The organism is Polaribacter sp. PL03 (genome assembly GCF_033875165.1).
Classification (GTDB): domain Bacteria; phylum Bacteroidota; class Bacteroidia; order Flavobacteriales; family Flavobacteriaceae; genus Polaribacter.
The window spans coordinates 230,687-346,029 of record NZ_JAWZSV010000002.1 but is presented as its reverse complement, the minus strand read 5'-3'; the positions used below and the strand labels follow the sequence as shown (position 1 = coordinate 346,029).

The 115,343-nt window shown below is 27.8% G+C and carries 105 protein-coding genes (2 of these 105 running past the window's edge); 72 read left to right on the top strand and 33 right to left on the bottom strand.

Annotated elements, in window-relative coordinates; all coding sequences use genetic code 11:
• Window positions 1–104: the start of a DUF6607 family protein gene (locus SHK09_RS04805; RefSeq protein WP_319809644.1), read on the bottom strand. It extends 799 nt beyond the left edge of the window; the window shows 104 of its 903 coding nt (coding positions 1–104); it begins with the start codon at window positions 102–104; the stop codon falls past the left edge of the window.
• A gap of 99 nt (window positions 105–203) precedes the next feature.
• Here SHK09_RS04805 and SHK09_RS04800 point away from each other — a divergent pair, with 99 nt between their 5' ends.
• Together SHK09_RS04800 and SHK09_RS04795 are read left to right on the top strand one after the other, a co-directional pair.
• On the top strand, window positions 204–2,333 hold the full coding sequence (locus tag SHK09_RS04800) for a TonB-dependent receptor plug domain-containing protein (RefSeq protein WP_319809643.1): 2,130 nt from the start codon (window positions 204–206) through the stop codon (window positions 2,331–2,333).
• Window positions 2,334–2,358: 25 nt separating this feature from the next.
• On the top strand, window positions 2,359–3,441 hold the full coding sequence (locus SHK09_RS04795; protein ID WP_319809642.1) for an HmuY family protein: 1,083 nt from the start codon (window positions 2,359–2,361) through the stop codon (window positions 3,439–3,441).
• Window positions 3,442–3,495: 54 nt separating this feature from the next.
• Here SHK09_RS04795 and SHK09_RS04790 read toward each other — a convergent pair whose 3' ends face one another.
• Together SHK09_RS04790 and uvrA are read right to left on the bottom strand one after the other, a co-directional pair.
• On the bottom strand, window positions 3,496–4,608 hold the full coding sequence (locus SHK09_RS04790; protein WP_319809641.1) for a MauE/DoxX family redox-associated membrane protein: 1,113 nt from the start codon (window positions 4,606–4,608) through the stop codon (window positions 3,496–3,498).
• A gap of 151 nt (window positions 4,609–4,759) precedes the next feature.
• Window positions 4,760–7,546 carry an excinuclease ABC subunit UvrA gene (gene uvrA, locus SHK09_RS04785; protein WP_319809640.1) on the bottom strand — a complete coding sequence of 929 codons (2,787 nt, stop codon included), beginning with the start codon at window positions 7,544–7,546 and terminating at the stop codon, window positions 4,760–4,762.
• Window positions 7,547–7,761: 215 nt separating this feature from the next.
• Between uvrA and SHK09_RS04780 the strand changes: the two genes are divergently transcribed.
• The 4 genes from SHK09_RS04780 (at window position 7,762) to SHK09_RS04765 (ending at window position 13,582) form a co-directional block, all read left to right on the top strand.
• Entirely contained in the window at window positions 7,762–8,349 is a 588-nt protein-coding gene (locus SHK09_RS04780) for an RNA polymerase sigma factor (protein WP_319809639.1), read from the top strand.
• Window positions 8,350–8,551: 202 nt separating this feature from the next.
• The gene (locus SHK09_RS04775; RefSeq protein ID WP_319809638.1) at window positions 8,552–12,382 is read left to right on the top strand and encodes a T9SS type A sorting domain-containing protein; all 3,831 of its coding nucleotides are present in this window, start codon (window positions 8,552–8,554) and stop codon (window positions 12,380–12,382) included.
• An 18-nt stretch (window positions 12,383–12,400) separates the two neighbouring features.
• Window positions 12,401–12,571, top strand: a complete 171-nt coding sequence (locus SHK09_RS04770) for a hypothetical protein (protein ID WP_319809637.1) — start codon at window positions 12,401–12,403, stop codon at window positions 12,569–12,571.
• A gap of 387 nt (window positions 12,572–12,958) precedes the next feature.
• A complete protein-coding gene (locus tag SHK09_RS04765; protein WP_319809636.1) occupies window positions 12,959–13,582 on the top strand; it encodes an SDR family oxidoreductase in 624 nt (207 codons plus the stop codon).
• 35 nt (window positions 13,583–13,617) lie between these two features.
• Here the strand turns inward: SHK09_RS04765 and SHK09_RS04760 are convergent, their stop codons facing one another.
• Window positions 13,618–14,280: an endonuclease III gene (locus SHK09_RS04760; RefSeq protein ID WP_319809635.1), complete on the bottom strand. Its 663-nt coding sequence runs from the start codon at window positions 14,278–14,280 to the stop codon at window positions 13,618–13,620.
• A gap of 119 nt (window positions 14,281–14,399) precedes the next feature.
• On the opposite strand from SHK09_RS04760, the gene bcp reads away from it, so the two are divergent.
• A complete protein-coding gene (gene bcp / locus SHK09_RS04755) occupies window positions 14,400–14,852 on the top strand; it encodes a thioredoxin-dependent thiol peroxidase (protein ID WP_319809634.1) in 453 nt (150 codons plus the stop codon).
• Here the strand turns inward: bcp and SHK09_RS04750 are convergent.
• Both SHK09_RS04750 and SHK09_RS04745 read right to left on the bottom strand, forming a co-directional pair.
• A complete protein-coding gene (locus tag SHK09_RS04750; protein ID WP_319809633.1) occupies window positions 14,849–15,475 on the bottom strand; it encodes a response regulator transcription factor in 627 nt (208 codons plus the stop codon). The two genes, bcp and SHK09_RS04750, sit on opposite strands and share 4 nt — an antisense overlap.
• Entirely contained in the window at window positions 15,465–17,288 is a 1,824-nt protein-coding gene (locus tag SHK09_RS04745) for an ATP-binding protein (protein ID WP_319809632.1), read from the bottom strand. Before SHK09_RS04745 ends, SHK09_RS04750 begins: the two co-directional genes overlap by 11 nt.
• Before the next feature lie 90 nt (window positions 17,289–17,378).
• Between SHK09_RS04745 and SHK09_RS04740 the strand changes: the two genes are divergently transcribed.
• The gene (locus tag SHK09_RS04740; RefSeq protein ID WP_319809631.1) at window positions 17,379–17,792 is read left to right on the top strand and encodes a LuxR C-terminal-related transcriptional regulator; all 414 of its coding nucleotides are present in this window, start codon (window positions 17,379–17,381) and stop codon (window positions 17,790–17,792) included.
• A 6-nt stretch (window positions 17,793–17,798) separates the two neighbouring features.
• Here SHK09_RS04740 and SHK09_RS04735 read toward each other — a convergent pair whose 3' ends face one another.
• Window positions 17,799–20,246: a TonB-dependent receptor gene (locus tag SHK09_RS04735; protein WP_319809630.1), complete on the bottom strand. Its 2,448-nt coding sequence runs from the start codon at window positions 20,244–20,246 to the stop codon at window positions 17,799–17,801.
• Window positions 20,247–20,253: 7 nt separating this feature from the next.
• The gene (locus SHK09_RS04730) at window positions 20,254–21,954 is read right to left on the bottom strand and encodes a M23 family metallopeptidase (protein WP_319809629.1); all 1,701 of its coding nucleotides are present in this window, start codon (window positions 21,952–21,954) and stop codon (window positions 20,254–20,256) included.
• 145 nt (window positions 21,955–22,099) lie between these two features.
• Between SHK09_RS04730 and SHK09_RS04725 the strand changes: the two genes are divergently transcribed.
• From SHK09_RS04725 to rny, 3 genes are all read left to right on the top strand, one after another.
• Window positions 22,100–22,390, top strand: a complete 291-nt coding sequence (locus tag SHK09_RS04725; protein WP_319809628.1) for a hypothetical protein — start codon at window positions 22,100–22,102, stop codon at window positions 22,388–22,390.
• A gap of 13 nt (window positions 22,391–22,403) precedes the next feature.
• Window positions 22,404–22,694: a cell division protein ZapA gene (locus SHK09_RS04720; RefSeq protein ID WP_319809627.1), complete on the top strand. Its 291-nt coding sequence runs from the start codon at window positions 22,404–22,406 to the stop codon at window positions 22,692–22,694.
• 227 nt (window positions 22,695–22,921) lie between these two features.
• Complete coding sequence (gene rny / locus SHK09_RS04715; RefSeq protein WP_319809626.1) at window positions 22,922–24,487, top strand: ribonuclease Y; 1,566 nt, start codon at window positions 22,922–22,924, stop codon at window positions 24,485–24,487.
• Between the two features lie 49 nt (window positions 24,488–24,536).
• Here the strand turns inward: rny and xerD are convergent, their stop codons facing one another.
• Together xerD and SHK09_RS04705 are read right to left on the bottom strand one after the other, a co-directional pair.
• Window positions 24,537–25,433 carry a site-specific tyrosine recombinase XerD gene (gene xerD, locus SHK09_RS04710; RefSeq protein WP_319809625.1) on the bottom strand — a complete coding sequence of 299 codons (897 nt, stop codon included), beginning with the start codon at window positions 25,431–25,433 and terminating at the stop codon, window positions 24,537–24,539.
• 68 nt (window positions 25,434–25,501) lie between these two features.
• The gene (locus SHK09_RS04705; protein ID WP_319809624.1) at window positions 25,502–25,873 is read right to left on the bottom strand and encodes a TM2 domain-containing protein; all 372 of its coding nucleotides are present in this window, start codon (window positions 25,871–25,873) and stop codon (window positions 25,502–25,504) included.
• A 48-nt stretch (window positions 25,874–25,921) separates the two neighbouring features.
• On the opposite strand from SHK09_RS04705, the gene SHK09_RS04700 reads away from it, so the two are divergent.
• The 3 genes from SHK09_RS04700 (at window position 25,922) to aroQ (ending at window position 27,936) form a co-directional block, all read left to right on the top strand.
• Complete coding sequence (locus SHK09_RS04700; protein WP_319809623.1) at window positions 25,922–26,839, top strand: hypothetical protein; 918 nt, start codon at window positions 25,922–25,924, stop codon at window positions 26,837–26,839.
• A 103-nt stretch (window positions 26,840–26,942) separates the two neighbouring features.
• Window positions 26,943–27,443 (top strand): hypothetical protein, encoded by a 501-nt coding sequence (locus SHK09_RS04695; protein ID WP_319809622.1) that lies wholly within the window; start codon window positions 26,943–26,945, stop codon window positions 27,441–27,443.
• A gap of 79 nt (window positions 27,444–27,522) precedes the next feature.
• Window positions 27,523–27,936 carry a type II 3-dehydroquinate dehydratase gene (gene aroQ, locus SHK09_RS04690; RefSeq protein ID WP_319809621.1) on the top strand — a complete coding sequence of 138 codons (414 nt, stop codon included), beginning with the start codon at window positions 27,523–27,525 and terminating at the stop codon, window positions 27,934–27,936.
• 1 nt (window position 27,937) lies between these two features.
• Here aroQ and SHK09_RS04685 read toward each other — a convergent pair whose 3' ends face one another.
• Window positions 27,938–28,405 (bottom strand): GNAT family N-acetyltransferase, encoded by a 468-nt coding sequence (locus SHK09_RS04685; RefSeq protein WP_319809620.1) that lies wholly within the window; start codon window positions 28,403–28,405, stop codon window positions 27,938–27,940.
• Between the two features lie 146 nt (window positions 28,406–28,551).
• On the opposite strand from SHK09_RS04685, the gene SHK09_RS04680 reads away from it, so the two are divergent.
• From SHK09_RS04680 to SHK09_RS04545, 28 genes are all read left to right on the top strand, one after another.
• On the top strand, window positions 28,552–29,424 hold the full coding sequence (locus SHK09_RS04680) for an ABC transporter permease (RefSeq protein ID WP_319809619.1): 873 nt from the start codon (window positions 28,552–28,554) through the stop codon (window positions 29,422–29,424).
• 2 nt (window positions 29,425–29,426) lie between these two features.
• Window positions 29,427–30,710, top strand: a complete 1,284-nt coding sequence (locus SHK09_RS04675) for an ABC transporter ATP-binding protein (RefSeq protein WP_319809618.1) — start codon at window positions 29,427–29,429, stop codon at window positions 30,708–30,710.
• Between the two features lies 1 nt (window position 30,711).
• Window positions 30,712–31,461 (top strand): glycosyltransferase, encoded by a 750-nt coding sequence (locus tag SHK09_RS04670; RefSeq protein WP_319809617.1) that lies wholly within the window; start codon window positions 30,712–30,714, stop codon window positions 31,459–31,461.
• The gene (locus tag SHK09_RS04665) at window positions 31,458–32,690 is read left to right on the top strand and encodes a glycosyltransferase (RefSeq protein WP_319809616.1); all 1,233 of its coding nucleotides are present in this window, start codon (window positions 31,458–31,460) and stop codon (window positions 32,688–32,690) included. The genes SHK09_RS04670 and SHK09_RS04665 overlap by 4 nt, the downstream gene beginning before the upstream one ends.
• 77 nt (window positions 32,691–32,767) lie before the next feature.
• Entirely contained in the window at window positions 32,768–33,664 is an 897-nt protein-coding gene (locus tag SHK09_RS04660) for a hypothetical protein (RefSeq protein ID WP_319809615.1), read from the top strand.
• Entirely contained in the window at window positions 33,648–34,523 is an 876-nt protein-coding gene (locus SHK09_RS04655) for a glycosyltransferase family 2 protein (protein WP_319809614.1), read from the top strand. Before SHK09_RS04660 ends, SHK09_RS04655 begins: the two co-directional genes overlap by 17 nt.
• A 60-nt stretch (window positions 34,524–34,583) precedes the next feature.
• Window positions 34,584–35,573, top strand: coding sequence for a glycosyltransferase family 2 protein (locus SHK09_RS04650; protein ID WP_319809613.1), 990 nt, complete (start codon window positions 34,584–34,586; stop codon window positions 35,571–35,573).
• A gap of 1 nt (window position 35,574) precedes the next feature.
• Complete coding sequence (locus SHK09_RS04645) at window positions 35,575–36,744, top strand: glycosyltransferase (protein WP_319809612.1); 1,170 nt, start codon at window positions 35,575–35,577, stop codon at window positions 36,742–36,744.
• Window positions 36,745–36,751: 7 nt separating this feature from the next.
• Window positions 36,752–37,453 carry an NAD-dependent epimerase/dehydratase family protein gene (locus tag SHK09_RS04640; protein WP_319809611.1) on the top strand — a complete coding sequence of 234 codons (702 nt, stop codon included), beginning with the start codon at window positions 36,752–36,754 and terminating at the stop codon, window positions 37,451–37,453.
• A gap of 3 nt (window positions 37,454–37,456) precedes the next feature.
• Window positions 37,457–38,383: a polysaccharide biosynthesis protein gene (locus SHK09_RS04635; protein WP_319809610.1), complete on the top strand. Its 927-nt coding sequence runs from the start codon at window positions 37,457–37,459 to the stop codon at window positions 38,381–38,383.
• A gap of 1 nt (window position 38,384) precedes the next feature.
• On the top strand, window positions 38,385–39,410 hold the full coding sequence (locus SHK09_RS04630) for a glycosyltransferase family 2 protein (protein ID WP_319809609.1): 1,026 nt from the start codon (window positions 38,385–38,387) through the stop codon (window positions 39,408–39,410).
• Between the two features lie 3 nt (window positions 39,411–39,413).
• Window positions 39,414–40,136 (top strand): hypothetical protein, encoded by a 723-nt coding sequence (locus SHK09_RS04625; RefSeq protein ID WP_319809608.1) that lies wholly within the window; start codon window positions 39,414–39,416, stop codon window positions 40,134–40,136.
• Between the two features lie 7 nt (window positions 40,137–40,143).
• Window positions 40,144–41,070 carry a glycosyltransferase family 2 protein gene (locus SHK09_RS04620; RefSeq protein ID WP_319809607.1) on the top strand — a complete coding sequence of 309 codons (927 nt, stop codon included), beginning with the start codon at window positions 40,144–40,146 and terminating at the stop codon, window positions 41,068–41,070.
• A 54-nt stretch (window positions 41,071–41,124) separates the two neighbouring features.
• On the top strand, window positions 41,125–42,165 hold the full coding sequence (gene neuB, locus SHK09_RS04615) for an N-acetylneuraminate synthase (RefSeq protein ID WP_319809606.1): 1,041 nt from the start codon (window positions 41,125–41,127) through the stop codon (window positions 42,163–42,165).
• Complete coding sequence (gene neuC, locus SHK09_RS04610; RefSeq protein WP_319809605.1) at window positions 42,158–43,291, top strand: UDP-N-acetylglucosamine 2-epimerase; 1,134 nt, start codon at window positions 42,158–42,160, stop codon at window positions 43,289–43,291. Before neuB ends, neuC begins: the two co-directional genes overlap by 8 nt.
• Before the next feature lie 23 nt (window positions 43,292–43,314).
• A complete protein-coding gene (locus SHK09_RS04605; protein WP_319809604.1) occupies window positions 43,315–44,307 on the top strand; it encodes a Gfo/Idh/MocA family oxidoreductase in 993 nt (330 codons plus the stop codon).
• Window positions 44,304–45,002 (top strand): acylneuraminate cytidylyltransferase family protein, encoded by a 699-nt coding sequence (locus SHK09_RS04600; RefSeq protein ID WP_319809603.1) that lies wholly within the window; start codon window positions 44,304–44,306, stop codon window positions 45,000–45,002. Before SHK09_RS04605 ends, SHK09_RS04600 begins: the two co-directional genes overlap by 4 nt.
• Window positions 44,992–45,783 (top strand): SDR family oxidoreductase, encoded by a 792-nt coding sequence (locus SHK09_RS04595; protein ID WP_319809602.1) that lies wholly within the window; start codon window positions 44,992–44,994, stop codon window positions 45,781–45,783. Before SHK09_RS04600 ends, SHK09_RS04595 begins: the two co-directional genes overlap by 11 nt.
• Window positions 45,784–45,816: 33 nt before the next feature.
• Window positions 45,817–47,217: a hypothetical protein gene (locus tag SHK09_RS04590; RefSeq protein WP_319809601.1), complete on the top strand. Its 1,401-nt coding sequence runs from the start codon at window positions 45,817–45,819 to the stop codon at window positions 47,215–47,217.
• Window positions 47,218–47,221: 4 nt separating this feature from the next.
• Complete coding sequence (locus SHK09_RS04585; RefSeq protein WP_319809600.1) at window positions 47,222–48,358, top strand: glycosyltransferase family 4 protein; 1,137 nt, start codon at window positions 47,222–47,224, stop codon at window positions 48,356–48,358.
• A 168-nt stretch (window positions 48,359–48,526) separates the two neighbouring features.
• Entirely contained in the window at window positions 48,527–48,913 is a 387-nt protein-coding gene (locus tag SHK09_RS04580) for a serine acetyltransferase (RefSeq protein ID WP_319809599.1), read from the top strand.
• Entirely contained in the window at window positions 48,913–50,034 is a 1,122-nt protein-coding gene (locus SHK09_RS04575; RefSeq protein WP_319809598.1) for a glycosyltransferase, read from the top strand. Before SHK09_RS04580 ends, SHK09_RS04575 begins: the two co-directional genes overlap by 1 nt.
• Entirely contained in the window at window positions 50,027–51,103 is a 1,077-nt protein-coding gene (locus SHK09_RS04570) for a glycosyltransferase (protein ID WP_319809597.1), read from the top strand. Before SHK09_RS04575 ends, SHK09_RS04570 begins: the two co-directional genes overlap by 8 nt.
• A 1-nt stretch (window position 51,104) precedes the next feature.
• A complete protein-coding gene (locus SHK09_RS04565) occupies window positions 51,105–52,430 on the top strand; it encodes an O-antigen ligase family protein (RefSeq protein WP_319809596.1) in 1,326 nt (441 codons plus the stop codon).
• Window positions 52,417–53,430, top strand: coding sequence for a glycosyltransferase family 4 protein (locus SHK09_RS04560; protein WP_319809595.1), 1,014 nt, complete (start codon window positions 52,417–52,419; stop codon window positions 53,428–53,430). The genes SHK09_RS04565 and SHK09_RS04560 overlap by 14 nt, the downstream gene beginning before the upstream one ends.
• Window positions 53,430–54,719, top strand: a complete 1,290-nt coding sequence (locus SHK09_RS04555) for a phenylacetate--CoA ligase family protein (protein WP_319809594.1) — start codon at window positions 53,430–53,432, stop codon at window positions 54,717–54,719. The genes SHK09_RS04560 and SHK09_RS04555 overlap by 1 nt, the downstream gene beginning before the upstream one ends.
• Window positions 54,712–55,452, top strand: a complete 741-nt coding sequence (locus SHK09_RS04550; protein WP_319809593.1) for a glycosyltransferase family 2 protein — start codon at window positions 54,712–54,714, stop codon at window positions 55,450–55,452. Before SHK09_RS04555 ends, SHK09_RS04550 begins: the two co-directional genes overlap by 8 nt.
• Window positions 55,452–56,831, top strand: coding sequence for a sugar transferase (locus SHK09_RS04545; RefSeq protein WP_319809592.1), 1,380 nt, complete (start codon window positions 55,452–55,454; stop codon window positions 56,829–56,831). The genes SHK09_RS04550 and SHK09_RS04545 overlap by 1 nt, the downstream gene beginning before the upstream one ends.
• On the opposite strand, the gene SHK09_RS04540 is transcribed toward SHK09_RS04545, so the two are convergent.
• The 3 genes from SHK09_RS04540 to SHK09_RS04530 all read right to left on the bottom strand — a co-directional run bounded on the left by SHK09_RS04540 (window position 56,811) and on the right by SHK09_RS04530 (window position 60,126).
• Complete coding sequence (locus SHK09_RS04540) at window positions 56,811–57,995, bottom strand: DUF4105 domain-containing protein (RefSeq protein WP_319809591.1); 1,185 nt, start codon at window positions 57,993–57,995, stop codon at window positions 56,811–56,813. The genes SHK09_RS04545 and SHK09_RS04540 overlap by 21 nt on opposite strands.
• Before the next feature lie 5 nt (window positions 57,996–58,000).
• Window positions 58,001–59,071, bottom strand: a complete 1,071-nt coding sequence (locus SHK09_RS04535) for a PorV/PorQ family protein (RefSeq protein WP_319809590.1) — start codon at window positions 59,069–59,071, stop codon at window positions 58,001–58,003.
• 71 nt (window positions 59,072–59,142) lie between these two features.
• Window positions 59,143–60,126 (bottom strand): YheT family hydrolase, encoded by a 984-nt coding sequence (locus SHK09_RS04530; protein WP_319809589.1) that lies wholly within the window; start codon window positions 60,124–60,126, stop codon window positions 59,143–59,145.
• A gap of 106 nt (window positions 60,127–60,232) precedes the next feature.
• Here SHK09_RS04530 and SHK09_RS04525 point away from each other — a divergent pair, with 106 nt between their 5' ends.
• Window positions 60,233–60,955 carry a CDP-alcohol phosphatidyltransferase family protein gene (locus SHK09_RS04525; RefSeq protein WP_319809588.1) on the top strand — a complete coding sequence of 241 codons (723 nt, stop codon included), beginning with the start codon at window positions 60,233–60,235 and terminating at the stop codon, window positions 60,953–60,955.
• A 77-nt stretch (window positions 60,956–61,032) separates the two neighbouring features.
• Here SHK09_RS04525 and lptB read toward each other — a convergent pair whose 3' ends face one another.
• The 4 genes from lptB to SHK09_RS04505 all read right to left on the bottom strand — a co-directional run bounded on the left by lptB (window position 61,033) and on the right by SHK09_RS04505 (window position 64,002).
• Window positions 61,033–61,770: an LPS export ABC transporter ATP-binding protein gene (gene lptB / locus SHK09_RS04520; protein ID WP_319809587.1), complete on the bottom strand. Its 738-nt coding sequence runs from the start codon at window positions 61,768–61,770 to the stop codon at window positions 61,033–61,035.
• Window positions 61,771–61,881: 111 nt separating this feature from the next.
• A complete protein-coding gene (locus SHK09_RS04515) occupies window positions 61,882–62,232 on the bottom strand; it encodes a carboxymuconolactone decarboxylase family protein (RefSeq protein WP_319809586.1) in 351 nt (116 codons plus the stop codon).
• A complete protein-coding gene (gene tatC / locus SHK09_RS04510; protein WP_319809585.1) occupies window positions 62,207–63,034 on the bottom strand; it encodes a twin-arginine translocase subunit TatC in 828 nt (275 codons plus the stop codon). The genes SHK09_RS04515 and tatC overlap by 26 nt, the downstream gene beginning before the upstream one ends.
• Window positions 63,034–64,002, bottom strand: coding sequence for a KpsF/GutQ family sugar-phosphate isomerase (locus tag SHK09_RS04505; protein ID WP_319809584.1), 969 nt, complete (start codon window positions 64,000–64,002; stop codon window positions 63,034–63,036). The genes tatC and SHK09_RS04505 overlap by 1 nt, the downstream gene beginning before the upstream one ends.
• A 137-nt stretch (window positions 64,003–64,139) precedes the next feature.
• On the opposite strand from SHK09_RS04505, the gene SHK09_RS04500 reads away from it, so the two are divergent.
• Complete coding sequence (locus SHK09_RS04500) at window positions 64,140–66,323, top strand: RecQ family ATP-dependent DNA helicase (protein ID WP_319809583.1); 2,184 nt, start codon at window positions 64,140–64,142, stop codon at window positions 66,321–66,323.
• Here SHK09_RS04500 and SHK09_RS04495 read toward each other — a convergent pair.
• The 5 genes from SHK09_RS04495 to SHK09_RS04475 all read right to left on the bottom strand — a co-directional run bounded on the left by SHK09_RS04495 (window position 66,320) and on the right by SHK09_RS04475 (window position 70,692).
• The gene (locus SHK09_RS04495; protein WP_319809582.1) at window positions 66,320–66,961 is read right to left on the bottom strand and encodes a response regulator transcription factor; all 642 of its coding nucleotides are present in this window, start codon (window positions 66,959–66,961) and stop codon (window positions 66,320–66,322) included. The genes SHK09_RS04500 and SHK09_RS04495 overlap by 4 nt on opposite strands.
• 62 nt (window positions 66,962–67,023) lie before the next feature.
• The gene (locus SHK09_RS04490; protein WP_319809581.1) at window positions 67,024–68,715 is read right to left on the bottom strand and encodes a sensor histidine kinase; all 1,692 of its coding nucleotides are present in this window, start codon (window positions 68,713–68,715) and stop codon (window positions 67,024–67,026) included.
• Window position 68,716: 1 nt separating this feature from the next.
• The gene (locus SHK09_RS04485) at window positions 68,717–69,193 is read right to left on the bottom strand and encodes a hypothetical protein (protein ID WP_319809580.1); all 477 of its coding nucleotides are present in this window, start codon (window positions 69,191–69,193) and stop codon (window positions 68,717–68,719) included.
• A 99-nt stretch (window positions 69,194–69,292) separates the two neighbouring features.
• Window positions 69,293–69,970, bottom strand: coding sequence for a ZIP family metal transporter (locus SHK09_RS04480; RefSeq protein ID WP_319809579.1), 678 nt, complete (start codon window positions 69,968–69,970; stop codon window positions 69,293–69,295).
• The gene (locus SHK09_RS04475; protein WP_319809578.1) at window positions 69,967–70,692 is read right to left on the bottom strand and encodes a class I SAM-dependent methyltransferase; all 726 of its coding nucleotides are present in this window, start codon (window positions 70,690–70,692) and stop codon (window positions 69,967–69,969) included. The genes SHK09_RS04480 and SHK09_RS04475 overlap by 4 nt, the downstream gene beginning before the upstream one ends.
• A gap of 178 nt (window positions 70,693–70,870) precedes the next feature.
• On the opposite strand from SHK09_RS04475, the gene SHK09_RS04470 reads away from it, so the two are divergent.
• The 3 genes from SHK09_RS04470 (at window position 70,871) to mqo (ending at window position 76,317) form a co-directional block, all read left to right on the top strand.
• Window positions 70,871–72,076: a class I SAM-dependent RNA methyltransferase gene (locus tag SHK09_RS04470; protein WP_319809577.1), complete on the top strand. Its 1,206-nt coding sequence runs from the start codon at window positions 70,871–70,873 to the stop codon at window positions 72,074–72,076.
• Window positions 72,077–72,339: 263 nt separating this feature from the next.
• A complete protein-coding gene (priA, locus tag SHK09_RS04465) occupies window positions 72,340–74,781 on the top strand; it encodes a primosomal protein N' (RefSeq protein ID WP_319809576.1) in 2,442 nt (813 codons plus the stop codon).
• Between the two features lie 63 nt (window positions 74,782–74,844).
• Entirely contained in the window at window positions 74,845–76,317 is a 1,473-nt protein-coding gene (gene mqo, locus SHK09_RS04460; protein ID WP_319809575.1) for a malate dehydrogenase (quinone), read from the top strand.
• Here mqo and SHK09_RS04455 read toward each other — a convergent pair.
• Complete coding sequence (locus tag SHK09_RS04455; RefSeq protein WP_319809574.1) at window positions 76,314–77,315, bottom strand: hypothetical protein; 1,002 nt, start codon at window positions 77,313–77,315, stop codon at window positions 76,314–76,316. The two genes, mqo and SHK09_RS04455, sit on opposite strands and share 4 nt — an antisense overlap.
• A 151-nt stretch (window positions 77,316–77,466) precedes the next feature.
• Between SHK09_RS04455 and SHK09_RS04450 the strand changes: the two genes are divergently transcribed.
• The 17 genes from SHK09_RS04450 to SHK09_RS04370 all read left to right on the top strand — a co-directional run bounded on the left by SHK09_RS04450 (window position 77,467) and on the right by SHK09_RS04370 (window position 94,385).
• Complete coding sequence (locus SHK09_RS04450; RefSeq protein WP_319809573.1) at window positions 77,467–78,027, top strand: sigma-70 family RNA polymerase sigma factor; 561 nt, start codon at window positions 77,467–77,469, stop codon at window positions 78,025–78,027.
• Window positions 78,014–78,808, top strand: coding sequence for a hypothetical protein (locus tag SHK09_RS04445; protein ID WP_319809572.1), 795 nt, complete (start codon window positions 78,014–78,016; stop codon window positions 78,806–78,808). The genes SHK09_RS04450 and SHK09_RS04445 overlap by 14 nt, the downstream gene beginning before the upstream one ends.
• Window positions 78,809–78,852: 44 nt before the next feature.
• Window positions 78,853–79,971: a hypothetical protein gene (locus SHK09_RS04440; protein WP_319809571.1), complete on the top strand. Its 1,119-nt coding sequence runs from the start codon at window positions 78,853–78,855 to the stop codon at window positions 79,969–79,971.
• Window positions 79,972–80,185: 214 nt separating this feature from the next.
• Window positions 80,186–81,271, top strand: a complete 1,086-nt coding sequence (gene ald, locus SHK09_RS04435; protein WP_319809570.1) for an alanine dehydrogenase — start codon at window positions 80,186–80,188, stop codon at window positions 81,269–81,271.
• A gap of 107 nt (window positions 81,272–81,378) precedes the next feature.
• Window positions 81,379–81,720 carry a 30S ribosomal protein S6 gene (gene rpsF, locus SHK09_RS04430; protein WP_319809569.1) on the top strand — a complete coding sequence of 114 codons (342 nt, stop codon included), beginning with the start codon at window positions 81,379–81,381 and terminating at the stop codon, window positions 81,718–81,720.
• 3 nt (window positions 81,721–81,723) lie between these two features.
• Window positions 81,724–82,020, top strand: a complete 297-nt coding sequence (rpsR, locus tag SHK09_RS04425) for a 30S ribosomal protein S18 (protein ID WP_100945395.1) — start codon at window positions 81,724–81,726, stop codon at window positions 82,018–82,020.
• A 14-nt stretch (window positions 82,021–82,034) separates the two neighbouring features.
• Window positions 82,035–82,484 carry a 50S ribosomal protein L9 gene (gene rplI / locus SHK09_RS04420; protein WP_319809568.1) on the top strand — a complete coding sequence of 150 codons (450 nt, stop codon included), beginning with the start codon at window positions 82,035–82,037 and terminating at the stop codon, window positions 82,482–82,484.
• Window positions 82,485–82,577: 93 nt separating this feature from the next.
• Window positions 82,578–85,751 (top strand): carboxypeptidase regulatory-like domain-containing protein, encoded by a 3,174-nt coding sequence (locus SHK09_RS04415; protein WP_319809567.1) that lies wholly within the window; start codon window positions 82,578–82,580, stop codon window positions 85,749–85,751.
• Between the two features lie 64 nt (window positions 85,752–85,815).
• The gene (locus SHK09_RS04410) at window positions 85,816–86,286 is read left to right on the top strand and encodes a DUF6495 family protein (protein ID WP_319809566.1); all 471 of its coding nucleotides are present in this window, start codon (window positions 85,816–85,818) and stop codon (window positions 86,284–86,286) included.
• 141 nt (window positions 86,287–86,427) lie between these two features.
• Window positions 86,428–86,841 (top strand): response regulator, encoded by a 414-nt coding sequence (locus SHK09_RS04405; protein WP_319809565.1) that lies wholly within the window; start codon window positions 86,428–86,430, stop codon window positions 86,839–86,841.
• Window position 86,842: 1 nt separating this feature from the next.
• The gene (locus SHK09_RS04400; RefSeq protein ID WP_319809564.1) at window positions 86,843–87,382 is read left to right on the top strand and encodes a heme NO-binding domain-containing protein; all 540 of its coding nucleotides are present in this window, start codon (window positions 86,843–86,845) and stop codon (window positions 87,380–87,382) included.
• Window positions 87,382–89,364, top strand: a complete 1,983-nt coding sequence (locus tag SHK09_RS04395) for a PAS domain S-box protein (protein WP_319809563.1) — start codon at window positions 87,382–87,384, stop codon at window positions 89,362–89,364. Before SHK09_RS04400 ends, SHK09_RS04395 begins: the two co-directional genes overlap by 1 nt.
• Window positions 89,365–90,510, top strand: coding sequence for an FIST signal transduction protein (locus SHK09_RS04390; protein ID WP_319809562.1), 1,146 nt, complete (start codon window positions 89,365–89,367; stop codon window positions 90,508–90,510). It begins immediately after the preceding gene.
• The gene (locus tag SHK09_RS04385; RefSeq protein WP_319809561.1) at window positions 90,510–91,553 is read left to right on the top strand and encodes a sensor histidine kinase; all 1,044 of its coding nucleotides are present in this window, start codon (window positions 90,510–90,512) and stop codon (window positions 91,551–91,553) included. The genes SHK09_RS04390 and SHK09_RS04385 overlap by 1 nt, the downstream gene beginning before the upstream one ends.
• Window positions 91,554–91,555: 2 nt before the next feature.
• A complete protein-coding gene (locus SHK09_RS04380) occupies window positions 91,556–91,873 on the top strand; it encodes an Hpt domain-containing protein (RefSeq protein ID WP_319809560.1) in 318 nt (105 codons plus the stop codon).
• Between the two features lie 5 nt (window positions 91,874–91,878).
• Window positions 91,879–92,592, top strand: a complete 714-nt coding sequence (locus tag SHK09_RS04375) for a LytTR family DNA-binding domain-containing protein (protein ID WP_319809559.1) — start codon at window positions 91,879–91,881, stop codon at window positions 92,590–92,592.
• A 107-nt stretch (window positions 92,593–92,699) separates the two neighbouring features.
• Window positions 92,700–94,385, top strand: coding sequence for a T9SS type A sorting domain-containing protein (locus tag SHK09_RS04370; RefSeq protein ID WP_319809558.1), 1,686 nt, complete (start codon window positions 92,700–92,702; stop codon window positions 94,383–94,385).
• Window positions 94,386–94,437: 52 nt separating this feature from the next.
• On the opposite strand, the gene SHK09_RS04365 is transcribed toward SHK09_RS04370, so the two are convergent.
• On the bottom strand, window positions 94,438–96,513 hold the full coding sequence (locus SHK09_RS04365) for a tetratricopeptide repeat protein (RefSeq protein ID WP_319809557.1): 2,076 nt from the start codon (window positions 96,511–96,513) through the stop codon (window positions 94,438–94,440).
• A gap of 279 nt (window positions 96,514–96,792) precedes the next feature.
• On the opposite strand from SHK09_RS04365, the gene SHK09_RS04360 reads away from it, so the two are divergent.
• Both SHK09_RS04360 and SHK09_RS04355 read left to right on the top strand, forming a co-directional pair.
• Window positions 96,793–98,064: an oligosaccharide flippase family protein gene (locus tag SHK09_RS04360; protein ID WP_319809556.1), complete on the top strand. Its 1,272-nt coding sequence runs from the start codon at window positions 96,793–96,795 to the stop codon at window positions 98,062–98,064.
• 108 nt (window positions 98,065–98,172) lie between these two features.
• Window positions 98,173–99,354, top strand: a complete 1,182-nt coding sequence (locus SHK09_RS04355; protein WP_319809555.1) for a glycosyltransferase — start codon at window positions 98,173–98,175, stop codon at window positions 99,352–99,354.
• 13 nt (window positions 99,355–99,367) lie between these two features.
• Here SHK09_RS04355 and SHK09_RS04350 read toward each other — a convergent pair whose 3' ends face one another.
• Genes SHK09_RS04350 through SHK09_RS04340 form a run of 3 tightly spaced genes read right to left on the bottom strand, consistent with a single transcriptional unit; the run spans window position 99,368 to window position 105,182 of the window.
• Window positions 99,368–100,885 carry a glycoside hydrolase family 2 TIM barrel-domain containing protein gene (locus tag SHK09_RS04350; protein WP_319809554.1) on the bottom strand — a complete coding sequence of 506 codons (1,518 nt, stop codon included), beginning with the start codon at window positions 100,883–100,885 and terminating at the stop codon, window positions 99,368–99,370.
• Window positions 100,879–102,093, bottom strand: coding sequence for a hypothetical protein (locus SHK09_RS04345; protein ID WP_319809553.1), 1,215 nt, complete (start codon window positions 102,091–102,093; stop codon window positions 100,879–100,881). Before SHK09_RS04345 ends, SHK09_RS04350 begins: the two co-directional genes overlap by 7 nt.
• Window positions 102,093–105,182 (bottom strand): hypothetical protein, encoded by a 3,090-nt coding sequence (locus SHK09_RS04340; protein WP_319809552.1) that lies wholly within the window; start codon window positions 105,180–105,182, stop codon window positions 102,093–102,095. Before SHK09_RS04340 ends, SHK09_RS04345 begins: the two co-directional genes overlap by 1 nt.
• Before the next feature lie 186 nt (window positions 105,183–105,368).
• Here SHK09_RS04340 and SHK09_RS04335 point away from each other — a divergent pair, with 186 nt between their 5' ends.
• Both SHK09_RS04335 and SHK09_RS04330 read left to right on the top strand, forming a co-directional pair.
• Entirely contained in the window at window positions 105,369–106,517 is a 1,149-nt protein-coding gene (locus tag SHK09_RS04335) for a response regulator (RefSeq protein ID WP_319809551.1), read from the top strand.
• 66 nt (window positions 106,518–106,583) lie between these two features.
• The gene (locus tag SHK09_RS04330; protein ID WP_319809550.1) at window positions 106,584–107,015 is read left to right on the top strand and encodes a glycosyltransferase; all 432 of its coding nucleotides are present in this window, start codon (window positions 106,584–106,586) and stop codon (window positions 107,013–107,015) included.
• Here the strand turns inward: SHK09_RS04330 and SHK09_RS04325 are convergent.
• Entirely contained in the window at window positions 107,004–107,687 is a 684-nt protein-coding gene (locus SHK09_RS04325; protein WP_319809549.1) for an NAD-dependent deacylase, read from the bottom strand. The genes SHK09_RS04330 and SHK09_RS04325 overlap by 12 nt on opposite strands.
• A gap of 73 nt (window positions 107,688–107,760) precedes the next feature.
• Between SHK09_RS04325 and SHK09_RS04320 the strand changes: the two genes are divergently transcribed.
• Entirely contained in the window at window positions 107,761–108,438 is a 678-nt protein-coding gene (locus SHK09_RS04320) for an RNA methyltransferase (protein ID WP_319809901.1), read from the top strand.
• A 46-nt stretch (window positions 108,439–108,484) separates the two neighbouring features.
• Here the strand turns inward: SHK09_RS04320 and SHK09_RS04315 are convergent, their stop codons facing one another.
• From SHK09_RS04315 to tsaE, 3 genes are all read right to left on the bottom strand, one after another.
• A complete protein-coding gene (locus SHK09_RS04315; protein ID WP_319809548.1) occupies window positions 108,485–108,853 on the bottom strand; it encodes a DUF4258 domain-containing protein in 369 nt (122 codons plus the stop codon).
• A gap of 153 nt (window positions 108,854–109,006) precedes the next feature.
• Window positions 109,007–110,203 carry an alanine dehydrogenase gene (locus tag SHK09_RS04310; protein WP_319809547.1) on the bottom strand — a complete coding sequence of 399 codons (1,197 nt, stop codon included), beginning with the start codon at window positions 110,201–110,203 and terminating at the stop codon, window positions 109,007–109,009.
• A gap of 6 nt (window positions 110,204–110,209) precedes the next feature.
• Complete coding sequence (tsaE, locus tag SHK09_RS04305; protein WP_319809546.1) at window positions 110,210–110,617, bottom strand: tRNA (adenosine(37)-N6)-threonylcarbamoyltransferase complex ATPase subunit type 1 TsaE; 408 nt, start codon at window positions 110,615–110,617, stop codon at window positions 110,210–110,212.
• Window positions 110,618–110,823: 206 nt separating this feature from the next.
• Between tsaE and SHK09_RS04300 the strand changes: the two genes are divergently transcribed.
• A complete protein-coding gene (locus tag SHK09_RS04300; protein WP_319809545.1) occupies window positions 110,824–111,519 on the top strand; it encodes a hypothetical protein in 696 nt (231 codons plus the stop codon).
• A 68-nt stretch (window positions 111,520–111,587) separates the two neighbouring features.
• The gene (locus SHK09_RS04295) at window positions 111,588–113,183 is read left to right on the top strand and encodes a hypothetical protein (RefSeq protein WP_319809544.1); all 1,596 of its coding nucleotides are present in this window, start codon (window positions 111,588–111,590) and stop codon (window positions 113,181–113,183) included.
• A gap of 45 nt (window positions 113,184–113,228) precedes the next feature.
• Here the strand turns inward: SHK09_RS04295 and SHK09_RS04290 are convergent, their stop codons facing one another.
• On the bottom strand, window positions 113,229–114,773 hold the full coding sequence (locus SHK09_RS04290) for a bifunctional response regulator/alkaline phosphatase family protein (RefSeq protein ID WP_319809543.1): 1,545 nt from the start codon (window positions 114,771–114,773) through the stop codon (window positions 113,229–113,231).
• 196 nt (window positions 114,774–114,969) lie between these two features.
• Between SHK09_RS04290 and SHK09_RS04285 the strand changes: the two genes are divergently transcribed.
• Window positions 114,970–115,343, top strand: partial view of an HD domain-containing protein gene (locus tag SHK09_RS04285; RefSeq protein ID WP_319809542.1) — the start only. It continues 850 nt past the right edge of the window; 374 of the gene's 1,224 nt are visible here — the first part of the coding sequence; it begins with the start codon at window positions 114,970–114,972; the stop codon falls past the right edge of the window.

Sequence of the window (115,343 nt, the reverse complement as noted above, 5' to 3'; positions counted from 1 at the left end):
CCGCACATTTCTTTAATTGCATTTTTGTCTTTCGTTTTTTTGTTTTGTGCATTTATAGATATTGCTAAGAGAAATACTACACAGTTAAAAAGTATTTTATTCATTTTTTGTTATTTATATTTTTGAATTATTTTTGACAAAAATATAAAATTTATTTAGATTGAATTAAAATAAGGATATATATTTGTCGAAAATTATTAAGAATGTTTCTAAATAAAGAAATTACCATTATTTTAATGCTAGCTGCTTTTTCATCTTTTTGTCAAGAGAAAGAAAAAGATTCAACAAAAATTACCACTTTAGATGAAATTGTTATTACTGGGCAATACAATCCACAATCGATAAAAAAATCTGTACACAATGTTACCGTTATTAAAAGAGAGCAAATAGAAAGACAAGCTGCAAACAACTTAGCAGATTTATTAAATTTCAATTTAAATTTAACAATTGTACCAAGTTCGCAAACAGGAAAATCTACTATTTCTTTCTTCGGATTAGATTCGCAGTATTTTAATATTTTAGTTGATAATATTCCTTTAGTAAGTGATAATGGTCTAGGAAATAATATTGATTTAACTCAAATTAATTTAGATGATATAGAGCGTATTGAAATTGTAGAAGGTGCAATGGGTGTAGAGTATGGCGCAAATGCAGTATCTGGAGTAATAAATATTATCACAAAAAAATCGATTAATAATAAATGGAATATTAAAGCCTCTTTGCAAGAGGAAACTGTAAGTGATGAATACGCTTGGTTTAATGAAGGTAGACATATACAGGCATTAAGTATTGCTAATAACATTAATAAAAATTGGTTTGTTAGAGCAGGTATAAATCACAATCAATTTGCGGGTTTTTACAACGGAAAACAAGGAGAGAACTATTATAAAAATGATGGTTTAAGAGGATATGATTGGTTACCAAAAGAACAATTAAATTCTAATGCTTTTGTGCATTATAAGAAAGATAAGTTTCAACTATTTTATAAGTTCGAATATTTTAACGAACTAATTAACTACAGCGATACGGCTGTAAGAGCAAACATAGATACAGATGCACAAACAAGTAACCCTTCTGCAACAGATAAAAATTTCACAACAAATAGGTTTGTAAACAATATAAATTTAATAGGTAATTTAAATTCTGGTGCTAATTATAATGTAGCACTTTCATATCAACAACAAAAACGATATTTAAATGAATACAATTACTATATTTTAAGTAAAGAAAGAAGTAATGAAACAGATGAAGTATATCAATCTAGTAAAGTTTTCTTTTCTAAAGGGAGCATAAATAACCTTGTAAAAAGTGATTTTTTAAACTTTCAATTAGGGTATGAAACAAGGTTTATTAGTGGTTTTGATACACAAGCTTCTGGTAATGTTACGCAAATAGATAAAACCCAATCACAACAAAACTACGCCATTTATGGTTCTTCAGAATTTAAGTTTTCCGATACTTTTTTAATAAGACCAGGTATACGATATGAATACAATTCGTTATTCAATTCTAAAATATTAGCCTCTATTAGCGCACGATATTTAATGAAAAATGGTTTTGAATTGCGAGGTAACATTGGTACTTCTTATAGAACTCCAAATTTCGAAGAACTGTATTATTACTTTGTAGACTCTAATCATGATGTAAGAGGTAATGAAAACTTGAATCCAGAAAACGGATTTACAGCATTTATTAACTTAAAAAAATACAGTTACATAAAAGAGTTTTCTTTATTAAATACTTTAAAAATTAGTTATTTAGATGTTGCAGATAAAATAGATTTAGCAATTGTAAATCCTACTCCGCTACAATACCAATATATTAATATTGATGCTTATAAATTATGGGGAATATCTTCTGAAAACAGTATTAAAACAAACAATTTCACTTTTAATTTAGGCGCTACTTTACAAGGTATTTCTAGAATAGCAAATAATGAAGTAAATGCAGAAAACGAATTCTTGTATTCATTTCAATTAAATACAAGTGCAAACTATAATATTAAAAAATGGAATACTGCATTAACTGTTTTGTTTAAACATAACGGTAATCAGCAAAATTATATCTCATCTGGTACAGATCAAAATGGCAATTCTATATTTTCTAAATCTACTACAAGCGCTTATAATTGGGTAGACGCTTCTATAAAAAAATCATTTTTTAAAGATCAAATTCAAGCAACTTTAGGAGGTAGAAACCTTTTTGATGTTACGAATGTAAATGTAAGCAATACAGGTGCAGATGGAGCAACACATGCCTCAAACAATAGTTCTCTATTATTAGGCTACGGGCGTTCTTATTACTTAAAATTACTATATAACCTTAAATTTTAAACACTAACTATTAAATATTAAAATCATGACAAACAAATTTTTAACTTTTATTTTATGTGCAACTATATTTTCTTTTACAAGTTGTAGTTCAGAAAATTCACCTATAGCGCCAATAGTTGTTGTAATTGACGGAGCAGCAATTTCACCAGAAGTTGGTGGGCCAAACGAGCCAAACCAAGTTTATATAGATTTAAGTACAAATACAACTAGTGCAGTAAAAAGAGATTCTTGGGATTTAGGTTTTTATGCCGGTTCAGGTTTTAGAGTTACCTTAAATAGTTCTCTTTATATGGCTGCAGGTAAGTTGTCTTCTTTAGATATAGATGCAATTAACTCGAATACAACAGAAGTACAAGAATTACAATCTAAGGTTGCTGTAGGTACTTTTGATGCAGCAAATACAGCTTATGTAGATGCCCCAAACGGAGCTTTAACAGAAACAGCAATTGCAGAAGTTTCTACTACAGATGCAAATAATAATGTTTATTTAATAAATTTAGGATATGAGGTAGGAACAGATACTCCAGCAACAGGAAGTGTCGCTATTTCTGGTAACTCAAGAGGATGGAAGAAAATTAGAATCTTAAAAAGCGGAAATTCTTACGTTTTACAATATGCAGATTTAGATGCTACAACTCATAAAGAAGTAACAATATCTAAAAGTACAACGCATAATTTTACGTTTTTTAGTTTTAATACAGAAAATGAAGTTCTAGTTGCGCCAGAAAAAGAAAATTGGGATTTAAATTTCACAGTTTTTACAAATGAAATTCCTGGTTATGGTTCTTACGGATATTCAGATTATGTTATAAATAATACAAAGGCAAGCGCTAATGCTTATGTTATTGATACAGATGTAGCTACTTATACATATGATAGTTTTTCTTTAACAGACGTAGATTCTACAAAGTTTACAGAAGACCAACGCAGTATTGGTAGTAGCTGGAGAAATGGAGGAGGACCAGGAAGTTTACCTTCATTAAAAGAAAACGTGTTTTATGTAGTAAATGATACCAGCGGTAATTTATATAAACTAAAATTTTTAGCGTTAACAAACGAAGCGGGAGAGCGTGGTTATCCTAAATTTATATATAGTTTATTACAGTAGTTTTTTCTAATTTTAGTTGGAAAGACCGTTTAAATAAAAATTTAAACGGTTTTTTTATTTCTTGTAATCTTGATTATAAACAACCAATTCTGTTAAATTTTCTTTAGTTGGGTTTTCTGCAAAAGAGCGTAAATAAGTATCTGTATATTTTATAATTCTATCTTCTGGGTAAAACAATACTTTATTATCATATTGTGCCCATTCATTCATGTTTAAGTATGCTTTACCGTTTTGGTATCTATAAAAATCTTGAATATGTTCTGGTAATGCATCTTCTAACTCTTCACTTAAAAAAATATTATAGTAGTTTAAATCTGCTGTAAAAAAGTGAAAAGAAAGTAAATTGTCATAAAAACCAGTTAGGTTATTTGCGAATGGTAGAAATACGGTAAATATTAAAATTACTATCTTTTGTTTGTTGATGAATTTTAGAAAGAAATCAAATGCATTAGTTGTTTTTAAAGTCCAGAAAATTACAACTACAGAAACCATATTCTGAATATTCCAGGGTACAACATTGTAACCATAACCTAAGTAAAATAGTAATAGCGTAATAATACCATGCATGGCTAGAATAAACACTACTCCAAACTTTCTTGTTTTATTAAACAACAATAAAACACCCATAGATGCTTCTAACCAAGGAACTAAATAAGTAAAAAATTCTAAAAAGATATGAGGTAAAAAGCTAAAATGTTTTTCTAAAGCACTTAACCATTGTGAATAAAATGCTTCGTTAAGTTTCTGAATTCCGCTCCAGAAATAAGTAGCAAAAAAGATAAGAATTACAGCGTACAATACTTTTCTATAATCTGTTTTTTTTGGAAATATTTCAATAGCTAAAATGGTTAAAAAACTCTGATAAAAGTAGGGTTGAAGTCTATTTTGATCTATTAAAGCTAAATAAAGGTAAAGTAAAAGAATTAACCAACCTTGCCATCTTTTATTCTGAAAAATATAAACAATTTGTATAATAAAGAAAAAACCACCTAAGATGTAATCTAATGGATTTGTAGGTATTGGCAACCAATTAAACAAAGGAATTACAGGAAAAACTTTTGTAGTAAGCCATAATTTTGGTGCATAGACCATTAGTACCAAAACGGCAAGAATTGCAATAATACGTACCCAATTTACTTTTTCTTTGTCTGTTAGGTTTGTGAACATTTTACTTTATTAAAATTTATTTACCTAATTCTGTTTCCAATTTGTTTGCAAACAAGTTTAGCCCTGATTGAACGGTTTGTTTGAGCTCTTTTTTAGTCCTTTTTTAAGGATAAAAAAAGCGAGTAGTGAAAGCAGGAAATAGCTTCTAAAGCTACAATTTCTCTGCTAAATACTTAGCTGTATAAGAATTCTTATTTTTCGCTAATTCTTCTGGTGTTCCTTGAAAAATAAGGTTACCACCATTTTTACCACCTTCTAAACCTAGATCTATAATATAATCTGCACATTTAATTAATTCTATATTATGTTCGATAACAACAATAGAATGACCACGATCTATTAACGCATTAAAACTTGCTAATAACTTTTTAATATCGTGAAAATGTAAACCTGTTGTTGGTTCATCAAAAATAAATAAAGCTTTGTCTTTTGTGTTTCCTTTTACTAAAAATGATGCTAATTTTATACGTTGTGCTTCACCACCAGAAAGGGTAGAAGAAGATTGCCCTAATTGCACATAACCTAAACCAACATCTTGTAAAGGTTTTAGTTTATTGGCAATTTTTGTAACCAAGTTTTCAGAGAAAAAAGCAACTGCATCGTCTATTGTTAGGTTTAAAATATCATCAATAGATTTTCCGTCAAACTTTATTTCTAAAACTTCTTTTTTAAATCGTTTTCCGTTACAAACATCACATTCTAAATGTACGTCTGCCATAAATTGCATTTCTATAGTAACTTCACCTTCTCCTTTACACACTTCACATCTACCACCTTCTACATTAAAAGAAAAATGTTTTGGTTTGTAGTTTCTTATACTAGATAATTTCTGATTTGCATATAAAGCTCTAATATCATCATAGGCTTTTATATATGTTACTGGGTTAGAACGAGAAGAACGCCCAATTGGGTTTTGATCTATAAATTCTACATGTTTTATGGTTTCGAAATTTCCTTTAACTTCTGTATGTTGTCCAATTTTTTCGCCATAACCAACAAGTTTTTTTTGCATTGTTGGGTATAGTATTTTCTTTACCAAAGTACTTTTTCCAGAACCAGAAACGCCGGTAATTACAGACAAGCAGTTTAAAGGAAACGTAACATCTATATTTTGTAAATTATTTTCTCTAGCGCCTACAATTTCTATTTTATTTACTGATGTTCTTCGTTTTCTAGGAACTTCAATCTTTAAATCTTCATTTAAATATTTAGCCGTTAAAGAGTCTGATTTTAAAATTTCTTTAAAATCTCCTTCAGCAACTACATGACCACCAAAAGTACCTGCTTCTGGGCCAATATCTATAATATAATCTGCTTCCCTCATAATGTCTTCATCATGCTCTACAACAATTACAGTGTTGCCTAAATCTCTTAAATCTTTTAAAACGCCTATTAACCTTTCTGTGTCTTTTGGGTGTAAACCAATGCTTGGTTCATCTAAAATATACATAGAACCTACTAAAGAACTACCTAATGAGGTTGCTAAGTTTATACGCTGACTTTCACCACCAGAAAGTGTATTTGAAGTTCTATTAATGGTTAAATAATTTAAACCAACGTCTGTTAAAAACTGTAATCTATTATTTATTTCTGTTAATAAACGTTTTCCTATTTTAGCTTCGTATTTGTCTAATTTTAAATTATTAAAAAATACTGCTAATTCATCTAATGGAAGTGCAACTAAATCTGATATGTTCTTATTATTAATTTTTACATAATTAGTTTCGTCACGAAGGCGTTTACCATTACATGTAGTACATTTTGTTTTTCCGCGATAGCGAGAAAGCATTACTCTATTCTGTATTTTATAACTTTTTTCTTCTAAAACTGTAAAAAAATGATGAATTCCGTGAAAAGATTTATTTCCTTCCCAAACCAATTCTTTTTGTTCATCGGATAATTCGAACCAAGGTTTGTGAATAGGAATATTAAATTGATAAGCAACTTCTATTAAGTCTTCTTTATAATGAATGTAAGAAGGTGTTTTAAAAGGAAAAATGGCGTCTTCCATAATAGATAAACCAGTATTAGGAATCACTAAATCTTCATCTATACCAATTACATTACCATAACCTTCGCAAGTTGGGCAAGCTCCGTATGGGTTATTAAAACTAAACAAATGTGTATTTGGTTCTAAAAATGTAAGACCGTCTAAAGCAAACTTATTACTAAACTCTGTTACCTTATTGTCTGCTAAATTTTCTATAAAACAAATACCTTTTCCTTCAAAAAAAGCAGTTTGAATTGCGTCTGCTAAACGATTATAGAAGTCTTCATTATCTTTTGTTACTATTCGATCTACTACTAAGAGTAAAGGTTCTTCTTTAAAATCTTTCTGCGGAAAGTCTGAAATTTTATAAACTTTATCATTCCATTTTAAACGTGCATACCCTTGTTGTTCTAAAACTTGCAAAACCGTTTTTAAATCTCTGTCTTCATCGATAACTATAGGTGCAAGTAGTAACAGTTTTGTATTATCGTCGAATTTTTTTATAAATTTAACAACATCAGAAACTGTATCTTTTTTAACTTCATCTCCAGAAATAGGAGAGTAGGTTTTACCAACTCTTGCGAATAGTAATTTTATATAATCGTAAATTTCTGTTGATGTACCCACAGTAGAACGCGGATTTGTAGAATTTACTTTTTGTTCAATAGCAATTGCAGGTGCAATTCCTTTTATGTAATCTACTTTTGGTTTATGCAGCTTTCCTAAGAACTGTCTTGCATACGAACTTAAACTTTCTACATAACGCCTTTGTCCTTCTGCATACAGTGTATCAAAGGCTAAAGAAGATTTTCCAGAACCAGAAAGTCCTGTAATTACTACCAATTTATTTCTAGGTATTACAACATCTATATTTTTTAAATTATGGAGTTTTGCTCCTTTAATAATGATGTTTTCTTTAGGATTTACTTTTGAAATATCTATCTTCATGTATCAATAATATAAGCTATAAATTTACCAAAAAATAAGCTCATTTTACAGTGAGTAAAATCTTTTTTTACAAAAAGTTTGTTGTATTAAGAAAAAACATTCATATTTGTAATATATAAACCACACTAAATTAGACGTATATAGTAAAAAAATTACTTTAAAATTATTAACAATTAATAATATAGAAAGGCCCTTTCGCCTCTCTAAAAGTAATTATGGTACGTACAAATTCAATCTCAGACAGTGTTTTAGTTAGTGATTATATAAATGGAAAGGAAGCTTCTTTATCCGTTTTAATTAATAGACACCAACAGCGCTTATTTAGTTTTATATATAGTAAAATACAAGATAAAGACCTTACAGAAGATATTTTTCAGGATACTTTTATAAAAGTAATTAGAACTTTAAAAAAAGGTAATTATAATGAAGAAGGTAAGTTTTTGCCTTGGGTTATGCGAATTGCGCATAATTTGGTAATCGATTATTTTAGAAAAAATAATAGAATGCCATCTTTTAAGAATACAGACGAATTTGATATTTTTTCTGTTCTACACGATGGAAGCTTAAATGCTGAAAAACAATTAATACAAGAACAGATTTACGATGATGTAAGGGAACTTATAAATGAACTACCAGAAGAACAAAAAGAAGTTTTGGTAATGCGCATGTATAAAGATATGAGTTTTAAAGAAATTAGCGAAAATACTGGTGTAAGCATAAATACCGCTTTAGGTAGAATGCGCTATGCCTTAATAAATATGCGTAAATTAATAGATAAACATAAAATTATTCTAGTTAATTAATTTATACACACAATTATTTGTTTTGATTTTAAAAGACCTTTGTAATTAAATTGCAAAGGTCTTTTTAGGTCTTAATAGTATTGTAATTATTGCTTCATATTCAAATAAAAGTTCATTCACGACAAAAAAGTGGCAGTTCACGACATATTTTTTTTATTCTCCATTTAGCACTATAAGTTTGTGTAAACTAAAAACAAATAAAATGGTTAAAAAATTATTTTTTGTCTGCTTATGTATTTTCTTCTTTCAGATACAAAGTAGTAATGCTCAATGGGAAATTGTAGGTGAAGATTTCGAAGGAGGTCATGAAAATCAACAATTAGAAATAGATGGAAATGGGAACACTTACCTTGCTTACACAACAGATAATATTAATAATAATGGCGGTAAAATAACTGTAAAGAAAAGAGATGCAATAACTGGTAATTGGGCAGTTGTTGGAAATGATGATTTTTCTTCAGGTTTTGCATCAGATTTAAATTTAGTTATTCATAATAATGTACCTTATTTAGCTTACAAAGATGGTACGGAAGGTAAGGCAACTGTATTAAAATTAGATGGGGCTAATTGGGTTACTCTTGGTTCTGTAGATTTTACAACTGGTAGTGCAAGGTCATTAGATATGGCCATAGATAACTTAGGAATACCATATATAGCTTTTTCAGATGGCGCTAATTCTGGTAAAACGACTGTAATGAAGTTTGATGATTTAACTTCTACATGGATTGTTGTTGGAAATATAGGTTTTACTGTTGGTCAAACTGCTTATAATAGTTTAGCTATTGATAGTAACAATGTAGTTTATGTTGCATATCAAATGACAGGTACAGATTATTCGAGAAGAGCTTTTGTATCTCGCTTTAACGGTACTTCTTGGGAGTTTGTAAAAACAGCACATTTAGACTATGCATCACTTGAAACTTATACAGTAAATTTAAGCCTTGCCATAGATAGTAATAATAAACTTTTTTTAGCATTAAGCGAAGGTGGAGGCGTTGGTGGAGAGAATGTTGTACTGTCGCATGATGGTACATCTTGGTCTTATTACGGAAGTAATTTTGGCGAAAATACACATCAAATAAGTTTAATCATAGGAAATGATGATGTACTTTATGAAATATATAGAGACAGAGATAATAGTAGCACAAGGGTACTTTATAATGATCCTTTAAACCCGGGTTGGAACTTTATTAACCCAACATTACCCAATGCTGTTAATGCTTTTTCGTTTGCACAACAAATAGCTGTAGATAGTAATGGTAATCTTTTTGTAGCGTATCAAGATAGCGAATTTAACAAAAATAAAACATCAGTTTATAAGTTTAGCAAATTGCCTTTTGCAAATTGGACTAATATTAGTGCAGATACTTCTACAGAATTTGCCTTTGAAAGCGTAGATGGTGAATTAGTAACAGCTTTAGATAGTAATAACTCACCTTATGTTGCGTATTTAAATGATGGAAATAAACTTACTGTTGCTAAGTTTAACGGAACAAAATGGAATTCGATTGGGGTACCAAATTTCGAGATTTCTGAAATAAATGCATCATCAGAATTATCTTTTATAATAGGTAAAGACAATGTGCCTTATATTGCATTTACCCATTTTGTACAAGGTGGAGGTCCGCCTCCTTTAAATAAAACAAAGATTAAAAGGGTTCTTAATAAAGTTGGTGCAGAACCACTACCTCCTTCTCCTGCAATTAAGTTGCTTAAATTTAATGGACAAGACTGGGTAAATGTTTTAGCATCTATTGATGTAGGAGTAGGATTTAGCCCTATACTTTCTTTAGATAATAATAAAGATGTTTTAATAACTTATTTAGATTACAATTTATTTTTACCTATTGTAAATAAAATTAATGGAGATAGCTTGCAACCTTTTGAGACAGCAGGATTAAGTCCGGGATTTATTGGTGGAATTAGTGTTTTAATTGATACTAATAATGTAACATATATGGGTTTTTTAAATTTTGATACAGAAGAGTATATTGTAATGAAATATAATACAGCTTTATCATCATGGGAACTCTTAGCTGCTGGAATACCAACAGCAACTAATTTTAGCCCTAGTAGCAAAATCGAAATATTAAAAATAGATAGTAATAATATGCTATACTATTCTCATGTTATAGAAGATCAACCTATAGGAAAGCAAGCGGTTATTAAAACCTATAATAATGTAACCAATAGTTGGGACGACTTTAATGTTACTGGTATTCCTGTTAACATAGAAAGTATTGGTTTAGAATTTGATAATACAGCGACACCTTATGCCGTTTATAAAGCTTCAGATGAAAAAGTTTCTGTAAGAAAATATAACAATGTAAATTCTCAATGGGAACTTTTAGGTGCTTCAAGTTTTTCTTTTGGTGAAGCAAATAAATTATACCTTAAAATAGATGATAACAATGTACCATATGTTATTTATACAGATGTTGTTAAAGATAATCAACCAAGAGTTTTTTCTTATTTAACAAATACAAGTATTACAAGTACAGCAACTTCTCTTGCATGGAACGACCCTACAATTTGGGGAGATGGAACAGTGCCAACAATTAAAAGTAGAGTTACTATTCCTGCAGGTAAAACTGTAATTATAGATGATGTTACAAGTGCTGTCGCAGGAAGTATTACAATAGAAGGTGTTTTAGAATTTAACTCTAGTAGCACAAGTAGTAGTAGTTTAATTACACAAACAGATCCTATTGGTACAATCGCTTTTAAACGTAATATTTTAGGTGATAAAAAATGGCATATTGTAGCGGCTCCATTAGCTCAAAATAAAGATGTTTTTGCTACAAATAATGCATTGGCAACTGGCCAAGGTAGTAATAGAGGTATTGGTTTTTATAATGATGGAAATGCAGGTTGGACTTATTACCAAGATGGTGCTACTAGCTCTGACGATTTTAATTTTGGGGATGCATATAGTGTATTATTAAGTGATACCAGTGAATTACAATTAGAAGGTTCTGCAACTGCTAGTTCTGTAAATAAGGTACTTACTAAAAACGTTTCTGGTTGGAATTTAGTAGGAAATCCATATTTAGCATTTTTACCTATAAATATTACAGGTAATTCAACAAATAATATATTAGACAATAATGCTACTGTTTTCGAAACAGGTTTTAAATCTTTGTATTTATGGAACAATGCTACGAATGATTATACTGTAGTTAACCAAGCAACTACTGCTACAACGTTTGTTTCACCAGGACAGGGTTTCTTTGTAAACGCAAAAAATAATGGAGCTATATTTAAAATAGACCCAACAATGCGTAGTCATGAAACTGCAACATTTTTTAAATCGTCAAATAATCCTTTTGAAATTAAGCTAGAAGCTAAAGCAGGCGCTACAATTAAAAGGAGTGAAGTAAAGTATTTTAAAAATACAACCACTGGTTTAGATGAAGGTTTTGATGCAGGTCAGTTTACAGGAGGCTTATCAACAACAAGTTCGATAAGATTGTTTACAAAATTAGTAACAGATACCTCTAACTTAAATATTGATTTAGCCTTACAGGTATTACCAAATTCAGATTATGAGAAAATGGTAGTTCCAATTGGTTTAGTTGTTAAAAGCACAACAGAAGTTACTTTAAATGCTGTAATTTCAGAATTGCCAACTGGTTATAAAGTATTTTTAGAAGATAGAAAAAATAGTAAATTCTATCGATTAGATACTGCAACAGAAGGGTATACTACAGAAGTTGCTAGCAGTGATAAAAAAGAGCGCTTTTACTTGCATACAACAACCAAAGATTTAACAAAAACTTTAGGAGTAGTAGATAATAATGCTTTAAATACCTCTGTATTTATTACTGATGGGAATATTTTAAAAGTAAACGGCCTAACTTCTAAAAACACAAAATTAAAAATCTTTAATCTTTTAGGAAAACAAGTACTTTCAGAAAAATTACAAGACACAAAAGCATCTATAGATGTAAATCAATTTGCAAAAGGATTTTATATTATAAAATTAAATTCTACAGAGCAAAATGAAATAATAAAAAAAATAATTATTAAATAATACATATTTTAAACAGAAATGAAGAAAAATATAGAAAATAAACCAGAAGATATTACAAGAAAAGATGCTCTTAAGAAAATAGGAAATTATGGTAAATATGCAGCTTTAACAGCCTTAGGTACCTATCTTATTTTAAACCCACAGAAAGCACAAGCTCTAAGTCCTGCAGCTCCGGGAGATGGTTTTTAATAATTAATTTTTAATAAATTAAAAAACGAGTTGCTCTTGCAACTCGTTTTTTTTATTTTTTTTTCTAGTTTATTGACAAACAGTATAATAAATGAAAAAAAGTAACGTTCTACTTATATAATAAACAGAAAATAATATATATGATGCAACTTTACTCTAAAAAGTCTTCTGGTATACAGATGCAACCTAAACAAGAAACAGTTCAATTTTTGATTAATTTTTCCAAATCGTTGCGAGTTGTAAAAACCAAATCAAATGATTTCATTGAATTGAATTTGAATTAAGAGAGGAAAAAGCTTCAACTAACGTTGAGGCTTTTTTTTATATGCATCATTTTTTATTCTATATGAGGCAAAAAAGAATCCTTTTTATTTAGACCTTGCAGTCATGGAAAATATATTAGTAGCAGGTGCAAATGGTACCACAGGAAAAAAAATAGTAAACTTATTACAAACATCACAATATTTTAATCCAGTTGCTATGGTCCGTAAAGAAGATCAAAAAAAGCAATTTGAAGATAAAAATATAAAAACTGTTTTAGCAGACTTAGAAAAGGATGTTTCATTTACCACAGAAAATATAGATAAAATTATATTTGCCGCTGGTTCTGGTGGAAAAAAAGTTAAAGAAGTAGACCAAGAAGGGGCTAAAAGGTTAATAGATGCTGGTAAAAAAGCAAATGTTAGAAAATTTGTAATGTTAAGTTCTATGGGGGCAGACAACCCAGAAAGTTCAGATGAACTTCAAGATTATTTAAAAGCAAAACAAAATGCAGATATTTATTTAAGAGAAAGTAATTTACCATATTCTATTGTAAGACCAGGATCTTTAAATGATGATAAAGGAAAAGGTAAAATTGAATTAAGTAGTAAATTAAATAAATCTGGTAAAATTAGTAGAGATGATGTAGCACAGACATTAGTACATGCTTTACATGATTCTGCAGCAATTAATAATACTTTCGAAATTATAGAAGGAGATACTTTAATAGGAGAAGCAATACCTAGTTAATAAGTTAAGTTAGATACTTAAAAAAAACACCTTAATTAAGGTGTTTTTTTTGTTTTATAATATTCGTTTATTACTGTTTTTCTACCAACAGTCTTCGTAATAATATCGTTTTCTAAATTCCAACCTCTTGCAGGTGAATATTCTCTACCATACCAAATAATTTGTAAATGTAAATCGTTCCATAATTCTTTAGGAAACAATCTTTTTGCATCTTTTTCTGTTTGAGCCACACTTTTTCCGTTGCTTAAATTCCAACGAAACATCAATCTTAAAATATGTGTATCTACAGGAAAAGCAGGTACACCAAAAGCCTGACTCATAACTACACCTGCCGTTTTATGACCTACAGCTGGTAATTCTTCTAAACCTTCAAAACTTTGCGGAACTTCGCCGTTATATTTATCAATTAAAATTTGAGACAAACCATGTATTCCTTTACTTTTCATTGGAGATAAACCACAAGGACGAATAATTGCCTTAATTTCTTCGACAGACATTTTAACCATATCAAAAGGATTGTCTGCTTTAGCAAACAGAAGAGGCGTTATCTTATTTACACGAACGTCTGTACATTGTGCAGATAGTAAAACAGCCACTAATAAAGTAAAAGGATCTTTGTGATCTAAAGGAATTGGAATTTCTGGGTACTTTTCTTCAAGTGTATCAATTACAAACTGAACTTTCTCTTGCTTTGTCATTCTTTAATTTTAATACCAACAAATATACAACGTTGTAAAGTAATTTTTAAAGTAAGTTTTAGGGATTTGTTTTAAGACTTTGTAACTTGCCTACTTTGTAACTTAGAAACTAAATAAAAATGACATCATTAAAAATAGGAGATAAGGCTCCACAATTTGAAGCAAAAGACAATGCAGGTAACACCGTTAAATTAGCAGATTATGCTGGTAAAAAATTAGTGTTATTCTTTTATCCAAAAGCAAGTACACCTGGTTGTACAAATGAAGCATGTGATTTGAGAGACAATTATCAGTCTTTTTTAGCAAAAGGATATGACGTTTTAGGTGTAAGTGCAGATTCTGCAAAAAGACAACAAAATTGGATTAATAAACACGAACTTCCTTTTCCGCTTTTAGCAGATGAAGATAAAGCTGTAATAGAAGCTTTTAATGTTTGGGGACCAAAGAAGTTTATGGGAAAAGAATATGATGGTATTCATAGAACAACATTTGTTATTGATGAAAATGGAGTTATTGCAGATATTATCTTAAAAGTAAAAACGAAAGCTCACGCTGCTCAAATTTTAGATTAAGCTACAATTAAGCCTTTTTGAATTCCGAATTTTATTAATTCTGGAGTGCTTTTAGTATGTGTAATTTCAAATAATTCTCTTTTGTGAGATTTTAGAGAACTTTCTGTTATATTTAATATGGTAGAAAGTTCTTTCTCATTTTTATTAGAATGTATATATAGTGCTTGTAGAACTTCTAATTTTCGTTTTGTAAATGTATAATTCTCTATATTTATTTTAGATGAGGTATTTTTATTTGGAATTGTTGCATCAAAAAAACAATTTAAAATTATTTCTTTAAAATTTTGTAAATCACCATCTTTTCCAACAAAAATATCTACACCATTATTTATAGCTTTCTCTTTTATAAAATTATTATTCATTGTAGTTAATGCGATAATTTTAAAGTCTTTATTTTTTCTTTTTATTTCATCAATAAAATTTAAAGAGCTCTCACCATTAAAATTTACATCTAAAATTAAAACATCTAAATTATAATTATTTGTATATTCTATAAGTGCTTTTAATGTTGTAAATGTGTGTAATATATGTAATTCTTTGTGAGTATTTAAGCTGTCTTTTAAAGCGTCACAAAAGAAACGATTGTCGTCTGCAATTACTATTTCGATCGTTTTATTCATCATTTATAGAAACTTCTATTTTAAATAAACTACCCTTTTTATTTGTAATAATATCTAAAGAACCATTTATTTGTTCAACTCTATCTTTTACACTATTCAGCCCAAAACTTGTCTTAGAATTAATTTTATTATTAAAACCAATACCATTATCAGATACTTTTAATAGTATTTGTTTTTTTGATAGTTGATTTAGTTCAATATTTATTTCTGTTGCTTCAGAATACTTAATTGCATTTGTTGTTAATTCAGAAATTATTCGATATAGATGCACACATTTTTCTTGTTGTAAATCTACATTATCAATATTAAACGTATAATTTATTTTTTGATTTGTAAGTTGATCTAACTTTTCACAAAATTCTATTAAACTTGTAATAAAGTTTTCTGAATTAATTTTAGGAGCATATAAACTGTTTAATAAATAACGATAATCTTTGTAAAAAGCATCTAAGATTTCTTGTATTTTCTCTGGTGTATTATCTGCCTTTTGTAATAAACGTAGTTTTAAAGCCTCTAAATATCCTCCAAAAGTATCGTGTACGTTATTTACTAATTTGTTGCGTTCTTGTTGTTGAATTTCTAAGGCTTTATTTTGAAAGTTATATTTTAACTCATCACTTACTTTTTTCAGTTTAAAATATTTTCTTTGAGTATCTATAACAGCACCAAAAATATATCGTGTAAATAATAAAATTTCTAAAGACAAAGTAATGTAGTAAATATTTGGGCCACTTAATTTTATTGCTAAATTATTATGAACATCGGGGTTCATTATTTGTCCATTAATTACTGCAAGAATTGGCAAAATAAAAGCAATTACTAAATAAACAGGAAGCTGCTTTTTTATAGTTAAATATAAATGGTTTAAAACCCAAATAAATATAATTACTTTTAAAACAGTCCAAACAACTAAATATAAGTCAACTAATCCTCCGAAAAAGTATTTGTAAAAGTATAATAGAATAATAGGTATAGTTATAATAGTTCCCCATTTAAAAAGCCCTTTAGAAATAGTTTGAGAAGCTTTTAATTTGTAAAATTTCATGTAAAAAGAACCAATACAAAATACACCAACTGTCTGACTAAAACTTCTAATATTATTTGTAAAAAAAGCACTGTCTGACCAAAAATATTGTGCACCTAAACCTTTACCAGCAAGAAACTCGAACAAAACAGTAATAATATACAAAGCATAAAATAATACAGCGTATTCTTTTTTAAGTACTGCAAAAAAGACCAATATTAAGGTCATAGAAATTAAAAAAGAGATAAATAAACCATAATAAAAATATTCTGTTTCTACACGTTCTAAAAATTCGTTTTCTGTTTCTAGATATATTGCCATTCTAGTTCTGCCACTACTATTTCTAACTTTTAGAAAAACGCTTGTAGCTAAAATTGAATCTACAGGAATTTTCCAAACTGGGTTTCTATAAAAAATATTTTTATGTGGAAAAAAAACAGTATTAGAAACCCTGTAAAGAGAATCTATTTTAGTTCCTTTTTTTAAATAAACTTTACCATAGGGCAAATAGGTATTAGAAATTGTAAAATATTTACTATTTCTGTTTTTTTTAGATGATTTTATTAAGAAATGTTGCCACAAGGTTTTATTACCTAAAATTTTATAAATTTTTTGATTCTCTTCTTTATAAAAATTACCTTTTGTGTATTCGTTTATTATGTCTTTAATATTTTTTGACTGATTATTATCAGCATAAAAAGTTTTTAATTCTTTATAAACAGATGAAGAATTTTCTTGAGAGAAAATAAGTATTGGTAAGAATAAGATGGGTATTAATAGTTTAATCTTCAAAGTAATTGGGTGTAAAAGACTGTACTAAAGTATGGTTTTTTTTTTTGAAGACAAATTAAATTTGATATACCTAAAAAAAACCAAACTATTATGGGAGTTATTAGACTGTTTGATGAGTATCAAAGTCATAAAAATCAGTTTTTAGAAATAACATCTAAAAATGATTTACCTATAAATATTGTTAAAGATTATTTACACTTTTTTAATATTTCTATAGATGATATTTCTAGCCTTATTCAATTTTCTGAAGAACAAGAAAAGCAAAAGGAGTTTGTTCTTCTAAATAAAAAGAACTTCGCTTTGTTAACCGAAAAAGAAATTGAAATTTTTAAAATGGTTGTTAACGGAAAAAAGACTGTAGAAATAGCAGCAACGCTTTTTATAGAACCGTGTACTGTTTCTACACATAGAAAACACATAAAGAGTAAACTTAATTTAAAGTCTATTTTCGATTGGTATCAATATGCGAATGCTTTTAAGTTATTAAATTTTAGTTACGTGTAGTTTTTTTTATAATCTCATACTTACTTTAAAGTTTAAAACTCTACCAGTCATAAAATTAGGTATACCAAACTGACTTTTAGAATTTACGTCTCTTACCCAAGTATTGGTAATTGAGTTCTGAATATCGAACATGTTAAAAAGCTCTAAACCAGCGGTTAATTCTTTAAATTTAGACAACCAACCCGTTTTGTACTGTTTGTTACCATCTGTAAATACATATGAAACACCTAAATCTGCACGTTTATAATCTCTTAATCGTTCTTGAAACTGGTATACATCTGCATATGCTGGTGCGCCTCCTGGAACGCCAGTATTATAAACCAAATTTAAATAGGCTTTTAAGTTTGGTAAATTAGGTACATAGTCTTGAAATAAGATTCCAAGTTTTATACGTTGGTCTGAAGGCCTAGAAATATTACCTCTATTATCTATGTTTTCTTCTGTTTTTAAGTAACCTAAACTTACCCAGCTTTCACTACCAGGAACAAACTCGCCATTTAAACGCACATCTAAACCATGAGCATAAGCTGTAGTAATGTTATCTGCTCTGTATCTAATTCTAACATTGTCTACAGAATAGGCGTTTACATCGCTTATATCTTTATAATATAATTCTGTAGTTAGTTTAAAAGGTCTTTCCCACAAATCGAAACTATAATCCATACCTGCAACTAAATGAAGAGATTTTTGTGCCTTTACGTTAATGTTTATTTGACCGTCATAATTTTTCAACTCTCTGTAAGAAGGTGGTTGAGAGTACCAACCTGCAGAAAAACGGAATAGCATGTCTTTTTCCCAGTTTGGTTTTATAGAAAATTGAGCTCTAGGAGAAATAATTGTCTGACTTTTAGATGAGTTTTCTCCAGATTTAACAGTCCAGTTTTGTGCTCTAATTCCAAAATTATACCAAACCTCATTATTTCCCATGAACAAACGCTCATTAAATTGAAGAAAACCAGAAAAACGATTGATGCTAACTTTATTATCTTCTCTAATATTTTGAAAAGGCGTTAAGTTTTCATCATAAGGTTCGTAAGGTTGATTATTTCCTATGCTATTTGGTGGACGAACAGAAAAGCCTAGAGAATCGATTATTTCCCATTCTCTTATACGTTCTCTAATATCTTCATTTTGGTATTTAACACCAAAATCCCATTGTTGTCTTTCTTTTTTATAAGTACCTCTAATTTGTACATTATTTATTAAAGCATCCAAATCGTTTCTAGCATGGTTTAACTGAGATCCAATTCCTTGTGCAAAATTTACTTCACCAAAGTTTTCAGAGCCAATATTAGCATCTACTTCACCTAAATTATAAGAAGCTGCAATGTCGTAATATTCTTCTTCTTGAGTATTGTAACTAGATATTGTTCCAGTAAAAGACAAATTATCATCTACTTTATAATCACCAGAAATAGCATTAAAAAGTGTTAGATAATTGTTTTCTTCTTTACCGTCATAAAAAACGGTTAACTCTAGCGGGTTTGCAACAGTACCAAAACGAGTTCTTCTAGAAATAGGCTCGTAATTGTAACTATTAATAGAAAAATTACTTAAATAGTTTAAAGAGAATTTTTCTGAAATCTTATAAGTTATATAAGATTGTAAGTCTGTAAATTTTGGTCTAAAATTGGTTTCTATTTGCTTACTATTTACAAATAAACTATTGTCTCTGTATCTTAAACTTGTAATTATAGTTAGTTTGTTATCTAAAAACGGACTTTCGAATGTAACACTTCCGCCTAATAAACTTGCGTCTATAGAAGTAGCTGTTTCTCTTGGCTTTCTATAAGTAATATCTAAAACAGAAGATAGTTTATCGCCGTATTTAGCTTGAAAACCTCCCGCAGAAAAATTGATATTCTGCACCATATTAGGGTTTATAAAACTTAAACCTTCTTGTTGCCCAGAACGAACAAGAAAAGGTCTATAAACTTCAATACCGTTTACATAAACAAGGTTTTCATCAAAATTACCACCTCTAACATTGTATTGTGTACTTAGTTCGTTGTTATTATTAACACCTGGCAACGTCATTAAAATATTTTCTACACCAGCATTTGCACCAATTATGGTTTTGGCTTTAGCGGCATCTATACTTATAATTCCTTGAGCTTCTTTTCTTCTGTCTTTTACAATTACTTCTGCTAGTTTTTCTGATTTTAAAGATAGAATAGGAGAGAAGCGTATTGCATTTCTACTAGTAGCAGTTATAGTGTGGTTAAAAATCTTGTAAGAAATATGACTAAATTTTACAATTATTTCTTTCTCATAAGGTATTCGAAGAGAATAGTTACCATTCTTATCTGTTACAGTGCCTGTTTTACCAAACTCTATAGATACATTTTCGATAGGATTTTTGTTTTTATTTTTAACAGTTCCTTTTAAAATGGTTGTTTTCTGAGCGTATGCACAAAAGGGTAATAATAAAATAAGTAGAAATATTTTCTTCACGGATGTGTTAATTTACTTGTTTCTTAAAGAACGAAATAGAACGTTCTGTAGTATTCCCAACATTGTCTGAGACTACAATTTTAAAGATATGTTTGCTACCAACCAATTTTTTATCACTAAAATTATAAGTTAGTATCTTTTTTTTATGATTGTATTGCATTAGAATCCATTTACCATCTATAGTAGCACGCCAGCTATTTACACCAGAACCAATATCAGAAATTTTAACATTAATAGTTTTAGATTTGCTAATCCATTGGTTGTTTTTTATATACAGTATTTTAGCCTTAGGTTTTTGATTATCAGTTTTTAAAGTGTATTTACCTAAAGTTTTTGTTGTAGTGTAAAAAGTACTGTCTTTTTTCTTAGTAGAAACGTATCTTGGGTATTTAGAATACTCAACATTTGCAATATATAGTTGTTCTTTTTTTGCTTCAGAATATTTAGAAACATCAAATGTTAATGTGTAACTTTTATCTAAAGGAATAGTTGGTGTATGTATTTTAGCAATGCCTTTATTTACTTTTATATCTAAAAAAACATCATCGTAAAACGTGTTTTTAGGGAAAGCTACGGTAATATTTTCTTTTGTAAATCTTTGAAAATTAGCAGCAATAATTTTATACGCAGTGGTATCTTTTTGTTTTTTAAAGATGGCATTACTTTCTTTACCTACAATAGGTATTTTAAGAGAGCTAGAGTTTCCTGCAAAATCTTTTGCAATAATTTCAATAGAATAGTTAAGTCCGTTTTTAACTATAATTTTACCATTGTCTATTAAATCACCGTAAATAGAAAGTTTGTTTTTATCTACTTTAAAGGTTTTTTGTATTCTACTTCTATATTTTTTAAAATATTCATAATCTATTAAAAGATTAAGATATTTACTTTCTGCAAAAGAAAACGTTTCTACATCATGATAATAATGTCGCTTTCCATTCACCAACATTTCAAGACTAAATATTCCGTTTTTATTGATTGCTTTATTTAAACGATCAAAAACATTTATACCTAAACCAATAGTTCCGCTAGCAGAAATTCTTTTAGTGGTATATTTTCCTTTACCAAGGCTTTTTACAGCAACCTTAAAACTGTTGTATTGTTGATTAATTCTTGCATCTAAACTTAATGGGTAAACTTGTAAAGATTGAATTGTAGGTGATTTAGAGTCTGGTATATCAATACCAAAAAACATAGGATTTATTACATGTTCTGTTTTGGTATTTCTTATTTCGAAATGTAAGTGTGGTCCTCCAGAACCACCTGTATCACCAGAATAAGCAATAATTTCACCCTGTTTTAATATGAATTTATCTTTTTTAGGAAATAGATTTCCCGTTTCATAGTTCTCTTTCTTATATTGTATCTCCTTTACATAAGCTTCAATTTCATCATTAAACTTACTTAAATGGCCGTAAACCGACGTAAAACCATTTGGGTGTGTTACATATATTGCTTTTCCGTAACCATATTGTTGCACTTTAATTCTAGACACGTAACCTTCTGCAGCAGCTAAAACTTTTAAACCTTGCCTACCTTGTGTTTTAATATCTAAACCAGAGTGAAAATGATTGCTACGTAATTCACCAAAAGTACCAGACAATATTAAAGGAATGTCTAAAGGGTTTTGAAAATAATCTTTTGGGTATTTCTTTTGAGAAAAGTTTAAAAGAGGTAAAAATAGTAAGAGGATAAGTATCTGTTTCAAAAAGTATAATTTTATGTAAAAGTAGTAAAAATCATCTTTTTCGTAATAGGTTTAGTGTCAGTATATTATTAAAATATCAATTAAATGTTGTAATATTTAAAACAGAACGCTAACTTTGTCTGTATAGTTTTATTCTAATAATTTTATGAGTAATACCTTAGAAGCAATTCATTTACTGGAAGATAGGTTACAAAGCCTACTCTCTAATTATGAATTTTTGAAAAAAGAAAATGAAATTTTGCTTCAAAGTACTACTAATTTTCAACAAAAAATTTTAGAACAAGAGCAAACAATAGTAAATCAGAAGAAAGAATTTGATTTATTAAAAGTTGCAAAAGCTATTGATGGCAGTGGAACAAATACAAGAGATACAAAACTCAAAATAAATACATTAATTCGAGAAATTGATAAATGTATTATTCAGTTACAAGAATAAAGTTCTTTAAATTGTGGAAAAATTAAAAATTAATATAGTTATTGCTGGTAGAACTTATCCTGTAAGTGTGAATAACACTAAAGAGGAAGAAGGTATGCGTAAAGCTGCAAATGCTATTAATAATTTAATTTCTAAGTATGAGCAAAATTATGCAGTAAGCGATAAACAAGATGTTTTAGCTATGTGTGCATTACAATTTGCTTCTAAATTAGAAATATCTACATTAGAAAAAGGTTCTGAAAATATTGAAACTATAAATAAATTAAAGGAGTTAACAAATTTGTTAGATACTCATTTAAAGTAAGTTCTTTAAAATACATTAACAACACACTGCCTACGTTAGTAAATTGTTTATTAAACTCAACACGATTCAATTATGAAGGATGAGTCTTAACTACTAAAGCAAGCCATAGCTACTAAATTATTAGTAACAAGTGGATCCTTGAACAGTTAGTTAGTCCTATAAATAACCATAATGGAGTTTAAAAAACCAAACTATCGTAGGCTTTTTTTATATATTAAATTTAAATTATGGACGGAATGTTACTTCCCATTATAGTGGGAATTATAGGAATTGCAATTGGTTTTATCATTGCAAAAGCGATTGAAAAATCTAAAGGGAAAAAATTATTAAACTCTACAAGAAAAGAAGCCTCTTCTATTATTAAAGAAGCTAAAATTGATGCAGATGCAATAAAAAAAGATAAAATTTTACAAGCGAAAGAAAAGTTCATTGAACTTAAATCTGAGCACGAAAAAGTAATTCTTAGCAGAGAAAAGAAAATTTCTGACGTTGAAAAACGTATTAGAGACAGAGAATCTCAAGTAGCTTCTGAAGTTGATAAGAATAAAAAACTAAATCGTTCTGTAGAACAAAAAGACAAAGACTTTAACCATAAACTAGATTTTCTTGAGAAAAAAGAAGAAGAGCTAGAGAAAATGCACAAGCGTCATGTAGATATGTTAGAGCAAATCTCTGGTCTTTCTGCAGATGAAGCTAAAAAAGAATTGGTTTCTTCGTTAAAAGATGAAGCAAAGACAGAAGCAATGGCTTTTATTCAAACTTCTGTAGAAGAAGCTAAATTAACAGCAGAACAAGAGGCTAGAAAAGTAGTTTTAGGTACTATACAAAGAGTAGGTGTAGAACAAGCAGTAGAAAACTGTGTTTCTGTATTTAACTTAGAGTCAGACGATGTTAAAGGTAGAATTATTGGTAGAGAAGGGCGTAACATTAGAGCTATTGAAGCTGCTACTGGTGTAGAAATTATTGTAGATGATACTCCAGACGCAATTATTCTTTCTTGTTTCGATCCTATTAGAAGAGAGATTGCACGCTTATCACTTCATAAATTAGTTACAGATGGTAGAATACATCCTGCAAGAATTGAAGAAGTAGTAAGTAAAACAGAAAAACAAATTACTCAAGAAATTATAGAAGTTGGTAAAAGAACTGTTATCGATTTAGGAATTCATGGTTTACACCCAGAATTAATAAAAGCAGTTGGTAGAATGAAGTATAGATCTTCTTATGGACAGAATCTACTGCAACACTCTAGAGAAGTTTCTAACTTGTGTGGAATTATGGCTGCAGAAATGGGTTTAAATTCTAAAGTAGCAAAACGTGCAGGTTTATTGCATGATATTGGTAAGGTACCAAATGAAGAAAGCGAATTACCGCATGCTTTATTAGGAATGCAGTGGGCAGAAAAATATGGTGAGAAACCAGATGTTTGTAATGCCATTGGAGCGCATCATGATGAGATAGAAATGAAATCTTTAATATCGCCAATTGTACAAGTTTGTGATGCTATTTCAGGAGCAAGACCAGGTGCAAGAAGACAAGTTTTAGATTCTTACATACAACGTTTAAAAGATTTAGAAGATATTGCTTTTGGTTTTACAGGAGTTCAGAAAGCCTACGCTATTCAAGCTGGTAGAGAATTACGTGTTATGGTAGAAAGTACAAAGGTAAATGATGCAAAAGCGTCTGAATTATCTTTTAGTATTTCTCAGAAAATACAAAATGATATGACATATCCTGGTCAAGTAAAAGTTACAGTAATTAGAGAAACAAGAGCTGTAAATGTTGCCAAATAATTAAAATATTATTTTTACAAATATAGAATCCCGCTTTTAGCGGGATTTTTTATTTTCTAGGATGAAAAGTTTCTACAACTTCTTTTAAATAGGTTTTATCTACATGAACATAAACTTCTGTTGTAGTGATGCTTTCATGACCTAACATTTGCTGTATCGCTCTTAAATCTGCACCGTTTTGTAATAAGTGTGTTGCAAAAGAATGCCTTAAAGTATGCGGACTTATTTTTTTCTTTAAATCGATTTTAAAAGCTAAGTCTTTTAGAATCATAAATATCATTTGACGCGTTAAGCATTTTCCTCTTCTGTTTAAGAAAAGAGTATCTTCAAATCCTTTTTTTGGTTGAATATGACTTCTTATTTCTTTCTGATAAATTAAAATGTATTTCTGTGCTTCTGAATGAATAGGAACATAACGTTCTTTATTTCCTTTTCCTAGAACTCGTATAAATCCTTCTTCAAAAAATAAATCAGATATTTTTAAAGTTATTGCTTCACTAACACGTAAACCGCAACTGTAAATAACCTCTAGTATGGTTCTATTTCTTTCGCCTTGAGAATGACTTAAATCGATGGCAGAAATTAAGGCATCAATTTCATCTTGACTTAAAGTATCTGGTAATTTTCTACCAATTTTAGGGGTTTCTAATAAATCTGTAGGGTTTGTGTTTCTATAATCTTCAAAAACCAAATAATCAAAAAAACTACGCAAACCAGAAATTATTCTTGCTTGACTTCTTGGGTTTACCTTTTTGGCAACATCATAAATAAATTGCTTTACAATAACACCATCGATAGCAATAGGAGAGACGCTAATTTCACTATCATTTAAAAAAAGACAGAGTTTCTCTAAATCTTTGGAATAACTATCAATCGTATTTTTAGAAAGACCTCTTTCTATCTTTAAATACATTTGGTAATCTATAATTGCATTTTGCCATTTCATTGGGTAAATTTACTAAATAAAAAAACCATCCTAACAGGATGGTTTTTAAAATTCAAAAAAAATATTTTTTATAAAGTTTTAGAGTAGCTTCCGTTTTTTGGTTGCAAATCTCCTGTAACTATTAAAATAATATCAATAATATACCAGATACCAAATCCTCCTAATGTTATTAATTTAAGAACACCAAGTAAATTATAACCTAGATAAAAACGATCGATACCTAAACCACCTAAAAATACAGATAAAACTAAAGCTACAACTTGGCTTTTTCCAGAACTTGCAACTGCAGCAAAACTAGTTACTTCTTTCTTTTCAATTTTATTATCTTTTATAACTTCTACAATTTCTTTATTCTTTTTTACAGGAAAAGAAGCTTGTGTATTAAAAGAGAAAGCAAAGAAAGCAAATAATAAAGTGTAAATAGTTAATGATTTTTTCATAATGTTTGGTTTTTTTTAAGTTATTTGCTTCAAATATATATGATTTCTATGAATAAAAGTATTTTAATATTTGTTAGTTTATTAAGTTTTACGAGCCTGTTTTGTCAGGAATCTAAAAAGTTTGATTATGAGTTACTTGGTGCCTTAGTTTTAGACTCTAATCAATTAATTTCATACAAAATTGTGTTTAACTCTAATGATAGTGGTTTTATTGAAGGATATTCTTATACAGATCTTTCTGGTGAAAATGAAACAAAATCGTATATAAGAGGTTATTATAATCCGAAGAACAAAGAAATTCAATTTAAAGAAAGCGATATTTTATACACCAAATCTACGTTTTTGCCAGACGAATTCTGTTTTGTGAGTTTTAAAGGGCGGTTTAAAGGAAACACCAAAAAAAAGCTGTTAGAAGGTAATTTTATAGGTATTTATAATGATAGAGATACTTGTGCTACTGGTAAGGTAAAATTGGTAAGCACAAAATTTGTAGAAAAGAAGATTAAAAAACTATATAAGAAAGTAGAGCAAATTGAAAAAATAACAAAGGTTGATAGTATTGTGAAAGCAGAAATTAACCCAGATACATATTTAAAAAAGTTTAGCGAAACTAAAATAAAATCAGGAGAGAAGGTTTCTGTTTTTGTGTATACAGATAAAATGAAAATGGAAATTTGGGATTATGGTATAGAAGATGGAGATATTATAACCATTTTAAATAATGATGTTCCAATTTTAGAAAACTTTACTGTAACGAAGAAAAAGAAGACTATAATAGTTCATTTAAATAATGAAAAAAACCTGCTAACGGTAAAAACAATTAATTCTGGTAAACTAAAAACAAATACTACAAAATTAAAATTATACGACTTTAGAAGACAATATGAGGTTATTGCAGATTTAGAGGAAGGTAAGGAGGCCACTATCAATGTGGTACGATTAAAAGTTAAAAAAGAGCAAAAATAATCACTTTTCATTTGAGTTAATTTTTAAATTAATAGAGCGCAATTTACAGCCATAACAAGGCTAAATTTGTTGAAGAATTTAAATATAATCAAAAACTATAATTATGAAAAAAGTATTTTTTATTGCGTTTTTAGCAATTGCAAGTTTAGGAACAGTAAATGCACAACAAGGTGTTTTAAATGGAGGATTAAATGTAGGGATACCAACTGGTGATGCAAATGACTTTTACGGATTAACATTAGGAGCAGAGTTAAATTATATGTTTCCTGTAGCTGCTGGTTTTACCTTAGGACCATCTGTACAATATTCTCATTTTTTTGGTAAAGATGTAGATTTTGGAGCTACATCTATAGAGACTCCAGATGCTTCTTTTTTACCAATTTCTGGTGCTGCAAGATTTAATGTTTCAGATAAATTTGTGGTTGGAGCAAATGTTGGTTATGCATTAGGTTTAAGCGACGGTTTAGATGGTGGTTTCTATTACAGACCTGTAGTTGGTTACAAAATAGGTAGCACAACACAATTAAACATCTCTTATTCTGGTATTACAAATGACGGTATAGATGTTAATAATGTAAGTTTAGGAGTTATGTTTGGTATTTAATATTATCAAATAATTTACATATTAAAAACGGAAGCTTTAAGCTTCCGTTTTTTTGTATAAAAAAATGTATTTTTGAAACATGAAAATTATAATAATTAACGGACCCAACTTAAATCTTTTAGGAAAGAGAGAACCAGAAATTTATGGTTCTAAAACTTTTGAAGATTATTATAGAGAATTGCAATTGAAATTTAAAAATGTAGAGATTTCTTATTTTCAATCTAATATAGAAGGAGAAATTATAGATAAACTACATGAAGTTGGTTTTAGTTTTGATGGTATTGTTTTAAACGCAGCTGCTTATACACATACTTCTGTAGCAATAGGAGATGCTATTAAAGGAATCGAAAAACCCGTTATTGAAGTTCATATTTCTAATATTCATGCTCGTGAAGAGTTTAGACAGCACAGTTATGTGTCGCCAAATGCTAGCGGAGTTATATTTGGTTTTGGGTTAAAAGGTTATGATTTAGCGATACAGAGTTTTTTATAAACTAAAAGGTTAAAATCATTTTTATATTAGCACGTTCATAATGTGAATTTTCTTCAACAGGAATTTCTATAAAACCAACTTTCTTATATAAGTTTATTGCAGGAGCTAATTTCCTATGACTGTAAAGTGTAATACTTTTCCATTGTTGTTCTTTTGCAAAATTTAGACAATAATCTATTAATTGTTGTCCTATTTTTAAACCATGATAATCTGGCGAAATAGCCATTTTACTCAATTCGAAAAAGGTACCTTGATTAATAATTGCTGCTGTTCCTATAATTTTATCATTACTCTTTACAAAAAATATAAAACCTCCATTATCAATAATGTATTCTTTAGGATTACTTAATACTTTTTCATCATACGGTTCTACGTAAAAATATTTTTCTAGCCATTCTACATTTAGTCTGTAAAAATCTTTAGAATACTTTTTGTTAAAAGGTATAATATGGATAGTTGTTTTTTTCAAAGGATAAATAAGATTATATTAAAAAAATAATTAGTTTAATTAGATAGAGAGTTACTTGTAATCGTAAAAATAATACGTTTCAACGAAACTTAACAAGAAATCTATTTAAATAAATTATATTTGTTGTTGCTCTATTAAAAAGATATATGCAGAAAGATAAGTGGCTTTTTGAAATAACGCCAAAAAATAATTTATTCGATTTAAACTTAAAAGAAGTTTGGGAATACAGAGATTTACTGATGCTTTTTGTAAAGCGAGATGTTGTAACTCTTTATAAGCAAACTGTTTTAGGACCTTTATGGTATTTAATACAACCATTATTTACTTCTATAATTTTTACTTTAGTTTTTAATAATATAGCAGGAATATCTACTGGTTCTGTACCTCCTTTTTTATTCAATTTAGCAGGTGTAACTATTTGGAATTATTTTAAAGAATGCCTAACAGCAACATCAGACACTTTTAAAAAGAACGAAGCTATTTTTGGAAAAGTATATTTTCCGAGAGTTATAATGCCGATGTCGATAGTTGTTTCTAATTTATTAAAATTCGGAATTCAAATATTTATTTTTATATGCTTTTATTTATATTATTACTTTAACGATTACAATATTTTACCTAATAAATTTATACTATTTTTTCCTTTGTTAATTTTAGCAATGGGAATGATGGGGTTAGGTTTAGGAATGATCATTTCTTCTATGGTTACCAAATATAGAGATTTAACCTTTTTAGTTGGTTTTGGTGTACAATTACTAATGTATTTATCTGCGGTAATGTTTCCTTTAAGCTTAATGAGAGAAAAACTTAAAGGAGTTTTAGGGGAAAGAGATTTTTCTTGGATTGTAGACTTTAATCCAATAGCACATTTAATAGAATTTGGAAGGTTTATGTTACTTAATGATGGAACCTATTCCGTTTTTGGAATTGTATACACGGCTATATTTACAATAATAATTTTCTTTTTAGGGTTATTAGTTTTTAATAAAACAGAAAAAACTTTTATAGATACGATATAGATATGAGTGATGATGTTATTTTAAAAGTAGAGAATATATCTAAACAATACCGTTTAGGAACTGTTGGTACAGGTACTATTAACCATGATTTTAATCGGTTTTTGGCAAAAATAAGAGGTAAAGAAGACCCGTATTTAAAAATTGGTGAAACAAATAACAGAGCTTCAAAAGGAGCATCTGAATATGTTTGGGCTTTAAAAGATATAAATTTTGAAGTAAAAAGAGGTGAAGTTCTTGGTATTATTGGAAAGAACGGAGCAGGAAAGTCTACACTTTTAAAAATACTATCTAAAGTTACTGGTCCAACAACTGGTTCTATTAAATCTAAAGGTAGAATAGCATCTTTATTAGAAGTTGGTACTGGGTTTCACCCAGAAATGACAGGTAAAGAAAATGTTTTTTTAAATGGTGCTATTCTGGGAATGACTAAAAAAGAGATTGCATCTAAATTAGATGAAATTGTTACTTTCTCTGGCTGTGAACGTTATATAGATACACCTGTAAAGCGTTATTCTAGCGGAATGAAAGTACGTCTGGCTTTTGCTGTTGCAGCACATTTAGAACCAGATATTTTGGTTATAGATGAAGTTTTAGCGGTAGGAGATGCAGAGTTTCAGAAAAAAGCCATTGGTAAAATGCAAGATATTTCTGGAAAAGATGGTAGAACTGTTCTGTTTGTGAGTCATAATATGGCTGCTGTAGAGAATTTGTGCACAAGATCGATATTATTAGTTAATGGAAATGTTGTTTTGGAAGGTAAAACAGAGGAAGTAATAGAGTTTTATTTAAAAAATGAAAAAAAACAAATACTTCAGAATATTTTAGGCTCTTTTAATCTAGATATAAAAAAAGAAAAGAAATTTGGAATACAAAATATTGAATTGTATTGTAATGGAGATAAAACAAGTATTATAAAATCAGGATCGGTTTTTAAGATAAAAGCTTCTGTAATATCCCATATAAGGTTATTTGGGCCAGAATTTGGAATTGGCATCTATAATGATAGAGAAGATTCATTAATGAGGTTTAATAATATTCATATAGGCCAAACTTTAAATATAAATGAAGGTGAATCTGAAATTACCTTAACAATAGAAAATTTTCCTATATATAAAAACGGAGTGTATTTTTTTAACCTATATTTTGGTGATGCCTCTGGAGATTATGAAATTTTAGAAAATGTATTTTCTATTGAAGTATTATCAACAGATGTTTTTAATTCAGGAAGACCATTAGAAGTAAAATATAATCAAATAGTACACAAAAATATTAAGTTTAAGCAATAATATGATTCCTAAAATTATTCATTATTGCTGGTTTGGTCGCAACCCTAAATCAGAACTTATAGAAGGTTGTATTAAGTCTTGGGAGAAATTCTGTCCAGATTTTGAAATTATTGAATGGAATGAGAAGAATAGTAAACCTTATCAAAATAAATTTTTTAAAGATGCTCTTCGAAAAAAAAAATATGCTTTTGCTTCGGATTGTATTAGAGTTCAAATATTATATGAATTAGGAGGTATCTATTTGGATACAGATATGTTACTATTAATGTCTATTGAGAAATTATTATGTAATAATTTTTTTACTGGTTTTGAAGTTAATAATCGACCTAATTTTGCTTTATTTGGAGCTGTACCAAAACATCATTTAATAAAAAAAATGGTATCTTTTTACGATGAAACAGAGTTTAATGAATTTTCACTACCTGTAATTACTCATGTATTTAAGGAGATAATTACTATTGAAAATTTAATAGAAAAAGATAAAATATTTGATGCTGACTATTTTTATCCTCTACCATATGAAAAAAAGGATTACGATTACGAAGACTATATAACAAAAAATACTATTGGAGTGCATTTATGGAACCATAGTTGGAAGGAAGACTCTTTAGAGGGTATTTCGTATTTTATATCAAGTTTAAGAAAAGTAATTATTGACTATTTTTTTTATGGATATTCAAGAACTTATTTTATTCGTTACGGAAGAGGGTTTGCCCGTCAAATTTATCTTTGGTTAAAAAAGAAGTCATGAAAGTTTTACAAATAACGACATCAATTAATGGAGGAGCAGGTATAGCTGCTTTAAGGCTTCATAAATCTTTACAAGATAGTAATGTTAAATCTGGTTTTTTATCAATTGATTTAACTGTTAATTTTGATAACGAAGTTATTGATAATAGTTATTTTACTTACAAAAGAAAAACTATTTTTAAAAGAATACTTAGTAAAATTAGATCTGTAATAATTCCTTCATATAAATTTAAACAAACTAAAAAAATTAAAATACTTAAAAGTGAATTAAGTTGTGAAATTGCTACATTACCTTTTAGTAACTATCAACTTCACAATCATCCTTTAGTTAAAGAAGCAGATATTATCAATCTTCATTGGGTTAGTGGAATATTAGATTACCCTTCTTTTTTTAAAAATTGTAAAAAACCAATTATATGGACTTTACATGATATGAATCCTTTTCAGGGTGTATTTCATTATAGAGACGATGAAAATAGGAATAAACATATAATAGGAAGTTTTGATAAAGAAATTAAACGCTTTAAAGGAGAAAAATTAAACTTAATTAATAATGGTGTTTATATAGCACCTTCAAATTGGATGCAAGAATACGCTTCAAGAAATTTAAATAGTTTTTCTATAAAATGTATTTCAAATTCAGTTGATTTAAATATTTTTAAAATAAAAGATAAAGTTGAGTTGCGTAAAAAGACTTCTATTTCCTCTAATGAATTTGTGCTGCTTTTTGTTTCCGATAATTTACAAAATCCAAGAAAAGGCTTTGATTTATTAATAGAATCTTTATTTTTTTTAAAGAAAATTATCTCTATTACAGTGTTGGTAATTGGAAATGGAACGCTACCTGAGATGGAAAATATAAAAGTATTAAAACTAGGAAATATAAATAATGAACATGATATGGCAAATTGGTACTCTATTGCAGATTTATTTGTTTTGCCTAGTAGAGAAGATAATTTACCAAATGTTATGTTAGAAGCATTTTCTTGTGGTTTGCCTATTATTAGTTTTACAAATGGAGGAATGAAAGAGCATCTAAAATTAAATAAAAACGGTATTTTAATTAAAAATTTTAATGGTAAATCTTTAGGGGAAGGAATTCTAGATTTTTATAAAAATAAGACTGATTATAATGCTTCGGATATTAGAAAATATGCAGAAGATAATTTTAGTTTTAAAAAACAAGCAGATGCTTACTTAAAAATTTATAATAAGCTATATATTAAATGATAACAAGCGTTTTTTTTAAAAAAGGAATTAACTTATTAAGGAGGTTGTATAAAAAACTATTTGGATTTAAAAAAAAAATGTTTTTTAATGACAGACCTCCACAATATACAGGTCAAGTAGCGTCAGATCTAATAAAAGATATATTAATGTCAGAAAAACCTTGTATGATAAGTCGGTTTGGAAGTACAGAGCTTAATTGTATTCACACCTATAAAAACAAAAACAAAAATTTAATAGTAAGACAGGTTAAATATATTAAAGGTAATATTGACAGTTTTGAGTGGTCTGGAGATATTAAACATAGCATGAGTAATAATGCAGGCTTTTTTCCTACTTTAGATAAAAAGTTAGAAGATTTTTCTAAATTGATGATTAAAGAAATGAAAAACGTTGATATTTTAGGTTCTTGGTTATTTCAAGAAAATTATTTTAATAAAGAACTTAAGAATGTAAAAAAAGTACATTTAGAAGATTTAGTGCCATTTAATCATAAGAACCCATGGAGTTATGCATTAAAAGGTAAAGTAATTTTAGTTGTACATCCTTTTGATGAAAGTATTAATTCTCAGTATCAAAGGAAGGACTTATTATTTAAAAACAAACAAGTATTACCAGATTTTAAATTAATTACTTATAGGCCAGTTCAGTCCTTTTTAGGTAATCATGAAAATTTGGAGTATAAAGATTGGTTTGAAGCTTTAGAAAAGATGAAGGAAGATATTTCTAGGTTAGAATTTGATATTGCTATTATAGGTTGTGGAGCATACGGGTTTCCTTTGGCAAGCTTTATAAAAAGAATCGGTAAAAAGAGCATTCATATGGGGGGTGCTACACAATTATTATTTGGTGTTTTAGGAAAACGATGGGAGCAAGAATATGATTTGTCTAATTTTATTAATGAATACTGGATAAGACCTAATTTAAATGAAAAACCAAAGAATTTTCAAAATGTAGAGAATGGATGTTATTGGTAATTATTATCAAATGGATTTTAAACTAACAATTATTACAGTTAACTACAACAATAAAGTAGGTCTTGAGAGAACAATGGAAAGTGTTTTTGAGCAAACATCCAATGATTATGAATATATTATTATTGATGGCAATTCAACGGATGGGAGTAAAGAACTTATTGAAGCTAATGAAAGTAAAATGAATTTTTGGATTAGTGAACCTGATAAGGGTATTTACAACGCTATGAATAAAGGGATTAGTCAGTCTAATGGTGAGTATTTATTGTTTTTGAATAGTGGAGACACCTTGTTTGATAAAAATATTCTTCAAAATCTTTCTAAAAAAATAACTAATGAAGTTGATATTTATTACGGAAATGTTAATCTTGTTGATAATAATGAACATGAAGAGTTGCGTTTTTTTCCTGAAAAATTGACTTTTAATTTTTTTCTTGAAAAAACGATAACTCATCAAGCTGCGATTATTAGAAAATCTTTATTTGAAGATATTTTCTATTATAATGAAAATTTTAAATTAGTGTCAGATTGGGAATTCTTTATTTGTGCAATATGTAAATTTAATAAATCGTACAAACAATTAAATTTAACGATTGCTAATTATGGTTTAGATGGAATTTCGAGTGATCCTATTCATAAGAATTTATTATTAAAAGAAAGAAAAACCAGTCTAGAAAAACATTTTCCTTTATTTTTAAAAGATTACAATAGATTACATAAACAAACTAAATTACTAAAATTAAATAGGTTTAAGATTTTAATTGAATTAGAAAACTCAAAAATTGCTCAAGTTTTCAATTCTATTGTTTTAAAATTTCAATTAAAATTGTTTAGAAATAAAAGAATAAAGGATTTAAATTAACTGAAGAATTTTTTTATTTTTAATTAGGTTTTCATATTTTTTGATCACTAATAAACAACAATGAAGAACAAAATTAAAGCTCAATTAGTCTCAATAATAGTACCCGTTTTTAATAGGTCTTCCATTGTTGAAATTACATTGCAATCTATTTTAGACCAAACATACCAAAATTGGGAATGTATTGTTATTGATGATGGAAGTACTGAAGATCAATATACGGAATTTTATAATTTCACAAAAAAAGATAATAGATTTAGACTCTTAAAAAGACCAAATAATAAATTAAAAGGAGCAAATGCTTGTAGGAATTATGGCGTTGAGAATTCAAAAGGAGAGTTCATCATTTTTTTTGACAGTGATGATTTAATGGCTAAGAGTTGTATTGAAAATCGTGTTAGTACTTTTGAAAGGTATTTAGAATATGATTTTTTGGTATTTTCTATGGGGCATTTTAAAAATGAATTGGATTGTTTTATAGATAATAATAGAAAATGTATCAACCTAACAAATAAAGAAACAATTGAGGAATTTGTTTTTAGTAAATTACCTTGGAACGTGTGTCGCCCAATTTTTAAAAGTAATTTAATTAAAAATAAAATTTGGTTTAATGAGAATATTCAAAATTTTCAAGATGATGAGTTTAATATTCGTGTTTTAGCTCTAAATTTTAGGTATTTAGCTATTGATGTTACCGATTCTTATTATAGAACAGAAGAGGGTAAGTACCAAAGTAGTAAAGGAAAACAAAATGTTTTGAATAGTTATTTTGAATATAGTAAAACTTTTTTTTCTATACTAAATACTTCTCAAGTTATAAATAATAAAAAGAAGTTACTATTACGTTTTTTTACTATTTTAAGGCATAATATTTCTAATGAATCAAACTTAGAATCTGTTTATAAAACATTAGATTTAATAAATGTTAATAGTAAACTGTCGTTAAAAGAACTATCAATATTTCATTTTTTAATATATTTAAACAAGTTTTTTTTTAATAAAAAAGGTTCTTATAAATTTACTCAATTCTTAAAAAGAATTTTAATTAAATAATATGAAAATACTTTTTGTTTCTATACCTAGTATTCATGCTATTCGATGGATTGAAAACTTAAAAGACGAACCGCATGAATTATTTTGGTTTGATATATTAGATAGTGGAAATATTGAGATTAGTGATGATATAAAAATTAAAAAAATTACTTCTTGGAAAAAGAGAAAAATAAAATATATAAGAGGAGAATATTTTTTACGCAAAAAAGTTCCAATAATATATACTAAAATTCAATCATATCTAGAAACAACAATAGATGAACAACTAGCTAAAACTATTAAAGATATAAAACCAGATATAGTGCATAGTTTTGAGATGCAAAGCTGTAGCTATCCTATTTTAGAAACAATGTTAAAATACCCGAAAATAACTTGGGCGTATTCATGTTGGGGAAGCGATTTATTTTATTATCAAAATTTTAAGATTCATAAGAAAAAAATCGAGAAGGTTTTAAAACGTATTCAAATTCTACATACTGATTGTAATAGAGATTATCTACTTGCTAAAAAAATGGGTTTTAAAGGAGCTTTTAGTGGGGTAATTCCAGGAGGAACAGGGTATGATTTAAAATTATTAGAAGTATATAAGCAACCTATAAAAGAAAGGAAAATAATTTTAGTTAAGGGTTATGAACACACATTTGGCAGAGCATTAAATGTGTTAAAAGCACTACATTTATTAAATGATTTTTTAAATGATTATAAAGTAGTTGTTTTTGCTGCTCATAAAAAGGTGATCGATTTTGTAAATATAAATAAGTTTCCTTTTAAAGTAATCGAAAAGGATAGTTTGACTCATATAGAAACATTAAAACTTATGGGTAAATCTAAAATTTATATTGGAAATAGTATATCAGATGGTATGCCAAATACACTTTTAGAAGCTTTAGTAATGAATGCTTTTCCTATTCAATCTAACCCCGGAAATGTAACGTCTGAAGTTATAGAGCATGGTATAAACGGTTTATTAATTAATGAGCCAAATGATGTAGAACATATAAAAAATATTATATTTAAAGTCCTGAATAAGGATTCTAAAATTGATTTTAATAATGCAAAAAAAATGAATATTAAAATAGCGAATGAGAGATTAGATGCTATTTTAAATAAGAAAAAAGTTATTGATTTTTATGAAAATATAGAAGGTGATTTATTGAAAAATAAAAAATAAAACTTAAATGAAAATAGCTATTACAGGAGAAAAAGGATTTATAGGTGTGCATTTAACTTTATATTTTAAAAATATTCTAAAATATGAAGTTATAGAATTAGGTAGAGATTATTTAGCTAATTTAGATAAAATCAATAAATTAGATTGGTTAATTCATACTGCATTTGTACATAGAAACCCTAAACCAGAAAAAGTACTTGAGTTAAACAAATCTTTAACTAAAGCAACAATAGACGGATTAAAAAGTAATAATATAAAATGTAATGTTGCTTTTCTTTCATCAATTCATGAAGAATTAGATACTTTCTATGGTCAATCTAAAAGGGAGGCTAAAATCAGTTTTTTAAACTATTGTAAAACAGTTAATAAAGAGTTTATTTCATTTAAACTACCTAATGTTTTTGGTACGTATGCTAAGCCAAATAGAACTTCATTTATAGCTAGTTTTTGTTACAATTTGCAAAATGATATTTTAGTTAATTATAATCAGAACAAAATAAATCTTTGTTGTGTAGAAGATGTAATATCAATTATTGGTAAATTGCAGAAAAAAGAGATTCCATTCGTTGAAAGTTCTGTTGATAAGGTCTATTTCTTATTAAAAGAATTTAAAGAAATAACAACAACCGGTGGAATACCAAAATTAAAATCAAAGTTTGAATTAGATTTATATAATACCTATATAAGCTACACAAATTATAAATTATAGCGTTTGAAATTATTTATTACAGGAGGAGCAGGTTTCTTAGGAAAAGAAATTGTTAAAGAGTATTACAATAAAGCTGATATTACTGTTTATAGTAGAGATGAAGCAAAACATTATTTTTTGAAGAAACAATTTCCAAAAATTAAATGTATTATTGGAGATGTTGCAGATTTTGATCATATGAATAGAGCTGCAAAAGGACATGATCATGGTGTTTTTGCTGCTTCATTAAAACAAATAGAAGCTGTAGATCAAAATGTTGACATCGCTATAAAAACCATAATTAATGGAGCCACAAACTCTAGAAGAGTAGCAGAAGAGAATAACTTTAAAGCAGCTTGTTTTATTTCGTCAGATAAAAGTAGAGCAGCAACTACTTTATATGGTGCTATGAAATTTATTGGAGGCGAAGCTTTTATAGTAAATGCAGAGGAATCAAATGTTAATTTAACAACTGCAATTTATGGAAATGTTTTAAACTCTACAGGTAGTATTATTCCATTAATTTTAGATTCAATAAAAAATAATTATGAGTTAAAGTTATATTCTAAAGATATGACACGTTTTATGATAGATGTAGCTGAAGCTATTGAATTAATTAAAAACTCATTTAATCATACGGGATATAATATAATTCCTAACATCTCTAGTTTTAAAGTTTCAGACCTTTTTGAAATTTATAAGGAAGAGTTTGGGTTAAAGTATTCTATTGGTAAGCCCAGAATTTCAGAAAAAATTCACGAAATAATGATTGCCAAAGAAGAAGTTCCAAGAACTTACTTAGATAGAGAAACAAATATGTATATGATGCATTATCAAGATGTTCATAACGATAGCAATATTAAATTTGAAGAATTTTCTAGTGAAAGTGTAGTGATTTCTAAAACAGATTTATATAAAAAATTAAAATTAAATAATTTTTTTAAAAAATAAAATGAGAGTAGGAGTTCACCCAGCAAGAGGTACACAAGTTGAAACAGATGATGCTTATCATAGAATTGTAATACCTGTATATATTCCGAATTTAGAAGGCTATTTTAAAGATTCTTTTGAAGTTTTAAAATTATCCTTAAAATCGTTGTATACTACAATTCATCAAAAAGCTAAAATAAGTGTTGTGAGTAACGGTTCTTGTATAGAAGTTAATAAGTATTTAAATGAAGAATTAAATACTGAAAATATTGATGAATTACTAATTGTAAGTTCTGGTATTGGTAAGATTAATTCGATTTTTAAATTAATAAACAATGTTAAAGAACCTCTTGTTACGCTTGCAGATGCCGATGTATTATTCACAACAGGTTGGCAAGATGCTGTAGAGAATGTGTTTATGGATTACCCTAAAGTTGGTATGGTTTGTCCTTTTTCCTATTCTAAAGGTTATAGAGAATTAACGGCTAATATTTTTTTTGATAATTTTTTTAATAAAAACATTAAAATTAGTAAAATAGAAAATACAGATGCTTTAAAACATTTTGCAGAAAGTATAGGTAACTTAAATTTCTATAAAGATATACACTTAAAAAAAGGTGTTACCTTTCAAGAAAAAGGTAAGTCAAAAGTATTTATTGGTGCGGGGCATTTTGTAGCCACTTTTAAAACTGATGTTTTCGATCCATATACCTTCCAAGCACATCTAAAAAAAATGGCGCACGGAGAACGTATGTTTATTGACACTCCTTCAGTTAATTGTGGATTATGGAGAGTTTCTACTTTTGATAATTATGTGTATCATATGGGTAATACAATAGTACCTATGTATAATACAATCTTAAGTGAAAATATAAAAAGTATTCCAAAAGAGAAGGAATTTTATTTTAAGGTTAAAAGAGTTAGTAAGTTTTCATTTTATGTAAAAAATATTTTTTTTGGAAGGATTATATTTAGCGATAAAGTATTTAAAATTTTACTATCCCGTTTTGGTTTATCCAATAAAGAAGCTAACCTATTTATAAAATAAGATATGATAAAAAAAATTATTAGAACTGCAAAAGAATTAATTAAACTTCAAAGAAGTATACATCAACAAAGTTTAGAAAACGAATGGGCAAATGTATATCATGATAGTATACGAGGAGTGGATTTTATTCAAAAATTACCTTTAAATATTGGTAGATGGGCAGGGAACTATACTTTTTTTTATATTTTAAATAGAATTCTAAAAGATGTAAGACCCAATTCTATTTTAGAATTTGGTTTGGGAGAATCTAGTAAGTTTATATCTTGTTACTTAGATAATTTATTAATTAATTCTGATCATAAAATTATTGAACACGATGTAGTTTGGAAAGAAAATTTCACAGAACAATTTGAAATATCAAATAACACTGAAATTCAAATTTGTGAGCTAGTACAGATAGATATTAAAGGGAACTTTGTAAATTCTTATTCGAATATAGAAAGTGTTATTGATAAAAAATATGATTTATACCTAGTAGATGGTCCCTTTGGGAGTAAATATTTTTCTAGATACGATATCGTAAATATTGCTAATAATTTTGATGAAAATGATGAGTTTATAATTATAATAGATGACTATAATAGGTTTGGAGAAAAACAAACATCAGAAGACTTGATAGACCTCTTTATTAGAAAAAATATTAAAATTTATAAAAGAGTATATTCAGGAAATAAAAGTTTAATGATTTTTGTAACCGAAAAATATAAGTTTTTAACTTCATTGTAATTATAGTATGCTAGTTTCGATAATAATACCTGTCTATAATAGAGAAACCTTAATTATAGAAACTTTAGAATCTATTGATAGTCAGTCCTATGGTAATTGGGAATGCCTTTTAATAGATGACCATTCTACGGATAATACTTTTAAGATAGTACAAAATTATATTAAAGATAAACCTAGATTTAAATTATATAAAAGACCTGATAACAGAATAAAAGGGGCTAACTCTTGTAGAAATTATGGTTTTGAAATAAGTAAAGGAGAATATATAAATTGGTTTGATAGTGATGATATAATGCATCAAGATTTTATTTTTTTAAAGTCTGCTAGTTTTACTGAAAATATTGATACCGTTATTTCTAAAACATCAGTTTTTGTTGACACTATAGATAATATTGTGTACAAAGAACATAGAACTAATAAAAGTGAAAATATTCTTGAAGATTTTTTAACTTTAGAAGTTAGTTGGTATCTTCCAGATAGTATGTGGAAAAAACAATTTTTAGTAAATAAAAGTTTATTTGATGAAGATTTATTTAAAGGTCAAGATAGAGATTTTCATACTAGAATGTTATTGGAACAACCAACTATAGATATAATAAACCATTACTTAACTTATTATAGAAGACACAATGAATCAATTACCGTTTCAACAAGTAGAGAGGTTATTTCATCATTTTTTAATTCGTTAAACAAAAGAATAGCACTGTTAGAAAATAATGGAATTTCAAATAAAGTGAAATTAACTTTTTTAAAACTTCAAATAAGTAATTATGCACAACTATATCAAGAAAAAGAAATTTTAAAAAAATATTTTTTTGTTGTGAAAAAACTATTTGTATTCAATATTAAAAATTTAACAATAGTTTTTAAATTTTTAATTGCAATAATATCCTTCAAAATTTTAGGTAAGGGAAGTATACTTTTAAAAAATTAGATTTTTTTTAGGTTATAGAGATTAAGTTTTAAATAATAAAAAAAGCACTATTGAATGAATTCATATATTGAAATACAAGGAAGAAAAATAGGACAAGATTATACACCATTTGTAATTGCTGAAATTGGGATTAACCACGAAGGTTCTTTACAAGTAGCAAAAGAAATGGTTGATGCTGCATATAAAGCAGGAGCAGAGTGTGTAAAACATCAAACACATATTGTAGATGATGAAATGAGTGGTGCTGCAAAAAAAGTAATTCCTGGTAATGCAGATGTTTCTATTTATGAAATAATGAAACGTTGTGCTTTAAATGAAGAAGATGAAATTGCTTTAAAAAATTATGTAGAAAGTAAAGGAATGATTTTTATTTCTACCCCCTTTTCTAGAGCTGCAGCAGAAAGGTTAGAAAGAATGAATGTTGCTGCATATAAAATTGGCTCAGGAGAATGTAATAATTATCCGTTGTTAGAACATATAGCATCATTTAATAAACCTGTAATTTTGAGTACAGGTATGAATACAATTAAAAGTGTTGCAAAAGCAGTAGCTATTTTTGAAAAAGCAAATGTACCCTTAGCTCTATTACATACAACAAATTTATATCCAACTCCAGTGCATCTAGTACGTTTTGGCGCAATGCAAGAGTTATCAGAAGCATTTCCTAAAAACGTATTTGGTTTATCAGATCATACATTAACAAATCACGCTTGCTTAGGTGCAGTTGCTCTTGGAGCATCAATTTTAGAACGTCATTTTACAGATCATAAACAAAGAACTGGGCCAGATATTGTTTGTTCTATGGATGAAAATGATTGTAAAGAACTAATTGAAGGAAGTAATTTAATTTGGCAAATGCGTGGTGGTACAAAAGGGCCAGCAAAAGAGGAGCAAGTTACTATAGATTTTGCTTTTGCGACTGTTGTAACAATTAAACCAATTAAAAAAGGAGAAACTTTTACAAAAGAAAATTTGTGGGTAAAAAGACCCGGTACAGGAGAGATTTTAGCAGAAGAATTCAATTCTATTTTAGGAAAAAAAGCAGCTATAGATATTAATGATGATGCACATTTAAATTGGTCTGAAATTGAGTAATCAAAAGAAAATAGTTTTTTTAACAGGTACTCGTGCAGATTTTGGTAAGCTTAAATCTTTAATTAGAATAACGCAGGAGTCATCTGATTTTGATGTTCAAATTTTTGCAACAGGAATGCATTTAGATGATAAATACGGTTTAACTGTTAATGAAATATATAAAAGTGGATTTAATAATGTCTCTACTTTTAAAAATCATGTTGGTGCTGAACATATGGACAGAACTTTAGCAAAAACAATACAAGGGTTTTCTGAATATATTGCTACCCAGAAACCAGATTTAATTATTGTACACGGTGATAGAGTAGAAGCATTGGCAGGAGCAATTGTTGGAAGTTTAAATAATATTTTGGTTGCCCATATCGAAGGTGGTGAAATTTCAGGAACTATAGATGAACTTATAAGGCATTCTGTAAGTAAATTATCACATTTACATTTAGTGTCAAACGAAGAAGCTAAAAAAAGGTTAATTCAAATGGGAGAGTTAGAAAGTTCTATTTATATAATTGGATCTCCAGATTTAGATTTAATGAATCCTAATAATTTACCTAAAATAAAAAATGTAAAAGAATATTATAGCATTAATTTTAATAAATATTCCGTAGCTATGTATCATCCAGTAACTACCGAATATAACGATATAAAAAAACAAATTTCAATTTTTGTAGATAGTTTATTAGAATCAGGTAAAAACTATGTTGTTATTTTTCCTAATAATGATTTAGGCACTGAAGAAATATTACAAGAATATAAACGATTAGAAAATAATTCTAGATTCAGGATATTTCCATCTTTACGTTTCGAATATTTTTTAAGGTTACTTCAAAAATCTGATTTTATAATAGGTAATTCTAGTGCAGGTATTAGAGAAGCTCCATTTTATAAAGTTCCAACTATAGACATTGGTACTAGGCAAAACAATAGGTCTAAAGGAAATTCAATTTTAAATGTTGCACATAACAAATTAGAAATTTTAAAAGCAATAGAAAATAGTATAGCATTAAAATCTAAAAATATTGATATTTCTGAATTTGGAGAAGGGAATAGCAATACTGTTTTCTTACATTTGTTGAGTTCTATAGAAATATGGAATGTAAATTGCCAAAAGCAATTTCAAGATTTATAAAAGTAATTGAAAGGTTTAGAGTTTTGTCAAAAAAAATACTAATTATTGGTTTAGGCTCTATTGGGCAAAGGCACTTGAGAAATTTAATTTCTCTAGGTTATAAAGATATTTGTTTAGTAAGAAGAAATGCTAATGTTTTAAAGGGGTTTTCTAAATTAAAAGTTTTTAAATCAATTTTTGAAGCTTGTAAAAATGAAGATTTTAATACAGCAATTATTACAACTCCAACTGCTAATCATTTTAAAGATTTTTTAGATATTTCTAATTATAATATTCAGAATATATATATAGAAAAACCTGTAACACATTCAGTAGAAGAATCATTAAAAATTAATGAAATAGCTACCCAATTTAGCTTGAACGTTGTTGTGGGGTATGATTTACATTTCGATTTAGGCTTATTAAAAGTAAAAGAATTATTACATGAAAATACAATTGGTAAAATTTGTTCTTTTCAGGTTGAAGTTGGACAGTATTTGCCAGATTGGAGACCAAATGAAGATTACAGAGAAGGAATGAGTGCAAAAAAAACACTAGGTGGTGGTGTAATGTTAGATTTAATTCACGAGTTTGATTATACTAATTGGCTTTTTGGACCTATAAAAAGTGTTTTTGGTAAGAATAAACAGATTAGTAATTTAGAAATAGAAACAGAAGATATTTCCATAAATATTATAGAAACCCAACAAGGTGTTTTAGGAACAATATCCTTAGATTATTTGCAAAAAGAACTTTCCAGAACATGCAAAATTATTGGTGATCAAGGAACTATAATATGGAATTATAAAGAAAGTAAAGTTCTTTGGATGACACATAATAATATAGTTTGGCAAGAATTCATATTCACTCATATTGAAAGAAATGATAGGTTTGTTAGTATTATAAAAGCTTTTATGGATTCTAGTTTTAATAATTTAGATGAAAGATTATCGACAGTAAATAACTCTATAGAGTCTTTAAAAATGGTTGTTTGTGCAAAAAAATCGAATAAAGAAAATAAATTTTTAGAATTATGATAGTTGGTAGTATTTGTATGAGAGGCGGCTCTAAAGGTGTAAAAGGAAAGAATTATCGAGATTTATTAGGTAAACCTCTTTTGAGTTATACTATAAATTGTGCAAAATCATCAAAACTTTTAGAAGATGTTATCATTTCTTCGGATAGCGACTTAATTTTAGATTTGTCAAGTAATTATCTAGAGAAAGAAAAACTATTTAAAAGAAATTCAGAATTAGCTACTGATAATGCTTCAAAATGGGAAGTTTTCCAAAGCCTTGTTTTGGAATACGAAGAAAAAAATAAGGTAAAAATCACCCATTTAGTAGATTTAGATGTTACAGTACCAAGAAGATTACCAGAACATATAGATAGCTGTATCAAACTGTCCAAAGAAACAGATGCAGATGTTATTATAACGGGTTATGAACCTGAAAGAAATCCATATTTTAATATGATGGAAGAGAATAAGGATGGAACAGCTGTTATTGTGAAGAAATCTGAAATACCAATTAAAAACAGACAAGAATCCCCTATTGTTTACAGTTTAACTCCTGCTGTTTATGTTATAAAAAGAGAAGCTTTATTTAATTACGAGCATTGGTCTAATGCAACTTGTAGAATTTTTCCAATTCCAAGAAATTTAGCCATAGATATAGATACAGAATTAGATTTTAAATTAGTAGAATTTTTAATGAATGAAGATGGAAAATAATTTATTCGATTTAACAGGAAAGATAGCTTTGGTTACTGGTGGAGCTGGTTTATTAGGGTCTGAACATGCAATCGCATTAGCTTCTCACGGAGCAAAAGTTTATTTAGCAGATATAAATGAAGAAAAATGTAAAGAGAAAGCAGTAAAAATAGAATATGATAATATATTTACTTTAAAACTAGATGTTACCAATAAAGAAAATTGGAAAGAAGTTGTTTCTAATATTGTTGAAAAGGAAGGTCGTTTAGATATTTTAATTAATAATGCTGGTTATACAAATAGTACTAAAACGTCTGCTTTTGATAAAACTTTTGAAAACTTTTCTTTAGACGATTGGAATTCAATTATGAATGTGAATTTAACAGGAACTTTTTTGGGTTGTCAAACTGTTGGAAATCAAATGTTAAAACAAGGTAAAGGGTCAATTATAAACATTGCTTCTTTATATGGAGTTGTTAGCCCAAATCATAAAATGTATCCAGGTACTGGTATCGTTCAACCTGTTGCATATACTGTTAGTAAGCATGGAGTTGTTGCTTTAACAAAATATGCAGCTACTTGGTTAGCGGAAAAAGGAGTTCGTGTAAACTCTTTAACTCCAGGGGGGATTTTTGATGGACATGATGAATTATTTTTAGAGCGTTTTAATAATCTGAATCCTATTGGAAGAATGAGTAATAAAAATGAATTAAGAGGTGGTATTGTATACCTTGCTTCTGATGCTAGTTCTCATATGATTGGTCATAATTTAGTAATAGATGGTGGTTGGACTGCTTGGTAAATTTTTATTCTTATTTTAAACTCATTCAAAAATATGAAAGTTATATTATTAGTTCCAGATGGCGTAGGTGTTCGTAATTACCTCTTTTCAAATTTTACAAGCAATCTTTTAAAAGAAGGGAATGAAGTTTTAGTATATCATAATTTGTCTGATTCTGCTATAGAAGAGATAAAAATAAATAAACCGGAAATTAATAATTTTAAAAAAATCCCGGATTTTATAGAGAGTCCAAAAGCTAGACTTTTAAGAGAAACATTAGCATATGCTAGACTTTTAAGAAATGAAAAAACATTAAAAAATAAAACAATATTAAAGTTTTGGAGCCCTAGTAAAAAAGGTTTTAAGAAGAAAATTTTGTACTTTATAGCTGAAGTTTTAGGGTATTTATTATCTAATTCGTATTTACTTATTAAAAAAGCGGATAGATTTTATGAAAAAGAGGTTTCTAAAAGTAAAAGTTCAAAGTCCACAGAAAATTTATTAGTAGATTTTAAGCCAGATATCGTTTTAAATTTGCACCAAAGAGCACCAATAACCTCTCCAATAATAACAGCAGCAAAGAAAAATAGTATAACTACTGCAACGGTTATCTTTTCATGGGACAATGTGCCGAAAGCAAGATTAATATCAAGATATGATTACTATTTTGTATGGTCTAATTTAATGAAAAATCAATTATTAGAATTGTATTCAGAAATTATTCCTACACAAGTAAAAATTTCTGGTACACCACAATTTGAGTTTTATAGTTATGCTAACCTATATGAAGACAGAAAAGTATTTTTAAATAAATTTGGGTTAGATGAAAATAAAAAAACAATCTGTTTTTCTGGAAATGATATTTCATCACCCTATGACGCCGTTTATTTAAAAGATATCTGTGAAGAAATATCTAAAATAGATAAAAACAGAAGACCTCAAATTCTTTTTAGAAGATGCCCTGTTGATATGTCTGATAGATTTGATATTGTGTTAAAAAAATATAAAGAATTTGTTTTTTCTATAGATCCAGATTGGAAAACTGGTAAAGTAAATGGTGATTCTTTTGCCACTATTTATCCAACTATAAATGATAATAGATTATTGGTTAATACAGTAAAACATTCTGATTTAGTTATTAATCTTGGAAGTACTATGGCTCATGACTTTGCAATTTTAGATAAGCCATGTTTGTATTTAAATTATGATCCTGTTGAGGATTCTAAATTTAAAGTTGAAGATGTTTTTAATTTTGAACATTTTAAAAGTATGGAGGATATAGAAGCAGTTGGTTGGATTAATAAAAAAAATGAAATTTATAATAAAATTTTTGAAGGGCTTGATACTCCAGAAAAAGTAGGAAAAGAAAGAAAAGAATGGTTAAGAAGAATTGTATTACATCCTACAAATAATAATTCTGATCAATTATCAAATTTAATTTTAAATAATAATTAATAGAATGCATATTTGTTTTATTTCTAATGAGTTTCCTATGCCTAATATTTCTTTTGGTGGAGCGGGTACATTTTTACTAACTTATTCACAGTTATTAATAAAAAATGGTCATCAGGTTTCTATAGTAGGTGTAAAAAATGGAGATGAAATATATACAAATATTAATGGTGTCTCAATTTACTATGCAAAAAAATCAAATGTAAAAGGCTTTTCTTGGTATTTTAACTTAAAATTAATAAGCAATTTAATTAATAAAATAAATGTAACAAATAAAATAGATATTCTAGAGGCACAAGAGGCTGGTTTTGCTTTTATAGATATTCCAAAAAATATAAAAAAAATTGTTAGGTTACATGGTGGGCATTATTTTTTTCATACGTTCGAAAATAAAAAACTGAATTGGAAAAAAGCTTTATTGGAAAGAATAACTTTTAGAAAAGCAGATGCTATTATTGCTACATCAAAATTTGTACAAACACAGACATTAAAGTTTATAGACTTTAAGGCTAAATCAAATACTATAATTAATAATCCAATTTTAGTAGAACAATTTTATAAATCAGATCAAAATAAGATTATTAAAGGAAGCATCGTTTTTGCAGGTACAATTTGTGAAAAAAAAGGAATTAGACAATTATGTTTATCAATTCCAGCAATTATTAAATTATTTCCAGAGGTACATTTATATATTTATGGAAGAGACTGGTTTTTTCCAGATGGTAGATCATATAAAAATTGGTTACTAGGTCAATTATCTGAAGAAATTAAAAGTAAAATTACTTTCAGAAATCCAGTACCTTACAGTGAATTGCCAAAAGTTTATGAATTTGCAGAAGTTTGTGTTTTTCCTTCTCATATGGAAGTACAAGGCTTAGTTGCTCCAGAAGCAATGTCAATGGAAAAAGTTGTTGTTTTTACTAAATATGGTCCAGGACCAGAAACAATAGATGATGGAGTTAATGGATTCCTTTGCGAACCGTTAAAAGTTAAAAGTATTTCAGATGTTGTTGTTAAGGTTCTTCTTAATAGGTCTGAAAACAGGAAAATAGAAATAAGTGCTAGGGAAAAAGTTTTGAAGAAGTTTTCTCCAGAAATTATATATAATAAAAATTTAAATTTTTATACTAAATTAATTAATTAAGTCTTAATGTGTTTGTTTAAATCGGATATAAAAAAGTATAAAAACTATAGCGGTAAATCCTCTTTAGTTTTAATATTAACTACTCAAGGTATTTGGGCTATTCTAGTTTATAGAGTTTCAAACTATATATTTAAAAGTAAGTTATCAAGTATCATTAAAAAACCATTATTGTTACTATCAATAATTTTTCAAAAATGGATTGAAATTATAACAGGTATTTCTATACCATATTCTTGTTCGATAGGTCATTCATTTTATATAGGTCATTTTGGTGGAATCATTATAAATGCAAATGCTATAATTGGTAATAACTGTAATATTTCTCAAGGAGTAACTATAGGGGTTAGTGGAAGAGGGGATAAAAGAGGTGTTCCTGAAATTGGTAATAATATTTATATTGGAGCAAATGCCGTTATAGCAGGTGAAATTATAATTGGTAATAATTGTGCAATCGCTGCAAATTCTTTGGTGATTGAATCTGCTCGTGATAACTCTACTCTAATAGGTGTACCTGCAAAAATGATTAATAATTTAGGATCTAAAGGATATATTTAATGAGATTTTTAATTATTTCTGATGCGCCAACTTTAAAAAAAGGAGATAAGTTATTTTCTTATGCCCCCTATGTAAACGAAATGAAATTATGGATAAAATATTTTGATGATGTTGTAATAGTTTCCCCAACTAAATATAAAAAAGACCTTTTAGTTGATTCATTTAATAGAGATGTGAAAGTCTCATCTATACCTTCAGTTTCTTTAATTTCTTTTTTTGAGATTCTAAAAAGTATAATAGTATTACCATTTATTCTTTTAAAGCTTTTTAAGAATATGAAGAAGGCAGATCATATTCACTTAAGAAACCCTGGAAGTATAGGATTATTAGCCTGTTTTATACAAGTATTTTTTCCTTTTACTCCAAAAACTTCAAAATATGCCGGCAATTGGGATCCAAAAAGCGAACAACCTTTAAGTTATAAACTTCAAAAATGGATTTTATCAAATTCATTTTTAACTAGAAATTGTAAAGTTTTAGTTTATGGAGAATGGGCGAATCAATCAAAAAATATAGTTCCTTTTTTTACAGCTTCTTATAATAAGAGTGAAATTGAACCAATAGAAAATAAAAGTTTAACAGGAATTATTAAATTTATATTTGTTGGTGCCTTTACTAAAGGAAAACAACCATTTTTATGTGTTAGAATTATAGAAAACCTTATTTCTAAAGGTTATAATGTACAGTTAGATATGTTTGGAAATGGCGAAGAATTTTTAAAAATTCAAGAATATATTCATCTAAACTCACTTTCTGAAAATATTATACTTCATGGCAATCAATCTAAAAATGTAGTTAAAAAAGCATTTATAAAGTCACATTTTTTATTGTTCATTTCAAAATCGGAAGGCTGGCCAAAAGTAGTTGCGGAAGCTATGTTTTGGAAATGTTTGCCAATAGCCTCTAATGTTTCTTGCGTAAATTATATGTTAGATAGCGGGAACAGAGGTATTGTTGTTGATGCAAATATTAATGAGAAAATTTTACTAGAAAATATTATAAGTATTCTAAATGATAATACAGCGTATCAAAAGAAAGTTATGCAAGCACAGGAGTGGTCGCAAAATTATACTTTAGATAAATTTGAAGTTGAGATAAAAAAACTTATAAATAATGAATAAGTTAGGGGTTATACAAATAATAGATACTTTAGAAACAGGAGGAGCAGAAGTTTTGGCTGTAAATATAGCAAATGGACTAACAGAAGAAGGCTTAAACTCTCATATATGTGTTACAAGAAAAGAAGGACCTTTACTACAAAATATTAAAAGAAAATCAAATTATATTTTTTTAAATAGAACAAAAACAATTGATTTTAGAGCTCTTATCAATTTTAAAAGATATTTAAAGGATAATAAAGTTTCTATTATTCATGCGCATGCTACATCTTCTTTTTTTGCTTTTTGCATAAAGTTAATGTATCCTAAAATAAGAATTGTTTGGCACAATCATTATGGTAATAATATAAATTTAAGTGGGTTTAAATTATTCATTTTAAAAATGACAACTATTTTTTTTCATTCTATTATAAATGTGAATGAGGCTCTTAGCTTATGGGCAATTAAAAAACTTTATACTAAGAATGTCTATTATCTAGAAAACTTCGCTTTTTTTAGTAATAAAGAAAAAATAACAAAATTAAAAGGTGAGGAAGGAAAACGGATAGTTCATTTAGCGAGCTTTAGACCTGAAAAAGATCATGAAAATTTAATTATAGCTTTCTCTAATTTTATTAAAAAAAATAAAGATTGGACATTACATTTAGTAGGACGAATAGATGAAAGTGAATATTCAAAAAAAAATATGAACTTGATAAAGACTTTAGGTTTAGAAAAACATATTTTTGTTTATGGTTCTTGTTTTGATATTCATAATATTTTGTCTCAAGCAAATATTGGTGTTTTATCTTCAAAATCTGAGGGTTTGCCAATAGCTATGTTAGAATATGGGTTAGCTAATTTACCAATTATTGTAACGGATGTTGGTGAGTGCTCTAGTGTGGTAAAAAATAATGTATCAGGTTTAATAGTTAAACCAAAGAACCATAAAGAGTTCTCTGAAGCATTAGATATATTAGTAAATTCAGAGGATAAGAGAAGAATGTTTTCTAAAGCATTTAATACAAATGTTTTAAATAACTATTCTAAAGAAAGCTTTTTTAAACAGCTTATAAATATTTATAAATTATAATTTGATAGAAAAAATACTACAGAATAAATTAACTTTTATTTTACTACACATCTTTTTTGGTTTTTTAGGAACCCTTCCTTTTTTTCCTAAGGTTTATGGTTTATTAGTTTTAGTTATACCTATTTATATCATTTTCTTAAATAAAAATGAAAATGAAGAAGCATTTATGTTTGCTGTTTATATTGTAGGAGCAGAAGTTTTTATTAGAATGACGGGAGGTTTCATTTTATATGAAACGGGAAAGTATGCTGTAATTTTATTCTTAATATTAGGTGTTTTCGTAGGTAGGTTTAAACAAAAATTTTCTGTACAATATCTATTTTATATACTACTTTTATTATTTGGAATTATTTTTACTCAAGTACCAGAAGGAGAATCGCTGAGGAAAAACATAGTATTTAATTTAAGTGGACCTATTGTTTTAGGTATTTCAGCCTTATATTTATATCAAAGACCAATTAGTAAAAAAAAGTTAATGGATGGACTTTTTTTTATGTTACTGCCTCTTTTTTCTATGATTTGCTATTTATATTTTAGAACACCAGATCTAAAGGAAATTGCTTTTGGAGGTGAAGCTAATTTTGTTACCTCAGGAGGTTTTGGTCCCAATCAAGTTGCAACGGCAATTGGTTTAGGAATGTTTGTACTAACTGTTTATTTGCTTTCTAAAGAGAAGCTATCTGGTTATATTTTTTTAGACTCAATCTTTTTAATTTATTTTAGTTACAGAGGTTTACTTACTTTTTCTAGAGGAGGAATTATTACTGCAGTAATTTCTCTTTTATTATTTTCTTTCTTTTTTTTATTACACAAAAGGGTTTCTTTTAAAACTTTATTTAAATATTTCCTTGTTTCTGTTTTTTTTACATTGGCAATTTGGATATATACATCTGGAATAACTGGTGGTATGCTAAATAATAGATATACAGGTAAAAATGCTATTGGAGTACAAAAAGATATTACAACTGGTAGAATAGATATACTCGAAATTCAATTAGAGAATTTCTTAGAAAACCCTTTAGGTATTGGAGTAGGTAATGGTAAATATGAAAGAATTAAAAAAGGTGAAGGTACAACAGGAGCTTCCCATAACGAGATTGGTAGATTATTAGAAGAACATGGTTATATTGGTTTTTTTTTATTAATTATGCTATTAATTGTTCCTTTATTCAATTTTTTTAGAGGTGATTTTTATCAAAAAGCATTTATTATTTCATTTTACGCTATTTGGTTTTTAACAATTAATCATTCTGCAATGAGAATTGCGCTTCCTGGTTTTATATATGCACTCAGTTTAATTAAAATAACTGAGAATGAAGAAGATTAGCATTTTATATATAGGTAATAACCTTACTAAAAAAACAAAATATAATTCTACTTTAACTATATTGTCTAAGCTTTTAATAAAAGAAGGTTTTACTGTTTCAATTGCATCTGATAAGCAGAATAAACTGTTAAGGCTTATTTCTATGTGCTATTCTGTTATAAAATTAAGAAATAAGGTAGATTATATTTTAATTGATACATTTAGTACTAGTAATTTTTATTACGCATTATTAACGTCTCAAATAGCAAGGTTTTTTAAGATAAAATACATACCAATATTACACGGCGGAAACTTACCTTATAGAATATCTAAGAATTCTTTCTTATCACAATTAATATTTAAAAATTCATTTAGAAATATTGCTCCTTCTTTTTATTTAAAAAATGAATTTGAAAAACAAGGATATAAAACTCAATTTATACCTAATATCTTAGAAATTGAAGATTATAACTTTAAGATTAGAAAAAAAATAGCACCAAAATTATTATGGGTTAGAGCATTTAAAGAGATTTATAATCCAACTCTTGCTGTTAAGGTTTTAAATTTAATAAAAAGAGACTTTCCAAAAGCAAAACTTTGTATGGTTGGGCCTTTTGTAGATGATTCATATAAAAAGAGTTTAGATTTGGTTGAAAAATTAGGTTTAGAAGATTCAGTTGAGTTTACAGATGTACTTCTAAAGGAAGAATGGCATAAGAGATCTGTAGAATTTGATGTTTTTATAAATACAACTAATTTTGATAATACTCCGGTTAGTGTTATGGAAGCAATGGCTTTAGGCTTGCCTATTGTTAGTACTAATGTTGGTGGTCTTCCTTACTTAATCGATAATAAGATAGATGGGGTATTAGTAGATAAAGAAAACGAGATTTTAATGACTTCTGCTATTAAATCTATTTTAGAGGGTAATTATCCTAATTTAGCTTTTAACGCTAGAAAAAAAGTAAATACATTTAGTTGGGTTAATAATAGAGAAAAGTGGCTAGAAATACTTAAATAATGTTTTACAAATTAATATATCTTCTTGGTCAAAAATATAGAAATCCTTCTCTTGGTAAAACCTATAATTTTTTAAAAACTTCTGAAAACTGGTCTTTAGAAGAATTAGAAAATTATCAACTTAAAAAACTAAAAGAAATATTAAATATAGCGTACAGTAATTCTTCATATTACAAGGATAAGTTTGATAAATTTAATGTAAATATTAATAATATAAAAAAGTTAAGTGACATAAAATTAATTCCTATTTTAACAAAAGAAGAGTTAATTAATTATTCAAATGAAATTCATACTAATTTAAATTTCAAGAAAAAGTTCTTAGCAAGCACTTCAGGAACATCAGGACAGTCATTAAAATTTTATAGAGAAGAAACCGCAGATTCTTTTAATAGAGCAGCAATTCAAAGAGGATATTCTTGGTACAATGTAAAGCCTTGGGATAAAAATGGTTATTTTTGGGGCTTTAATTTTTCTTTTACTGCTAAGGTGAAAAACAAAATATTAGATAGATTACAAAATAGATTCAGAATTTTTAGTTTTGAAGAAAAATCACTAAAAAAGTTTATAAAAAAAACAAAGACAGCAAAATATATTCATGGCTATTCATCAATGATATATCAAACAGCTGTTTTGTTAAATAAATTAAATTTACCGAAACCAACTAAATTAAAACTAATTAAAGGAACTTCCGAAAAAATATTTGAAGGGTACCAAGAAGAAATTAAAAGGGCTTTTGGTACAAAAATGATAAGTGAATATGGTGCTACAGAATCTGGAATTATAGCTTTTGAATGTACAGAAGGTAATTTACACATTAATATGGAAGGTGTTTTTGTTGAAGAAATTGATAACGAAATTCTAGTAACAAATCTTCAGATGAAATCGTTTCCTATAATTCGTTATAAGTTGGGAGATTATGTTTCTTTAGCTTCTAAAGATAAAAAGTGTGCATGTGGTAAAAAGCATTTAATTATAGAAGAAGTTACAGGTAGAATAGGAGAGAGTATTCAAGGGATAGAAAATACTTACCCTAGTTTGTATCTTTATTATATCTTTAAAAACATATCTAAAGCAGAAAATGTTAATTTAAATTATCAAGTAATTCAAGATAAAAAAGGGATTTTAATTTTTTTAATTCAAGAAAAAATAGAAGATAATATTGAAGAAAAAATAAAAAAAGAAATTTATAAATATTTTAATTCTGATATTAATTTTACAATTAAAACGAATGTGAAATTAGAAGTATCAAAAGGAAAATTAAAAAACTTTATTTCTACTATAAATGAATAATTTAGTATCTATAATTACACCAAGTTATAATTCTTCAGAATTTATATCTCAAACAATTACAAGTGTTTTAAACCAAACTTATAATAATTGGGAGCTAATTATTGTAGATGATGTTTCTACCGATAATAGCATAAAAATTATTGAATCTTTTGTAAAAAAAGATCATAGGATAAAATTATATAGACTCGCAAAAAATTCTGGAGCTGGTGTAGCAAGAAATAAAGCAATAGAACTTTCTAAAGGAGATTTTATAGCTTTTTTAGATAGTGATGATTTATGGTTACAAGATAAGTTAGAATTTCAAGTTAATTTTATGATTAAAAATAATTATAATTTAACTTACACTTCTTATAAAGTAATAAAAGAAAATGGCGAAGATCTAGGGAAAACTGTTATATCTGAACCTCAATTAGATTATAGAAAAATGTTGTATTCAAATAAAATAGGATGTTTAACAGCAATGTATAACGTTACTACTTTAGGTAAAGTTTACATGCCAGAAATTAGAAAAAGGCAAGATTATGCTTTGTGGCTTAAGATCTTAAAGAAAGAAAATTTTGCTTTTGGTTTACAAGAAGTTCTTTCTTGTTACAGAGATAGAAGTAATTCTATATCTAATAATAAAATAGAAATGTTAAAATGGAATTGGAATTTATATAGAAATGTAGAAAAATTATCATACATTCAATCTCTATTTTATGTTACCTCTAATGTAATAAATAAGTTGTTTTAATGAAACAAAAAAAATACGTTAATATTTCTGAAAGAAAAATTCTATTAAGAATTATAGATGCGCTAGTAATTATTGTTAGTTTATTTTTATCTTTTGAGTTTTTAGAATTTAATTACTTTAATTTTAATAATGAAAATGTATCTAGCTGGGTATTATTGTTGGTTATTTATTATTTAATTTTTGGTGAAATTTTTCAATTATTTAATTTAAACATTTCTAATAATCGATATTTAGTAGTTAGAAGTATTGTAATTACAGCTTTTGCAGCTACTGTCTTTTATATTTTTACACCATTCTTAACTCCTGTATTACCTAGTAATAGGTTACAAATTGCTTATCTGTTTCTAATTTTAGTTTTACCAATTATTCTTTGGAGATTTATATATATTCAAGTAATATTTTCTCCTAAGTACTTTAAAACAGTAATTTTTATTGGAAAATCTAATAAAATAGAAAAAATGATAAGTCAGATTGAAGGTGATAATTTTCATAATTTAAGAGCTTATTTCTCAGATAAAAAAATTGATAATATCGATAATTATAAAAATATAAATACAGAAAGTCTAAGTGAATTTTATTCAGATAACAGCATAAATGAAATTATTGTATCTAAACAAGGTCTGTCTAAAGATGTGATAAATTCTTTAAATAAAGAACTAATTTTTTTGTTTCAAAAAGGTTTTAATATAACAAGTTATGAAAACTTTTATGAAGAGATAAATTCTAGAGTACCTAATGAATACTTAGAACACAATTTTTATAAGTACATGAATTTTAGTAAGAACAATACCAATAGGTTTTATCTTTTTGGTTTAAGAATTGCAGACATAATTGTTTCTTTTCTAGGACTTATTTTATTTTTATGTATATCTCCTTTTCTTTTAATAGGTAACCTATTAGCTAATAGAGGTCCGCTTTTTTATTCTCAAGTAAGAGTAGGGCAAAACGGAAATAATTTTAAGATATTTAAACTCCGTTCTATGGTTACCAATGCAGAAAAGAATGGAGCTGTTTGGGCACAAAAAAATGATGTTAGAATAACGGCTTTTGGTAAATTTTTAAGAAGTACTCGTTTAGATGAACTTCCTCAGTTTTTTAATATATTAAAAGGGGATATGAGTATTATTGGTCCAAGACCAGAAAGACCAGAATTTGTAAAAGAATTGGAAGAGCAAATTCCCTTTTATTCTATAAGACATGTAGTAAGACCAGGATTAACTGGTTGGGCGCAAGTAAACTACCCATATGCTAATACAATTGAAGAACAAGAAACCAAGTTAAGATACGACTTGTATTACATTAAAGAAAGAAGTGCTTTTTTAGATTTTAAAATTCTTATAAAAACAATAACTACGGTATTATTTTATAGAGGGCAGTAATTGTTTAAAAATAAACAAATACCTAATAAAAAGCAATACTAAGATAGGAATTACTGTGATAGGAAATACTTGAATTCCAGCTATCCATAAAACGGGAATCATCGTTAAAAGTATTAAAAGCATTAAAACATATTTTTGAAGCCAAGTTTTAGTTTGCTTCTTTGTTAGTAAAAAAGCAATTATTAAATTAGGTAGAAAGGCCCATAAAATATTAAAGTTATTAGGAGCCGTTTTATGAGATGAGAACAACCATAAGTAGGTTAATATTACACCTATTAAGCCCGTAGCGAAGAAAATCACGAAATCTAAAGATTTGTTACGAGTCTTATTTTTCAGGTCTTTAAAAGTGATAAAAACTACAATTAGTAATAAAAGGATAAAAACTAATAAAGGACTAAATAGGGGAGACGAGTTGCCTATTTCATCAAAATTTAATAGAACATCTTCTCTTTTTACTAAAGAGCTTAATTTATTATTACTCTTAACTTTTGCATTTTTAATTGTTTTGTATAGATAATCTGGTAAATAGTTATATTCTAATTGATTTCTATTAGTGTCTAGAATAGTACCTGCAATTAGATTAATGCCAAAATTACCCCAAGTATTCCAAGTAATTTCTTTGTTCATTAAAGCTCTTAATGTTTTATTATCTTCAATTTTATCAGAATTTAATATTACATTTTCTTTTAGTATTTCTTTAATTATATCTTTAGGTTTAGAAGCACAATTATTAAAAAAAGGATCATATAAATAAGTAGCATTTTCTGGAAGTGCATTATTTTCTAAATAATAGAAAATTTGCTGTTTTTGTTCTTTATTTAGATTTAAAACCTGTTGTTTCAACCAACGTTTATCTTTTCTATAACTGGCTAAAAAATATTTAAAATCATATCTAGCAAGTAAATAATACATTTTTCCTTGAGCAAAATTTAAAAGAAAATTAGGTTTGTTAAAATCAAAAATTCCGTAATTATAAATAAGATCTAAATTTAAAACAGGGTCTTTAATTCTTATAGCAGAATGACCAAATTTTTCATATAATTCTTCACCAGGACCTGCAGTTACAATAGAAATTTCTGAATATACAGAAAGTTTTACTTGAGCATTGTTTTTTTGAATTGAAAAAAGGCAAAGTAGTAAAAGAAAGAGTATTTTTTTCTTCATAAAAATTAAGGTCTAAGAAAAGTATAATCGAAAGTTATTGAAAAAATATTAGAAAATAAAGCATTACCAACACTACCAATATTTGTTAATGCATAATCTATTTGAATTCCTCTGTAATTAAAACCAACACCAAAATTAGGTTGTAAAGACAACGATTTAGAATTATCGAATTCGGTTTCGTTTTGAAAATTACCAACACCAGCTCTTAAATAAACTAAGTTATCATAATCTAATTGAAAGCCAATTGCAGGATCTATACTTGCTGTTTCAGAAGAAAAAATATCATTTGTTTTTGCAAAACGAACATTTAAATCTACTTCTGTAAGTAAATTAAAATAACGGCCAATTCTAAATTCTCTAGCAGCACCTATTTGTAATTTGGGTTTTGTTATTTCTGTAGTTTGTGGTAATTCTTGGTTTTGTCCTGGAATAGCATCTTTAATTTTTTCAAATTCTACCTTATTTATTGCCCAACTATTAAAAGTTGTGGTAATATCTCTAGCCATTATTCCAAATTTCCAATTATTTCTTTCAAACTGAATACCAACATCAAAACCAAAACCCCAAGAAGATGCAAAATTACCAATGGTTCTTCTTACTATTTTTGCATTTACACCAAACTTTACGTCTTTAAAAATAAGATTTCTAGCATACGCAATATTAAAAGCATAATCTGCAGCAGAAAAAAGACTAATTCTATTAAAATCTATGTTTCCTTCGCTATCTATTAACTCTGTAGTGTTTAGAATATCATCTACACCAAACCGAATAATAGAAACTCCTAAAGCACTTTCTTTGTCTATTGGCATTGCAAACGCAGCATGATTGTAATTTGCAATTCCTGCAAAATAAGAAGCATGCATTAAAGAGCCTTGGTAATCTTCTATACCTACTAAACCAGCAGGATTCCAGTAAGTAGAATTCACATTATTTGTTGTAGCAACTACAGCTTTGCTCATTCCTAAAGCAGCAGCATCAACACCAATATTTAAAAATTCGTTGGAGTAGTTTCTAAACGCTTGTGCATTTAAAAAAGAAGAAAAAAATAAGGATAAAAGTAAAATTCTGAATTTCAAAAGCGTAAATTTTTTCTATAACAAATATCTTAAATACTATTAAAATAACAGTTGTTTTGCAAAGTTATTGTTTAAGAAATTTCTATTTGAATATTTTCTTCCATAAATCTTGTAATTCTTTCTTCTAACCAATTGTTATCTTGTGGTTTAAAAGAACTCATAAATCCACAATGCCCTCCATAATCAGGTATTTCTAAATAAAAATAATTAGATTGTATGGCTTCTTTTCTTGGGTAGCATTCTGCGGACAAAAAAGTATCATCTTTTGCATTAATTAATAAAGTAGGTCTATCAATTTTTGCTAAATAGGGTTTAGAACTTGCTTTTCTCCAATAATCTTCCGGACTTTTAAAACCAAAAACAGGTACTGTATATAGATGTTCTAAGTGTTTAAACTTTGTTGCTTTAAATACTTGTTCTTTATCTAATTTATATTCAGGAAATTTATATGCCTTTTCTAAAATTTTATTTTTCATGGTTTTAAAAAACATTTCTATATATAATTTGTTTTTTAATTTCTCCATTTCTATTTCTGCAGAAGCGATATCTATTGGCACAGAAACGGCAACTCCTCCTTTAATTTTTTCTGATAGTGTTTGTTGATATTCTCCTAGATATTTTAGTGTTAGATTACCACCTAAACTAAAACCAACAATTAAAACGGAATCGTAATTATAATTGTCTAAAAGATAGTTTACTACAAAATCTACATCTTCTGTTTTACCACTATGGTATGTAGAAAGCAATAGATTGTCTTCGCCACTACAGCTTCTTAAGTTAAAGCAAACAGTGTCTAATCCTTTTTTATTTAAGTAATTAGAGTTTGAAGCTATGTATTTAGATTCTGAGCTTCCTTCTAAACCATGAATTAAAAGTACTAAGGTTTTAGAGCCAACAAAAGAAAAATCTAAGTCTATAAAATCTTTATCCCAAGTTGTAATTCTTTTACGTTTATAATTACAAACATCTTTCATAAAAAGTGGTCTGTACATTGTATTAAAATGACTGTTTTTAAAAGGTAAAGTAGGAGAGAAGTTAGACGTTATTATGGGCATTTGTGCAATTATTATTGATATTTTTTAAAAATACATAAAAAATAAAGATTTTTAGAAAATTACCAAAATAGGATTTGTTATTTTAGCCTTTTAATCAAAATAGAATATGAAAAAACACATTCCTAATTTATTAACGCTTGGTAATCTTTTATGCGGAACAATTGCAACAATTTTAGCTGTTCAAGGAGATTTTGTCTTCGCAGGATTGTTTGTTACAATAGGAATCTTTTTCGACTTTTTTGATGGTTTTGCAGCTCGTTTATTAAATGTTTCTGGTGAATTAGGAAAACAGTTAGACTCTCTAGCAGATATGGTAACAAGTGGTGTTGTACCAGGAATTATAATGTTTAATTTAATTGATTTAAATAATGACTTTAGTTTTGAAACCACTATTTGGGACAACGGATTTTTATCTTTTGTAGGTTTGTTGTTAACCTTAGGAGCGTGTTACAGACTTGCTAAGTTTAATATAGACACTAGGCAATCAGATTCTTTTATAGGTTTACCAACGCCTGCAATGAGTTTATTTGTTATTTCATTGCCTTTAATTCAAGAATATTCTAATGTAGAATTTGTTCAAAATTTAATAGCCAATAATTACTTTTTAATAGCAATAACTATAGTTTTAACATATTTAATGAATGCAGAAATTCCTTTGTTTTCTTTAAAATTTAAAGAGTATTCAATAAAGAATAATGTAGTAAAGTATGTCTTTCTTTTAATTTCTTTGGTAATGATGATTACACTTCAATATTTATCGATTCCTTTAATAATAGCTTTTTACGTAGTATTGTCTATCTTTTCTAATCTTAATAAAAAGAAAGCATAAGTATAAAATTTATAAAATAAAAAAGCATCAATAATTAATATTGATGCTTTTTTTATGAATAAGAAGTTGTTCTTTTCTTAGAATATCTTCTTTCTTTTTAGTTCAAAATCTTTACCTAAATATACTTTACGCACCATTTCATCTGCAGCTAACTCTTCTGGCGTTCCGCTTTTTAGAATACTTCCTTGGTACATTAAATAGGTCTTATCTGTAATTGCTAAAGTAGCTTGTACATCATGATCTGTAATTAAAATACCAATATTTCTATCCTTTAAATGCGCTACAATACTTTGTATGTCTTCAACAGCAATTGGGTCTACTCCTGCAAAAGGTTCATCTAGTAATATAAAATTAGGGTCAGAAGCTAAACAACGTGCAATTTCTGTTCTACGTCTTTCTCCACCAGATAATAAATCTCCTCTATTTTTACGAACATGGCCAATATTAAACTCTTCAATTAAAGATTCTAATTTTATTTTTTGTTCTTTTTTAGAACGTCCTGTAAATTGTAAAACAGACATAATATTATCTTCAACCGTCAGTTTTCTAAAAATAGATGCTTCTTGTGCCAAATAACCAATTCCTTTTTGCGCACGTTTGTACATGGCATCTTGGGTTATTTCTTCATCATTTAAAAAGATTCTACCAGCATTTGGTTTTATCATACCAACAATCATATAGAAAGAAGTAGTTTTTCCAGCTCCATTTGGTCCTAAAAGACCAATAATTTCACCTTGCTGAACTTCTAAAGAAATTCCTTGTACAACTTTTCTACTTCCGTAGATTTTCTGAATATTTTCTGCTTTTAAAATCATATTTCTAAAAATGTCTAATTGGGTACTTGTTGATGTTTGTAAATGTAATAAATTACATTGTTAAGAGTCTTAAAGACATCTTAAACAATTAAAAATTATACAAATAAACAGTTATGCTTCAGTTTCATGTAGCATTTCCCAATATTCTACAGCTTTTCTTAAATGAGGTATTACAATTGTACCACCAACTAAAGTAGCAATAGACATTGTTTCCATCATTTCTTCTGTAGTAACTCCGTTTTCTTTTGCTGCTTCTAAATGGTATTGTACACAATCATCACATCTTAATACTGCAGATGCTACCAAACCTAACAATTCTTTAGTTTTTACAGGTAAATGACCTTCTTTAAATGTGTTTGTGTCTAAATTAAAAATTCTTTTAATTACTTTATTATCCGAATCTAATATTTTTTCGTTCATTTTAGAACGGTAGTCATTAAACTCTTGTACTTTTTTGTGCATCTTTCTTTTGTTTTTTAATCACCATTTTAGAGACTTTAATACTTATTTCATATAAAATAAGTATTGGTATTGCTACAATTACTTGACTCGCAATATCTGGAGGCGTAATAATTGCTGCTAATATTAACACAACAACTAACGCATGTTTTCTGTATTTTTTTAAAAATTCTGGAGTTACCAAACCTATTTTTGTTAAAAAATAAATTAAAACAGGCAATTCAAAAAGAACAGAAACACCTAGAAGCATATTGGTAACTAAACCTATATGAGAATCTAATGTAAAGTTATTCTGAATTAAATCTGTAATTTGGTAATTGTATAAGAAATGTATTGATATTGGTGCTATTACATAAAAGCTAAAAGCGATTCCGCAGAAAAATAAAAAAGAAGCTATAAAAATAAACCCTTTCGAACTCCTAATTTCTTTTTTAGTTAATCCTGGTGAAATAAAGCGCCAAACTTCCCATAATAAATAAGGAAAAGATAAAATTATACCCAATATTAAGGAAGACCAAATAGCATTCATTAACTGTTGTGTAGGTTTTAAACTGATTAAATTATCGCTAAACGCTACATTACAGAAAGTACTATCCATTCCTAAAAAATTAAAGAAATCACAGAATATTTGGTATGTTATAAAATCTGGTTTTCTATGAGCTAATAAAAAATGCTCATATACTTCTTTCTGAAAAATGAATAATAAAATTCCAATGATAAATATTGCAGATGCACTTCTTACTAAATGCCATCTTAATTCTTCTAAATGTCCTAAAAAAGACATTTCTTTTTGTTTTTCTGCCATTAGAAAATTCCTTCTTTAATTAAATCGTGTAAATGAACTACTCCAACGTACTTGTCTTTCTCATCAACCACTAAAATTTGAGTAATACTGTTACTCTCTAGTTTTTCTAAAGCTTCGATAGCCATAGCATCTTGATGCACTGTTTTGGGATTTGCACCCATTATATCTTTTGCTGTAAAGTGATTAATTTCTGTTGTTTTACTTAACATTCGTCTTATATCACCATCTGTAATTATACCAATTAGATTTTCATTTTCTAATACAGCGGTAGCTCCTAATCTCTTTTCAGAAATTTCTACAATTACTTTTACTATAGAGTCATTAGCATTAACTAACGGAGTTTGGTTGTTTTTAATTAAGTCTGAAACTCTTAAGTATAAACGTTTTCCTAAAGCGCCTCCAGGATGGTATTTTGCAAAATCTTTACTAGAAAAGCCTCTTAAGTCTTGTAAACAAACCGCCAATGCATCTCCCATTACTAATTGTGCAGTTGTGCTAGATGTTGGTGCTAAGTTATTAGGACACGCTTCTTTTTCTACGAAGGTATTTAATGGGAAATCAGAATTTTTTCCTAAAAAAGAATCTACATTTCCTGTAATTGCTATAATTTTGTTTCCATAGTTCTTAATTAACGGAACCAAAACCTTAATTTCTGGTGTATTACCACTTTTAGACAAACAAATAACAACATCATTTTCTTGTACATTTCCTAAATCGCCATGAATTGCATCTGCTGCATGCATAAAAATTGCAGGTGTTCCTGTAGAGTTAAATGTGGCAACTATTTTTGTAGCAATGTTCGCACTTTTACCAATTCCGGTAATAATTACCCTTCCATTTGAATTTAATATAAAATTTACTGCTTTTTCAAAGTTTTCATCTAATAAATTTGCTAAATTCGCAATAGCAGTACTTTCCAATAATATGGTTTCTTTTGCCGTTTGTAATATAGAGTTTGAGTTTTTCAATAGTTTGGTATTTTATCAGAATAAAAAAAAGTTATATCTTTAGATTAAGAAACAAGCAAATTTACTATAAAAAATAGTTTCATCAAACTATATAAAGGTTTGTATTTTGTTTTTAATGTTAAACGAATATTTTATAAATGGATTTACATGGACCTCTAAAAAAGTTCTTTGGATTTAATAAATTTAAAGGCTTACAAGAGCAAGTTATTAAAAGTATAGTAGATAGAGATAATACGTTTGTTATTATGCCTACAGGAGGTGGTAAATCTCTATGCTATCAGTTGCCTGCATTAATGCAAGAAGGTACAGCAATTGTTGTTTCGCCATTAATTGCTTTAATGAAAAACCAGGTAGATGCCATTAGAGGTATTTCTGAACATCATGGTGTGGCACATGTTTTAAATTCTTCTTTAAATAAATCTGAAATTGCTCAGGTTAAAGAAGATATAGCAAGCGGTATTACAAAACTTTTATACGTTGCACCAGAATCTTTAATAAAAGAAGAATATGTTACTTTTTTAAAAACACAAAAGATTTCTTTTGTTGCCATTGATGAAGCACATTGTATTTCTGAATGGGGACATGATTTTAGACCTGAATACAGAAATTTAAAACATATTATTAAAGCAATTGATGATGTACCAGTTATTTGTTTAACGGCTACAGCAACAGAAAAAGTACAAGAAGATATTCTTAAAACTTTAGGAATTCCGGATGCAAATAGATTTAAGGCTTCTTTTAATAGAGCTAATTTATTTTATGAAGTAAGACCAAAGACTAAAGAAGTAGAAAAAGATATTATTCGTTTTGTAAAGCAACGTATTGGTAAATCTGGTATTATTTACTGTCTTAGTAGAAAGAAAGTAGAAGAAGTTGCGCAGATATTACAAGTAAACGGATTAAATGCTGTTCCTTATCATGCTGGTTTAGACGCTAAAACGCGTGTAAAACACCAAGATATGTTTTTAATGGAAGATTGTGATATTGTTGTTGCAACGATTGCTTTTGGTATGGGAATTGACAAACCAGATGTTCGTTTTGTAATTCATCATGATATTCCTAAAAGTTTAGAAAGCTATTACCAAGAAACGGGTAGAGCAGGACGAGATGATGGTGAAGGTTATTGTTTGGCTTTTTATGCTTATAAAGATATTGAGAAGTTAGAAAAATTTATGTCTAGCAAACCTGTTGCAGAACAAGAAATTGGTCATGCACTTTTACAGGAAGTTGTTGGTTATGCAGAAACGTCTATGAATAGACGAAAGTATTTGTTACATTATTTTGGTGAAGAATTTGATGCCATAAATGGAGATGGTGCAGATATGGATGACAATTCTAGGAATCCGAAGAAAAAACATGAAGCAAAAGAAGATGTTGTTAAATTACTTTCTGTGGTTAAACAAACACTTCAAAAATATAAATCTAAAGAAGTTGTTAATACATTAATAGGTAAAGAAAATGCTTTATTAACGTCTCATAAAACACACTTACAACCCTTTTTTGGTATTGGTAAAGATAAGTCTGCAGCATATTGGATGGCGTTAATTCGCCAGGTATTAGTGGTTTATTTTATTAAAAAAGAAATTGAACAGTATGGTGTTGTAAAATTAACAGATGAAGGTAGAAAGTTTATAGAAGAACCAGTTTCTTTTATGATGACAGAAGATCATTCCTATTCAGAAGAAAATGACAATGCTATTATTACCAATGCAAAATCTTCTGGTGGAGTTTCAGATGCTGTTCTTGTAAAACTATTAAAAGATTTACGTAAGAAAGTAGCAACAAAACAAGGAGTTCCTCCATTTGCTGTTTTTCAAGACCCATCTTTAGATGATATGGCTTTAAAGTATCCTATAAATTTAGATGAAATGTCTAAAGTTCACGGAGTAGGAGAAGGTAAAGCTAGAAAATTTGGAAAAGAATTTATCTCATTAATTACAACTTATGTTGATGAAAACGATATTTTAAGACCAGACGATTTAATTGTAAAAAGTACAGGTGTTAATTCTGGCTTAAAATTATATATTATTCAGAATACAGATAGAAAATTACCTTTAGAAGATATTGCAAAATCTAAAGGAAAAGAAATGACTGCTTTAATTAAAGAAATGGAAGCAATTATTTTTTCTGGAACAAAGTTAAATATCGATTATGCGATAGATGATTTGTTAGATGAAGATCAGCAAGAAGAAATTCATGAGTATTTTATGGAAGCTGAAACAGATAGTATACAAGAAGCTCTAGATGAATTTGATGGTGATTATGATGAAGATGAATTGCGCTTGATGAGAATTAAATTTACAAACGAAGTAGCCAATTAAAATTGATATTTTTTATCGATTGCATATTTAATTAAATCGCTACCAGAAGATAAATCTAATTTTCGAATTATGTTTTTTCTATGAGTATCGATAGTAGTTTTTGCAAGAAAAAGACTTTCTGCTATTTGTTTAGACGTTTTTCCGTTTGCAATTAAAGCTAAAATTTCTTTTTCTCTATTAGATAAAACAATCTTATCAGATGTGCCAATTGTAACATTTTTATCGATATAATTATTCATAAAATTGAAGGCAACATTGGGATCAAAAAAAGTTTCGTTATGTGAAACAGCAATAATTGCTTTTGATAACATTTTAATACCAGAATTTTTTAAAATATAGCCAGTTGCACCAGCATCTAACATTTGTTTAATTGCTTCTGGCTGATCAAACATTGTCATTGCTAAGACATTAATATGAGGAAACTGTTTTTTTATAATTTTTGTAGCTTCAATTCCATCCATTTTTGGCATTCTAATATCTGTAATTACCATTTTTGGTTGTTTAAGTGCAACTAATTTTACCAATGCTTCACCATCATTTACACTTCCAATAATATTTATATCGTCGTCATATTCAAAGAAAGAAATTACTCCGTCTATTAACATTTGATGATCTTCTGCCATTATTATTGTTATCATACTATTATTTTTATTCAAAAATAAACCTCTTTTCATTCTACTTACTCACTATAAATAGGTAATTATTTTATAGGAATATTAATAATTATAGATGTTCCTTTTTTTAAGGTTGAATCAATTTGAAAAGAGCCTTTTAAATGATTAATTCTTGTTTTTATAGAGCCAATTCCCATTCCTTTTTTAATATCAATTTTAGAGACATTAAAACCTTTGCCATCATCTTCTACAATAATGTTTAAATTCTCATCAAACAAAGAAATATTAATAGTTATATTTTTTGCTTCAGCATGTTTTATAACATTAGTTATTAATTCTTGAATTGTTCTAAATACAGTAATTTCTAAACTATTTTCTAATCTTTTATTTAAGCCAAAATCTATTACTTCTATTTTTATTTTATCTGCAGAAGAAATTTTTTCAGCCATCATTTGTACAGCAATTAATAAACCTTGGTTGGCAATTACACCAGCATTTTTAGCATGTGCAATACTTCTTACTTTTAAATATGCTTCATCAATTAAGCTTTCTGTTTTGTTAAATAAGTCATTTTGATTTATTTTATTTTTGTCTTTATTTATCTGAAGGTTTTCGAAATGCATCTTTAGAGTTGCCAAAACAGAACCTAAATTATCATGTAAATCTTCTGCTATTTGTTTGCGTTCTTTCTCTTGCCCGTCTACCATAGCGTTTATAGTAATTAACTCTTGTTCTTTTAAAAGAGTAAGATTTTTCTGAGTTTCTAATTCTTTCTCTTGTTCAGCTAGTTTTCTTTTTCTTTTAGAATTTTTAAGCAATAAAACTCCTATAGTTCCTCCTAAAAGAATAAATAGGAGTGAGCCTATTAAAAAATTTCTGTTCTTTATTCGTTTAGCATCTGTTTCTAAAATTAACTTATCTTTTTCTGCCGTTTTATATTTTTTATCTAAATTTGAAATAGCAATATTTTGAGCAGTATTATTTAAGCTATCTACATATATGTTGTATTTCTCATAATATTCATATGCTTTTTTATAATCTCCAATTTCTTGGTAACAATTTGCAAACTTGCCATATAAAATTTTATAGTATTTTAATTTATAAGTTTTGGGTTCTATCTCTGCTGCTTTATTTAATTGAATAATAGCTTCGTGGTATTTATGTTGCTTTTGAAAAAAATTAGCATAATTTATATAAGTGCCAAAAAGCTGATTTTTATCGTCTGTAGTATATAAGCTTAAAGTTTTTTTGAAATAATAGCTTGCAGAGTCTGGTTTTGTTTTCGTAAAAAGATAGGCTAAATTAGAATATATGTTAGGTTTGTGTTTTTTAAGTTGTTTGTTTTCTGTAAGAAGTAAAGACTTTTGGTAATAGGCTTTAGATGTGCTAATGTTATTTTCATCCCAAAAATAATTCGCATATTTATTGTTAGAAATTAATAACATTAAAGAATCTTTTTTATCTAAAGCATAGGAGTAGTAGGCATCTAAGTAATGTTTGGCCTCATCTTCTAAGTTGTTCTGTGAATCGATTAAATTAAATAATACCAAGTTACATTTAGCTAAACTATCTTTATTATCGACCTTAATATATAGGTTTCTAGATTTTATGTAATTTTCATAAGCCTTAAAATGATTATTTTTAAAGTCGAATTTTTTACCTGTATTATAATAAAAATAAGCCGAATCTAATTTTGAATTCTGACCATAAGTACAACTACACATTAAAAAAAATAAAATGAGTAGTTTTAAATAAGTATCCTTTATAAAAGGTACCATTTTATGGTCCTTCAATAATAACACCACCACCGCCATTTTCTTTAGGTAATAAAGAAAGCTCTTCATTTATTTTTTCTAAATTAGAAAATAATCCAATTGGATATTTAGTATTATCATTATAAATAAAAATATGAATTCTCTCAGATTTTTTTATATTAAAATCACCAGTAATAGTTGTTAATTCATCTTTGGTAAAGTTAAAAGAACACATTTCTTTAATTTTCTTGTCTCTAATGCTAGTACCCTTTTTATTAGAAAGATGAATTACTATCATTTTACCTATAAATAAATTGTAATAATGTAACCCATTAATAACAACCTTATCGTCTACCGGAAACTTTATATGAAACTCACCTTTGTTAGTAAAGTAACTATCATGTAACTCGATATCTAAGTTTTTAAAATACTTTTTACTTTCACTATTAATTAGTTCAGTAAAATTAAGGGTAATTTTTAGTGGTGCATTAAAGTTTTCCATATAGTAGATTTTTGTTGTTTTCAAATATCATAAATATTTTGACAACAAAAAATACCTATAAGTAGGTATATTCTATTCACTAAAAATAGGTGGAAAAAGCTATAATGTAAAAATGGTTAAAAGTATTCCTAAGAGAATAGCAATAAATTTTTGCAAGTTAAACTTATGATTTTCTGAACTTTCAAAAAGAATAATTGTAGAGATATGTAAGAAAACACCAATAATAAGTGCTGTAATTTCTGTGTAATAGTCTGTGAAAAAATGAATTTTATTACCTAATAAAACTCCCAAAGGGCTCATTAATCCGAAGAAAAACAGAAAGCCAAAAACAATTTTTTTAGAATATTTTGTTTGTATTAAAAAAGTTGTTAATACAATTGCAATAGGTATTTTATGAACTACAATTGCCCATAATAAATTATCGCCTGCATGATGAATTGGCAAACCTTCAGAAAAAGCATGTAAACATAAACTTACAAAAAGTAAGGTAGGAAACTTCTTTCCATCTGAATGAATATGAATATGACCATGTTCTGCACCTTTAGAAAAAGACTCTAAAACCGATTGTAAAATAATACCAATTAATATAAATATTCCTGTCTTTTTATAATCTGTAGTTGTTGTATATACTTCTGGTAATAAATGTAAAATAGTTACAGATAAAAGGTAAGCACCACTAAAAGCAAGTAATAAACGCACAATCTTGTTGCTAGGTTTTATAATAAAAACCAACAAAGCCCCAAGAAGAACAGAAGCAATTAGTAAGACGTAATTCATTTTGCAACTAAAATTAAACGATTAGAATTTTTAGAATCGAAAGCGTTTAAATTATAATCGCCAAAAGTATTTTTAATTTTAAAACCAATACCTTCTAGGTAAGAAGTCATTTTTTCTAAATCTAAATACTTTACACGTTCTGTATAAGAGTAATTTTTTTCATCAGCAAAAAAAGAAATATGTTTTAAAATAAAACCATTGGTAATTTCTCTTTTAATATGAAAGGTAATATCATCTACAGTTTTAATCTCTTCTGTAACTAAATTAGCTTTTACTAATGCTGCATTTAAAAAATCGAAAACAAAAAAACCATCTTTTGTCAATCCGTTTTTAATGTTTTGTAGAATTAAAATATCTTCTTTATCGTCTTCAAAATACCCAAAACTTGTAAATAGGTTAAAAACAGCGTTGTATTTATTATTAAAAGGAGCACGCATGTCATGTACTTTAAAATTTAAAGTATCATTTTCATACTCTTTAGCGGCATTTATACTGTTTTCAGATAAATCTCCACCAGTAACTTTGTAGCCTAAAGAGTTTAAAAACACAGAATGACGACCTTTACCACAAGGTAAATCTAAAATATGAGAAGACTTTTCTAACCCTAAAAACTCAGTAATATTTTTCATAAATACCTGTGCTTCAGAATCATTTCTGTCTTTGTAAAGAATGTGATAATACTTTGTATTAAACCAATCTGTAAACCAATCTTTTGTTTTCATAAGTGCTTTCAGTCTGTAAAAGTAACCAAATCTTACGTTCTGTAAAATGAAAATATAACAAACTGTTATATTTTTTAAAAGCAAATTAAATTACCTGTTTTATTTACAGTAAAACTTCCTTGTTCAATCTTCATCATTCAAACAATAAAACGTATTTTTGCAACCAATTTTTACACGTATGGAAAAGGATTTTAAAATGACAGCGACTACACTTTTTGGTTTAGAAGGTGTTTTAGCAGAAGAATTAAAAAATTTAGGAGCACAAGATGTAAAGGAAGCTGTAAGAAGTGTTTCTTTTAGAGGCGACAAAGGTTTTATGTATAAAGCAAATATTGCTTTAAGAACTGCTGTTCGAATTTTAAAACCTATTAAAGTTTGTAAAATTTACGATGAAGAAGATCTTTATGATTCTATTCAAAAAATAAAATGGGAAAACTATTTAGAAGTAGAAGGTACGTTTGCAATTGGTGCTGTTGTAAATTCTAAGAATTTTACAACCAATTCACATTACATATCTTTAAAATCTAAAGATGCTATTGCAGATTATTTTCGACATAAATATAGCAAAAGACCAAACGTAGATTTAAAATACCCAGACGTAAAAATCCATATTCATATTCAGAAAGACTGGTTAACAGTTTCTATAGATTCTTCTGGAGATTCTTTGCACAAAAGAGGCTACAGAACAGCAACAAACATTGCGCCAATTAACGAAGTTTTGGCAGCAGGTATGGTTTTATTATCTGGTTATACAGGTGAAGAAAACTTTATAGACCCAATGTGTGGTTCTGGTACAATTTTAATAGAAGCAGCAATGATTGCCAACAATATTCCGGCAAACATTAACAGAAAACTTTTTGCATTCGAACAATGGAAAGATTATGATGAAGATTTGTATTTCACAATTCAAGAATCATTATTAAAGAAAATTAGATCTTCTCATTTTAAAATTATGGGATTTGATAAAGCACCTTCTGCAGTTCAAAAAGCAATTGCGAATGTAGAAAACGCAAATTTAGACGAGTTTATAGGTGTGCATCACGTTAACTTTTTTAACTCTAAAAAAGAAGTTTTTGGTAACACAACAATTCTATTCAATCCGCCTTATGGAGAGCGTTTAAATATCGATACAGAAGAATTTTACAAGAAAATTGGTGATACCTTAAAACATAATTACCCAGGTTCTAAAGCTTGGTTAATTACTTCAGACACAGATGCTTTAAAGTGTGTTGGTTTAAGAACTTCTAAAAGAATAGCACTTAAAAACGGAGATTTAAACTGTAAGTTTGTAAAGTACGATTTGTATGAAGGAACACGTAAGTTTAAAGAACCTAAAGCAGCAGGTGAAACAGAAAACGAAACGGAATCAAATTTAGAAGATTAGATTTTTTAGAAGCTATTTCCTGCTTTTCGCACTCGCTTTTTTTATTCTGAAAAAGGAATAAAAAAGAGCTCAAACAGTTGCTTCAATCAGGGCTAGACTTTTTTGTTGGCTTTTATGAGAATTTAAAAGGAATTGCTTTCTTATTTTAATTCTAATTTTATTAGTTTTGATTTCACTTTAAAGATAAAGAATATCTGTTCGAGTAATTTCTGTTTATGTAATAGAAATTACTCGAACTAGTTAAAAAGCGAATTCTAAATAAAATGCACTTTATAGACGTCATATTACCAATTCCAATTCAGAGAACGTTTACGTATTCTGTAACAGAAGACGAAGCAAACTTCTTACAAAAAGGAATGCGAGTAGCTATTTCTTTTGGTAAATCTAAGATGTACACAGGTTTGGTTTTTAATATTCATACAAACGCGCCAACGTTATATGAAGCAAAAGAAATTCATCAAATATTAGACGAAACACCACTAGTAAATGAAAAGCAATTGCAACATTGGCAATGGATTGCTAATTATTATATGTGTTCTTTAGGAGATGTTTATAGAGCCTCTTTACCATCTGCTTTTTTATTAGAAAGCGAAACAGTTATTTTTAAAAATGATGCTTTTTTAGACGATTCTATCTTAGCAGATGACGAATTCTTAATTTTCGAAGCACTACAACACCAATCTCAATTAACAATACACCAAGTTATAGCAATTTTAGGCAAGAAAAAAGTAATGCCAATTGTAAATGAGTTAATTAAAAAATCTGCCATATATATTAAAGAAGAAATTTACGAACAATACAAACCCAAATTGGTTAAATATGTTCGTTTAAATGCAAAATATAATTCAGACGATTCTTTAGGTAAACTTTTAGAAGAATTATCTAGAGCAAAAAAACAAAGAGATGCTGTTTTAACATTCTTTCAGTTATCATCTACCAAGAAACCAATAATAGCTAAAGATTTAGAAGAAAAAGCAAATGTTTCTTCAACCATCTTAAAATCTTTAGTAGATAAGGAGATCTTAGAATTTTATCACATTCAAATAGATAGAGTTCAATTTAAAGGAGATACAAACGATTTAAAAGTTTTAAATGAATTTCAAGAAAAAGCACTTGAAGAAATTAAAGAAACTTTTAAAGAAAAAGATGTAACACTTTTACACGGAATTACAAGTTCTGGTAAAACAGAAGTATACACAAAGTTAATACAAGAAGTTTTAGACCAAGGTAAACAAGTTTTATTCTTGTTACCAGAAATTGCTTTAACAACCCAAATAATTACTCGTTTACAGTTTTATTTCGGAGAACAGATCTCCGTTTTTCATTCTAAATACTCTATAAATGAAAGAGTAGAAGTTTGGAACAATGTTTTAGAAAATAAACCCAAAGCACGTATTATTTTAGGAGCAAGATCTTCTGTTTTCTTACCTTTTTCTAATTTAGGTTTAATTGTAGTAGATGAAGAACATGAGACTTCTTATAAACAATTCGAGCCTTCACCAAGGTATAATGCAAGAGATTGTGCTATTGTTTTAGCAAAAATTCATAAAGCAAAAATATTATTAGGTTCTGCAACACCTTCTTTAGAAACGTATTTTAATGCGCAGCAAAAAAAATATGGTTTTGTAGAATTAAATAGACGTCATGGAAACGTACAATTACCAAAAATTGAATTGATTGACGTTAAAGAAAAGCAGAAGAAAAAGGAAATGAAAGGCCATTTTTCTGATAGACTTTTAAAATTAATTCAAGAAGCATTAGATTTAAAAGAGCAAGTTATTTTATTTCAAAACAGGCGAGGTTATTCTCCTGTGGTAGAATGTAAAACATGCGGCGTATCACCAGAATGCCCAAATTGCGACGTTACATTAACGTATCATAAATTTAAACACGAGTTACGTTGTCATTATTGTAATTACCAACGTGCAATGCCTAATAGTTGTGGCGCTTGTGGTAGTAATACTTTAGATACAAAAGGTTTTGGTACAGAACAAATAGAGTTAGAATTAACAGCTTTATTTCCCGATTTTAAAATCGGTAGAATGGATTTAGATACAACTAGAGGAAAACACGGATATCAAAAAATAATAGGTGCTTTCGAAGCCAAAGAAATAGATGTTTTGGTAGGAACCCAAATGTTATCTAAGGGTTTAGATTTCGAAAATGTTTCTTTAGTAGGAATTTTAAATGCAGATACAATGCTTAATTTTCCTGACTTTAGAGCGCATGAACGTGGTTATGATATGATGGTACAAGTTTCTGGTAGAGCAGGAAGAAGTAAAAAACAAGGTAATGTAGCCATACAAACCTACAATCCATTTCATCAAATACTACAACAAGTTTCTACTACAAATTATGCAGAAATGTATAAGGAACAAATGCAAGAACGTTGGCAATATAAATATCCACCATATTTTAGAGTAATAAAAATAACTTTAAAACATAAAGACTATAATAAGGTAGATAGTGGTGTAAATTGGTTGTTTAAAGCATTGCATACTTCTTTCGGAGAACATGTTTTAGGGCCAACAGCTCCATCAGTTTCTAGAGTTAGAAATCAATATATTAAGAATATTGTAATTAAAATTCCGCCGAAGCAAAGTTTAGTAAACACAAAAAATCAGATTACTAAAATTAGAAATACGTTTGAAGCTGTAAAAGATTTTAGACCCATAAGGTTTATTATTGATGTAGATGCTTATTAATTATTAAGCTAAAGAAAGATTATACTACAAAAATAAAATTAGCTAGAGTTAAAAAATAAAAATATGAGTTTCAAGAAAGAATACGATTTAATTTGTGTTGGTGGAGGAATAATGAGTGCAACTTTAGCGCTTATTACAAAGTTATTGAAACCAGAAATGAATATTTTAATTTTAGAACGTTTAGATAAAGTAGCACAAGAAAGTTCTGCTGCTTGGAATAATGCAGGAACTGGTCATTCTGCTTTATGCGAACTCAATTATTGTCCGGAAGAAGATGGAAATATTTCTATAAAAAAAGCCATTGATATTTGTACACAATATGAAACTTCGAAACAATTTTGGTCTTATTTAACAAATGAAGGTTTACTTAAAAATCCTGAAGATTTTATTGCAACCGTAAAACATCATAGTTGGGTTTTAGGAAAAGAAAATGCTAATTATTTAGAAAATAGATTTAAAGAAATGAAAGAACATTTTATGTTCGATTCTATTGAATTTACTAGAGAAATAGACAAAATGAAAGAATGGTTTCCTTTAATTGCAAATGATAGAAATGCCGATGAAATTATGGCGGCTTCTAGAATGGATAGAGGAACAGAAATGAATTATGGTTCGTTAACAGAAAAATTATTTTCTATTTTAGAAACAGAATTTAATACGCCAGTTCATTGTAATATGGAAGTTTTAGATATAGATCCTGATACTGATTTAGATTGGACGGTTGAAATTAAAAATTTAAAGACAAATGAAGAACATCAATTAGAAGCAGAACATGTTTTTATTGGTGCTGGAGGAGGAAGTTTGTTGTTGCTTCAAAAAGTAGAAATCGACGAAAAAGAAGGTTATGGAGGTTTTCCTGTAAGTGGAGAATGGTTGGTATGTACTAATGAAGATATTATTAAGCAACACAATGCAAAGGTATACTCTAAAGCTGGCCTTGGAGATCCACCAATGTCTACACCACATTTAGACACACGCTATATAGATGGTAAGCGTCAATTAATGTTTGGTCCTTTTGCAGGTTTTAGTCCGAAGTTTTTAAAAGAAGGTTCTAATTTAGATTTGTTTAAATCTATTCAGTTTGATAATATTCCGTCTATGCTTGGTGCTTTTTGGCACAATTTACCATTAACCAAATATTTAGTAGAACAGGTAATGATGAGTAAAGAAGACAGAATGAATTCTTTACGCAAGTTTGTTAAAAACGCTAAAAGTGAAGATTGGGAAGTTTTAAAAGCTGGACAAAGAGTTCAAATTATTAAAAAAGACGAATTTGAAGGAGGAAAACTACAATTTGGTACAGAAGTAATTTCTAGTAAAGATGGCAGTATTACGTGTTTGTTAGGTGCTTCTCCTGGTGCTTCTACAGCAACTTCTATTATGTTGGAAGTGGTAGAAAAAGCATTTCCAGAAATTATAAATTCTAAAGAAGGAAAAGAAAAACTGAAAGAAATTGTTCCGTTTTATAAATCAGTAATTACAAAAGAGTTATTTGAGTTGGAATTGGAGAAGAGTAGGGTTTCTTTAAAACTCTAATCGTTTAAAGAAGGATATTCTTTCGTAATATTTACAAAAAACTGTTTTTCCCCTATGCTGTCAATCAACGTTAAAGTATCTTTTTCTATACTATAATTAAATTTTTGTTTAAATTTAATAGCATTCATCTCTTTATTATAATATGCAATAATTTTTTTTCTGAAGGATTTAATACTGTCTTTTGGTAAGTTTAATTTATTCAAACTATCTTGAACTCTAAATGCACCAATTTCTGTGTAATGTTCAATATCAAAACTAAAAAAGCTTAAACTATCATTTAGTTTATAGTTTCCATAATATATTTTTCGATCAAAATCTTTAACTTTAATACTATTTCTATTATCGAAGTAAAGTTTAAAAAACTGTTGATTTGGTTTATTTTGAATTGCTTTCCAAACAGCAACTAATTTATTTTCTTTATCATCTTGTTTAGCAATATCATTTATATAATCATATCTTATGTACAGCAAAACTGGGATAAGAATAAAAGGAATCCAAAAATATTTTCTGTATTCATTTTGAAAAACATCAAATGAAGTTTCATTTTTCATCTTGTTTCTTAAAAAGTATTTACTAAAACCACTCCAATCAGAAATTAATAAAAATAACCCCATTAATGTTAAGGTAATAGACATTATCATAGCATCAAAAGCAATATCATAAAATATATTTACAAGAACAATATTTACCATAAAAGACAATAGTAAAACAATTCCAATACGTTCTGTTTTTCTAAATAAAATTAGTAATCCTGCTAAAATTTGGCAACCTGCAATTATTAAAACATAAGTTCTTGAATATCCATAATAATACCAAGTAAGCATAAATCCATCAAAATTACTAATATTAGAATCAGCTTCCCAAACTGGACCAAAGCTAAATTGAGTATTTAGAATTTTTGCAAACGCATAAGAAAACATATAATAAGCAATGTAATATTTGCAAATTAATCTTAATAGAAGTAAAATTATTGATTTTGTGTTACCTGGGGTTTTCATAGCATGAAATTTTCAATAAAGATAAAGTTAAAAACCAATCACTAAAAAGGAACAACTAAAAAATATAAAAACTTTTTTTCTCTCCAAGCAACCTTTTTAAAAGATCTGTAGTCTATATATTTGTAAGGCAGTAAAAACAGAAAAGAGAGGCTTGAAAATTATACCGTTACATAACAAACAAAAATCGCTTATTAAAAAAGCGATTGACAACAATAGGGAAGCGCAACAACAATTGTTCGAGCAACATTCGCCTAAAATGTTGGGAGTTTGTAGGCAATATGTAAAAGACTTACACCATGCAGAAGATATGATGTTGCAAGGGTTCTTAAAAGTTTTTACCAACTTATACAAATTTAAAGACGAAGGTAGTTTTGAAGGTTGGATTCGTAGAATTATGGTGAATACTTGCATTTCTTATCTCCGTAAAAAGAATTTAGTCGATTTATCTGACGAAGAGTATGTTTTTAACGATGCAGCCACAGAAAGTTTAGAAAACACATCTGTAGAAGACATTCAAAAACTGATAGATAAATTGCCAGACGGTTACAAAATGGTGTTTAATTTATTCGCCATAGAAGGGTTTAAACATTCAGAAATAGCAGAGAAATTAGGCGTTTCTGAAAGTACATCGAAATCGCAATTATTTAAAGCACGTAAATTATTGCAACAGAATTATTACAAAATGAATAAAACAATTCATGAAAACAAATAAGTTAGACAACAGTATAAAAGAAAAGTTCTCTAATAGAACTATAGAACCATCTGTTTCTGCTTGGGAACGTTTGTCTACAAAATTAGATGAACAACCAAAGCAAAAAAAGAAAGGTTGGTTTTTTTATATAGGCTATGCAGCTAGTATTTTGGCTTTAATTTCAATTGGGTTTTATACTTTTTCGGGTGATAAAAAAAGTAAGATTCCTAAAGTAATTATTGTTGAAGGAGTTATAGATACAACACAAATATTAAATAAAATAGAACAACACTTTAAGGAAGTACCTGTTGAAAGAGCTGTTGTAGAAACAGTAAAAAAAGAGGTGTATAAGATTGAAAAGCAACAAGAAAAAAATGTAGCTATAAATGTGAAAAAAGCTGTAGTTCTTTTAAAGAAAGAATCTTATAAAATTGAAGATAACACAAACAATTCTAATAACAAAAACATAACAATTGCTGAGAAATTAGAGGGTAATTCAATAATAATTCCTGAAGTAAAAAAGAGTAGAATTAAAGTAAATGTAGACGATTTACTATATGCAGTAACAAATACATCCGAAGAACAAGAAAAACAATACACAAAAAATAATGTTAGTAGAGAAGATATTTTAAAGACGATTAAAAGTGAGCTCAAAAAATCGAATTTAAAAGTGAATCCTGAAACCATTTTAGCAGAAGTAGAACGTACAATTGGAGATGATGATTTTCAGAATAATTTCTTAAAATCTTTAAAGAAAAAAATAACCAATATTGCAACTGCTATTGCGAGTAGAAACGATTAATTAGAACTAAAGTAAAAGACAAAACAATTTAAAATTATAAAAAGATGAAGAAAATTACACTATTATTTCTTTTGTTTGTTACCATAACTGTTACATCACAAGAAAAAAGAACTTTTGAAAAAGAAGTAATTAAAATTTCTAAAAGAATAGAAATGATTACAAAAAGCCAGAAAGATTCTTTAAAGGCAAAAGTAATTGCAATAGATAAAAAACTTAAGAATAGAGAAATTACAAAATTAACAGCAGATACTTTAAAGAGAGAAACAGCTAGTTATCATGCAAAGCAAATAGAAGTTAAAGTTAGCGAACAAGAACGTTTACTTCAGGTTTTAGTACAAGAAAAAACAGATGGTAAAATAGCAAGTTCTAAAGAAAGTGATTTTAATAATGATGAAGTGAATACATTTAAAGTAGGTAATAAAACTTTTAGCTTTTCTATAAATGGAGATGATGACGATGATAATCATTCAGAAAAAAGCAAGAAGGAGAAAGAATGGAGAAAAAATGGCAAGAGAAATAGAAAAACTACAAGTCAGCTTGTATTTGCATTAGGAGTTAATAATGTTTTAGAAAATCATAAAATAAGCTCTTTAAGTGATTCTGAATATAAATTATGGTCTTCACATTTTTATGAATTAGGTTTTACTTGGAAAACAAGATTTAAAAGAGAAGCTTCTCAATTATATTTTAAATATGGTTTGTCTTTCCTTTGGAATAATTTACGATTAGACGATAATCAACATCACGTTAAAAACGGAAGAATTACAGATATACAAGTATATCCAGAAAATTTAATAGAAAGTAGATTAAGACATGTACAAATGAATTTCCCTTTACATTTAGAATGGGATTTTTCTAAAAATAAAAAATATAAAGACGGTTTTGTTTATGATAGAACAAATAGAGGTTTAAGATTAGGTGTTGGTGGTTTTGCAGGTTTTAAATTAGGAACTAGACAATATTTAGAATATGAAGATACTAGAAACGTGGAAGTAAAAGAAGTTCAGTTTAACAACTATAACATGAATACTATAAATTATGGTTTAAGTGCTTATGTTGGGTATCAATCTACAAGTTTGTATATGAAATATGATTTGAATCCTTTGTTTAAAAATACCCAAACTAGAAATATTTCTATGGGAATTCGATTTGATTTGAACTAATAGTTATTATAATTCTTAAATATAATATAAAAAGCCAACCTTAAAAAGTTGGCTTTTATTAATTAGAGAATATTAGTTAAAAAAAAATGTTATTTAACCATTAATGATAGTTGTTTTTAATGAAATCATAAAAATTAGATTTAGAGCATTTTATTTAAAATGTAAATAAAAATCATAGTAAATTTACTCGCTTAACACATCTAAATTAAGCATAATGAAAATTGGAATTCCTAAAGAAATAAAGAACAACGAGAGTAGAGTAGGTATGACACCTGCTGGCGTTTTCGAACTTACAAAGAAAAATCATACTGTTTTTGTACAATCTACTGCAGGCGAAGGAAGTGGTTTTCATGATAAAGATTATGTAAGCGTTGGAGCAACTATTTTACAAACTATAGAAGAAGTATATAGTAGTAGTGAAATGATTGTAAAAGTAAAAGAGCCAATTGCATTAGAATATCCTTTAATTAAAGAAAATCAAATTGTTTTTACGTATTTTCATTTTGCATCTAGTGAACCTTTAACACTTGCTATGATTAAAAGTAAAGCTATTTGTATAGCTTATGAAACGGTAGAAGATGACGAAGGTACTTTGCCATTATTAACACCAATGTCTGAAGTTGCAGGAAGAATGGCAATACAACAAGGAGCAAAGTATTTAGAAAAACCAATTAAAGGTAGAGGAATTTTATTAGGAGGTGTACCAGGAGTAGCACCAGGAAAAGTGTTAGTTTTAGGAGCCGGTGTTGTTGGTGTACAAGCGGCTAAAATGGCTGCAGGTTTAGGTGCACATGTTACTATTATGGATATTAATATGAAGCGTTTGCGTTATGTTAATGATGTTTTACCTAATCATGTTGTAACTGCGTTCTCTAATGAATATAGTATTAGACAGAATATAAAAACACACGATTTAATTATTGGTGGAGTTTTAGTAAAAGGAGGTAAAGCACCAAAACTTATTACAAGAGACATGTTAAAGGAGATGAGACCTGGAACTGTTGTTGTAGATGTTGCAGTAGATCAAGGAGGTTGTTTTGAAACCACAAAAGCAACAACACATGAAGACCCTACGTATATAATAGATGACGTTGTACATTATTGTGTTGCAAATATGCCAGGTGCAGTTCCTCATACTTCAACAATCGCATTAACAAATGTAACCTTGCCTTTTATTTTGAAATTAGCAAATAACGGATGGGAGAAAGCATGTGAGTTAGATGAAAGTTTATCAAAAGGACTTAGCATTGTTAAAGGAGAAGTGCTTTATGAAGAAATAAATGAAGCTTTTAACCTATAATAGAACACAAAAAATGGTTGTAAATAAACATTTAGATATTATTAGTTTTAATAACTAAAAAGTCACTATATTTGCAGCCTTAAAAATAAACAATAAATATTTAATTTATGAATCATTACGAAACTGTTTTCATTTTGAATCCCGTTTTATCTGATACTCAGATAAAGGAGACAGTACAAAAGTTTAACGACTATTTGGTTTCTAGAGGTGCCGAAATGATTTCTAAAGAAGATTGGGGCTTGAAAAAGTTAGCTTATCCAATTCAAAAAAAGAAAAGTGGTTTTTATCACTTATTAGAGTACAAAGTTGCTGGAGAGGAAATTTCTGCATTTGAGTTAGAGTTTAGAAGAGATGATAGCGTTATGCGTTACCTTTCTGTTAGATTAGACAAACATGCTGCTGCTTGGGCAAAAGTTAGAACTGAACGTGTTAAATCTACTAAAAAATAAGAAATGGCATCAATAGAACAACAAGCAAAAGGTGGTAAATCTGCTGACGTTAGATATTTAACGCCATTAGACATTGACACTAAGAAAGAAGCAAAATACTGTAGATTTAAGAAGAAAGGTATTAAGTACATCGATTATAAAGATGCAGACTTCTTAATGTATTTAGTAAACGAACAAGGTAAAATTTTACCTAGACGTTTAACAGGAACTTCATTAAAATATCAACGTAAAGTTGCGCAAGCAATTAAAAGGTGTCGTCATTTGGCGCTAATGCCATACGTTGGAGATTTGTTAAAATAATAAAGACGTAGAACATGGAACTTATATTAAGACAAGACGTAGAAAATTTAGGATTTAAAGATGATGTTGTAGCTGTGAAAAACGGTTATGGTAGAAACTACTTAATCCCTACAGGAAAAGCATCTTTGGCTACTTCATCTGCAAGGAAAGTTTTAGCAGAGAATTTAAAACAAAGAGCTTATAAAGAAGCTAAATTAATTGAAGACGCTAGTGTTATAGCAGAAGCAGTTAAAGGATATGAAATTAAGATTGCATCTAAAGTTGGTTCAGGAGACAAATTATTTGGTTCTGTAAACAACATCGATTTAGCTGCAGCATTAGCAAAAGCAGGAACAGATTTAGATAAGAAATTTATCAAAGTTGTTGGTGGTTCTGTTAAAAGATTAGGTAAATACGAAGCATCTGTAAGATTACACAGAGCTGTAGTTGCTGACATTACATTTGAAGTTGTTGCTGATAAGTAATAATTGTTAAGTAATTGTTAAAAAAAAGAGTCCACTATTTATAGTGGACTTTTTTTTTGTTCTATTTTTGTTTAAACCAAACTCAAAAATAATATGAAACAAAAATTACTTTTATTAATTTCTTTAACCTTGTTAATCTGCATTAATACAAATGCACAAACAACAACTTCTAAAATTAAAGGAATTATAACAGACAACACAGGAGAACCATTATTTGGTGCAACTGTTATTGCTAAGCATACACCTACTGGTACTGTATCTGGTACTACTGCACAAGATAATGGTAGATATACTTTATCTAACTTAAGAATTGGAGGGCCTTATACAATTACTACAAGTTACCTAGGCTTTAAATCTAATGTGATAACAAATGTGTTTTTAACATTAGGTAAAACAACCAATATTAATGTAGTTTTATCTGAAGATAGCAATACTTTAGAAGAAATTGTTATTAGTTCTAGCAAGAATACAGTTTTTAATAACGATAGAACAGGTGCACAAACAAGTATTGGATCTAAAGATTTAAAAACATTACCAACTATATCTAGATCAGCATCAGATTTTACACGTTTAGATCCTGCTGCTTCAGGAGGTTCTTTTGGAGGTAAGAATGATCAATTTAATAATTTTACTTTAGATGGTTCTATCTTTAATAATCCTTTTGGTTTAGATGCTGCAACACCTGGTGGTCAAACAGCTTCACAACCAGTATCTTTAGATGCAATAGAACAAATTTCTGTATCTCTTGCGCCGTATGATGTAACATTATCTGGTTTTACAGGTGCTTCTGTTAACGCGGTAACAAAAAGTGGAACGAATACAGTTACTGGAACGGTATACTCGTATTACAGAAATCAAGATTTTACAGGTGGAAAAATAAAAGGAGAAGATATTTTTGTTCCTAAATTAACACAATCTCAAATAGGGGCAAGTATAGGAGCACCAATTATTAAAGACAAATTATTTGTTTTTGTAAACTTTGAAAAAGATAATAGAACAGATTTAGGTCAATCTTGGTTACCAAACACAGGTTCTGGTGCTATAAATGAATCTAGAGTTTCAGTGTCTGATTTAGAAGAAGTAAGAACAGCGTTAGCTGGTATTGGCTATAATACAGGCGCTTATGAAGGTTTTACTCATAAATCTAATAGTACAAAAGGTTTATTTAAATTAGATTGGAATATAAATAAAGACAATCGTATTTCTTTTGTTTACAATTTTTTAAATGCATCTAGAGATTTACCAGCACATCCAACAGCATTAGGTTTTAGAGGTCCTAGTTCTCAAATGCTACAATTTGAAAATACAGGTTATCAAATTAATAACAATTTAAATTCTTTTTTATTAGAATTAAATTCTACGGTAACAGATAATATAACTAATAAGTTTCAAGCTGGTTATACTCATTTTGACGATTTTAGAAAATCTAAATCTGCACCTATGCCAGCATTTAGAATTCAAGATGGTAATGGAAGTAATTATATTATTGCAGGTCATGAACCTTTTTCGATAAACAATACATTAGATCAAAAAGTATTTCAAATAACTAATAATTTAAATATTAGTACAGGAGACCATAATTATACCATTGGTTTTTCTTTTGAAAAATTCGAATTTGATAACTCTTTTAATTTAGGTGCTTATGGTTTTGGAGATTCTAGAGGCTATGTTGGTGCATTTGGAGGTGACTTTGCTAGTATGGATGCTTTTAGAACAGGAATTTCTAACGGACTTTTAGCAGATGCTTTTGCAAATGCGCAGAATGTTTTTGATAATAATAACAATAATGATTCTTGGGCATTAGCAGAAACAAACGTTGGGCAATTCGCATTTTATGTACAAGATGATTGGAATGTTAATGATAATTTTAAATTATCATATGGTGTTCGTTTCGATAAACCTTTATTTTTTGATTCTGCACAGAAAGCACAAGATGTAATAGATAAAAGTTTTTACTTACCTAACAATCCTTACACAGATCCTTCTACAGGCGAAACAGTATTATTTGACTCAACAAAAATGCCAAATAATAATTTTTTAATTTCTCCAAGAATTGGGTTTAATTGGGACGTTAATGGAGATAGTACATTACAATTACGTGGTGGTTCTGGTTTGTTTACAGGGCGTTTTCCTTTTGTATGGTTAGGAAACCAAATAGCAAATCCTAATGTTTATTTTTATCAAGTTGTAGATCCAGATTTTAAGTTTCCACAAGTTTGGCGTACTAGTTTTGGTGCAGACATAAAATTAAAAGATGGTACTGTTTTAACAACAGATCTATCATATACAAAAGATATTAATGGTGCTCATGTACAAAACTGGGGATTAAAAACACCTACCGGAACGTTAGCAGGTGGTGTAGATAACAGGTTAGTTTATACAGATAGTGATAGAAGCCCTAATTGGGGCGGACCAAATGATACATCTAATGCATATGTATTTACAAACTCGAATAAAGGAAGAACTTTAAACGCATCTTTAAAAGCACAAAAAACTTTTGATAATGGTTTGTATTTAATGGGAGCTTATAATTTTTTAAATTCTAAAGATGTAAATTCAATTGAAGCAGAAATTACTGGAGATGCATTTGCATTTAATCCTATATTATCTAATGCAAACGATGCTACATTAGCGCACTCTAAATACGGAGATACACACCGTTTTATTGCGGTAGCTTCTAAATCTTGGAATTATGGATCGAATGATAAATGGACAACGACTATTTCTTCTTTTTATGAATTAGCAAAAGGTGGGCGTTTTAATTATACTTACGCAGGAGATCTTAATAATGATGGTTCTAACTTAAATGATTTAATTTATATTCCTACAGATAGTGAAGTAGATGTGATGACATTTAAAGCACCAACAAGCGCAGGAGATTTATCTATTGCAGATCAAAAAGAAGGATTAAGAAATTACATTAATCAAGATGATTATTTAAGTGATAGAAAAGGACAATATGCAGAACGTTATGGAGCATTGGCACCTTGGAGAGGAAAAATGGACGTAAAGTTTATTCAAAATTTAAAATTAGGTAATAATAATTCTATAGAATTTACTGTAGACATTTTAAACTTTGGTAATTTATTAAATTCTAACTGGGGTTTAGTACAACAACCAGACGCAGTACAATTGTTAGGAGTTAATGTAGATAATACAGGTTTACCTATTTATAGCTTTAATTCAGAATTAAAAGAAACATTTGTGTACAATTCTAGTTTAATTTCTAGATGGCAAGCACAAGTTGGTTTAAGATATTCTTTCTAATTCAATTAAGAATTCAGATATTTGAACCGTCCATAATTGGGCGGTTTTTTTTTTACAATAAATTATGAAATATAGACAACTTACCAAAGAGCAATTCGAAAGTTTACACGAAGATTTTGCACGTTTTTTAGCAACACAAAGTATAGATGTAAAAGAATGGAATCAAATTAAAGAAGAAACACCACAAGTTGCAGAAGAGGAAATGAATGTTTTTTCTGATGTTGTTTGGGATGATGTATTAACAAAAACAGCTTATGTAGAACATTTTTCTAAAACATCTGTAAACTTATTTAAATGCGATGCAGAAGAAATTCATAGAATTGCTATAAAAATTACTTGGGATATTAATTTACTAGAACAAAAAGGGTTTGAATGGTTAATGCAAAACCCGATGGATAATTCTGTTGAAATTTTTAAAGGAACAAAACCTTATAATAACGACGAGAGAAATACAGAGATTTTCGATTTAATAGAAAAAGGAAGTTCTATTTCTAAAGGAGAAATTTTCGAATATTTTAGCCAGTTGGTTTCTTAACCAGATCTAATAGTTTTTAATTTACCATTGGGCGATACTTTTTTGTACCTTGTCTACACTTTATTTTGTTTAACCAACGATGTAAATTAATTTTTTATTAATAAATGTATTTTTGTAACTCACAAAAGTGAAAATCTAATTATGGAAAAACAGCTTAACGTATTATTGATTGAAGATAATTTAATTGAAATAATGAAAATGAAAAGAACCATTTCATTATTAGAATTAAACCATAATATTAGCGTTGCTAATAATGGAGAAGAGGCTTTAAAAATTTTAGAAGATAAAAGTAATTTTCCTGATTTAATTTTATTAGATTTAAACATGCCTAAAATAAGTGGAATAGAATTTTTATCAATATTGAAAAAGAATGATGATATAAAACATATTCCTACAGTTATTTTAACAACATCAGATAATCAAAAAGACTTAGAAGAGTGTTATAGATTAGGTGTTTCTGGCTATATATTAAAGCCTTTGAAGTATGATGATTATGTAAAGAAGATTGAAAAGGTTTTATCTTATTGGAGTATAAATGAATTAAAAAAGTATTAATATGAAAGGTATCGTTTTTACGGAATTTTTAGATCTAGTAGAAGAAAAGTTTGGTTTAGAGATGGTAGATAAAATTATTTCTCAATCTAATTTAGAGTCTGAAGGAATTTATACCTCTATTGGAACATACAGTTTTTCTGAAATGTTACAGTTATTGCAACATTTAAGTAGTCATACAAAAATTTCTATTGACGATTTGTTATTAGTTTATGCAGAACACTTTTTTAGTGTAATAGAAAATAGTTACCCAGGTTTATTAGCAACTTATAAAGATCCTATAGAAATGATATCTTCTATTGAAGATCATATTCATATAGAGGTTAGAAAAATTTACCCAGATGCAGAGTTACCTACATTTATAGTTCAAGAAAAAACTGAAAATTCTTTAGTTCTAAATTATAAGTCTAGTAGAGCAATGCATCATTTTGGTCTTGGTTTAATGAATAAAACTTTCGAGCATTTTAATTCTACAGCATCTATAGTTTTAGAAAAAATTAAAGAAGACGGTACAGAAGTTAAATTCATTATTACTAAAAATTAATGAGCCAAGAAAGAATAGACATATTAGAAAGAAGCTTAAAAAGAGAAAAAGCAGCAAGAAAAGCTGCTGAAAAAATATTAGAAGATAAATCTAGAGATTTATATTTCTTAACAGAAGAATTACAGAAAACAAATTTTAAACTAGAGAATCTTTTAGATGAAAAATCTTCTCAATTAGATGGAGTTTTTGAAAATATTGTAGATGCATTTGTTATTATGGATCTAGGAGGAAATATTGTTAAATTTAATGACTCAGCTGTTCGCCTTTTTGGTTATGATATAGATAGAGAACCTTTAAATGTAATGGACTTAATATATAAAGAAGATGTACAATATGGTATATCTTCTTTTTTTGATTTACAGACAAAAGGTTTTTTTAAAAATTACGAAGGCAGAATTTATACCAAGTCTAAACAAATTAAATTAGTACATATAAACGCTAGTGTAATTTATGACAAAAATAAGAAACCTATAGCAGCACAAGGTATTGTAAGAGATATTACAGAACAAAGAGCTTCCGAAGAAAAACTAATTGAGTCTAAGAATATGCTTTCTGCATTAGTATTAAGCTTAAATAGTGGAATTGTTTTAGAAGATGAAAACAGAAAAATAGTATTATCTAATACTAAGTTTTGTGAGTTATTTAAAATTAATGCTAAGCCAGATGATTTATTTGGAATGGATTGTAGATTGGCTTCCGAACAAAATAAATTCTTATTTAAAGAATCATCTACTTTTGTAGAAAGGATGGACGAGATAGTGGAAGGTAAAGTTGCTGTTTTTGGTGATCAGTTAGAAATGATCGATGGAAAAATATTAGAGAGGAATTATACTCCAATTATTGTTTCCGGTAAAACAAAGGGTTATTTATGGACGTTTGTAGATATCACTTTAGAAAAAAAATATAGTTTAAGCTTAGAAGCCCAAAAAGAAAAATACAGTAATATTATAGCCAACATGAATTTAGGGTTGGTAGAATTAAATAAAAACGATGAAATTTTGATGGTTAATCAAAGTTTTGAAGAGATGTCTGGTTATACAGAAAACGAATTAGTAGGTAAAAGGGGCAGTGAAATTTTTCCAATAGAAAAAGATTTAAATATTTTAAAGGAAGAAAAACTAAAACGAATTAACGGAGAATCTAATTCATACGATTTAGAAGTAAAAACAAAGACAGGAGAAATTAGACACTGGCTTGTAAGTGGTGCACCAAATTATAATTTATCTGGAGAAATAGTAGGTTCTATTGGTATTAACTTAGATATTACAGAATTAAAAAAGTTACAGCTACAAAAAGAAAGTATTTTAAAAGAATTAGAAAACAGTAATAATCAATTACATGAATATGCACATATTGTTTCTCATGATTTAAAATCTCCACTTAGAAGTATAGATGCTTTAATCTCTTGGATAAAGGCAGATAATGAAGGGAAGTTCGATGAAATGACGCTTCAAAATTTCGACTTAGTAGATACTACACTAGAAACAATGGAAAAACTAATTTCAGATGTTTTAGAATACTCTAGTGCAGGCTCTAATACACAAGAAGTAGAAGATGTAGATTTAAATACAACATTAAGTGATTTAAAGAGTTTTCTATTTATCCCAGAAAACATATCTGTTAATGTAATTAATAAATTACCAATTGTTAGAGGAGATAAAACGAAGTTTCAGCAATTGTTTCAGAACTTTATAAGTAATGCTATTAAATTTTGTGATAAAGAAGTAGGTCTTGTAGAAATAGATTGTAAAGAAGATAACTCTTTTTATGAATTTTCTATAAAAGATAATGGAATTGGAATTGAGAAAAAATACCATCATAAAATTTTCGAAGTATTTACTTCATTAAACAAAAGAAAAGATTCTACAGGTATAGGTTTGTCTATTGTTAAAAAAATAATTGATTTACATGAAGGGAAGATTTGGTTAGAAAGCGAACCAAATAAAGGAACAACTTTTTACTTCACCATAAAAAAGAACTAAATGAAAACGGTACAACTTAAAAAATATAAAAATTCTGATTGGAAGTATTTATCAGAAAAAAAAGACTTAATAGCACCATTAGTTTTAGTTTTTGGAAATAGATTTTTATTAGAACAAGAAACTATTTTTGAAGAAATAAGAAATATGTTTAAAGATGGGCATATAGTTTTTGGTTCTGCATGTGGAGATATTTCTTCTGAATCTATAGATGATGAAAGTGTAACAATTACAGCAATAGAATTTGAGAAAAGTAATTTTGTAATTAAAACAGCAAATGTTTTAGGGGCAAATTTAGACGATAAAATAGATAGTTTTGCCATTGGTAAAGACTTAATTAGTCAGTTTAATAACAAAGGTTTAAAACATGTTTTTGTTATTTCTGAAGGAAGTTTTATAAACGGTAGTCAGTTAACAAAAGGAATGAATTCTGCTACAGATAATAATTTATTAATTACTGGAGCTTTATGTGGTGATGATGCTAGGTTTGAAAAAACAATTTCTTCTTATAATGAAAAACCAAAACCAGGAGAAATGGTTGCTATTGGTTTGTATGGCGAATCTTTAGAAATTACATTTTCTATTAATGGCGGATGGACTCCTTTTGGACCAGAAAGAGTAGTAACAAAATCTAAAGGAAATGTTTTATATGAGCTAGATAATTTACCTGCTTTAGATTTGTATAAAAAATATTTAGGAGAAAAATCTAAAGAATTACCAAGTGCAGCATTGCTGTATCCTTTAAACGTAAAGTCTAAAGAAGATAATAATTCTATTGTTAGAACTATTTTAAATATTAATGAAGAAGATAATTCTATGATTTTGGCTGGAGATATTTTCGAGAACTCTAAGGTTCAATTAATGATGACTAATGTAGATAATATTGTAAATGCAGCAGAAAAAGCAGCAACAAATGCATTAGAATTTAGAAAAAAGAAACCAGAATTAGCTATTTTAGTAAGTTGTATTGGTAGAAAATTAGTTTTAGACCAAAGAGTAGAAGAGGAAGTAGAAGAAGTAATAGAAGTTGTTGGTGAATCTGCAACAATTACAGGTTTGTATTCTTATGGCGAGATAGCTCCATTTATAGGAGAAAGCAGCTGTCAGTTACATAACCAAACGATGACAATTACATTAATAAGCGAATAATGAACTCTCTTTTAAAAAGACAAATAAGAAAATTTTTGCCTAAAGAATTGCAGTCTAATATAGATTTAGAAAAATTCTTAGATGCAATTGATAGATCTTATACAACGTCTGAAGAGCAATTTGTTATGCTTCAAAGGGCAACAGCAATTAGTTCCGAAGAACTTTTTAATGCAAATGAGCAACTAAAAAGTGAATCTAAGGCACAAAGAAACGTAATATCTAAATTAGAAAGTGTAATAGATAAATTACAGTTTTATGAACTAAATACCGATAGACCAAAAGAAAGTACAGACTCCTTAAAATTGGTAGATTTTATAGACAATCAAACAAAAGAAATTATTAAAATAAATCAACAAAAAGATAAACTTTTAAGAAATTTAGAACGTCAGAATCAAGAGTTAAATGATTATGCACACATGGTTTCTCATGATTTAAAATCTCCATTACAAAGTATTGAAGCCTTAACAGCATGGGTTTTAGAAGATTATTCTGGTGTTTTAGATGCAACAGGTACAGAAAACTTACAATTAATTAGAGAAAATGTAGAAAAGATGGATACTTTAGTTAAAGGTATTTTACAATACTCTACAATAGGTAAAAATGAAAAAGATTTTTACGATGTAAATTTAGATTCTTTAGTAAAAGAAATATTAAACAACAGAGAAGATGCAGCAAACATTTCTTTTATTTTTCCAGAAAAACTACCAACAATAAAAGGAGATAGATTTAGATTAGAGCAACTATTTTTACATTTAATAGAAAATGCTATAAAGTTTAATGATAAAAAAGAAATTATTGTAGAAATAGGTTTTAAAGAAGAAAATGATTTCTGGAAATTTTATATAAAAGATAATGGTAAAGGGATTGAAAATAAATATTTCGATAAAATTTTTGTTGCTTTTCAAAAACTAGCAAACGATTATAAATCTACAGGAATAGGATTGTCTATTGTAAAAAAGATTATAGAAGTATATAAAGGTGAAATTTCTTTAGAATCTGAACCAAAAGTAGGTACTACTTTTTATTTCAGTATAAAAAAATAAATATGGAAAAACCCAACTTAGAGTATATAAACCAGTTAGCTAGAGGAGATGATTCTATTAAAAATGAGTTAATAGATGTTATAAAAACAGAGTTTCCAGAAGAAAAAAAAGACTACTACAATAGCTTAGAAAAAAAAGAGTTTAAAAAAATTGAAGAAAATGTTCATAAACTTAAGCATAAAATTAGTATTTTAGGTCTCGAAAAAAGTTATGAAATAGCGAATGAATTTGAACATAATCTGCGCGAACTAAGTTTAGACAAACAAAAAGATTTTGATAAAATTTTAACAGCAATTTCAGACTATATAGATACTATATAAGTTTTATGAATTGTATTATTATTGATGATGAAAAAATGGCAAGAGTTATTTTAAAAACTCTTTGTAATGAAATTAGTTCTTTAAACCTTTTAGAAGAGTTTTCTAGTGCCATACAAGCAATAAAATATTTAAATGAAAATAAGGTAGACTTAATTTTCTTAGATATTCATATGCCAGATTTTAGTGGTTTGGATTTTATTCGAAGCTTAAAAAATCCACCAAAAATAATTTTAACAACATCAGACCCTAAATTTGCAATAGAAGCATTTGAATATGATTTTATTGTAGATTACTTATTAAAACCTTTAGAATTACCTCGTTTTAAGAAAGCTATTCAAAAAGCAGAGAAAAAAGAATTAGAATCTGACTTGAAAACAAATGTTGCTAGTTCTAATAAGAATGATGTTGACAATGATTTTTATATAAATATAGATAGACGTTTAATTAAAATAGATTTACCAACAATTTATTTAATTGAAGCTAAAGGAGATTATATTAGAATAAAAACAGAAAATAAAGACTACGTAGTACATTCAACTCTTAAAAAAATTGAAGAAAAGTTACCAGATTCTTTATTTTTAAAAATACATCGTTCTTACATTATTAATATTAAAAAGATTATCGACATTCAAGATAATAGTGTTTTAATAAATAAAGATGTTATTCCTGTTAGTAGATCTAAAAGACCAGAATTAATGAAACGTTTAGACTTACTTTAGTGATTGGTCGATACTAAAATTACACTTCGTCTATAGTTAAAGTGTAAGAGACGAAGATCTATATTATAACTTAATTTACCGATTACCTTTGTGATATAATTGATATCATGAAGAAAATTCTACTTATTTTAATATCTACAGTAATTACATCAATAAACGCTCAATCGTACCAATCGATAAGTGGTTTAACTTCAAGTGTAATAGAAAAATCAAGGAATTCTTTAGATAAAAAAGAAACGCAATTAAATAGAGAAACAAGTACAAAATCTATAGTAGAGTATTTACCAAAAACGGGTATGTTTAAAACAGAAACAGCTATCGTTTCTAGTCCAAGAAATTTGTTAGGTTTTACAAATGCAAAAGAAATATTTTCTGTAGATTATTATCAAGGCCAAAAAAGAGTATCAGCAGTTTTTGCAACAACAACTAATGGTACTATTTACAATCATTCAAAAGTTATTTACAATAGGTTAAATAATTCTAGCTTAGAAGATATAAGAACTATAGAAACTAAAGGTCATCTAATTATAAGTTCTAAAATAAAAAGGGCCACAGGTGAAATAGAATTTGCGTTAAGTTTTTCTATTAAAACCAATGCTAATGATTATGAATTGTTTAGTTTTTGGAATATAGATCAATATCCTGCAGGGAATTATCAAAATTTTCAAATCTGGGGAACTTCTTTCTCTCAAGTACTTTCTATTGCTAATTTTATTATTGATAAGCATACGAGTCTAAATGGTTTGAAAAGCAACAAAATAGAAACTGTTTTACCCAATGTTTTCGTTAAATCTGGCTCTTATTCGAACGGAGTTTTAGAATTAAATATAGTTAATAAGACGAAAGAAACTTCAATAATATTTGAGGGTAATATTGCTAAAACAGAAGTATCTAAACATGTTAATTTTACAAAAACTTTTTCTTTAACGGGTAATTATAATGAAGTTTTATATATAGAAACCGGTATATTATTCGACATTGGTTTCTCTTTACAAACTTCTGTAACTGCTCAAAAAGATGCTTTATACCTGGCAGATGGTCCTTGGGCATTAGATTATTTAAAAGAATTTGCTACAGTAAACGAATTTAAAATTGAAACTGCAGCTAGAGAGTATACAGATGATAGTTATGATGTAGATAGAAGTGCAAGTGCATCTGGCGAAGTTAAAGGCAATATTAATTTGTTTAGACATCTTTTACCAAGAGACCAAACTTTAAATGTTACAGATTATGATTTTTTAAATTTTTCAATAATAAATAATCAGGCAATTGAAATTGTTATTATGCAAGAAGATAATAGAAAATGGGAAAACAGATTACGTTATACAGTTGCTGCAAATTCAGACGAAAGATCTTATAACGTTGCTTTTAATGAATTTATAGATGCAGACGGTAATAGTGGCGAGATTAAAAATATTAAAACAATTGTATTTTCTGTAATTGGAGATTATACAAATTATGTTCCATTTAATCTAACAGTTAATAGTTTGTCTTTTACCACAGAAATTGTTTTAGCTACAGATAGTTTGTCTACCGCTATACAAACTAAATTAATTAATTACCCCAATCCGTTTAAAAAGAGTACTACAATTAAGTTAGCTATAGAATCAGAATTTATTCATATTAGAGTATACGATTTACTAGGAAGAGTGGTAGATTATAAAAAATTAAACACAGAGAACTCTATGAATAGAGTTGAATATAATGCACCAAATTTAAAAGTTGGGGTTTATAAATATAAATTGATTGACGATAAAAAGAATCAACATTCCGGAACCTTTATCGTCAACTAGTCCCCCAATTTTTAGTAGGAATGTTGTTGGGCAAAAGAGAAATCTTTTGCCCTTATTTTTTGTATAAAGGTTTCTTTAAAAACAACCATTTAAATCGCAAGCCAAATTCTGTATATGTAAAACTAGTATCACCAGCTGTAGCAACTGCAGAAGCTATATTACTTTGCAAACCATATACGTTAATTAATGCACGTTCAGAAAATTTATATCCTAATTTAGCTTGCACTCTGTAGGTGCTTTGTCCATCGGCACCTTCTATATATTGCAAACCAGTTGCAGCGGTTAAACCATAAAACCATTCTTTCTCTTTAGCAGCTGCTTCATCTTTTATTAGATCAACAAATACTTCTACTGCACTAAATTTACTTGGACTAAAATAGGTTTCTGGTACTTGCAGTTTAAAAGAGATGTTTTGATAATTAATACCTCCTTTTATAGATGGTTTTGCAAGAATGTTATAGTATAAAGAAGTAAACAATAAATTTCTAGCATTTTCATCACTTTGCCATGTATAATAATATTGGGTAAACCAACCTAAATTAAAATTGGTGTTTAAGCTATAATTTAAAATAAGGTTATTTTGAACAATTTGTTCATTTAATAAAGCGGCATTAAAGTTCTGAATATCTCTTTTGTAACCAACTTCTAAACTCTGAAGTTTAAAAGGTTTTATATTTAATGAGATATCTGTTAATAATTGTGTATAATCGCTTTCGTTAGAACTAGAAGAGGTTGCACCCAAACTACCTTTTAGCGTTACATTATTTAACAATTGATAAGAAGCACCTAACAATAAGTTATTAGTAGTTGCTTCTTTATTAGTAACTGGGTTAGTGGTAGTTCTGTAATTATAATTTGCTAAGATTTTAAATTTTGTAGTAAAAGGAATTTCAGTTTTAAAATCGAATGCATTGGCCTCATTATTACCATTATCATAAGAATAAGAAACTTTAGTTTCTACAAAAGGGGTAAAACTTAAATCTAATTGTTTAATAAAATTAGTAGCATCTTTTTGTTTCTCATAAAAAGTTAAGGTGTTTTCTGCACTCTTATATGCTTTTTTATAATAACCAGAAGCTTTTAAAGCATTGGCTTTACCTAAATTCCCATCGAAAGATGCGCTATCTTTTTTTAGAATTAAATTATAATCTTCTAAACTCTTTTTAAAATCACTCTTATAAACATTAAGTGTTGCTCTTAAAGATAACATCCAACTTTCTGGTGCATTATTACCTTTTAACAGTTTGTTAATCTCAGTTTCTGCTGCACTGTATTTTTTATTCCATATTAATGCTTGAATGTATCTTTCTATTGTTTGATTTTTTAATGTTTTAGTGGTATTCTCATCAATACTTTTTAAAGATTTTTCACTAAAACTTAAAGCTGTTTTATCATCACCATTTAAATGATAAGCCAAAGAAATTCCGTTTAAAGAAGTTAATTTATTTTCTGCTTTTTCTCCAATAAGTTCATAAGTACTTTTTGCTTTCTCAATTTGATTAGAAATTAAATACAAATTGGCTAAGTTTAACAATGTTTCTTTGTCATCCTTAAACGTTTTTAAATTTTCATTTAATAATTTTTCTGAAACATCATATTCTTTAGTTTGAATTTTTTTGTTCGCTAAACCTAATCTCATATATTTCTTAGAAACCAATGCATTAGGATTACCAGGAAGTACTTCTAAAGCTTTGTCTACATATATTAAAGCTTCTTCAAATTCTTTTAAATTAGATAACGTATTAGCGTACCCTAAAAGAGCAGGAAAACTCTTATCATTTTCTACAAGTAGTGTTTGGTAATAAGTCTTAGCATCAGGGTAATTTTTATTCCAAAGTAAAGACTCTGCATAGTTTAATTTTACTTCAAAATCTGTAGGATAATCTTTTAAAAGGTTTGTAAATAAAGTTACTGCTTTAGTAGCATTACCGTTTAATCCTATAGCTCTACCATAACAAAGTCTTGCTGTTTTATTTGTAGGATAATCTTTTAATATACCTTCAAAAAAGACTTCTGCTTGTTTGTATTTACCAGTTTCTAAATACGTAAAACCTTCTTTCATATTCTGACTAAAACTATTTAGACTAACAAGAAAAAGAAGCAAAAGAGTTGAATAAATTAATTTCATAGTATTTTATTTTTAAAATTCAAGTTAGGAGCTCATATTTTATTAAATAACATTATAAAGTTACTTTAAAATACAAACATTCCTTTTTGGGGGTTTCTATATGATACTTATTGAATTTTGATTAAAAGTAAGTAATTCTAACATTAAAATTCAGAAAAAAATAAAATGTTTCTTTTTAAAGTAAAAATAAAAAAAAACATTTTTTTTCTTGTTGAATGCAGTTTTAAAGAATTTTATGGTTATTTTCAACAAATAAAACGCCCTCAATCTAGAAAAAGAATGCAAGCAATTATACGATTTGTAAAAAAAGGTATTAAGCCAGAACAATTATTTATGTTAAGTGTTCTTTTGGTAAACGGAGGAAATTACTTATATAATTTAGTTTTAGGAAGAGTTTTAGGACCAGAAAAATTTGCAGACGCAGCCATTTTAATCACTTTTTTATTGGTATTATCTTTTGTAGCCATGACTTTTCAGTTGGTTACTGCTAAATTTTCTGTACTTTTTGAAGATTCTATATTTAGTGGTTTTATTGCTAAAATTTACAAAAATGCTTTATTTACAGGAATCTTTTTAGGAATTGCAATACTTGTTTTTTCAACTCAGTTGCAGCATTTTTTTAAAACAACTTCTTCTACAATGTTTGTTATTTTTGGTTTTGGAGTTCCGTTTTACTTTTTAATGAGTGTAAATAGAGGTGTTTTTCAGGGAAAACAAGAATTAAAATCTTTGTCAATAACCTATCAATCAGAAATGATTAGTCGTTTATTATTGACTTTTACATTATTATATTTATTAGATATAGATTCGTCATTAATAATTGCGATTGGTATTTTTTGCTCTTTTGTATTTGGATTAATTCCGTTTAAAACTAGTAATTTTTCTTTGTTCAAACCATTTAAATTAGATGTTACAAACAAGAAGTTGGTAAAAAACTTTTTTATTATTACAGCTTTTTATGAGTTAACCCAAATTATAATTAATAACAGCGATATACTATTAGTAAAACATTATTTCGATTCTTACGAAGCAGGTTTGTATGCCTCTTTGGCTTTAATTGGTAGAGTAGTATATTTTATTGCTTGGATGTTTGTAATGTTGCTTTTACCTAAAGTTGTTCAACTAAAAAAAGAAGGAAAAGATACGTTACCAATCTTATTAAAATACGTTGTTTATATAGGTATTATTGCGGCTGTAATAGTTATTAGTTGTTTTTTATTTCCTGATGAAATAATTAAAATTTTATTTGGTAGTGAATACTTATCTATTTCTTCTTTATTATGGAAATACGCTTCAGCTACCGGTATTTTTGCAATTTCAAACATATTTGCATACTACTACTTATCATTAGATAAATATGTTCCTGTTGTTCTTTCTGGAATCTTCGGAATGTTACAAATAGTTTTGGTTGTTCTCTATCACGAAACATTAGAACAAGTTGTTCACGTGCAAATTATAGCGATGGTTTTACTATTAATAGTGCAACTTAGCTTCTTCTTTATAAAAGATTCTAAAGCAGCAATAGCTGTAAAAGACATAAAAGAAGAGTAATATCTAAAGCTATTTTCCATTGGTCTATATATAAATGTATTTGAACCGTTTATTGTAATAAAATAAAAGTAAAAAACTGAAATTTGTACTATAATTAAAAATTAACATATGAAATTAGCTATCGTAACTGCATATCCACCAAGTAAAGTAACTTTAAACGAGTATGCATATCACTTAGTAAAAAGTTTTAGGCAAAGTGAAAAAGTAACAGAATTAATTCTTTTAACAGATGAAACTTCCGGAGAAAAAGATATTCAGTTTGAACAAGATGGTTGTAAAATTATAGTGAAAGAATGTTGGAAATTTAATAGCTATACAAATATTATAAATGTTACCAAAGCAATTAATCAAACGAAGCCAGATGCCATATTGTTTAATTTACAATTCATGAAATTTGGTGATAAAAAAGTAGCAGCGGCTTTAGGTTTAGCGATACCAATGGTTTGTAAAATGAAAAAAATACCAACAATTGTTTTACTGCATAATATTTTAGAACAAGTAGATTTAGAAAGTGCTGGTTTTACGTCTAATAAACTTGCTCAAAAAGCATATAATTTTATTGGTACTTCATTAACAAAGCTAATTTTAAAAGCAGATTTAGTTACGGTAACTATGGATAAGTATGTTACTACTTTAGAGGATAAGTATAAGGTAGATAATGTAAAAATGATTCCTCACGGAACTTTTGAAATTCCTGATAATCCTTCTCAAGAATTACCAGAAGGCCCATTAAAAGTAATGACTTTTGGTAAATTTGGAACCTACAAAAAAGTAGAATCTATGATTGAAGCTGTAGAAATTGTAAGAAAAGAAACTGGCTTAGATTTAGAAATTGTAATTGCAGGAACAGACAACCCAAATGTGCCAGGTTATTTAGCTAATGCTAAAGAAACGTACAAACATGTGCCACAACTTACTTTTACAGGTTATGTAGAAGAAGTAGAAGTAGAGCCTTTGTTTACAGAAAGTGCCGTAGTTGTTTTTCCGTATACTTCTACAACAGGAAGTTCTGGAGTATTACACCAAGCAGGTAGTTATGGTAGGGCAGTAGTAATGCCAAATTTAGGGGATTTAGCTACTTTAATTGAAGACGAAGGTTATAGAGGTGAATTTTTTGAACCAGAAAGTGTTGAAAGTTTAGCAAATGCGATTAAAGCAATTGTAACCAATGATGCCTACAGAATACAGCTAGGTGAAGCTAATTACAAGGCTGCAACTGCTTTTCCTATGGAAAGAATTACAAATATATATTTAGACGAATTCAATAAAATTATTGATAAAAAGAAATAATTAGCTTTATTAATTACTCTTTAGAAATATATTTATAAGATAATTTTTTAGCGCCAGAACTGGTTATAAAACCAAATTTTTTCTGAGGATTTGTTCGCCAAGGAAGTCTACCTAAGACTTCTTTGGGTACAACATTAAAATCATATAAAGTCCATGACATAAACGGAATATCGTTTTTTGTCATTATTTTTTGTATTTCTTTATAATAATCTGCTTGTTTTTCTTCTGAACCTACAAAAGGTCTCCATAAGCCACCATAAGATGAAACTCCAAACTCTTGTAAGATAATCGGTTTATCTTTTATAGTATCTTTTAAAACTAAGTATTCACTTTCAAATTTATCTAAGTCTTCATAATAATGAAAAGAGACTACATCTACCTTATCTTTTAAAATTGTAGCACTTTTAGTATTAGACCAACCAATAGTTACAGGATGTTTAGTATCTATAGTTTTAATTAGAATTACCATAAAATCTAACCAAGAAATTACATTTTCTCTACCTCTAGAATCAAAATCTAAATTAGGTTCATTTTTTACATCCCAAGCTAAAATAGCATCATGATTTTTAAATTTTTCTACAATTTTTTCTGCATGTCTTTGGTTTAAAGTCCAGTCTAAAACATCATAATTACCATAAAAGTCGAATAAAGTAATTACTACTTTAAGATTTTCTTTTAAGGCTGTGTCTAAAACTTTTTCAAGCTTTTCTAATTTATCAACTTTAATATTAGCCTTACCAAAATCTTCATATGGTACAAATATTCTTATAGAATTTAAACCTGCTTTTTTAATAATTCTAAAATCGTTTTTAATAATATTAATATCAAAACTATCTCCATACATATTCCATGGAGTTGCTTGTGGGTAATAGTTAATACCTTTTATATCTGTAAAAGCAATAGCAGTTTTTAAATAATTATAGTTGTATTTTTTTGAAGCTTCTTTAACCATATGCCTAATACGCCAAAAACCATCTTCTAATAGTAATACGAATCTATATGTAGAAACTTCTGTTGTTTCTAATATTAACTTGTTGTCTTTAAAAACTTTTTTATGCTCTAGGGCATCTGTATCTTTTAATATAATTAACTGGCCATCTTCACTAAAAAATTCAATATCTAAGTTATGCTCTAATGTAGTAGCGTCTATTGTTATTTTTTCTAACTTATTATTTTTTATTAGAGCGTATATATTTTCTCTAGAACTTTTAGTAAAATAATCTTCTATACCAGCTTGTGTGTTTGTTTTGTATGCAATTTGTTTTACATACCAAGCATCTAAATAATCGTTTTCTACTGCATTTATTTTTTGCTCGCTTATTTTTCTTCCTTCATTTCCATCCTTTTTCCAAGTTACTTTTGGTAAATATTGTTCTACCTTTTTTACTTCTGTATGTAACATTTTACTTCTATCTGCACCTGTGTTTAAAAAGCTATACAAAGAGCTTACTAAAAATAAAAGGATACCAATTATAATAAGATAGGTAAGCATTAAAACACCTCTAAGAATTCTTTTATTAGTTTTTACCATAACTTAAAACTTTTAAATTCTTTTTCAATTCCTGCTGTTTCAATTGTAATTTTATATAAATCATTTTCGTAGATATTAGGGTCTAAGTAAAAACTAGTAAATCCATTTTTAGATTCTTTATATATTTCTTTTAGTAACTTATTATCTTTATAAATAGATAGTTTTATCGATAAACCATCAGGAATTATTTGGTTCATAAAACTTTTTAAAGGACCTACTTTTATTGTTCTATTTTTATCTAAGAAAGAGATATTGTAATCTTCAATAACTTTTTTATACTTAATTTTTAGAACATCACTTTCTGCAATACCAATAAAATAGGCTTTTATACTCCAATTATCTTCAAAATCTGGATGAATAATTTTAGCATGTGCAACGCCATTTAAAGTAATACCAGTAGTTTTTAAAATATCTCCTTTTTTATTGGTAATGTAAAATTCAATATAACTACCATCACTTACAATATTTCTATTTTTATCTTTTATAGTAGATGTATAAAAGGTTGTAATTTGATTACCATCTGCATATTCATGATTTCTAGTAACAAAAAGTTTGAAGTTTGTAGCAATTGCAGGCATAATATTTACATCAAATTCTTTTGAGTTTAATCCAAAAGATTCAGAAGAAATAATCATTCGGCCACTTTTTAAAGGAGAAAAAATATTTTTGTAACCAATTAATTTATCCGTTAAAATAGGTGCTTTTTTTTCAGATTTTAAAAACTGATATTTAACATCAACTTTACTATTATCTCTAATTGGGTTGTCTAAACTATCTGTAGGTATTACAACTAACATTGTGTAATCTGTAGCACCAGCATCTATACTTGGTGGACCTAAATAAGTTTCTATAGTTGTTGGTGTTTCTTGAGGAATAATAGAAATATTACCAGAGATTTCTTCTTTTGTATTAATAATTTTCCAATGTAATATTCCTCTTTTTTTTGATAAAAAATAAGGGATTTTAAAACTCATTTTTTCATTTAAAATAGTAGGTTCTAAAACTGTAGTACCATAACTATTAGAACAGTATAATTGAATACCAGTAGTATCTGTTGCATTAAATTGAAGTATAATATCGTTACCAGCAATAAATATTACTTTAGGTGTTATTAAAGATATAGTGGGTTTTGTAATTGTTTCTTGTGAGAAAAAAGAAACGATTACTAATTGAAAAAATAGTAGAAAAAAACCTTGTTTTAACTTCATTATTTTGGATTACCGATGTAACTATTTAATTCTATTTTAATGTAACGAAACAGTGGATGATTGACTTTTTGTAATTTACTGTTTGTATGACTTTTTATTCTATTTGGTATAATCTTAAAAGCAATATCTTTGTTAGGTAAGCCATTTACAAAACAGAAACTCATATCATCATTTACCGTTCTTATTATTGGTTTTAAAGGAATGGCATAGTTAAAACGGAGTTTTCTTTCTTGTCTTATACCTTCTTTTAAAAATAGATTATCTACCCAAATCATTTCTTTGTTTTCATTATAAAAAGTGATAATCATTTGTGGAACAGTAATTTCTTGAATTCCGCTATTAAATAAACTTCCGCTTATATTGTTTGGTGTTATATTAATTTCACTTAAAACAATACCTTTAAATAAGTCTGAATTAGTAGTGTTTCCTGCGGCTTGTAAATTAAATTTTGTAGGTTGTTCACTTAATTCTATGGGCGTAAATTCATCAGGATTAAATGTCTTAGGAATCGAATCTTTAGTTTTAGACCACGCAATACCTTCAAAATTAATTCTAAAAGCACTAATCTCTTTCGGCATTAATTTATGTTTTAGAATATGTTTAGCGTTGTAAGTTGCTAATTCTTTGTTATCATCATTATAAAGAGTTCCTTTTAAAACAACATCTGCTGGTACATTATCTATATTTTGTACTTCTCCAATAATGGAATAGCGTTTATTAAACTTTATTAATTTAGCAGAAACAATTTCTAAAACGGGTTGTTTTAAAACATCTTCATGATGTGTTTGCTCTGTAGTAATTCTTCTTCTTCCTTGGTTAAAATAACCTGTTGTATTTTTAGAATAAAGTTGGTCTGGTGGCAGGTCTATAGATTTTCTGGTTGGTTTTAAAAACCATTTTCCTTTTCTTTTAACAGCAGTTTTAAAATCTGTTTTCGATAGTTTTTCAAGCGGAGTAATCCATTTTGTTTCTACTTTTAGAGTAGCTAAACTATCTGTTTCCTTGGTAATTTCTGTAGTAATTGCATCTAACTTTGCATAAGAACTTAACAAACCATCTGTTACAGATATTTCTAATAAATATTGTGCACGAGAAACACCGCTTTTAGGATCTATGTAACTGTAACTTTTATTTAATTCTTTAAAATCTAGAGCATCATAATATGCTTTTACTACATTTTCTGGAGACCTTTGTGTATCATTTTTAATATAAAACATATAGCAAGCATATGCTATTGTAAATATTAAAATAATCGCCCAAATATGAAATGCTTTTAGAACTGTTCTAGAAAATTTAGTATAATCATTTTGAAACTTAAAATAAGCTGGTTTTGCTTTTACTCTTGTCTTTAAACCATTTACAAATAAAGATTGAATGTTTAAAATAAAGGCAATTAATACCGTTAAAAAAGGAATAACTCCCCAGATTATTTTTACCCAAGCTGGTACATCTTCTTTAGGTAAAATAGAAGAAACAGGAGGGACGTTTAATTTTTCCCACACCATAATTCCGTTTTCTAATTGCGATAAACGTTGCCATCCGCAGAAAAATAAAACAGGATCATAAAACTTATCATTAGAAAAAATATATTTTAAATTATACTTTTCTGGTGTAGTTAAAAACTGTTGTAAAGAACCAATACCTGCAACACCTTTAAATTTTGAGTTTTCTAAACGCTCTATAGGTCTTGTTGTTAATTCGGGTAAACGTCTTGCAGAATGATAATTACCATCTACACTCATTGCATTTGTTTGTGCAGCTAACCACGCCATTTGATCGCCAAAACCTAAAGTTAAATATCTCCATTGATCATGTGAATCTTGACTAAGGAAATTTACGATAGGTAACATTTTTATTTTCTGAGGTTGAGAAGGTCTAAAATAACCTAAACTCATTGTAAATATAACCATCATTACGTAAAAGGAAGCTAACATTCCACCTAATAATCTATGGTAAACAGCACCAAACCTATCTTGTATTAACGTTTTTAAATCTCCTTCTACAAACCTGTAAATAAACTCACCAAATATAGGAATAGACATAATAGAGCCCCAAAGTGTAAATCTATCTAAAGTTAAAATATTAAAAGCTGTTTCACCTAATATCATTTTAGGTATTGGTGTGGTACCACCAGTTCCTAAAATAACTAACATTGTAAAAGACAAGCCAAAAAACAAGTATCTTTTGCTAAAATATCTATAAAAAATATACGGTAGAATAAACAATAATATTCCCCAAGGAATTGTAAAAAACACCAAGCCAGAAGACGTTACTTCAATAAAACTGTCTCTAGAGCCATGAGGAATAGGAACTTGTGTAATTGGATTTAATTTAGAATTCATCCAATAAGGAAAAATGCAAAATATAATAAGGAATAACGAAGAAAAACCAAAGGCTAAGTTTTTCTTCAATTGTTTCATAAATGTTTTTATAAATAAAGAAAATGTAACTTCTTTATAAGAGTTTACCTCTTCTCTAGCAACATCCATTATTACTGTTCCTATTAAAGGAAATATAAAAAATAACATTCCAAAAATAGGAGTTACATGATGTGAAGTAACTGTAACTGCAATTAAAGATAGCGATGTGAAAAAGAATTTATACCTACCTGTTTTAAGCCATAAATAGATTTCTGGCAACGAATGCATTAAAATTGAAACTCCAATAATACTGGGCAACTGACCAAAAATGTGTAAAGTTTCTACAAAAGAAGAAGAAAAAACGGCTAAAATAGCAGCATAACCAGCAACAGTTCTATTAGATGTTATTAGTAAAGAATATCTATATGCACCAGTAACAAAAAGTACAATAGCAATTAACCCAACAGTAAACATACCAAATTTTAAGCCTCCAATTAAAGATAGTGCACCAATTGTTTGATGTACTAACGGAGGATAACTCTGAACTGTAAAACCAGTGTACCACTTATAGTTCCAAGGTTCAAACCAACTATTCGCATAATGATCTGCAAAAAATAAATGTATTAAAGCATCATAAGTTGTTTCTAAAGTATAGAAAATTGTAGAGCCATGAAAAACAACAGCAAGTAGTATTGCTGTAATTAGATATTTATTAGATTTTTCTTTCATTGACAAATTTGATGACTTATAATAATGTAAATATAAATATTTTTAAGGTTAGTTTTTTTTTAATTAACTTTACTAACGAACCATTCGTCTAAGGTAATTTGTATCTGAAACAAAAATTAAAAAAGAATAAGAAAACAAAAGTACTTTTGTACTAGTGTTTTTCCCTAAAAACAAAAAAAAGAAAGCATGAAAATATTAGCAATTGATGATCAAAAATTAGTTTTAATTCCATTAGAAAGTAGATTAAAAGAAATGGGATATGAAGTAATTACAGAAACTGATGGAGTTAAAGGAATTGAATTATTTGATTCTTTTAAACCAGATTTGGTAATTGTAGACATTAATATGCCAACAATTTCTGGATTAGAAATAGTAAAACATATTAGAAAAGTAAAAAACTCTAATATACCTATTATGATTCTATCTGGTAATACAGATGATGAAATGATTACACAAGGTTTTGAATTAGGTGTAAATGATTACATGAAAAAGCCTTTAAGCTTAACAGAGGTTGGCTTAAGAACAAAAAGGTTAATTGGTGCTCCAGAAAATATGGATGCAACTAAAAAGTATTCAAACACAATAATACAAGAAAGATGTGTTGGGGTAGTAATACCTTGTTATAATGAAGAGGAACGATTATTAAGTAAAGAATTTACAGATTATATAGATAAAAACTCTGGTTATCATTTATGTTTTGTAAATGATGGTAGTAAAGATAAAACACTAGAAGTTTTAAATAATTTAAGAAAAGGTAGAGAAGATTTTATTACTGTTTACGATTGTGAGAAAAATGGTGGTAAGGCAGAAGCTGTAAGACAAGGTATGTTGTATATGGCTAAACAAGAAGATTTAGATTATATAGGTTTTTTAGATGCAGATTTATCTACAGATTTAGCAGATTTTAACGATTTAGTTACAACAATAGAAAATTCTGATTATAAGATAGTTAGTGGTTCTAGAATTAGTAGAATGGGTGCAAATATTACAAAAGAATCTGCACGAAAAGTTATTAGTATGTCTATTAATTTTATCATTCGAAAAATTCTATCAATGGATTTTAAAGACACTCAATGTGGTGCAAAAATCTTTCATAAAGATGTTATTGATGTTTCTTTTAAGGAAAAATTTGTTACACAATGGATTTTCGATGTTGAAATATTTAGAAGAATAACATTACACTATGGTTTAGATAAGGCCAAACAAATGTTGTGTGAGCAGCCTTTAAAAAGATGGATTCATGCAGATGGTTCTAAATTATCGATGAAGGATTCTGTTAAAATTGTAGGACAATTAGGTCAAATTGCTTGGTATTACAGAAAAGGAAAGAAATAGTATTGTTTTCTTATATAGAAGAATGATACCTTTTCTAATAAATAATAAACTATTTAATAGCATTTTATGAAAAAAGGTATCATTGTTTTGTTTTCTGAAGATGAAAGGAAAATTAATAAAAATCAGTTTATAAACTTATTCAATCAAAAAGATATAAAGATTTGTTTTGTAAATAATGGTAGCAAAGATAATACTTTACATATTTTAAAATCTGTAAAAGAAGATATAGAAACCAATAGTATATCTATTTTAGATATTAAAAAAAACACAAGTACTATTGCAGCAGTTAATGCAGGTGTTAGGTATTTATATAGTTCTGGTGATTTAAATTGTATTATGTATTTTAAGTCTAATATGTTAACTTATTTTAAAGACAAAAAAAAACAGTTTGAAATTCTAAATAAAATAGAAAAAAAGTTTGAGAATCCTCTTTTTGATATAAAAACCAGAAGGAATAACAAAAATGTATACTCTTATAAAGATCTATTAAATCTTTAAATAACTAATTAATTTATCGGTTCCAGAACTAGCAACATCTTTAATAATGGTTAAATTATTAAAGTCATTTTTAGAAACAGAAGGTTTTGGGTCTATAAAATAAATTGGTGTATTTGGTTTTATATAATTAACTAAACTTGCTGCTGGGTAAACTTGCATAGAAGTACCAATAATTACAAGAATATCTGCCTCTGCTGTAATTTTAATGGCTTTATCTAACATTGGTACCATTTCTCCAAACCAAACGATGTGCGGTCTTAATTGGCTTTTTTTACTACATAAATCGCCCAAAATTAAATTTTTTCTCCATTCTAAAACCTCATTATCATCAATAGAACTTCTCACTTTTAAAAGTTCGCCATGTAAATGGGTAATTTTAGAACTTCCTGCACGTTCATGCAAATCATCTACATTTTGTGTAATAATTTTAACATTAAAATTATTTTCTAATGCAGCTAAATTAAAATGTGCTTTATTAGGTACAACTTCTAAAAGTTGTTTTCTACGCTTGTTGTAGAAATCTAAAACCATTTTAGGGTTTTTGCTATAACCTTTAGGAGAAGCAACTTCCATTACATTATGACCTTCCCACAATCCATCAGAATCTCTAAACGTATTTATACCGCTTTCTGCAGAGATTCCTGCACCTGTTAAAATAACTAGTTTTTTCATTAATTAGAAGGTTTCAGTATTTTTTATGAATATCTTTAAGGAAGATAAAAATAATAATTTTAAGTTTGTAATTATGATTGATGAAAAATTATTAAATTATTTTGAAGGCTTTTTAACAGATAATAGAAAAGATTTATTTAAAAAGGTTTTAGAAAATAGAACAAGGCATTTTACGGTAGTTTTAGAAGATATTTTTCAACCACATAATGCAAGTGCAGTGGTTAGAACTTGCGATATTTTTGGTGTACAAGATGTGCATGCAATAGAGAATAAGTATAATAATAAAGTTTCTAGACATGTTGCTAAAGGCTCTCAGAAATGGCTAAATCAATATCGATATAGAAAAGATGGCGACAATTCTAAACCTTGCTTAGATGCTTTAAAAGCAGAAGGCTACCAGATAATTGCAACAACACCACACAACGATTCTTGTTTACTACAAGATTTTGATATTACAAAAAAATCTGCATTTGTGTTTGGAGTAGAAGCAGAGGGCGTTTCTGATACCGTTATCGAAAACGCAGATGGTTATTTAAAAATACCAATGGTTGGTTTTACAGAAAGTTTAAATATATCTGTGGCTGCGGCTATTATATTACAAGATGTAACTACAAAACTTAGAAATTCTAATATCGAGTGGAAATTATCTGAAGAAGAAAAAGAAATTTTATATTTTGAATGGGTAAAGAAAACAATTAAAAATGTAGATAAAATTGAAGCACATTATTATCAAAATTTAAAGACAGAATAATTGTTTTTTAATAAAAGAGCTTTAAATAAAGTATTTGTAGAGAAGATTATTCAATAATAATTTCTTCTATTGTAGCTGTAGAATCGCAACGTTTTACTAGCAAACTTACGTTTTCTAATTCTTTTGTACCTGTAACAAAATACTCTGCACAAGGTTTTTGTCTTGGGTTTCCTTTTCCAAAATCTACATCACCATCCATTAAAATAGTTGCTATTTTTAAAGTATCAATATTAAATTTACTCATAGCAATTTTAGCATCATTAGAAAATAAACGTTTTTTAGTTCTAATCGTTTTTAAAGTTCTAGAGTCCATACCATAATCAAACGTTGCATTTTTCTTTTGCCAGAAGAAATACACACCAATAGAACCTAATGCTAAACCAATTAAATAATAAAAAATTCTTTTTACTAACATGTTAAAATTTTGAAATGCAAATTTATGTAAAATGAGTCGTTTGTAACTCTATTATCTAAGTTATTTCAGATCGATTTAAGTAGAAATAAAACGTTTATGTTATATAGTACTATTTGTAATAATTTCTTAGAAATTTACAGATGTAGTTGTTTTTTAAAGTATTAATAAATTAATATCTCTAAAAGGTAAATCGAACCAATCTGCAACCGTTTTATTTGTTAGAATTCCGTGATAGAAATACATTCCGTTTCGTAAACTTTTATCGAATCTTGCAGTATTTTCGAAACCACCTTCTTCTGCTATATTTAATAAATAAGGTGTAAAGATATTACTAATAGAAACAGAAGCTGTTCTTGCATAACGGGCAGGAATGTTTGGCACACAATAATGTATTACACCATGTTTTACAAAAGTTGGTGTTTTGTGAGTAGTTACATTAGATGTTTCGAAACAGCCACCTCTATCGATACTAACATCAACAACAATTGCACCTTCTTTCATTTTTTCAATCATTTCTTCTGTAGCACAAATTGGCGATCTATTCTTACCACGAATTGCTCCAATAGCAACATCACAACGCATTAATGCTTTTAAAACAGATTTAGGTTGTAGTGTAGAAGTGTAAATAGGTGCGTGTAAACAATCTTGTAATTTTCTTAATTTACTAATAGAATTATCAAAAACTTTAACTCTTGCACCTAAACCAATTGCTGTTTTTGCTGCGTATTCACCTACTGTTCCTGCACCAAAAATAACAACACTTGTTGGTGGTACACCGCCAATGTTTCCAAATAATAAACCGTTTCCTTTATTAACGCCGCTCATTAATTCGCCAGCAATTAAAATAGAAGCAGTTCCTGCAATTTCACTTAAAGATTTTACAATTGGGTAGGTTTCTTGCTCGTCTTTTATATAATCGAATGCAATGGCTGTAATTTTCTTTTTAGCCAAACATTCGAAGTATTTTTTAGATTGTGTTTTTAATTGTAACGAAGAAATTAATATAGCATTTGGGTTAATAAATTCTATTTCACATTCTGTTGGAGGAGCAACTTTTAAAATAATATTACATTTAAATGCTTCTTCTACATTGTAAGATATTTTTGCACCAGCATCTGAATATTCTTTATCTGTAAAGTTTGCGCCATCTCCTGCACCCGTTTCTATAACAACTCTATGGCCATTTGCTGTTAAAGCACCAACGGCATCTGGTGTTAAACAAACACGTTTTTCGCTTAAATAGATTTCTTTTGGTAAGCCTATAAATAGTTCTCCTTTATGCTTTTTTATTTCTAACATTTCTTCTTGAGGAAGTAATTCTTCTTTACTAAACGGAGAAAATGAACTCATAATTTGTTATTTTATTTGCATGTTACGTTGTCCGTTTTCTAAAGTAGATAAATGGATCTCAACAGATTCTAAAGGTAGTAAATTTTCGACATTTTGTGGCCATTCGATTAAACACCAATCGTTATTATATAAATAATCTTCAATTCCCATATCTAAAGCTTCTACTTCATCTGTAATTCTATAAAAATCGAAATGAAAAACTTTTTCTTTTGTTGAAGTTTGATATTCATTTACCAATGAAAAAGTAGGAGAGGAAATGTTATCTAAAACACCCAATTGTCTACAAATTTCTTTTATAAGTGTCGTTTTACCTACACCCATTTCACCATAAAATAATAAATTTTTATTTTCTACGGATGTTATGATTGCTGTTGCAATTTCAGTAAGGTTTTCTAAAGAATAGTTTTTATTCATGCCGCAAAAATAAGAAATCTACCATATTAAATTAAAGAATCACTTGGTTTTATAAATTTTTATTAATGTAGTTCTAATTCATCATAATTTGAAGAAAATCGTATTCCTATTTTAATAGTATAAATAATTGTAAAATACCTAATTATAGGTATAGTGGTCAATAATGAGTTCATTTAATTTTGCTGAAACCAATAAATTAAAAAAACATGAAAATTAAAAATTATTTATTTCTAGTTTTTTTTTGCATCACATCAATATCTTTTACTCAAGATATTAAAGATGATTTTAAACAAGAAAAAACAAGGAAAAACGCTATAGGTTTCTCTGTAGGATTGCCAGGTTATGGAATTGAGTATGCTAGAAGTTTAAACGATAAGTTTAATATAAGATTGGGCTACACTTTTTTTAATTTAAAAGATTATGAAATTAACGATTTTAAAATAAATGATGACACAGCAAATTTATTAATTAATGCAAATAATAAGGCATATGAGTTATTGTTTGATTACAAGCCGTTTACATCTTCTTTTAGATTGACTTTTGGAATGGCTTATTTTAATAATTTTTTTGTTTCAATTAATTCAAGAGCATCAGATGAATTGAATATAGGAGATATAACAATATCAGAAGAAAAATATGGATATAATCAAATAGAGGCAGATTGGTCTAGTAGTATTGCACCATATATAGGTATTGGTTTTGGTAGATCTATTCCCAAAAGAAATAGATTAGGTATATCGTTAGATATTGGTGCCTATTATTTAGGCAGCCCTAATTCAAGCATTTCGTCTACAGGTTTATTATCTCCATCGGAAGAATTAAACAGAGATACAATTAAGGAAGGATTTGACGATTTTAAAATTATTCCGAATTTAAAACTAAAATTAGCTTATAGCTTTTAAAATAAAAAAAAATGAAAATATTTATAAAAAAAATCAAGTACTTTAAAGTTACCACAATTTTAACAATTATGTTTTTCGCAATATATTCTTGCGAAAATCCTCTAACAAATTTTAAGACGGCTGTAGATTCTGCTATTTTCGATAAAAATATTACAATTAGCATTTTAGATCCTACAAATCCTGAAAGGTTGTATGATAATAACAATCTAAAAGTAACGCTTTTAGGAGATGATGCGGCAAAGATAATTTCTGACGGAGGCTCAAAAACAAAGTTTACAATTGTTGATGGTATTGTACAATTGGCAGTAAACCCAAATGAAACAAATGAAGACTTAAGTTTTTTAGTGAAAATTAGTGGAGATAATTACTTAACCACTACAATACCTGTAAGAGTGCAAGAAAGTGATACCTTAGTAAATATATCTGCAAATATTGTAAATATAAGCAATCCTGCAGATGGTATTAGTATTAAAGAAGTTAACCAACCTTTACAAGGTGGTAGTTTAACAAATTTGTTGTCTGTTAAAACAGACGATGCTGGTTTTGGCGAAACTACAGAAGTAACTATTGAAAAAGACACAAAATTTAAGGATGCAAATGGAAATATAATAAATGTTTCTGGAGACTTAATAGTAAGAGTAGTTAATTTCGATAGTCAAAATAATGAAAGTTTAAATTCTTTTCCAGGAGGTTTTTCACCTTATGAAGTAGCATTAGAGAATGGAGAAATAAATACAGAGGGTTCATTCTCAACAGCAGGTTTTGCTTCAATAGATATGTTTGTTGGAGGTACAGAGGTAAAAGAGTTTACAAAACCTATTACAGTAGCAATGGAAATTGATAGAGATGTTATAAACCCATCTACAGGACAAAATATAAAATCTGGAGATGAATTACCAGTTTGGTCTTATAGTAAAGATGATGGTAAATGGGTGTTTCATGCTACTACAATTGTTCAAGAGAAAAACGGTAAGTTAATATCAGAATATAAAACAACACATTTGTCTTGGTATAATTTAGATTATTGGATTAGAGGTTGTGATAATTATAGAAGATTTGATGTTAAAGTAACCGCTCCTGGAATAGATAGCAACTTATCATATAGATTGGTAACAAACTTAGTTTATGCAGGTACAAATCAGGGAGTAAGTTATAAGGCAAGTCGTTCACATGATTTTTACGATGGCAAATCATTTGGTTATTATAGAACTCCAAACTCTAATTTAGAATTTGTTATTTATGATGGTGAATCAACATATAATAAAGGAAATGAAATCTATAGATCTAGTTCATTTAACGGTTGTAATTCTAATCAAATAAATATAAATCTAGATGAATTTAAAAGTAAAATACCTGCTAAATCTGCTGTTACCAATGTAAATGTTAATTTTTCTGGAATTTGTAAAGGAAAAACTATAAAACCATCATCTTATTTGTATATGAAAGTTTCATACAATTATAGGGGTAGAATGTATACTTCTTGGAAAAATGTTGGCTACATTAATAGAGGTAAAATTAAATTATACAGTATAACATTAAATAAGGAATATGAATTTAGAACTTATTATAGAGGTAGTAGAATTAATCAGAAATACACTTTTACATCTGATAATGTAGATTTAGATAATTTTCAAATACCAGATAATTATTGCAGTAATTTATAAATTATAAATAAAAAGGCGAGTTAAATAAATTTAACTCGCCTTTTTTTATTTTGGGCTATAAACAGCACATGGAATAATTACTTCCTCTAATGAAACACCACCATGTTGATAGGTGTTTTTGTAATATTTAACAAAGTGATTAAAGTTGTTTGGGTATGCAAAAAACATGTCTTCTTTTGCAAATATAAACGGACTATTCATTGCTACTGTTGGTAAGAAAATATCTTTTGGGTTTCTTACTGCGTATACATCTTTCTCTTCATAAGAAAGACTTCTACCAGTTTTATAACGTAGGTTTGCACTAATGTTCTTGTCGCCAATTACTTTTGTAGGGTGTTTACAGTTTATTGTACCATGATCTGTGGTAATTATTAATTTCTGACCTAATGCTTGTGCTTTTTGTATAATTTCGAATAATGGCGAATTTTTAAACCAACTTAAAGTTAAACTTCTATATGCTTTATCATCTCCTGCTAATTCTTTTATTACTTCCATTTCTGTTTTAGAATGTGAAAGCATATCTACAAAATTATAAACTACGGCTGTTAAATCATTTTGTTTTGTTCCGTTGTAATTATCGGCTAAATCTTTTCCGTTTTTTAAATTGGTAATTTTATAATATTCGTGTTTAATATTTAAACCTAAACGCTTTATTTGTGCAGATAAGAATTCGTTTTCAAACAAATTCATTCCACCTTCGTCTGTATCGTTTTTCCATAACTGAGGATGTCTTTTCTCCATTTCAGATGGCATTAAACCAGAGAAAATTGCATTTCTAGCATATTGTGTTGCCGTTGGTAAAATTGAAAAATAAGTGTATTCTTCGTCCTTCTTATAATGGTTATTTATTAATGGCTCTAAGATTCTATATTGGTCATAACGTAAATTGTCTATTACAACCCATAAAACACTTTGTTCTTTTTTTAATTCTGGTACTACATAATCTTTAAATAAGGTGTGTGAAAATGTAGGTTTGTCGTGTCCTGTTAAGAAATCTTCGTAGTTTTTCTTAATAAATTTAAAAAATTGCGAATTAGCTTCTTGTTTCTGACTTTCTAGAATCCCTAACATACCAGGATCGCTAATGTTTTCTAATTCTAACTCCCAATGAACTAGTTTTTTGTATAACTCAATCCATTCTTCATAAGAATTTACCATTGCCAAATCCATAGAGATTTTTCTAAATTCTTGCTGGTAACTAGAGGTTGTTTTTTCTGAAACCAAACGAGAATGGTCTAAGTTTTTCTTTAAACTTAATAAAATCTGATTAGGGTTTACCGGTTTTATTAAATAATCTGCAATTTTAGAACCAATTGCTTCTTCCATTATATATTCCTCTTCACTTTTGGTAATCATTACCACAGGTAAATTGGCTTGCTTTTGTTTTATTTCTGCTAATGTTTCTAAACCTGTTAAACCAGGCATGTTTTCATCTAAAAAAACAATATCGAAATTTGTTTCTGCTACTAAATCAATTGCATCTGCACCATTTGTACAAGTAGTAACTTTATAATCTTTACGTTCTAAAAATATAATGTGAGGCTTTAATAATTCTATTTCATCGTCTACCCACAAGATTTGTATGCTCATATATTTTGTTTTATTTCTTTAACGTTAAAATTAGGGTTTTGTTATTTTTTTATATCTTCTTAAATGATAAAATATTGCCAATATTAAAATATTTCTACAAATAAAATTTATTACCTATTAATTTCTGAAATAAATATATGAATTTGTCACTAGAAATATTGTATTTTGCAAATATAGATTGATAATTTTAGCACTTTTGAAGAAAAAAGCACCCAACAAACTTAAGATTTTAAATGATCCTATTTACGGATTTATTCAAATACCAAATTCTTTAATTTTTGATATTATAGAACATCCTTATTTTCAGCGATTAAGAAGAATTGCACAAATGGGATTTTCTAATTTGGTATATCCAGGAGCAAACCACACTCGTTTTCATCATGCAATTGGTTGTATGCATTTAATGCAGAAAGCCGTTAGAGTTTTGCGTTTTAAACAAGTAGAAATATCATTAGAAGAAGAAAATGCTTTGTGTGTAGCTATTTTGTTACACGATATTGGTCATGGTGCATTTTCACATGCTTTAGAACATAGTATTGTAAGCGAAATTAGCCACGAAGAAATTTCTTT

What these genes read in the sequence shown, in the direction of transcription:
- SHK09_RS04800 (WP_319809643.1), top strand. Translation starts at nt 204, where the DNA reads ATGTTTCTAAATAAAGAAATTACCATTATTTTAATGCTAGCTGCTTTT.
- SHK09_RS04795 (WP_319809642.1), top strand. Translation starts at nt 2,359, where the DNA reads ATGACAAACAAATTTTTAACTTTTATTTTATGTGCAACTATATTTTCT.
- SHK09_RS04790 (WP_319809641.1), bottom strand. Translation starts at nt 4,608, where the DNA reads ATGTTCACAAACCTAACAGACAAAGAAAAAGTAAATTGGGTACGTATT.
- uvrA (WP_319809640.1), bottom strand. Translation starts at nt 7,546, where the DNA reads ATGAAGATAGATATTTCAAAAGTAAATCCTAAAGAAAACATCATTATT.
- SHK09_RS04780 (WP_319809639.1), top strand. Translation starts at nt 7,762, where the DNA reads ATGGTACGTACAAATTCAATCTCAGACAGTGTTTTAGTTAGTGATTAT.
- SHK09_RS04775 (WP_319809638.1), top strand. Translation starts at nt 8,552, where the DNA reads ATGGTTAAAAAATTATTTTTTGTCTGCTTATGTATTTTCTTCTTTCAG.
- SHK09_RS04770 (WP_319809637.1), top strand. Translation starts at nt 12,401, where the DNA reads ATGAAGAAAAATATAGAAAATAAACCAGAAGATATTACAAGAAAAGAT.
- SHK09_RS04765 (WP_319809636.1), top strand. Translation starts at nt 12,959, where the DNA reads ATGGAAAATATATTAGTAGCAGGTGCAAATGGTACCACAGGAAAAAAA.
- SHK09_RS04760 (WP_319809635.1), bottom strand. Translation starts at nt 14,280, where the DNA reads ATGACAAAGCAAGAGAAAGTTCAGTTTGTAATTGATACACTTGAAGAA.
- bcp (WP_319809634.1), top strand. Translation starts at nt 14,400, where the DNA reads ATGACATCATTAAAAATAGGAGATAAGGCTCCACAATTTGAAGCAAAA.
- SHK09_RS04750 (WP_319809633.1), bottom strand. Translation starts at nt 15,475, where the DNA reads ATGATGAATAAAACGATCGAAATAGTAATTGCAGACGACAATCGTTTC.
- SHK09_RS04740 (WP_319809631.1), top strand. Translation starts at nt 17,379, where the DNA reads ATGGGAGTTATTAGACTGTTTGATGAGTATCAAAGTCATAAAAATCAG.
- SHK09_RS04725 (WP_319809628.1), top strand. Translation starts at nt 22,100, where the DNA reads ATGAGTAATACCTTAGAAGCAATTCATTTACTGGAAGATAGGTTACAA.
- rny (WP_319809626.1), top strand. Translation starts at nt 22,922, where the DNA reads ATGGACGGAATGTTACTTCCCATTATAGTGGGAATTATAGGAATTGCA.
- xerD (WP_319809625.1), bottom strand. Translation starts at nt 25,433, where the DNA reads ATGAAATGGCAAAATGCAATTATAGATTACCAAATGTATTTAAAGATA.
- SHK09_RS04705 (WP_319809624.1), bottom strand. Translation starts at nt 25,873, where the DNA reads ATGAAAAAATCATTAACTATTTACACTTTATTATTTGCTTTCTTTGCT.
- SHK09_RS04700 (WP_319809623.1), top strand. Translation starts at nt 25,922, where the DNA reads ATGAATAAAAGTATTTTAATATTTGTTAGTTTATTAAGTTTTACGAGC.
- SHK09_RS04695 (WP_319809622.1), top strand. Translation starts at nt 26,943, where the DNA reads ATGAAAAAAGTATTTTTTATTGCGTTTTTAGCAATTGCAAGTTTAGGA.
- aroQ (WP_319809621.1), top strand. Translation starts at nt 27,523, where the DNA reads ATGAAAATTATAATAATTAACGGACCCAACTTAAATCTTTTAGGAAAG.
- SHK09_RS04680 (WP_319809619.1), top strand. Translation starts at nt 28,552, where the DNA reads ATGCAGAAAGATAAGTGGCTTTTTGAAATAACGCCAAAAAATAATTTA.
- SHK09_RS04675 (WP_319809618.1), top strand. Translation starts at nt 29,427, where the DNA reads ATGAGTGATGATGTTATTTTAAAAGTAGAGAATATATCTAAACAATAC.
- SHK09_RS04670 (WP_319809617.1), top strand. Translation starts at nt 30,712, where the DNA reads ATGATTCCTAAAATTATTCATTATTGCTGGTTTGGTCGCAACCCTAAA.
- SHK09_RS04665 (WP_319809616.1), top strand. Translation starts at nt 31,458, where the DNA reads ATGAAAGTTTTACAAATAACGACATCAATTAATGGAGGAGCAGGTATA.
- SHK09_RS04660 (WP_319809615.1), top strand. Translation starts at nt 32,768, where the DNA reads ATGTTTTTTAATGACAGACCTCCACAATATACAGGTCAAGTAGCGTCA.
- SHK09_RS04655 (WP_319809614.1), top strand. Translation starts at nt 33,648, where the DNA reads ATGGATGTTATTGGTAATTATTATCAAATGGATTTTAAACTAACAATT.
- SHK09_RS04650 (WP_319809613.1), top strand. Translation starts at nt 34,584, where the DNA reads ATGAAGAACAAAATTAAAGCTCAATTAGTCTCAATAATAGTACCCGTT.
- SHK09_RS04645 (WP_319809612.1), top strand. Translation starts at nt 35,575, where the DNA reads ATGAAAATACTTTTTGTTTCTATACCTAGTATTCATGCTATTCGATGG.
- SHK09_RS04640 (WP_319809611.1), top strand. Translation starts at nt 36,752, where the DNA reads ATGAAAATAGCTATTACAGGAGAAAAAGGATTTATAGGTGTGCATTTA.
- SHK09_RS04630 (WP_319809609.1), top strand. Translation starts at nt 38,385, where the DNA reads ATGAGAGTAGGAGTTCACCCAGCAAGAGGTACACAAGTTGAAACAGAT.
- SHK09_RS04625 (WP_319809608.1), top strand. Translation starts at nt 39,414, where the DNA reads ATGATAAAAAAAATTATTAGAACTGCAAAAGAATTAATTAAACTTCAA.
- SHK09_RS04620 (WP_319809607.1), top strand. Translation starts at nt 40,144, where the DNA reads ATGCTAGTTTCGATAATAATACCTGTCTATAATAGAGAAACCTTAATT.
- neuB (WP_319809606.1), top strand. Translation starts at nt 41,125, where the DNA reads ATGAATTCATATATTGAAATACAAGGAAGAAAAATAGGACAAGATTAT.
- SHK09_RS04600 (WP_319809603.1), top strand. Translation starts at nt 44,304, where the DNA reads ATGATAGTTGGTAGTATTTGTATGAGAGGCGGCTCTAAAGGTGTAAAA.
- SHK09_RS04595 (WP_319809602.1), top strand. Translation starts at nt 44,992, where the DNA reads ATGGAAAATAATTTATTCGATTTAACAGGAAAGATAGCTTTGGTTACT.
- SHK09_RS04590 (WP_319809601.1), top strand. Translation starts at nt 45,817, where the DNA reads ATGAAAGTTATATTATTAGTTCCAGATGGCGTAGGTGTTCGTAATTAC.
- SHK09_RS04585 (WP_319809600.1), top strand. Translation starts at nt 47,222, where the DNA reads ATGCATATTTGTTTTATTTCTAATGAGTTTCCTATGCCTAATATTTCT.
- SHK09_RS04575 (WP_319809598.1), top strand. Translation starts at nt 48,913, where the DNA reads ATGAGATTTTTAATTATTTCTGATGCGCCAACTTTAAAAAAAGGAGAT.
- SHK09_RS04570 (WP_319809597.1), top strand. Translation starts at nt 50,027, where the DNA reads ATGAATAAGTTAGGGGTTATACAAATAATAGATACTTTAGAAACAGGA.
- SHK09_RS04560 (WP_319809595.1), top strand. Translation starts at nt 52,417, where the DNA reads ATGAAGAAGATTAGCATTTTATATATAGGTAATAACCTTACTAAAAAA.
- SHK09_RS04555 (WP_319809594.1), top strand. Translation starts at nt 53,430, where the DNA reads ATGTTTTACAAATTAATATATCTTCTTGGTCAAAAATATAGAAATCCT.
- SHK09_RS04550 (WP_319809593.1), top strand. Translation starts at nt 54,712, where the DNA reads ATGAATAATTTAGTATCTATAATTACACCAAGTTATAATTCTTCAGAA.
- SHK09_RS04545 (WP_319809592.1), top strand. Translation starts at nt 55,452, where the DNA reads ATGAAACAAAAAAAATACGTTAATATTTCTGAAAGAAAAATTCTATTA.
- SHK09_RS04540 (WP_319809591.1), bottom strand. Translation starts at nt 57,995, where the DNA reads ATGAAGAAAAAAATACTCTTTCTTTTACTACTTTGCCTTTTTTCAATT.
- SHK09_RS04530 (WP_319809589.1), bottom strand. Translation starts at nt 60,126, where the DNA reads ATGCCCATAATAACGTCTAACTTCTCTCCTACTTTACCTTTTAAAAAC.
- SHK09_RS04525 (WP_319809588.1), top strand. Translation starts at nt 60,233, where the DNA reads ATGAAAAAACACATTCCTAATTTATTAACGCTTGGTAATCTTTTATGC.
- lptB (WP_319809587.1), bottom strand. Translation starts at nt 61,770, where the DNA reads ATGATTTTAAAAGCAGAAAATATTCAGAAAATCTACGGAAGTAGAAAA.
- SHK09_RS04515 (WP_319809586.1), bottom strand. Translation starts at nt 62,232, where the DNA reads ATGCACAAAAAAGTACAAGAGTTTAATGACTACCGTTCTAAAATGAAC.
- tatC (WP_319809585.1), bottom strand. Translation starts at nt 63,034, where the DNA reads ATGGCAGAAAAACAAAAAGAAATGTCTTTTTTAGGACATTTAGAAGAA.
- SHK09_RS04500 (WP_319809583.1), top strand. Translation starts at nt 64,140, where the DNA reads ATGGATTTACATGGACCTCTAAAAAAGTTCTTTGGATTTAATAAATTT.
- SHK09_RS04495 (WP_319809582.1), bottom strand. Translation starts at nt 66,961, where the DNA reads ATGATAACAATAATAATGGCAGAAGATCATCAAATGTTAATAGACGGA.
- SHK09_RS04490 (WP_319809581.1), bottom strand. Translation starts at nt 68,715, where the DNA reads ATGGTACCTTTTATAAAGGATACTTATTTAAAACTACTCATTTTATTT.
- SHK09_RS04485 (WP_319809580.1), bottom strand. Translation starts at nt 69,193, where the DNA reads ATGGAAAACTTTAATGCACCACTAAAAATTACCCTTAATTTTACTGAA.
- SHK09_RS04480 (WP_319809579.1), bottom strand. Translation starts at nt 69,970, where the DNA reads ATGAATTACGTCTTACTAATTGCTTCTGTTCTTCTTGGGGCTTTGTTG.
- SHK09_RS04475 (WP_319809578.1), bottom strand. Translation starts at nt 70,692, where the DNA reads ATGAAAACAAAAGATTGGTTTACAGATTGGTTTAATACAAAGTATTAT.
- SHK09_RS04470 (WP_319809577.1), top strand. Translation starts at nt 70,871, where the DNA reads ATGGAAAAGGATTTTAAAATGACAGCGACTACACTTTTTGGTTTAGAA.
- priA (WP_319809576.1), top strand. Translation starts at nt 72,340, where the DNA reads ATGCACTTTATAGACGTCATATTACCAATTCCAATTCAGAGAACGTTT.
- mqo (WP_319809575.1), top strand. Translation starts at nt 74,845, where the DNA reads ATGAGTTTCAAGAAAGAATACGATTTAATTTGTGTTGGTGGAGGAATA.
- SHK09_RS04455 (WP_319809574.1), bottom strand. Translation starts at nt 77,315, where the DNA reads ATGAAAACCCCAGGTAACACAAAATCAATAATTTTACTTCTATTAAGA.
- SHK09_RS04445 (WP_319809572.1), top strand. Translation starts at nt 78,014, where the DNA reads ATGAAAACAAATAAGTTAGACAACAGTATAAAAGAAAAGTTCTCTAAT.
- SHK09_RS04440 (WP_319809571.1), top strand. Translation starts at nt 78,853, where the DNA reads ATGAAGAAAATTACACTATTATTTCTTTTGTTTGTTACCATAACTGTT.
- ald (WP_319809570.1), top strand. Translation starts at nt 80,186, where the DNA reads ATGAAAATTGGAATTCCTAAAGAAATAAAGAACAACGAGAGTAGAGTA.
- rpsF (WP_319809569.1), top strand. Translation starts at nt 81,379, where the DNA reads ATGAATCATTACGAAACTGTTTTCATTTTGAATCCCGTTTTATCTGAT.
- rpsR (WP_100945395.1), top strand. Translation starts at nt 81,724, where the DNA reads ATGGCATCAATAGAACAACAAGCAAAAGGTGGTAAATCTGCTGACGTT.
- rplI (WP_319809568.1), top strand. Translation starts at nt 82,035, where the DNA reads ATGGAACTTATATTAAGACAAGACGTAGAAAATTTAGGATTTAAAGAT.
- SHK09_RS04415 (WP_319809567.1), top strand. Translation starts at nt 82,578, where the DNA reads ATGAAACAAAAATTACTTTTATTAATTTCTTTAACCTTGTTAATCTGC.
- SHK09_RS04410 (WP_319809566.1), top strand. Translation starts at nt 85,816, where the DNA reads ATGAAATATAGACAACTTACCAAAGAGCAATTCGAAAGTTTACACGAA.
- SHK09_RS04405 (WP_319809565.1), top strand. Translation starts at nt 86,428, where the DNA reads ATGGAAAAACAGCTTAACGTATTATTGATTGAAGATAATTTAATTGAA.
- SHK09_RS04400 (WP_319809564.1), top strand. Translation starts at nt 86,843, where the DNA reads ATGAAAGGTATCGTTTTTACGGAATTTTTAGATCTAGTAGAAGAAAAG.
- SHK09_RS04395 (WP_319809563.1), top strand. Translation starts at nt 87,382, where the DNA reads ATGAGCCAAGAAAGAATAGACATATTAGAAAGAAGCTTAAAAAGAGAA.
- SHK09_RS04390 (WP_319809562.1), top strand. Translation starts at nt 89,365, where the DNA reads ATGAAAACGGTACAACTTAAAAAATATAAAAATTCTGATTGGAAGTAT.
- SHK09_RS04385 (WP_319809561.1), top strand. Translation starts at nt 90,510, where the DNA reads ATGAACTCTCTTTTAAAAAGACAAATAAGAAAATTTTTGCCTAAAGAA.
- SHK09_RS04380 (WP_319809560.1), top strand. Translation starts at nt 91,556, where the DNA reads ATGGAAAAACCCAACTTAGAGTATATAAACCAGTTAGCTAGAGGAGAT.
- SHK09_RS04375 (WP_319809559.1), top strand. Translation starts at nt 91,879, where the DNA reads ATGAATTGTATTATTATTGATGATGAAAAAATGGCAAGAGTTATTTTA.
- SHK09_RS04370 (WP_319809558.1), top strand. Translation starts at nt 92,700, where the DNA reads ATGAAGAAAATTCTACTTATTTTAATATCTACAGTAATTACATCAATA.
- SHK09_RS04365 (WP_319809557.1), bottom strand. Translation starts at nt 96,513, where the DNA reads ATGAAATTAATTTATTCAACTCTTTTGCTTCTTTTTCTTGTTAGTCTA.
- SHK09_RS04360 (WP_319809556.1), top strand. Translation starts at nt 96,793, where the DNA reads ATGCAAGCAATTATACGATTTGTAAAAAAAGGTATTAAGCCAGAACAA.
- SHK09_RS04355 (WP_319809555.1), top strand. Translation starts at nt 98,173, where the DNA reads ATGAAATTAGCTATCGTAACTGCATATCCACCAAGTAAAGTAACTTTA.
- SHK09_RS04350 (WP_319809554.1), bottom strand. Translation starts at nt 100,885, where the DNA reads ATGGTAAAAACTAATAAAAGAATTCTTAGAGGTGTTTTAATGCTTACC.
- SHK09_RS04345 (WP_319809553.1), bottom strand. Translation starts at nt 102,093, where the DNA reads ATGAAGTTAAAACAAGGTTTTTTTCTACTATTTTTTCAATTAGTAATC.
- SHK09_RS04340 (WP_319809552.1), bottom strand. Translation starts at nt 105,182, where the DNA reads ATGAAAGAAAAATCTAATAAATATCTAATTACAGCAATACTACTTGCT.
- SHK09_RS04335 (WP_319809551.1), top strand. Translation starts at nt 105,369, where the DNA reads ATGAAAATATTAGCAATTGATGATCAAAAATTAGTTTTAATTCCATTA.
- SHK09_RS04330 (WP_319809550.1), top strand. Translation starts at nt 106,584, where the DNA reads ATGAAAAAAGGTATCATTGTTTTGTTTTCTGAAGATGAAAGGAAAATT.
- SHK09_RS04325 (WP_319809549.1), bottom strand. Translation starts at nt 107,687, where the DNA reads ATGAAAAAACTAGTTATTTTAACAGGTGCAGGAATCTCTGCAGAAAGC.
- SHK09_RS04320 (WP_319809901.1), top strand. Translation starts at nt 107,761, where the DNA reads ATGATTGATGAAAAATTATTAAATTATTTTGAAGGCTTTTTAACAGAT.
- SHK09_RS04315 (WP_319809548.1), bottom strand. Translation starts at nt 108,853, where the DNA reads ATGTTAGTAAAAAGAATTTTTTATTATTTAATTGGTTTAGCATTAGGT.
- SHK09_RS04310 (WP_319809547.1), bottom strand. Translation starts at nt 110,203, where the DNA reads ATGAGTTCATTTTCTCCGTTTAGTAAAGAAGAATTACTTCCTCAAGAA.
- tsaE (WP_319809546.1), bottom strand. Translation starts at nt 110,617, where the DNA reads ATGAATAAAAACTATTCTTTAGAAAACCTTACTGAAATTGCAACAGCA.
- SHK09_RS04300 (WP_319809545.1), top strand. Translation starts at nt 110,824, where the DNA reads ATGAAAATTAAAAATTATTTATTTCTAGTTTTTTTTTGCATCACATCA.
- SHK09_RS04295 (WP_319809544.1), top strand. Translation starts at nt 111,588, where the DNA reads ATGTTTTTCGCAATATATTCTTGCGAAAATCCTCTAACAAATTTTAAG.
- SHK09_RS04290 (WP_319809543.1), bottom strand. Translation starts at nt 114,773, where the DNA reads ATGAGCATACAAATCTTGTGGGTAGACGATGAAATAGAATTATTAAAG.